Here is a 115,343-nt window from a genome sequence, read left to right as displayed (position 1 = left end):
GCAGGCCGCTACACGCTGCTCGACCATGCAAGGGCGCTTCAGCGAGTGATGCCGATGGTTGCCGAGCACGAGCTCGCGATCGTCGTCGGCGGCCCCTACAGCTCCGGCGCACTCGTCGGCGGTCCCAACTTCGAATATGCGCCGGCGCCTGCGGAAATCCTCGACAAGGTCGCGCGGATCAAGGCGATCGCCGACCGCTACGGCATCAGCATGAAGGCGGCAGGCCTGCAGTTCGCGCTGGCCAATCCGGTGGTGGCGGCCGTGATTCCCGGGCGATCGGAAAATACGGCCGCTGCGGCAGCATCATCAGCCTGGCTTTTCGGGAATGGCGATGCTCCCGGTGCCGAATGGCCAGATGCCGGCGATCGCCCCCGGCGGCATGTCGTCAACTGCGCGCGATGAGGCGCCGCTCGGCGCGCGGCTCCAGGGCGTCCAGCATTTCGGACTGACGGTGCAGAACATGGAGCGGGCCTATCAGTTCTACACGGAGGTGCTCGGCGGCACCGAAGTGTTCCGTCACGGCGATTTCCAGGGCGACGGCGTGCAGAACACGCTGCTGGCCGACCAGGAGATCGAGGCGAACGCGCGCGGGGTCAATCCCAGGACCATCGGCGTTCCCGACCTCAGAAGCGGAGCGCAGCGGCTCGATGTCCGCTTCATCCAGTTCGACAACATGGTGCTCGAACTGCTGCAATATCGCGAAGCCGATCAGCCGATGGGCAGTGCGAAGAGCTTTGCCGAGCCGGTGGAGCACATGAGCCCGGCGTTTCCGCGCATGATGCACATCTGCTTCTACGTTCGCGACGACGTCGACTTCAACAAGTTCATCGCCGACCTCGAAGCCGAGTCCGCGCGCCGCGGCATGACGCAGGTGAGAGCGAACCGCACCATCCGCGTCATGACGGAAGCGGACCGCAAGGCCGCTCCCCGCAGCGCCAACACGAACCGGGTCACCGCGGAACCCTCGAACGGCTGGGAGCTGATCTATTGCAAGGGGCCGGAAGGCGAGCAGCTTGAATTCGTCAAAGCACTCGGCCCGGTCAAGCAGCGTTTCAGCGAGGCCCTGGCAAAGCGGCAGCAGACAATCGTGCGCTGACCATCAAACCTCGGGCGACCGGCTTCCGCTGGTCGCCTGGCAAAGCGCCCACGATCTCAATGTGAAAGACTTCATCATGCAAATGCTCGTCCGCAATTCGCTCGGCGCCCTGCTCTTCGCTACCTCGATGGCCATGACGGCGGCGCCGGTCCTCGCCCAGGAAGCCCCGCGTGTGCGCTATCAGGAGATTCCGGAAGGCGCCTATTCGGTGGTGGCCCAGGTCCGCGCCAAGCCAGGGAAGGAAGACGAATTGCGCACCGCCACACTGCCGCTGATCGACCTCGTTCGCGGCGATCCCAAGAACCTGGTCTATTTTCTCCAGGAAGACCGTGCCAAACCCGGTCATTTCATCTTCTATGAGGTGTTCGCCAGCCAGGCCGATTTCGACGCGCATAACGCGATGCCCTATGTGCAGACTTGGTTCGCCAAGCTTCCGGAACTTGCCGATGGCGGTGTCGAGGTCATGCGCATGGCGGTTCTCGGCAAGCCCAAAAAATAGCCGGCGCCTGCGCGCGAGCGGTTTTGTCGCAGCATCCTGCGGCCGAATGCCCGCAGCAATCGTGCGAATTCAGAACGGCTTACTTCAACAAGTTTACAGCGCATGATAATTGCAGGCGATCTGTTCGATCGATTGGCAATGATCAATGCGGGCTGCCACGGAGACACGGCAACGGGGCACACGCCGGCAGGAGCTCACCTACTGCTTCGGCCCCTTCCGACTGGTTCCCAGCCGCCAGCTCCTCCTGCTCGACGGGCGCCCCGTCAAACTGGGCGGGCGTGCATTCGAGCTCTTGCAGCTGCTGGTGCAGCGCCGCGGCGAGCTGGTCAGCAAGAATGAGCTGATGGCGGCGGCCTGGCCGGGCACCTTCCTCCACGACAGCAATCTCAAGGTCAACATGTGGAGCCTGCGGCGCTCGCTGGGGGATACCCAGATCGAGCCCGCCTACATCGCGACCGTGGCGCGTCGCGGGTACAAGTTCATCGCGGACGTGCAAATCAGCATCGGCGAGATCGAGGACGATCTGGCTCACGCCGATCCCCTCCCCTTGCCCAATCCGCCATTGTTGCGCGGCATCGTTGGCCGTGAAACGGAGATCGTCGAGATCGCCGACCTGTTGGCCGGCAACCGGCACGTGACCCTTGCTGGCGCAGGCGGGATCGGCAAGACGACCGTGGCCGTCGCGGCCGCACGGGCCTACGCGCCACACTGCCGGGACGGCGTCTGCTTCGTCGACCTCGCGACAATTTCCGATCCGACGCTGTTCGGCGCAGCCCTGGTGACGGCACTGGGCATCAGAGGCAATACGGACAACGGTCTGGCTGCGGCCCTCGACTATCTGAGGCCGCGGCAGATGCTGCTCATCCTGGACAATTGCGAGCATGTGCTGCCCGCCGCAACGATCTTTGCCGGCAAGTTCCTGACGGACACCTCGCCATCCAGGCTGCTCGCGACCAGCCGCGAACCGCTCGGCACCGCCACCGAACATGTCGTGCGGCTTGGTTCGCTGCCCTCGCCGCGATCCGGGCTCGCCCTGACCGTCGATGAGGCCCTGAGATTCCCGGCGGTGCAGCTGTTCGTCCGCCGCGCCGCCGAATGGTCGGACTATCAGTTCGCTGATGACGATTGCGAGGACGTCGCTTCGATCTGCCAATCGCTCGACGGCCTTCCGCTGGCGATCGAACTGGCGGCGGCCCAGATCGGCAGGTTCAATCCTCGCGAATTGGTGGCGCTGCTCGATCAAAAGCTGGGTTTTCGCGCCCCCAGCGCCGAGGGCACGCCGCCGCGCCATGAGACCCTGATGGCAACGATCGACTGGAGCTTCCGTCTGCTGTCGCAGAAGGAAGCGAGACTGTTTTGCCTTTTGTCGGTGTTCACTGACGCCTTCGACGCCGAGGACGCGGTTTTCGTCGCCGAGGCGGCAGGGCTCTCGCCGGTCGACGTCGCCACGGGCCTCAGCGGTCTCGTCGCGAAATCGCTGTTGAGCGCGCAGGCCCGGGGCGCGAGCCTGCGCTACCGGCTGCTCGACAGCACACGGCGGTATGCCGCCGAACGGCGCAAGGCCGATCCGGCCTGCGACCAGGCACTGCGCCGCCATGCACAATGCGTCCTCGCGCTGTTCGAACGGTCCGAGGAGGAGTGGAACTGGCGCGAGCCGGCCGATTGGACGCAGCGCTACCTTGGCCGCATCGCCGACTTGCGCGCTGCGCTGTCATGGGCGTTCGGCGAACAAGGTGATGCTGCCCTCGGAATCAGGCTCACAGTTGCGGCGATCACCTTGTGGTCGGAAACCTCCATCCTGTCGGAAGCGCAGGCGCGGCTGGAGGATGCGCTCGCCTTGGCCAAGACCGCCGCCTGCGGCGATCTGTCGAAGGCAAAGCTCGCCTGCGCCCTCGGATGGAGCCTGTTCTACGCGCGCAACATGTCGAATGAGAACGAGGTTGCCTGGCAAGATGCCATCGCTTTTGCGCGGCGGGCCGGCAGCATCGAGTATCAGCAGCGTGCGCTGGTGGGTTTTGCCTTTTACCTGTTGCAGATCGGCCAGATCCCGCGCGCGATAGCCCATCTCGAGGAGGCCACCGCACTGGCCGACCGCGACCGCGACCGCGATTTGACGGCAACGTCCGAAGCGGATCGGGCCTTGGCCTGGGCCCGCGCCTTTGCCGGCGAGTTGGGCAAGAGCCGCCCGGTGCTGGATCGTCTTGCGGCAACCTACTCGCTGGCCGAGGGCTGTTCGCGCAAGGATGCGAACGAGGTCTACCGGTTCATCACCGTCCGCTTCAACCTGCCGTTCGTGGCGTGGATGCAAGGGCAAGCCGACTACGCGGCGAGGCTGGCCCGCGACGCGGTCGACGCCGCGGACCGCGGCGGCCATTGGGTGTCGCAATCGAACGCGCTGGGGCTTGCCGCACTTCCTGTCGCGCTCGAAACCGGCAATCTGGATGCGCTCGAGGGCTTCACGATGCGGCTGCGTCGCAACCTGGAACGTGAACGCATCTCGCGCTGGGTCCCGGTCGAGCGCTATTTCTCCGCCTGCCTTCGTGACTTGCGCGGCGATCCGCGCGCGGTGGAGGATATTCGCGCCGCGATCGACGAGCTGATCGAATGTCGCTTCTTGATGCGGATCGGCAGCTATCTCGCGGTCCTCGCCCGCGCCTATCTGCGGCAGGGGCGGATCGCGGAGGCGCGCGAGGTCATCACGCGGGCGATCGACCATCAGGAACGTCAGGGCGAGCGCTGGTGCCGGTCGGAACTTCAAAGGGTCGAGGCAGCGGTCCTTCTCCACGCCGGCGAGCCGTTGCGCGCCGAGCAGCGGCTACAGCAGGCGCTGACCGAAGCGCGCGCCATAGGAGCGATGACATTCCAGTTGCGGATCGGCACCGATCTCGCCGCGCACTGGATCGCGACCGGCCGCAAGACCAGGGCCATCCGACTGCTCGCCCCGATTTATGACGCATTCACCGAGGGCTTCGAGACGCCAGACCTGGTTGCCCCCTCGCGCCTGTTGCGAGGCGTGCGGCCGACGGCGAGCGCCTGCGGCCATTATCGCCAGCAGGGACCGGTGCACGCTCGCGGTGCATAGCTGGCCTACCGCTGCGCCTTCCGCGCGTGCTTTACCATTCCCCGAATTCCTGATCCTCTCTCCTCAACCGGCCGGATCAACCGGCCTCTGCCTGAGGAGAGAGACGCCATGAAGCTCGGCACTGCCATTGCGGAAATCATGAGGCGCGAGGGAATCGAGATCCTCTGCGGCTATCCCGTCAACCACCTGATCGAGCACGCGGCCAAGGCCGAGATCCGCCCGGTGATGGTGCGGCAGGAGCGCGTCGGCATCCACATGGCGGATGCGATTTCGCGGGTGACGTCGGGTCGCACGATCGGCGCGTTCTGCATGCAGCATGGACCCGGCGCGGAGAACGCGATGGGCGGCGTCGCGCAGTGCTACGGCGAATCCGTGCCCGTGCTGGTGCTGCCGATGGGCTATCAGCGCCGGCTTGCGCATATCGAGCCGAACTTCAATTCCAGCGAGGCGATGAAGCCGTTCGCGAAATCATCCGAGCCGATCATCCTTGCGGCTGAAGTCGCCAACATCTTCCGCCGCGCCTTCACGAAGCTGAAGAACGGCCGGGGCGGCCCTGTGATCGTCGAGATTCCCTCCGACATGTGGAACGAGGAGGTGCCGGAGCCGCTGAACTACACGCCGGTGCTGCGCACCCGCTACGGCGCCGACCCGGTGCATGTGAGGGAGGCAGCAAGCCTGCTCGTGAATGCCAAACGGCCGGTGATCTATGCCGGCCAGGGCGTGCATTACGCGCAGGCCTGGCCGCAGCTGAAACGGCTCGCCGAGCGGCTCGCCATTCCCGTCACGACCAGCCTCGGCGGCAAATCGTCGTTTCCGGAGACGCATCCGCTGTCGCTCGGCTCCGGCGGCCTCGCCGTGCCGCGCGCGGTGCCGAAGTTCCTTGCCGAGGCCGACGTCATCTTCGGCATCGGCTGCTCCTTCACCGAGACCAATTTCGGCATCGCGATGCCGAAGGGCAAGACCATCATCCATTCGACGCTCGACCCGAACCATCTCAACAAGGATGTGGAGGCGAAGATCGGCCTCGTCGGCGATGCCGGGCTCGTGCTCGATGCGCTGCTGGAGGAGATCGGCAAGACTGTCACCGCGGATCGCGATGCGTCCGCGGTCGCGGCCGAGATCGCGGCCTCGCACAAGGAGTGGCTGGCGAAATGGATGCCGAAGCTGACCAGCAATGACGCGCCGCTCAACCCCTATCGCGTGCTGTGGGACCTGCAACACACCGTCGACATCAACAACACCATCATCACCCATGATGCCGGCAGTCCGCGCGACCAGCTCTCGCCGTTCTGGAGATCGGTCGAACCCCTCACCTATCTCGGCTGGGGCAAGACGACGCAGCTCGGCTATGGCCTGGGGCTCGCGATGGGCGCCAAGCTCGCCAAGCCCGACAAGCTCTGCATCAATGTCTGGGGTGACGCCGCCATCGGCTTCACCGGCATGGACTTCGAGACCGCAGTGCGCGAGCGCATCCCGATCATGTCGATCCTGCTCAACAATTTCTCGATGGCGATCGAGTTGAAGGTGATGCCGGTCTCGACCGAGAAATATCGCTCGACCGACATCTCCGGCGACTACGCCGCCATGGCGCGCGCCTTCGGCGGCTATGGCGAGCGGGTAACGAGGCCCGAGGACATCATCCCCGCGATCAAGCGCGGCATCCAGAAGACGCAGGAAGGCATTCCCGTGCTGCTGGAGTTCATCACCAGCAAGGAGACCGAGGTGTCGCGGCCGGGCACGTGAGGCCGGGCCTCGCTGCGGGCGCTGGCTCCGGCCGCAGGAGATGTGATAATCCGCCCTGGTGCCGCGCAGGTCGCGGCATCAGGCCGGAATGCGAATGACCAACCCTTCCAACGATGTCGCCGATGCACTCGCCGCCGAGAACGCCCGGCTGCGCAGCGAGCTTGCGAGCGCGCGCGACCGCCAGAGCGCCAGCGCCGAGATCCTGCGCACCATCGCGGCCTCGCCTTCCGACGCCCGGCCGGTGTTCGAGGCGATCGCATCCAGCTCAAAACGCCTGCTCGGCGGCTTCTCCGCCACCGTGCTCCAATTCATCGGCGACGAGCTGCATCTCGTCGCCTATACGCCGACGAGCCCGGAGGCGGACGCGGGACTGATGGCCTCGTTTCCGCGGAAGATCACGGAGTTTCCGACCTTCGGGCTGGTGCGCGGCGGCGAGACCATCCAGTTTCCCGACAGCGAAGCCGATGACGTCCCGCAGCTCAACCGCGATCTCGCGCGGCTGCGGGGCTTCCGCAGCGTCCTGTTCATGCCGCTGATGAACCGCGGCGCGCCGGTCGGCATGATCAGCGTCACCCGCGCCGAGGTCGGCGCATTCGCGCCCGATCTCGTGCAACTGCTCCAGACTTTTGCCGACCAGGCCGTGATCGCGATCGAGAATGCGCGGCTGTTCAACGAGACGCAGCAGACGCTGGAGCGGCAGACCGCCACGGCGGACATCTTGAAGGTGATGGCCGCCTCGCCCTCCGACGTGCAGCCGGTGTTCGACGCTATCGCCGCCAGTGCCAACCGCCTGATCGGCGGCTTCTCCACCGCGGTGCTGCGCTATATCGACGGCGCAGCGCATCTTGCCGCCTTCACCCCGACCGATCCGGCCGGCGACCGCGTGCTCCAGGCATCATTTCCGGTGCCGTTCGCGCAGTTCCCGCCTTACCGCCTCGTGGCGGGCGGCAGTGCGGCGCAGCTGCCGGACACCGAGCTCGAGCCAGCCGCGCGCGACATCGCGCGCGCCCGCGGCTATCGCAGCATGCTGTTCGCGCCGCTGATGAGCGAGGGCGAGGCCATCGGCGTCATCATCGCCACGCGCCGTGCGATAGGAACGTTCGACGAGCATCACGTCCGGCTGCTTCAGACCTTCGCCGACCAGGCCGTGATCGCGATCAAGAATGTCAGCCTGTTCAACGCCACCAGGGAAGCGCTGGAGCGGCAGACCGCGACCGCCGACATCCTCAAGGTGATCGCGGCCTCGCCGGCCGACGTCACGCCGGTGTTCCAGGCCATCTCCGACAGCGCCAAGGTGCTGGTCGGCGGGCATTCCACCGCGGTCACGCGCGTGATCGGCGGCATGCTGCATCTGGCCGCCTTCAGCACCGACAACGAGGCCGGCAATGAGGACTTGCTCAGCTCGTTTCCGACATCACTGTCGTCGTCGGGCATTCACAGCCGGGTGGCGACCAGCAGCGAATATGCGTTCCGCAGCGACATGCAGAACGAGCCCGATCTCACGGAGGCCATGAAGGAGCTGGCGCGGACGCGAGGCTATCGCAGCATTCTCGTGGTGCCGATGCTGCGTGACGGCGTTGCGATCGGAACCATCGGCGTGACGCGGCCTGAGGCTGGTCATTTTCCCGAAAAGGCGATCAACCTGCTCAAGACTTTCGCCGACCAGGCCGTGATCGCGGTCGAGAACACCCGCCTGTTCAACGAGGTGCAAGATCGCACGCGCGAGCTCGCCAAATCGCTCGACGATCTGCGCGCTGCGCAAGACCGGCTGATCCAGACCGAGAAGCTGGCCTCGCTCGGCCAGCTCACCGCCGGCATCGCGCACGAGATCAAGAACCCGCTCAACTTCGTCAACAATTTTGCCTCGCTCTCGTCCGAGTTGACCGACGAGCTCAACGAGGCGCTGGCGCCGGTCCCGCTCGCCGACGATGTCCGCAACGAGATCGAGGAGCTGACCGGGCTCTTGAAGGACAATCTCGGCAAGGTCGTGCAGCACGGCCGGCGCGCCGATTCCATCGTCAAGAACATGCTGCTACATTCGCGCGAAGGCGGCGGCGAGCATCGCGAGAGCGACATCAACGCGCTGGTCGAAGAGAGCCTCGACCTCGCCTATCACGGCGCGCGCGCCGAGAAGCCGCAGTTCGACGTGACGGTGAAACGCGAGCTCGATCCGGCGGCAGGTTCCGCCGACGTCTTCCCGCAGGAGATCACGCGGGTGCTGCTGAACCTGGTCTCGAACGGATTTTATGCGGTGACGAGGCGCAAGGCGGACACCGGCGCCGCCGGTTACGAGCCGGTGGTGACGGCGACCACCCGCGACCGCGGCGACCGCATCGAGATCCGCATCCGCGACAATGGCATCGGCATCCCCGACGAAGTGAAGGCGAAGATGTTCAATCCGTTCTTCACCACCAAGCCCGCCGGCGAAGGCACCGGCCTTGGACTGTCGATGAGCCACGATATCGTGGTGAAGCAGCATGGCGGCACGATCGACGTTGCGACGGAGCCCGGCAAGTTCACGGAGTTCACGATCCTGCTGCCGCGGAAGAGCAGCTTCCCGGACGGAGGCAAGGACTCCCCCTGACCGCGAGATACCGTTCCGCCGATATCTCCGACGCCCGTCTTTCCGTAAGAATATCGCTGGCCCCCTCGATTTCGGGGTGAAATAATCGAGCTCCTGACAAGGGTTTGAGCCCAGCGCCGCCAGGCTTTGGGCAATATGGATTTCAGGATGACTGCGCTTCCGCAGGACGTAGCGACCGAGCTCAATGCAAAGATCACCGAACTCGAGCAGCGATTGCAGGCGGGCATCGCCGAGAACGACCGCCTGCAGTCCGAACTGGACCTGTCACGTGAGCGCCAGAAGGCGAGCGCGGAAATCCTGGGGACCATCGGCAGCACCCGGGGCAACGCGGCGCGGTCGTTGCAACGGATCGCCGAGACCTGCGGAGCTCTGTTCGGGGCACCCAGCGTCTCCATCCGGCTGGCCGAAAACGGCGAGTGGACGCAGGCCATCGGCTATGGTGAGACCTCGGGCCGCGTCCGTTCTGCCGTTCCGTCAGCGACGCTCCGCATTGGCGGCCCGAACCTCCCAGGCACCGTGGTGGCGGAGAATCGGCAAATTCACATCCCAAACCTCGACCAGATCGATCCCTCGATGGCCGATTGGCCCGGCCTGCCCCACGCCCGCGCGGCCGGAACGCGCACCATGTGCGGCACGCCGCTGCGTCAGGAAGGAACGGCGGTCGGCGCACTGATCGTCTACCGCGACAGATTGTTGCCATTCACGCCGGAAGAACTCGCGCTGCAGCAGAGCTTTGCGGATCAGGCCGTGATCGCGATCGAGAACGCGCGGCTCTTTAACGAAGTGCAGGCGCGGACGCACGAGCTTACCGAAGCACTCGAGCAACAGACCGCGACATCGGAGGTGCTGAGCGTCATCAGCCGATCGGCCGGCGACCTCGCGCCGGTATTCGACGCCTTGCTGAGCAGGGCAATGCAACTCTGCGCCGCCAGTTTCGGCGTGCTCAACACCTACGATGGAGCGCACTTCCACACAGCGGCCACTTACGGCCTGCCGCCCGCCTACGATGAGCACCGGCGCCAGATGCCACTCAGCTATGGTCCGGCCACCGCGCCCGCGCGCCTCTTGAAGGGTGAAGCGTTCGTCGAAATCGCCGACCTGCTCGAGTCGGACGCCTATCGCAGCGGAGAACCGAACCGTCGGGCGCTGGTCGATCTCGGCGGCGCGCGCTGCGTGCTCGCGGTGCCGCTGCTGAAAGACCAGCGAGTGGTCGGCAACGTCATGATCTTCCGGCAGGAGAACCGGCGCTTTTCCGAAAAGCAGATCGCGCTCCTGCAGCAATTTGCTGCCCAGGCGGTCGTTGCGATCGAGAACACGCGGTTGCTCCGAGAATTGCGCCAACGCACCGAGGATTTGACCGAAGCGCTGCAACAGCAAACTGCGACTGCAGACGTGCTCAAGGTGATCAGCCGCTCGGCTTTCGACCTCGAAACCGTGCTCAGTACGCTGACCGAATCTGCCGCGCGCCTTTGCGGTGCCGACATGGCGGCAATCACGCGGCAGGTATCCGACGGGGCTTATTATCATGCCACCCGACACAATTTCTCGCCGGAATGGGAACGCGTATCAAAAACCCTTCGCCTCGGCCCGGGCAGGGGCAGCGTGGTCGGACGTGTGCTGCTGACCGGCAAGGCCGTGCAAATTCCCGACGTGCTGGCCGACCCGGAATACGCCTTTCCCGAACAACAGAGGGTGGCCGGGTATCGTACACTTCTCGGCGTGCCGTTGCTCCGCTCCGGCCAGCCGACTGGCGTGCTCTTTCTTGGCCACAAGACCGTCCGGCCCTTCAGTGACCGGCAGATCGAACTGGTGCAGACCTTCGCCGACCAGGCCGTCATCGCGATCGAGAATGTACGCCTCTTCGACGAGGTGCAGGCCCGCACCAAAGAACTTGCCGCCTCGCTCGATGACCTCCGTACCGCGCAGGACCGACTGATCCAGACCGAGAAACTCGCCTCGCTCGGCCAGCTCACCGCCGGCATCGCGCACGAGATCAAGAACCCGCTCAACTTCGTCAATAACTTTGCCGAACTGTCATCGGAGTTGACGAACGAACTCAACGATATTCTGAAGGCAGCCAGCCTCGCCGACAAAATCCGCGACGAAGTCGATGAATTGACGGGCATGTTGAAGGACAATCTGCAAAAGATCGTGCAGCACGGCAAGCGCGCAGACTCCATCGTCAAGAACATGCTGCTGCATTCGCGCGAAGGCAGCGGCGAGCATCGACTGAGCGACATCAACGCCCTGGTCGAGGAGAGCCTCAACCTCGCCTATCATGCGCGCGCGCCGAGAAGCCGCAGTTCGACGTCACGATGAAACGCGAGCTCGATCCGGCGGCCGGGCAAGCCGACGTGTTTCCGCAGGAGATCACGCGGGTGCTGCTAAACCTGATCTCGAACGGGTTTTATGCGGTGACCAGGCGCAAGATGGACAATGGCTCTGGCGACTACGAGCCGATCGTGACCGCCACCACGCACGATCGCGGCGACCACATCGAGATCCGCATCCGCGACAACGGCATCGGCATCCCCGACGAGGTGAAGGCGAAGATGTTCAATCCGTTCTTCACCACCAAGCCGGCTGGCGAAGGCACCGGCCTCGGCCTGTCGATGAGCCACGACATCGTGGTGAAGCAGCATGGCGGCACCATCGACGTCGCGACGGAGCCGGGAAGTTCACGGAGTTCACGATCCTGCTGCCGCGCAAGAGCAGCTTCCCGGATACCGGCAAAGGGTAGCGGCGATCGGAAGGGGCCTTCATGACTCTGGCGCGGTTCATTCGGCGACAATTGCTCTCGCTGTCCGGCGTCGGCCTCATGCTGGGCGCCCTGTTCTTCGCAGGCGCGCTGACGCCGACGCTGGTGCCGCGGAGCTATCTCACGCAAGGCGCCCTCGCCGGCGGCTGCTTTGCGATCGGCTACCTCGCCGGCAATCTCTGGCGCTGGCTGTGGCACTATCTCGAGCTGCCCGAACCTTCGCCGCGCCTGCGGTCAGGCGCCAATGCACTGGTCGCGACGGGCTGCCTGATCGTCGTCGTCATCTATCTGTGGCGCGCGCCGAATGGCAGAATTCGATCCGCACCGTGATGAAGATGCCGCCGGTCGAGACCGCGCATCCGCTCAAGGTCTGCGCTGTCGCCCTGATCACGTTCGTGGTGCTGCTGGTGCTGGGGCGGCTGTTCGCGCTTGTCGCGCGCGTCCTCGCTGCGCGCACGGAGCGCGTCATCCCCCGGAAGGTCGCCAACGTCATCGGCGTGCTCGTCGCAGGCCTGCTGTTCTGGTCGATCGCCAACAATGTCCTGATCCGCGTGGCGTTCAACGCGCTCGATTCATCCTTCCGTGAATTCGACGCCTTGTTCGAGCCCGAGCGGCCGCAGCCGACCGATCCCAATCGAACAGGAGGTGCGGCATCACTGGTGAAATGGAAAGAGCTCGGACGCACGGGGCGACGCTTCATCGCTTCGGGCCCGCGCGCTGCCGAGATCAGCGCCGCCACGGGACAGGCCGCGCAGGAGCCCGTGCGGGTTTATGTCGGCCTCGGCGGCGCCGGCACGGCGCAAGCCCGCGCAAGGCTTGCGCTCGACGAGCTCAAGCGGCAGCACGGTTTTGACCGTGCCGTTCTCGTCGTCATCACGCCGACCGGCACCGGCTGGATCGATCCGTCGGCGATGGACACGGTCGAATATCTCCACCATGGCAACGTCGCCAGCGTCGCCATGCAGTACTCCTACCTCAACAGCCCGCTGTCGCTGTTGTTTCAGCCCGAATACGGCGCGGAGGCTGCTCGCGCTCTGTTCGCGGAAATCTACGGCTACTGGACGACGCTGCCGACAGACAAGCGGCCGAAGCTGTATCTGCACGGGCTCAGCCTCGGCGCCCTGAACTCGGAGAAATCCGCCGAGCTGTTCGAGACGATCGGCGATCCCATCGCCGGTGCGCTGTGGAGCGGACCGCCGTTCGAGAGCCGCATCTGGCGCTCGATCACGGCGAACCGCAATCCGGGCTCGCCGGCCTGGCTGCCCGAATTCCGCGACGGCCGCTTCGTGCGCTTCATGAATCAGAATGGACCGACGGTGCCGCCGGATGCACCATGGGGTCCGATGCGCGTCGTCTATCTGCAATATGCCAGCGACGCGATCACGTTCTTCGCCTACCGCGATGCCTTTCAGGCCCCGGCCTGGATGAGCGCACCGCGCGGGCCGGACGTCTCACCGGAGCTGCGATGGTATCCGATCGTGACGATGCTGCAGCTTGCCCTCGATATGGCGGTCGCGACCAATACGCCGATGGGCTTTGGCCACGTCTACGCGCCAGAGCATTACGTCGATGCCTGGGTCGCGGTCACGGATGTCCATGATTGGTCCCCCGATGCGCTGGCACGGCTCAAGAGCCATCTTGCGGCAAGAGCACGGCAGCCTACCGCGGGCGGTTCGGACGAAGACCCCTATGCCGATCGCGGCGGCTAACGCATGATCCGGAAAAGTGCGAAGCGGTTTTCCGAAAGATCATGCGCAAACAACAACCTAAAGCGCGATGACGATTCATCCTGATCTCATCGCGCTTTAGGTCCCTACTCCGCCATCTCCACATGCTTGGTAACGGAGGGACCGGCGAGCGGCCGCTCCTCCATCATGATCAGGCAGAACGCGGCGCCGGCCATCAGCGCGGTGGCGGCGCCGAAGACGTAGCGGAACGCGTGCCGCATGTCCTCGGTGGGAATCACGACGCCGGCAGCGGCGTGGTGCTCGCCGGCGAGCGGAATGTCGGCACCGAGCGCGATCAGCAGGATCGCGGCGAAGGCTGCGACCGTGAACGAGGACATCAGCGAGCGGAAGAAGTTCAGCGCGCCGGTGATGGTGCCGACCTGCGGACGGGCGACGGAATTCTGCAGCGAGACCACGCAGACCGGGAAGGTCGTGCCGAGGCCGAGCGCAAACGCGGCCATGAATGTCAGTAATGCCCAGAGCGGCAATGTCGTGAGTGTGAGGCCAAGGCCGCACAGCGCAGCCCAGGACGTGCCGATGATGGCGACGCGCTTATAGTGCTTGGCGCGCGCCATGGTGCGGCCGGCGATCGCCGCGCCGCAGGTCGAGACGGCCGCGAGCGGGATCAGCGCAAGGCCCGCTTCGCTGGCGCTGAGGTGATAGACCGACTCGTAATAGAGCGGCAGCTGGACCGTGAGGCCGGTGATCGCACCGAGCGCGCAGCCACCGGCCGCCAACCCGTAAGGCGCGACCGATCCGCCGAGCAGCGGCAAAGGCAGGAACGGCTCGTCGGCGCGACGCGCGTGCCAGACGAAGGTGACGGCGAGCGCGACCGCACCGCCGACCATCGCAAGCACGGTCGGCGACAGCCAGGGAAAGCGCGTGCCGCCCCAGGTCAGCACCAGCATGAAGACAACCGCGGAGGCCATCAGCAGCACGCCGCCAAGCCAGTCGACCTCGCGCTTGCGGTGGAATACCGGGATCTTCTTCATCTTCGGCAGCAGCAGCGCGAGGGCGGCGGCCGTGAGCGGCAGATTGATCCAGAAAATCATCGACCAGTGCAGATGTTCGGCGAACACACCGCCGATCACCGGGCCCAAAATGCCGCCGACCATCCATACGCTGGAGAAATAGGCCTGGTATTGGCCGCGCTCGCGCGGGCTCACGACGTCGGAGATTACGGTCTGCACGACCGGCATGATGCCGCCGCCGCCGAGCCCCTGCAGGCCGCGCGCCAGGATCAGCATCGGCATGTTCGGTGCGATCGCGCAGAGGATCGAGCCTGCGACGAACAGGCTGAGCGAGGTGATGATCATGGCCTTGCGGCCGTAGATGTCGCTCAAGGTGCCGAACACCGGCGCAACGGCGGTCGAGGCGAGCAAATAGGCGGTAATGACCCAGGACAGGTTCGAGACGTCCTGGAACTGGCGCCCGATGGTGGGCAGCGCGGTCGCGACGATGGTCTGATCGAGGGCGGCCAGGAACATCGTCAACATCAGGCTGATGACGATGGTGCGGACCTCGTCCGAGGTCAGCGCCGCGGGCGGCGAGATGGACGGCGCGTCATCGACGCTGATGACCTCGCTCGGAAGGCGGGAGAGCTCTTCGGCGATATCGTCGGGCAACGCCTGGATGTCGGCAGAACTGCTCTGCCGGTCGAACTTGTTCATCTCGATCGGACGTGGTGTGGCGGCACAACGCCGCGAAGGATTCGTTCTATGCAAGCAATGTAGAGAGCAAAATCCTTCCCAGGCAGGCACCGCGGCGCATGGGTGCATCCCGCACGGGGGCCATCCCGAACATGTGATCCCGCGCGCGGCGGATCAGTCCTTCGGGCGTCGCTTCAGGCGTGCCCGTTTCGGCAGCACGGCCGGCCATTGCACGATGTGGTCCTCGAGCTCCTCGTCCGGGATGTCCTCTTCGCTGCCCTCGACCCGGCCGCGCACGGAGACGCCGGCCTCATGCACGGTGTTGGGATCGCCGGAAACCAAAGGATGCCACCAATAGAGGTCGCGCCCTTCCGCGACGAGCTTGTAGCCGCAGCTCGGTGGCAGCCAATTCAGGGTACGGACATTGGCCGGGGTCAGGCGGACGCAGTCGGGAACCTTGGCGGATCGATTCGGGTAGTCCTTGCAGGCGCAGGTGCCGGCATCGAGCAGCTTGCAGCCGACATGGGTGAAATAGATCTGGCCGGTGTCCTCGTCCTCGAGCTTGTTCAGGCAGCAGCGGCCGCAGCCGTCGCACAGACTTTCCCATTCCTCCCCAGACATCTCTTCCAACGTCTTGGTTTTCCAGAAGAATCCTTCCTGGCCGGAAGGTCGTTTGGGAGCTGCGGTCATGCGCCTCAACAAGGTTCGAAAGAGCTACGGCTAACGCCATCTAGGGCGTGCAGCCAGGGTGCTGCAAGCAAGCCCCTCTCAAGGCCCGTAATGAACCGGGGTCAATTAGGCCTGTTGTTCAAAATAGCGAGCCTGACCATTGGTTTATAGGCCATGCTCGGCTAGAAGGAACAACAAGTCCCTCGGACGCTTGCCGGGCGCCTTGGGTTTGCCGCAACATTCCCTCAAGACGTCTCGGCGCCGCCCCGGCCGGGTGCTTGAACGCTATCGTACCGAGCCTCAAGGGTTCTAGGTGGTCCAGAACACACCATCCAACTGGAAGAGCAAGGTCCGGAATTTCTTCCTGGACCTCGATGCGCGCATCGACTCCTCGCTGTTCTCCTCGGCCAAGGGCATCCGCGAGCTCTATGAGCGCTACTCGACCTTCATGGACCGCTTCTATGTCGGGCGGTGGAAGCGCTGGGTGTTCATCGAGCCGCTATCGGAGGCCGCGACCCTCGGGCTCGGCGGGCTCGTGCTGCTGCTCACGCTCGCCATCCCCGCCTTCCGCGAGACCGCGGACGAGGATTGGCTGAAGAAGTCCGACCTCGCCGTGTCGTTCCTCGACCGGTACGGCAACCCGATCGGCAGCCGCGGCATCAAGCACAATGATTCGATCCCGCTGGAAGATTTTCCGGACGTGCTGATCAAGGCGACGCTCGCAACCGAGGACCGCCGCTTCTACGACCATTTCGGCATCGACATCGCCGGCACCGCCCGCGCGCTCGTCACCAACGCCCAGGCCGGCGGCGTCCGCCAGGGCGGCTCCTCGATCACGCAGCAGCTCGCCAAGAACCTGTTCCTGAGCAACGAGCGCACCATCGAGCGCAAGATCAACGAAGCCTTCCTCGCGGTCTGGCTGGAATGGCGCCTGACCAAGAACGAGATCCTCAAGCTGTATCTCGACCGCGCCTATATGGGCGGCGGCACGTTCGGCGTCGACGGCGCCGCGCACTTCTATTTCAACAAGTCGGCGCGCGACGTGACGCTGGCGGAGGCTGCGATGCTCGCCGGCCTGTTCAAGGCGCCGACGAAATACGCGCCGCACATCAACCTGCCGGCCGCCCGCGCCCGCGCCAACGTCGTGCTCGACAACCTCGTCGATGCCGGCTTCATGACCGAGGGCCAGGTGTTCGGCGCCCGCCGCAACCCCGCCTTCGCCGTCGACCGCCGCGACGAGGCTTCGCCGAACTACTATCTCGACTACGCCTTCGACGAGATGCGCAAGCTGGTCGATACGTTCCCGAAGTCCTACACCGAGCGCGTCTTCGTCGTTCGCCTCGCGATCGACGCCAACGTGCAGAAGGCCGCGGAAGACGCGATCGAGAACCAGCTGCGCCAGTTCGGCCGCGACTATCACGCGACGCAAGCCGCAACCGTCGTCGCCGATCTCGACGGCGGCATCCGCGCCATGGTCGGCGGCCGCGATTATGGCGCGAGCCAGTTCAACCGCGCTACCGACGCCTATCGCCAGCCGGGCTCCTCGTTCAAACCCTACGTCTACACCACCGCGCTGCTGAACGGCTTCACGCCGAACTCGATCGTGGTCGACGGCCCGGTCTGCATCGGCAATTGGTGCCCGCAGAACTACGGCCATTCCTATTCAGGTTCAGTGACGCTGACGCAGGCGATCACGCGCTCGATCAACGTCGTGCCGGTGAAGCTGTCGATCGCGATCGGCCAGAAGGAACAGCCGAAGGCGCCGAACCCGGCCAAGATCGGCCGCGCCAAGATCGTCGAGGTCGCGCGCCGGTTCGGCCTCAAGGCGCCGCTGCCCGACACGCCGTCGCTGCCGATCGGCTCGGACGAAGTCACCGTGCTCGAGCACGCCGTCGCCTACGCGACCTTCCCGAACCGCGGCAAGTCGGTGACGCCGCATTCGGTGCTGGAGGTGCGCACCGGCGCCGGCGACCTCGTCTGGCGCTGGGACCGCGACGGGCCGAAGCCGAAGCAGGCTATTCCGCCGAACATCGCCGCTGACATGGCCGGCATGATGAGCCACGTGGTGAGCGAAGGCACCGCGCGCCGCGCCGCGCTCGACGGCATTCCGACCGCCGGCAAGACCGGCACGACCAATGCGTATCGCGACGCCTGGTTCGTCGGCTACACCGGCAATTTCACCTGCGCGGTCTGGTACGGCAATGACGACTACTCGCCGACCAACCGCATGACCGGCGGCTCGCTGCCGGCGCAGACCTGGCACGACATCATGGTCGCGGCGCATCAGGGCGTCGAGGTCCGGGAGATTCCCGGCATCGGCATGGGCCAGAAGCTGCCGCCGCAGCCGAAGGATGCGAACGCGCAGGCCAGCGCGGCGCCGAAAGTGCTGGAGACCAAGCCCGGTCCGCCGCCGGTGCTGACCAAGCGCGGCGCCGACATCCTTGTGCGCGTCGAGAAGCTGCTCGACGACGCCGCCAAGACCGCGAACAAATCGGCGGCCGACGACAGCAAGCAGGCCAGGCCGTCGCCGTCGACGAGCGCGCTCGCCTTCCCGCAGAACTATGCGGAAGAGAATGCGAACGCATCTGGCCCGCGCAAGAACTGATCGACGTCCGTGCGGCTGATCCTGATCACATTGACGGCGCTTCTGCTCGCAACCGTGGTGGGCCTGGGCGCGACCTGGATGACGACGACGCGCGGCACCGAGATCGGCGCGCTGACGATCGGCCCGTGGACCGCGCGCCCGCGCACCGGCACCGCCGACGTCGATCCCTATTCGCGCGCCACCATCGTGCGCAACGGCGAGCTGCCGATCGGCACCGGTGACGGCGTCGCCTTCACCGCGACCGCGGACGACAAGAAGAAGGCGCTCGACGGCCGCTGCGACGTCGTCGTCTCCGGCGTGACGCCGCCGGCGCGGTTCTGGACGCTGACGCTCTATGATCGCAAGGGCCACCTCGTCGCCAACTCGCTCCAGCGCTACGGCTTCACCAGCCAGGAGATCGTGCGGTCGTCCGACGGCTCGTTCGAGATCCGCATCGCCTCGCGCTCGCGCGCCGGCAACTGGCTGCCGACCGGCGGCATTGAGCGCTACGCATTGATGCTGCGCCTCTACGACACGCCGGTCGGCGTTGCCACCCGCACCCAGCGCGATGCGCCGATGCCCACCATCAAGACGGTGGGCTGCTCATGATCCGCCTCTTGTTCACGATCGTCGCGGGCGTGGTGCTGGGCCTCGTGGTCCATCTCGTCAGCGTGCTGGCGCTGCCGCGGATCGCGACGCAGGACGCCTATTCGCGGCTGACGCCGATGACCAAGCTCAACGGCGTCACCCAGCTTCCCCTCGCCGATCCGCAGACCTCGCCGATGCCGTTCATGGACCCGGCGTTTGCGATCGCGATCTGCCGCTATGACCTCGCGGGCGGCCCGCTCAAGCTGACGGTGCCGGTGAGCCAGGCCTATACGTCGGTGTCGTTCTACACCCGCAACGAGATCGCCTATTACGCCATCAACGACCGCTCGGCGGGCAAGAAGGTGATCGAGCTCGACCTGATGACCGAAGCGCAGCACAACGAGCCTGCCCGAGGACGAAGAGGTCACCGCCGCCGACCGCCTGATCATCGACTCTCCCAGCACCACCGGCCTGATCGTGATGAAGGCGCTCGCCGCCGAGCCCGGCCTGATGCCGCAGGCGCAGGCCTCGCTCCAGACCGCAACCTGCGCGCCGCAGACCGAGCCGCCGGCCAAGGCCGAGGCGCCGCGCGGACGGCGCTGACGCGCGGCTGTTTCGGCCAGCTCAAAACAGAGTCCAAAAACAACCCCATGCACAGTAGAAGGCCGCTTTCCGGCCCATGCCCTGTGCTTGCGGCGAAGCCGTTGACGTTTCGGTGCAAAACATCGGTTCGGCGCAACAGCTGAGGAACAGTCGCCTGCCTCCGCAGTTTCCTCAACTGGAGGAAACACCGATGAAAACAGCAACCCTTGCTTTAGCGATGGTCCTGGCCTGCTCGACCGGCTATGCCTCGGCCCACAGCGCCAAACGCCATCATCATCACGGCTGGTTCAACTCAATGAACATGATGCACGGTCCCGGAAGGACGGCTGCACGTACCGACCCGAACGGGACGGCGGGCGGGCCGACGAGCGTCAGCGGCACCGGCTCGTCGAAGTTCGGAGGACAGATCCCGGGAGCCAGTGGCGCAGCCCGACAGTAAGTCCGCTGAGCTGACGCCTCAAAACTGAAAGGGCAGCGCCTTTCGGTGAGTTTGACACGTCGGGCAAAACACGGGCATAATGGCATCATCGAGAGTTCGTCACACCCGCACGGAGCAATCCGCTGCGGGTGTTTTCATTTGGGAGCACGGAGCGATCTCCAGGACGTAACGTCCCGAGCTTGCTCGTCGACGTCGCCCCCGCCCCGGAGGCGCGGACGCCGCCGGATGCGATAAACGGATGCCGGCGGAAGATTGAGCGCGGTCCGGCCGACCAGGCTCGCCTTCAGCCCGAGACGGTCAAGAATGGGCCGCGGCACCGGGCAGCGAGGTCCGTAGGTGAACTGATAGAGCGTGCTGCCCTCCTGCATGTGGCGGAAGACTCCCGTCAGGATCGCGATCACCTTGCGCGGCGACATCGACAGAAGCGGTAGGCCGCTGACGGCGGCAGAGGCCGGTGCCACGAACGGCTCGTATTGGGCGAGCTGGCGCGCATCCATCCAGAGCACACGCGCTCTTGGGAAGCGCTCCTGCAACAGGCGGACGAAATCCGAACCATATTCGATCAGCAGCAGGTCGCGCTCCGCGACGCCGCGCCGGAGCAGCGCCTTGGTGAAGATACCGGTGCCAGGCCCCAGCTCGATCACCGGCCCGGTCCCCGGCATGATCTCCTGCGTCATCAGGCGCGCCAGTGACTGGCCTGATGGCGCGATGGCGGAGACCTGCCAGGGATTGGACAGGTACGAGCGGAAGAACTGGAAGAAGTCTGCAACTGCGGTAGCGTTCATTGCGATCCTCTGTTTCCCGCTCGCAAGGAGCAGACGGGCCTGTCGAGAAAAGGGCTGGTGCGACTAAGATGCGATGTTGTGTTCTCTCGCCTCGCCCTGAGCAGCGTTGGAGAGGGATTCCCACGCTTCCCACGTCGCGAGGCGATCGGCATAGGCAGAGCGGGCGCGCGGCAGACCTTCGGTGCCGACGAAGAACCGCAATGGCGGATTCTCGGCGTCGACGATCTTCAGGATCGCATCGGCCGTCGCCTCCGGTTCGCCAAAAGCAAGCTTGGCGCCGGCGGCAAATACCTCCGCCCGCGTGTTGCTGTAGGCATTGATGACGGGCGAAATCCTGAGCGAGGCCGTGCTGGCGAACCCCGTCGCATAGGCGCCAGGCTCGAGCAGCGTGACTTTCAACCCGAGGTCCTTGACCTCCTGGGCCAGACTTTCATGGAGAGCTTCGATGGCGAATTTCGAGGCGTTGTAGAACCCGGTGATGGGCCCGGCGACGATGCCCGCAACACTCGACACGCCAATGATGTGGCCGCCGCCCTGCCGTCGCAGCAAGGGAAGCGCGGCCTGGATGACGCGCAGCGTGCCGAAGAAATTCGTGTCGAACTCGGCGCGGACATCGGCCTCGAGCGCCTCTTCGATCGCCCCGACCAGCGCGTAGCCTGCGTTGTTGAGCACGACGTCCAGCCGTCCGAAATGCGCGTGAGCCCGGCTCACGGCATTCTGCACCGCGTGGGCATTGGTCACGTCCAGGGCCATCGGCAGCACGGCATCGCCGTAAGCTTCCGAGAGATCAGCCACGTCAGCCAGGATGCGGGCGGTGGCAGCCACCTTGTCGCCGCGCTTGAGCGCAGCCTCCGCCCAGATGCGACCAAAGCCGCGGGATGCCCCGGTGATGAACCAGACTTTGCCAGACATGCGATATCCTCGATGGATTGAGTTGGACTTACTCGGCAAGTCCTATCCTCGCTGGCCTCGATCGACAGTGACGAGGTGCGCCAACGAAGTTGCCGCAGGCGCCAAAAAGGGCGCAGCAACCGTCAGTGAATCTTGTTGCCATGCAGCTCGCGCCAGCGGCTCGGCGTCACGCCTTCCCAGTAGCGGAAAGCGCGATAGAAGGAGCTTGCGTCCTGATAGCCCAGGAGGCATGCGACCTCGTCGATGTCGGCGGTGGGATCCGACAGGAGTTGCCGCCCGAGCTCCTGACGCGCCTCGACGAGAAGCTCGCGGAAGCTCGCACCTTCGTCGGTGATGCGGCGCTGAAGGGTTCGCTCGCTCAAGCCGAGATCGCGCGCCACGTCGGACAATTCGGGCCGCCCGCTCGCAAGGCTCCGCTTCAGGACGACCTTGACCTGCTCCCTGACGGAGCTGCGCGCTTCCAGCTCGCCCAGGGCGGACGCCAATGCCGGCGTCAGGATTTCGAGGAGTTCCTTGTTGTGCCCGGGAAACGGACGATCGAGGTCTGCGGATTTCAGGACCAGCAGGTTTCGTGCCGCGCCATAGCGGATCTGGCATTCGAAATATTTCTGGTGGACGTCGCTCTTGGGACGAGGACGAACCAGCTCCACCCGCTTCGGCGTCAGGTGCTGTCCGGTCCCACGACGTCCGAGCTCGACCAGCGAGGCAAAGGTCACGTCGGTCGAAATCGCGGGCTCCGGATCAGTTGCATACGGCCACTCCACCGCGACAACGCACTCGTCCTCGCCTTCCCTGACCTGCAGCTGCTCGGGCGAGCACAGCCGCTTGAAGCGCGCAATGCGGAGCAATCCGTCGCGATAATCCCTCGCATAGAACGCAGCGAGGCTCGACGGCGGATGCACCGCCGTCTCGACGCTCTGGACCAGCATCAAGCCGAGCCCCGGCTCCGGCTTCAGCTCCTCCAGCGCTCTCCAGAGCGCAAAATATTGCACTGTGGTGACCTGCCCCTGCTCGTTCAGGTGCAAGGTCGCCGGCAGTTTCGCCTGCCGCAACAGCACGGCCGGCGGCACGCCGATATGTTCAACGGCCTGCCAAAAGGCTCGGGGGACCTTGCATCTGTCTGCCGCTGTACCACTCATGAACAATCCTAGCGCATCTGGCTCATGATCACGCGGTCGAACAGGCGGTCGCCGAACCATTCGCGAATCTTGATCATGGGCAAGGCATATTTACCCGCAACGTAGCGGGTGCGCGGCTTTGGCTCCTTCACGGCCCTGGACACGACGCCGGCGATGACGCTTGGATTGGTGCCGCGTCCCTGTCCATAAGCCGCACGGGTCGATTTCGCGACGGCCTGCGTCAGCTTGGCGTAAGGACCTCCACCCGATCGTTTGAGCAGGCCATTGGCAACCACATCGCCAAATCCCGTCTCGATCAGGCCGGGCTCGACGACGACGACCTTGATGCCGAACGGAGCCAGTTCAAGTCGCAGGCAATCGGACCAGCCTTCCAGCGCATGCTTGGTCGCATGGTACCAGGCACCCAGGAGGGTGTAGATCTTGCCGCCCATCGAGGTGATGTTGACGATCGTGCCTGCGCGCTTTTCGCGCATCTTCGGCAAGAGAAGCTGCGTCAGGCGAGCGGCGCCGAACAGGTTCACCTCGAACTGGTAACGCGCTTCGTCGATGCCGACCTCCTCGACGGGACCGTAGAGGCCGAAGCCGGCGTTGTTGACGAGCACATCGACGCCATCCACCTCGCGCAGGATGGCATCGACCGTCGCCTGGATGTCGGACTCGCTCGAAATGTCCATTCTCAGGGACCTCGCCCCGAGCTCGACGAGATCATCCATCTTGTCGACGTGCCGCGCGGCGACGAAGACCTGGAATCCGTCCTTGATAAGACGCCTTGCGATTTCCTTGCCCATGCCGGAGGACGCTCCGGTGACGAGCGCCGTTCTCTTCGACTTGTCGAACATTTCAACCTCTCTTCGTTCCTGTCTTATCCTGCGGCCTCCGTGGCAGGAATTGACTGACCAAGCGCGCCAATAGACTTGCATAACACGCCAATCCTGACGACCGATTTGGGCCGCTGTATTCCCAAGAAAAAGCGCGGTACCAGCGACCGCGCTTTGGCAAGACAGTTCGGGCCTGGCGGAAATCCGTTCAGCCGCGAGCGCGGTGGAATGTGCGGGTTTGTCCCATCGCGGGCAGCCCGAGATAGCCTCGGAGGTGCATCTTGCCGTCCTTGACGGTGGCCTTGCAGTTGTAGGTGCGGCCGGACGAGGCGTCATAGATCGTGCCGCCGCCCCACTCGCCATCCTCCCAGCGCAAGCCGGCGATGAAGACAATGTTCTTCAGCGACCGCGCACGCAGCGCGGGATCGGGGTTCTTGGCGTCCTTCTTGAAGGTCACGTTGTCCGCCTCCACGATCTCGTTGCCGTAGAGCATGCGCGCCTGGAATTCCGTTCCGCTCCTGAACATGTCGAGCTTCACCGTGCCGTCGTCCGCCTCCCATGTCCCGACGATCGCATCGGGGACTGGCACCTCGCCGTGCGCCATCGAAATCTGTCCGATGTTCACGGCTGCCATCAGCAGGAAGATGGCGGATCGACGGGAGTGAAGCGACGTTTGCATGGTGCGTTCCTTGGTTTGCGGTTGGGCGAGCGATCGAAGCGCTCGCAGGTCTCGCAAATGTCTCTAGATTTCGGGAACAGCGTTTGCAGCGGCAGAAGGCGCCAGCGGAATTGCGCCGCGCGCCAATCGATGCCGGCGCGAATTTGGATGGTCGGGCAAAACAGCCACACATGGCCATTATCGAAGGTCGGGCCAATCGACGGGTCCCCTTCGGATATTGACGGCTTCATCGCCAGCTGCCAGTTTCATGATCGGTAGTGTCCGCAAGGACTATTCAAGGGAATGCGGTGCGTCCGTCTCGACGGACAATTCCGCGGCTGCCCCCGCAACTGTAGGCGGATAGCCGACGACCAAACGAACCACTGGAGCCCCGTTCGGGCCTCTGGGAAGGCGGTCGAAGGCGATGACCCGCGAGCCAGGAAACCTGCTGCCAGCCATGAGTCACGCGCGAACGCATTGGGCGGGGTGCCCCGATGTCGGACAAGTAGCCGCTGCATCTGCCGCCTGGGGCGAAGGTAGATGACTAAGGCAACCGCGGTGACAGTTTATTTGCGTCGCCGCAGAGCGTTGTCGTGCAAACTCTTCATTCTCGTGCCGGCGTTGCGCCAGGCTATTCACGTGTTTTCCTGATCTCCCTGCTCTCTTCCGTGTCGCTGTCGGCGGCTGCGATCGCGCAGAGCGTGGACCGTGACAAGCCGCCCGTGGAGATCGGTCCAGTGACTGTCTCCCCGTCCACACCGAGGACGGCGCCTGCAATCAGCCCGGGCAACCAAAAGCCTCGGACCGCCCGCCGGGCCACGGGGCGAAGACCGACAGCACCGATCGCTGCAAGGCCCACCAACCCGCCCGCCGGCGACACGACACCGTTGAACACCGCCGCCGTCGCCGGGGTCTCCTCTCGCCTCGGCATTTCGGCCCGGGAGACGCCGGCGACCGTCGAGGTCATCAGCCAGCAGACCATGCAGGACCTGGGCATCCGGACCACCACCGACGTCGCAAAGGCGGCAGTCGGCGTGACTGGCGGCGATGCGCCCGGGGCACCAGCGATCTTCTCGATGCGCGGCTTTTCCGGCGATCAGCTCAACACCCTCTACAACGGCATTCCGATCGGGCCGTCGACCATGACCGGCCGTCCCATGGATGTCGCGGGCCTGCAGCAGGTCGAGATCATCAAGGGACCGGACTCGCTGGTGGCAGGTCTTGGCGCAACCGGCGGCGCCGTCAACTACGTGACCAAAGCGCCGCATACCGGTCCGATCGTCAACGAAGCCTTCACCTCCTACGATTCCTTCAACGGCTATCGCGCCGGTTATGGTTCGGGCGGCTCTACGCTGATCGATGGCCTCGACTACCGCTTCGACATCAGCCATTTCAACGACAAGAGCTTCATCGAGGACAGCTACTCCAGGCTCAGCAATGTCTCGGGCCAGCTGAATTATCGCGTCAACGATAGCCTGAAGGTCTGGGGCGCAGCCGAATACAGGCAGGACAAGGACCGCTTCTACTGGGGCACGCCGATCGTACCGGCGAACGGGCCGGGCATCGTGCCGACGAATGGCATCGTCTCGGGGGTCTGGAGCAACTATTACCTCGGCGGCGGCACGCCAGTCCCGCCGACGATCGACGCGCGTACGCTGACCACGAGTTACAACGTGCTCGACAATCACAGCGGCGCCAGTGAGCTCTGGCTGCGCAGCGGCTTCCAATGGGACATCACCAACAGCATCTCGCTGCGCAGCCAAGTCTACGGCTATGACGCGCACCGGCACTGGTTCAACAACGAGATCTCGTCGTTCGACCAGACTGTCGGCAACTTCGCCGGCGCGCAGAGCATCTATCGCGAGCGCCTGGCGCTGGATCACGCGCAGCGGCTCTACGGCAACATCACCGACCTCACCGTCAATTCCAGCATTGGCGGAATGGACAACCGCTTCGTCGCGACCGTGGCGGCGAGCAACAACCAGTTCAACGTCTCGCAGGACACGCTGTTCTTCAACGACTACGTCGACCTGCTCAATCCCGACCGCGGGCCCTACGGCCCTCGCAGCGACGAGAAGATCTACACCCGCGTCAACACCGCCTCGTTGTCGTTCGAGGACCGGCTCAAGCTGACCTCGACCTTCGCGTTGATCGGCGGCATCCGGTTCGAGGACATCAAGCTGGACCGGACCCGCTTCTTCCCCGACGGCACGCTGGAGTCCGCGAAGGGGTATCCCTTCTCGACGACGTTCAATCCCGTCACCGGCCGCGTCGGCTACACCTGGGACATCACCCCGGGCGTGATGCTGTACAGCCAATACGCGACCGCGGCAGACCCGACGGTGGCCAACATCTTCATCCTCGCACCGTCCGTGCCGCTCCTGCTGACGACGTCGCGCACCTACGAGACCGGCGTCAAGGTGCTATCGGCCGACAAGCGGGCCGAGGCCACGTTCTCGGCCTTCGACATCCAGCGCAAGAACGTCTACGTCCCGGAGAGCGGCATCGTCTTCAACGTCGCCGGCAAGATCGAATCCAAGGGCATCGAGATTGCGGCGGCGATCAACCCGGCCGCCGGCCTGAAACTGTGGGGCAACGTCGCCTTCGTGCAGTCGCGCTTCATCGATTTCAATTATGTCGATGGCAATGGCGTATTCCAGTCCTATTCAGGCAAGACGCCGCCCAACGTGCCGAACTTCATCGCCAATGCCGGCGCCTCGTACCGGTTCGACACGACGCTGCCGGTCGAGATCGGGGGCCTGATGCGTCACGTCGGCGACCGCTTCAACTTCCAGGACAATCTGCTCGTCATGAATGCCTACACCACGTTCGATGCGTTCGCATTCGTCGACATCCCGAAAGCGTACTTCCCGGGGGTGGACCGGACGCGGATTTCATTCCGGGTCAGGAATTTGACGAACAAGCGCTATGCGGCCTGGGGCGACCCGGGCTACGCCGACGAGATCATCCTCGGCGCGCCGCGTAGCTATGAAGTGGCGGCTTCGTTCCGATGGTGAGGAACGCTGGGGCAGCATCGAGGATGAGAACCGTCAGGATCTCATTGTCGCCGCAGAGCCAACCCGCTCCTAATGGATGATCTGGCCGAGGAACGCCCTCGCCCGCTCCGTCTCGGGCGCACGGAAGAAGGTTTCCGGATCGGCCTCCTCGACGATGGAGCCGCGATCCATGAACACCACGCGGTCGGCGACCTCGCGGGCAAAGCCCATCTCGTGGGTGACGCAGACCATGGTCATGCCGTCCCGCGCGAGCTCCACCATGGTCTCCAGCACCTCCTTGACCATCTCCGGGTCGAGCGCGGAGGTCGGCTCGTCGAACAGCATGATCTTCGGCTGCATGCACAGCGCGCGCGCGATGGCGACGCGCTGCTGCTGGCCGCCGGACAGCTGCCCCGGATATTTGTTCGCCTGATCGTGAATGCGCACCTTGCGCAGGAAGCCGAGCGCACGCTCCTGCGCTTCCGCGCGGGACAGGCCGCGCACCTTCATCGGCGCCAGCATGCAGTTCTCGACCACCGAAAGATGCGGAAACAGGTTGAAGCTCTGGAACACCATCCCCACTTCGCGGCGGACGCTGTTGACGTCGCCCATCCGGTCGGTCAGCTCGACGCCATCGACGACGATGCGGCCGCCGTCATGCTTCTCGATATGATTGATGCAGCGGATCAGCGTCGACTTGCCCGAGCCCGAGGGACCGCAAAGCACGATCTTCTCGCCCGCAGCGACATTCAGGTTGACGTCGCTCAGGGCCGTGAAACTGCCGAACCGCTTCACCAGGTTCTCGACGGTGACGATGGAAGCGGACCGATTGGCCCCGTTCCCGTTCATCTGCTGAAGCATTTGCTCCCTCCGAAGGTTTCGCTTGTCTATCGGCGCATTCCCGCAATCGCATAGCGCTTGCGCAAGGATGCTACGCATTGCGATGCCACAGAGCTGATCGCGAGGTAGACCACCGTGATGACCAGATACATCTCGACCAGACGGCCGTTGAGCTGCGCGAGCTTGGAGGCTGCGCCGAGCAGATCGGTGAGCGACAGCACGTAGACCAGCGAGGTGTCCTGGAACAGGATGATGGTCTGGCTCAGGATGATCGGGCTGGCGACACGCAGCACCTGCGGCAGGATCACACAGCGATAGGTGTCGAAGGTGGACAATGCGAGCGCCTGGCAGGCCTCGAACTGTCCCCGGTTCACCGCCCGCAACCCGACGCGGATGATTTCCGAGTAATAGGCGGCCTCGAACAGACCGAACGTGATGAACGCGGTCCAGGTGGCGCCGATCGGAATCGGGCGGCCGTTACCGGCGAGATGGCCGAGCACGATCGGCACCAGGAAGAAGAACCAGAACAGGACCAGGATCAGCGGGATCGAGCGCATCAAGGCGACATAGCCGCGCACGAGCTTGCCAAGCACGGGCACTTCGAAGTGCTGCACCAGGGCCAAACAGGTGCCGAGGATCAAGCCGACCACGAAAGCCACCGCGGTCAGCGCCAGCGAAAACAGCAATCCCGACCAGAGATACGGCCATGCCTGAGCAACAATGGAGAAATCGAGGCTGTTCATTTCACGACCTCCATCGCATCGGGCAAAGAGCCGACCTGTTCGGCGGCCTGCATCGACGCCGGTTCGACCGCATCCTCTGCGTGCCCCGTGCCCGGAACGCGCACGGCCCTGTCGATCAGCGCCATGCCCTGGTAGGCGATGAGCGCCAGCGCGAGGTAAACAAGCGTCGCAGCGCCGAACGCGGTGAAGGTCTGGAACGTCGCTTCGCTGATCTGCCGGGCCTGTGCCGTCAGCTCCATCAGCCCGATCGTGAGAGCGACGGAGGTGTTCTTGTAGATGCCCATCACCTCGCTGGTCAGGCTCGGGATGATCAGGCGCAGCGCCTGCGGCAGGATGACGTAACGATAGGTCAGATAACCGCCGAGCCCGAGCGCGCTTGCCGCCTCGACCTGTCCCTTCGGCAGCGCCTCGATCCCGGCGCGAACCTGTTCGGCGATCCTGGCCGCGGTGTAGAGGCCGAGGCACACGAGCGCCGGGAAGAACGATCCCCACGGCGGGGGAATCTGCTTGATGGCGTTTCCGAGCGCGGCGGGGAGGATCTCCGGCAGCACGAAGTACCAGAGGAACATCTGCACCAGCACGGGGATGTTGCGGAAGATCTCCACATAGAGCCGCGCCAGGGCCGCGACGATCCGGCTCTGCGCGGTCCGGCCGATGCCGACGATGACGCCGACGGCAAAGGCGATCCACCAGCCGAAGAACGCCAGCGCCAGCGTCCAGCCGAGGCCCGACAGCAGCCAGTCGATATAGCGCTGGCCATCCGCCGTCTGCTCAAAAAGCACTGTGAACATGGCGAACCTCGAAGCTCAGGGTGCGAGCAGTTCTGCGCGATGCGCTCCGCTATTGCCTAGTCGACCGCATCGCTGGGATGTGCGATCCGTTCCATCAGTTCGTCCGTCAGCGGGAACGCGAGGTTCTCGCCTTTGGGCGGGATCGGCTTGGTGAACCATTTGGCATAGGTCTTCTCGAACTGGCCCGACGCCATCTGCTTGGCAAGAACGTCATCGACCAGCGCCTTGAAGCCTGCATCGCCTTTCGTGAACATCAGGCCATAATAGATCTTGGCATAGCCCTCGGGGAGGAAGATCAGCGCGTCGGGTTTCGGAGCGGCGGCCTTGAGGCCGGCGAGCAGGATATCGTCCTCCATGAAGGCGGCCGCGCGGCCGGTGTTCAGCATCAGGAAGGATTCCGCATGGTCCTTTGCCTGGACGATGTTGAAGCCGAGCTGCTCCTTCGCATTGACGCCTTGCGCAAAGCCCACGGCATTGGAGCCCTGGGTGACGACGATGGTCTTGCCCTTCAGATCGCGGGCGGTCTTCAGGCCGCTGTCGGCCTTGACCAGCCAGCGCGGCTGGCTGACGAAAGTGGCGACGGAGAACGAGACCTGCTCCTGGCGCTTCCTGTCATTCGCCGTGCCGCCGCATTCGATATCGACCGTACCACTCTGGATCAGCGGGATGCGGTTGGACGAGTTCACCGGCGCATAATTGACGCCGAGGTTCGGCAGATTGAGCTCCGTCTTGATGCGCTCGACGATGCCGGCGCAGAGGTCCAGCGAAAAGCCGATCGGCTTCTGATCTGGACCGAGATAGGAGAACGGGATGGAGGCCTCGCGGTGGCCGATCGTGATGGCACCGCTCGATTTGATCTTGGCAAGCGTCGGACTGTCGGCTGCGACCGCAGGGCCTGCCAAGGCGGCGATGGCCGCAAGGCCGGACAGAACGCTCAATACACGCGCAAGACTCGTCATGTGCATCTCCCCTCTGAAGAACAGCCTAGGCGGCCCTGGATGACGGCTTCACGCCGCGCCGCTTGATGACATCGATCAGGCGATCGACATCGGCGAAATTGTTGAACATCCCGAACGACACGCGAATGCCGTCACGCTCCGGCGAGACACGGACGCCGTTCTGCTCGAAATGGCCGAGCCATTCGGCGGCAGGCAGCGCGATGACGTAGATGTGCGGCGCGCGATGCTGCCGCGCGCGGGGGCCGACGAGACGAACGCCCAGCGCATCGAGCCCGGCGATGAGATGATCGCCGAGGTCGAGACAATGGTTCTGGATATTCTCGACGCCCAGCGCTTCGATCATGTCGAGCGAGGCACCGAGCGCATGGATCGCCGGAAGATTGAAATTGCCGAGCTCGAAACGGCGCGCGCTCGTGGCGAGATCGAGCCTGTCAGGACGGGCAATCAGATCGGCCGGGACTTCCGCAAGGCTGGCGGCCGCGAGATAAGCCGGCTCCAGCTCGGTCCTGGACTTGTCCCAATAGAGGAGCCCAAGCCCCTGCGGCACGAGCAACCCCTTGTGGCTGCCCGACCCGACGAAGGTCGCGCGCATGGCCTTGGCATCGATCGGCACGACGCCGATCGCCTGCATCACGTCCACGACAAAATAGAGCCCCTTCTCCGCGCAGAGGGCGCCGATGCTTTCGATGTCGAAGCGATGGCCGGCGTGGAAGGTGACTTGCGACATCGAGATCGCCCGCGTGCCGGCATCGATGTAGGGACGAACGCTCTCGGCGTTCACGACCTCCGTCATCGGCACGAACTCGACCGTCACGCCCTTGCGTCGCAGATTGAGGAAGGCATAGGCGTTGTTGGGATGATCGCCATGGATCATCAGGACCTTGTCGCCGGCGCGCAGCGGCAGCGCGTTGGCGGCGATGTTCATGCTTTCCGAGGTGTTCTTGGTGAAGGCGATCTCATCGGCCGACACGCCGAGAAACCGCCCCAGCTTTTCGCGGGTCTGCTCGACACGATCGAGCCACACGCTCTTGGGGCCAGCCGTCTCGAGACCTTCGCGGAGGAACTGATCGATCGCCGCCTTGACCGGTCGCGCCAGCGGCGTCTGGAAGCCGGAGTCGAGATAGGTGATCCGCTCGACCGCCGGAAACTCCTTCCGCACAGCATCAACATCGAAGTGGCCAGACATCCCATTCTCCCGGCCCGGCAGGGCTCGTTCTGCGTTGCACAAATCCTGTTCATCGTTTGGCAGCGCCGACGATATGGGCAACCAGCGGCGCTCTCCAAGTTGATTTTCATATTTCAATAGCTTTTATTCCGAAAAATGATAATTATTTGCATCCGATCAGGAGAAGCAGATGTCGCAAGCCAGCACCGACGGACCGCTCGACCGCGCTTTCGCGATCGTCGGTTACGTCGCCGGTCAGACCAGAGCGGCCTCGGTCGCGGAAATCGCCGGCGCGCTGTCACTGCCGCTGCCGACGGCGCACCGGCTGATCGGCAATCTCGAGCAGCGCGGGCTGCTTCAGAAGGCGCTCGGCACGAAGCGCTACGTGGTCGGCAATCAACTGGTCACGCTGTCCGCCAAGGTCATCGGCGCAGCCTTCCGGACCGCGCGCCGGCATGCCGTGCTCCGCGCGGTCGCGGCCGAAATCGGCGAGCAGTGCGAGATCGGCGTCGTGCGGGACAACGTCGTTGCTTACGTCGACAGCGTCCGCGTGTCACAGCCGCAGGGGCTCCAGTTCAATCCGGGCGAAGCGGCGCCGCTCCACTGCACGTCGACCGGCAAGATCTACATGAGCCGGCTGCCTGAGCGGGCGCGTGAGAAGCTGTGCCGCGCACTCGCGCTCACCAAATACACGGAGACAACGATCGTCGATGTCGACAGCCTGATGAAGGTCCTCGACGAGACCCGCAAACGCGGCTGGGCCAAGACCAATGAAGAATATGTGCGCGGAGTCGTCGGCTGCGCCGTGCCGATCCTGTCTCCGGATCGCGAGCTGATCGCCTGCCTCGGCGTCTCCGTTCCCGTGGCACGCGTGAGCTTCGTCGAGCTCGACCGGTTCATCGCCCCACTTCAGAAAGCCGCAGCGCTGCTGTCGGAGACGATCCTTCAGGCCGACGAGGATGGCGCAAGCGACCCATCCTGACGGAGATGCGATTTCTCGCCCGGCAGTGATTGACACAATAATTAGTTTTCACTAATCATAAGCCATGACTAATTATCGCTTGAATTGGCCGCTGAATGGCAATCCCCGCAGGCATGGCCTGGAGCGGGTGGCTCGCGATGGCTAAGGACAGCGCGCAACTCGCCGCTCTTGGCGATCCGACCCGCCGGCAGATATTCGAACTGGTGGGCGCACGGCCTCGCACGGTCGTTGAGATCACGCGAGAGCTCACCGTTTCGCAGTCGGCCGTATCACAGCATCTCAAGGTGCTGCGCGAATCTCGTCTGGTTCGTGCCGAGCCGAAGGGTGCCAGCAACGTTTATCACATCGATCCGGCAGGGCTCGGCCAGATGCGCGCGTGGCTCGACCGGTTCTGGAGCCGCACGCTGGCAGCCTACAAGGAAGCCGTTGAAAAACCATCGGAGGATAAGCAATGAACGCACGCATATCGGCCGCGCCGGTCAAGCATTCTATCGTCGTCGAGGCGCCTATCGAGCGCGCGTTCAAGGTCTTCACCGAAGACTTCGGCAGCTTCAAGCCGCGCGAGCACAATCTGCTCGCCGTTCCCATCGCAGAGACCGTGTTCGAGGCTCGGGTGGGCGGACACGTCTTTGATCGCGGCATTGACGGCAGCGAATGCCGCTGGGCGCGGGTGCTGGCGTTTGAACCGCCCCATCGCGTGCTTCTCAGCTGGGACATCAGCCCGCGCTGGCAAATCGAGACCGATCCCGACAAGACCAGTGAATGGGAGGTGCGGTTCATCGCGGAGACGCCGAGCCGGACCAGACTGGAACTGGAGCACCGCCACCTCGAACGGCATGGCGAAGGTTGGGAAGGCGAGCGCGCAGCCGTCGAGAGCGATCAGGGTTGGCCGCTCTACCTTCGGCGGTTCGCCGAGCGCATCGCCCGCGAGGCCTGACTCTCGCTTGTTCAATGCGACGCGAGCGTCGATGACGGAGATCGGTATGGCGGCCTACTCGTACAGCATTGCAGGCGTGCTTCTGCTTTGCCTCACGTCCATCGTGCTCGCGGTGCATTCGGGATCGTCCAAAGGCCGGGCCGGGGCACTCTCCGGACCTGTCCTGCCCGCGGATGACACCAACCCGCTTTACCGCATCGATCGCGTCCACATGAACGCGGTCGAGGCGTTGACGCCATTCGTCGTCCCCGCCGTGCTGGCGATGATGGTCGGCGTCAGGCCGGCTGTGCTTGCAGCGCTGGTATGGGTCTACGTCGCGATCCGTCAGGCTCACGTTGCAATCTATTTGCGTGGCGGCGACGCCGCCAAAGGCGGCAGCGTCAGAACCATCCTCTATGTTGCAGGAGCGCTCGTGACGATCGCGCTCATCGTCACGACCATGGTGGCAGCCATTCGCTGAGGCACGGTCGAATTCCGCCTCGTCCCCGCACCTTCCCGGATCAGTTCTTCGCGCTCGCGGTCTTGTCGAGCGCGGCGCGCAGGCCGCCGGCGAGCTTGACCGCGTCGTCGTTGGCCCAGAAGTGCATGAAGAAGAGACGCGGCTGCTCGTCCAGCATGTGACTGTGGAGCGCCGTCACGGCGATGCCGTGCGAGCGCAGCGCCGTGATGACGGGGTTGACCTCGTCGCCGGCCAGCACGAAGTCGCCGGTGATCGCCGCCTTACCGCCGCCGGTGGGCTGGAAGTTGATGCCGGTTGCGAGACCCAACGGTGCGGCGGGGCTGAGCTGCATGCCGTCCTCGCTGACTGGATCGCGACGGGGAACATTGAACTGGTAGACGCCGCCATTGGCCTGGCCCTTGACGCCGATGATCTGGTCGAGCTGCGCCGTGTCGAGATCGACGGCGGGCGGAGGAGCCGCTGGAGGCGATAGCGACAGCGGCGTCTTGCTTTCGGCGAGCGCGTCTTTCAGGGCGGCCGCGATCTTGAGGGCATCGCCGTGCCCGGCCACATGCATGTAGAACGTCGCCGGGCTCGCGCCGAGCAGATGGTTATGAACGGCCGTGATCTCGAGCCCGTTTCCGATCATCTTCAGCATCACTGGGTTGATCTCGGATTCGAGCAGCACGAGATCGCCCATCGCCATGACGCCGCCATGCGCAGGCTTGAACGCGACCCAGCCGCCGAGCGCCAGCGCGGGCTTGATGGTCACGCCGTCGAGCGTCACCGCAAGATCGGTGCGCGGGAAGCCGTAGCGATGCACGTCGCCGGTGGCGGCCGCCTTGCGGCCGAGCGCTTCATCGACCTTCTGCCAGTCGACGTCCTGCGCATGAGCCGCCGCGATGAAGCCGGCGGCGATGCCGATCAGCGCCGCGCAGGCGCTGGCGCGCCGTGCCGCATTGGGAAGCCGAGAAGATTTTCCGGATGGGATCGTAAAAAATGACATGCTACGCCCCTGGTGAAGATCAGGACGCGATGCTTGGGCATGTCGCCTCACGGGGAGATCGCACATCCCCGATGCCTTAACGTAGAAACCCGGACCGCCGGGCTGTCAACCGGAGCATCCCGCGAAACCGCCGGATGGGCGTCACGAAGAGTTCACCGCGGGAATGGAACCGAAGCTCTCTTGAAATCCTGCGACCAATTCTCGGGGTGGGGCCGATGCAGACTCCCCGTGAGACCCAGGTCGAAGCTCTGCGCAGCACGCAAATTCGTAGAGCTTGCGCATGAACACCGAACGACACTCCTCTCACCGACCTGCTATCGCCATCCTCTCCCGCGGAGACGCTCCCGCGCGTCGCGACGCCACAGCGCAGAACAGCCGCTTCGTCCGCGTCTTCGAGGCCCTCGCCGCGCTTGGCATACCGACACGCATCGCTACGAGACGGCCGCGAGCTTCCGCGAGGAGTTTCCGCCGCGGCTTCGGACGAGCGGCCCGCGCGTGCTGAAGCAGAACCGCGGCAATGGCGGCCAGGGCGTCTGGAAGGTGGAGGCATTGGCCAATATTGACGGCATGATCCGCTGCTACGTGCCAGGGTCGCAGGTTGCGGGCACCAGAAGATCAAGGCCCTGATCCCGCCGCCGCCGGAGGGGCCGGATTCGCCCGAAGCGCAGCCCGGCCCCGCGCATCATGCACGGGCCCGATGCGCCGCAATTCCAGGCGCTGCGGCGAGCGATGGAGGACGAATGGACGCCGCAGATGATGGCGACGCTCGGCATCGATGAGCCGTCATTGCCGGTGATCTGGGACGCGGACTTTTTGTACGGGCCGCGCGAGGCAACGGGCGCCGACACTTACGTGCTGTGCGAGATCAACGCGAGCTCCTGCTTTGCGATCCCCGAGGAGGCACCGGCCGCGATCGCGCGGACAGTGAGGCAATGCCTTTTGCTGAATCAAAAAGCTGGCGCCGGCGGATAGAGACCGTGGCGAGCGTGCGCCCTGCAAGGCGCGCGCTCAATGCCCTCCGCATCGGCAGCGCTCGTAATCCGCGGGATCGTGGCTGTTGACGATCCTCACGCGATCACCGTGGCTCAGCTTGAGCGCACGCAGCCGGGCCTGGTTGGCGATCCGCATCTCGCGGTCCATGTCGCCCTTGCGCTGGAAGTAGCCGAGCATCAACGGCACGCGCGGCGATGCGTCGAGCTGGCCGTGGTGGAAATAGCTGTCGCCCGCATGCAGCAGCCATGTGTCGCCCGAGCGCACGGCGATGCCGCAATGGCCGAGCGTGTGACCGGCAAGCGGGATCATCAGCACGTCCGCTTCACTGTCGCCGAGCGCGCGCACGCCCTTGAAGCCGAACCAGTCTTCGCCGGCTTCGCCGTAAAACGCCCAGCGCGGACCATGACCCCACTGCCCCGTGACGTAGCGTCCTTGCGGCGGCGCCGGCTGTCGCAGCACCGCCATGTCGTATTCGGCGCGGTGGACGTGGATCGCGGCATGGGGAAAGTCGGGCACGCCGCCGGCGTGATCGCGGTCGAGATGCGTCAGGAGCACGTTGCGCACGTCGGCAGGTGAATAGCCGAGCGCCCTCACCTGCTCGACCGCGGTCTCGGCGGGATCGAGTTTTGGCGCGGTCTGCCGCAGCCATCGCCGACCCAGACGGTCGGGCTCTGCGATATCGCCAAGGCCGATGCCGGTGTCGACCAGAGCGAGGCCGTGATTGGTCTCGACCAGCAGGCAATGGCAGACCAGACGCGCACGCCGGAACAGGCTGCCGGTGCCGTTCACCAGGCGGCGGCCGACGGGGCACATCGTGCCGGTGTTGAGATGGTGGATTTTCATGGATGACCCTCGCCTGTTGTGACAGGCGCGTTCTTGTCATCGTCCTCACCATAGGTAAAATATCGAATATTTATGCTATCTCTAGGATTATCCTATGGACATCCGCGAGCTTCGCTACTTCGCCGCCGTCTACCGCGAGCGCAATCTGACCGCGGCGGCGCGCGCCTGCTTCGTGTCACAGCCGTCGATCTCGACGGCGATCACCAATCTCGAAGCCGAGCTCGGCACCACCCTGTTCATCCGGCACAAGAAGGGCGTCGCGCCGACCGCCTCGGCCGAGCAGTTTCACGTCCTCGCGCGCCGCATCATCGACGAGGCCGATGCCGCGCGCAGCCTGTTCAGGAAGCCTGCGTCAAGGACCACGCTCACGCTCGGCCTGATGCGCACGCTCGACGTGCCCCGGACGATCGCACTGCTGAAGCCGCTGACCGCGCGCAGCGACGTCGCGCTCCGCCTCGTCGGCAGCGACGAGCGCGCCGATGCGCGGATCATCGCAAAGAGCATGCTGCGCAGCGACGAGCATTTCGTGCCGCTGTGGAGCGAGCGCTATGTCGCGGCGCTGCCGCCGTCGCATCCGCTGACGCTGAAGGAGAAGCTACGTGCCGCCGATCTTGCGGACGTCCCCCTGATCGACCGCTGCCATTGCGAGCAGAGCGCATTCTTCGGCCGCAATGCGCAGCGGCGCCAGACCGCGGCGATCGCGCAATCGGAGGACTGGGCGATGGCACTCGTCGCCGCCGGCGTCGGCATCGCCATCGTCCCGGAAGGCGTGGCGAAGGGCAATCCTGACGTCGCGTTGCGCAAGATCGAGGTCAAGGTGAAGCGCGAGGTCGGCCTCGCCTATCGCGCATCCGTGCCGCTTGCGGATGCCCTGAAGGATTTTGTCGGGAAGCTGCAGAAGCAGCGGCGCAAGCCGGAAGGGTCCGGGCGACGGCCCGGCCCACGCAAACCGCTCAGCCCTTCGAGACCACCGCGCGGCCGTAAGGCGGCTGGCTCATGACCGGCGGGTTGGCGGTCTGGGCAGCGAGCTCGCCGATCAGGCGGTCGGCGTCGGCGGCCATGCCGTCGGGCGCCTGGATCACCAGGCGCTCCAGCGCCCAGCGATAGGAGGAGACGCGCTGCTCGAGGCACTGCTGCACCCACTGCACGATCAGCGAGTTCTCCTGCATGCGCGCAACGGCATCCTCCCTCTCCCGCGGCGAGAGCTCGGAGACGCGGGCCATGGTGGCATTGCGTTTCCTGTCGAGGTCGATGACGCGGATCGCGGAGGCAAAGAACGGCTCGAAACGGGTGATGTCGTTGCGCACGTCCTCGATCAACTGCGCGTAGCGCGAGGAGTGCGAGCGGTGCGGCTCGTCGATCAGCGTGCGTCCGTACATGGTGCGGTCGAACACGATCTTCTGGTGCCAGGGCGAAGGTATCGTCTTGTAGTCGCCGAACACGCTTTTCCAGGCCGGACGCGACAGCGGCGGCTCGATCATGGGATAGGCGAGGTCGCGCAGCTGGCGCTCTTCATCGGTGAGCTGGAACTGCGAGGCCTTCAGGCCGAGGCTGCCGGTAGCCTCAACGCCGAGCCAGCGATGCATGTCATCGCTGCGCATGTCAGCGCGGGTGCGGCCGAAATCGCCGCCGCTACAGGCGGCAAGGCTCGCGCCGAGAGCTGCGAGCAGGATGGCCGATGGAAATTTGCGGATCTGGCGGGGGGCTTCCGGCATTGCAACGGCCGGATCTAGCGACGGCGACGACGGCGCCCCGGCGCTGTGCCCTGCTCCGGCCCGCGATCGCCGCTGGTTTCGTCGCTCTCGCGCTCGATACGGATGACCGGGAGAATCACGATCGTTCCCGTGTCCGTGCGCGGCGTGGTGTCTCGCGACGAGCCTACCCGGCGACCGGCCGGAAATTCGATGATGGTCCCCATGTCAGCTCTCTTCAATTGCCGCGCAACCGAACGCGCCCCTGCAACATGGGTTCATTAAGATCAGCTCATGGTTAACGGGGTGTAAACACGCCCCTTGGACCGTAACCGCACGGTCTTCGCCGCGCCGTCCCGTTGCGGCACGACAATGCCTTAATTTGCAGGGCGGGCTTCACGCCTCGTTTTCCTTAACGAGGCTTTAAACGAACCTGCGCTAGGCTCGCCGCAAGTGTCTCTTCCAAGTTGCGTACCTCTCCATGACCAAGTCGCTGTTTCCCGGATTCGACGGGCTGATGACCCTGTCACGTCGTGAAGGCGTCGATGTTCGTCCGACGCTGCTGCGCGTGCTGACCGACCTCTATGTTCAGGCAAGCACCCACAGCGACGACGAGCAGCGGCAATTCGTCGAGCTTGCCACGCGGCTGATCGACCAGGTCGATGATGCGACGCGCGCGGCCATCAAGGCGAAGCTCGCGATCTATGCGCAGACGCCGGTCCCGGTCCTGCAGAAGCTCGGGCTGGTCGCGACCCAGGAAGGCCGCAGGGTTCCGCTTGCACGCGAGATCCCCGCGCCGGCACAAGCGCCCTCACCTCGCCGCGCGCCGACCGACGCGGAAGCGCGCATGGCCGCCAACATGGCGATGCAGCCGAAGGAGGCGGCCGAGATCCATGACATGTTCTTCCGCGCCGGCGCCTCCGAGCGCGCGCTGATCCTGCACAATCTGGCGCAGACACCGCTGAAGGCCGCGCCGCGGATTCCGACCGTGCGCGCCAAGCGCGCGATCCACATCCTGGAGATGGCGGCAATCGCCAATGACGTCGAGAACTTCACCTATGAGCTCGGCGACAGCCTGATCCTGCCCTCGCGCGTCGCCGCGCAAATCGTCGACGATGCCGGCGGCGAAGCGCTCGCGGTCGCCGCGCGCGCGCTCGACATGCCGAGCCCGAACTTCCAGCGCATCCTCTTGTTCTTCAAGCCGGAGATCGGCAACTCCGTGAACGAGGTGTACCGGCTGTCGCGGCTCTACGACCGCCTCAGCGACCGCTCGGCCCTGGTGATGCTGGCGGCCTGGCGCGGCTCCACGCTCGCCGTGACGCGGCAAAGTACCAGCCCTCGCTGCATGACGGCGAGCGCCAGCGCGCCCGTGCCGGCGCGAGCCAGACGCGTCCGGACGTGCAGCCGGGATCCGCGCCTGCGGTGCGGACGGGAACGGGCGGGTCGTCAGAGCGCTAAGTCTTCGCCAGTTCCAGAAAATGCCGCCCCGCGCGGTCTTCGGTCTCGACGATCCACGCATCCGGATCGAAGCGGAGCTCCTTGGTCAGGCGCTCCTCAATGGTGTGCTCCGGCAGAGGCTGCTGCGCGACCGGCACAAAGAAGCGATCGACGGGGCGGCCGTCCTCGTAGACGGTCTGCGGCGCCGGCACGTAGAGCATCGCATTGCCATCGAGCAGCGACACCTTGACGAACACCGCGCCTGCCTCCTCGGCGCCACGGCGGCGCACCGCGCCGAACACGCCCTCGGTCTGGCAGCGGCGCAGATAAGCGGAGACCCAGATGTTTGATTTCAGGCGCATCAACTAACCCGTGGCAGAACTGCGCTTGCGCTTCACCACCTTGACGAGCGCTTCGTCAATCCGGCTCTGCCAACCGGGGCCCTCGGCCTTGAAATAGTCGACCACGACAGGGCTCAGGCGCAAGGTCACCTGTCGCTTTGTGGGGGCTTTATTGGGGCCGCGGCCCTTTCGCATGCCCGGGAAAACCTCATCGAAAGTCTTGGCCTTGGCGAAGTCATCCTTGGTCCATTCCGGATTGTCGCTCACCGCACGCAGGTCCCGTGCGGTGTAACCCTTCTTAGAGACGGTTTTCTTCATAGAGCCTCCTTTCTTTCTTGCTGGCAGGGCGCATGCTGACGATGCTTACGCCCTCAGCTCCGCGGGTCGCGAAGATGACTGAGACAACGCCACGAATGTTAATGCCGATCGCGCGCCAGCGGTTGCCATAGGTGGCCAAAACCAAGGCATTGTCGAAGAAGGCCTCGTTGAGATCAGCGAAATCCATCCCGTGCTTGTCGAGATTGGCTCGGCGCTTCGGTTCGTCCCAAACGATCTTCACAGGGTTATTTTGTAACTACAAAATAATCCCAAGTCAATTGTGATGAAGTGTCCGTCCGCGCAGAGGCAGCGAGGGCCGTCGGAAGCGGGGATACGCGCAACCCAGACGATTATTCGACGGGATGGCCGATCACGGCGGCGAGCTCGCGCAGCAGGCGATCCGACACCTGGCCGGTGACGGGCATCTTGTGCTCGCGCTCGAACTTCTGGATCGCGGACTGTGTCTCGCCACCGATCGTGCCTGTGATCTTCAGATTGCCGTAGCCGTATTCGGACAGCGCACGCTGCACGCCGGCGATGCGCCGCGCGGCCGGGCTCTGCGGCAGCGGGATCGGCGCCGGCGGCCCGGCGCCGGCGCCGCATCGCGGACGGCGGCGTCGCGGCCGTCGCCTTGACCAGATTGGTCATGGGATCGTTGCCCGCGCGCGAGGTCGATGCGGTTGCCTCGACCGGCTTCTCCGGCGTGCGCTCGGCAACCCTCTCGGCAGGCTTGGGCTCGACGCGGAACTCCGTCGCCTTCGGCTCGAGCGGCGAGGTGTCGGCGCCGACGGGACGCGGACGCGGCAACGGGTTCGACAACGGCACCGACGAGGGCACGGGAAGATTGATCACGGTGCCGAACATCGGCGCCGGATGCCGGCCGGTCTGCAGGAACAGCGCATTGGCGACGATCGCGGCGATGGCGGCGATGGCGACGAGACCGGCCAGCGTGTCCTTCGGGCTGTGCAGCAGCACGCGCATCACGAGGTTGCGCTCGGTCTCGACGTCGATGACCGCAGCCTTGGCGCCACGGCGGCGCGGAGCGGCTTCGTCCTTGGCTGGCTTCTTAGGCACGTTTCTTCACCAGAGCAGGTTGGTCGTTGATGTCGTCGAGCGGTTCCTGGCGCAGCACCGGCGTCAAGGTCGTGACCTTGCTGTCAGCCGGCTTGCCATCGAAGATCTTGGCTTGCGGCGGCGTGTAGACGAGCGGCAGCTTGACGGTGACGGCGGTGCCCTCACCTAACCTGCTTTGTACCGTCAATTCGCCGAGATGCAACGCCACGAGACTCTTCACGATCGAAAGTCCGAGGCCCGTGCCTTCGTGGCGGCGCTGATAGGTCTTGCCGGCCTGGAAGAACGGCGCGCCAATGCGCTTCAGATCATCCGGCGCAATACCGACGCCGGTGTCGCTGATGCGCAGCGTGAGCTGCGAGCTTGAAGCCGAGGCCGTCACGGTGACCTGGCCGCCGCGCTCGGTGAACTTGATGGCGTTGGCGACGAGATTGAGCACGATCTGCTTGAACGCGCGCGGATCGCCGGTCATCACAGGCAGATCCTGCGGCGCATCGGTGACGAGATCGATGCCGTTCTCCCGCGCCTTCAGCGCCAGCAGATTGCAGCAATGCATCAGCGAGGCGCGCGGCGCGAACGGCTCCGATGCGATCTCGAAATTGCCCGATTCCATCTTGGACATGTCGAGGATGCCGTTGACGACCGACAACAGATGCTGGCCGGACGCGTTGATGAGCTCGGCGTATTCCTTGCGCTGGGCAGCGCCGAGCATCAGGGTCTGCTCCTGCGCGATCATCTCGGAGAAGCCGATGATGGCATTGAGCGGCGTGCGCAGCTCGTGGCTCATGGTGGCGAGGAAGCGCGTCTTGGCCGCATCGGCCGCCTCCGCGGCGCTGCGGGCCTGGTCGAGCGCCTGCTCGGACAGCTTGCGGTCGGTGACGTCGCGCATCACCGCGACGACCTCGGCTTCGCGCGCGACATCCCCGCTCATGTCCTGATCGAGCGGCCGGCACCGCATCTCGACCCAGATGAAATCGACCTGCCCGCGCTCGGCCCCATCAGGCTCGCGCCGCAGCCGGAACTCGACGCTGCGCACGTCGCCGCGCGCAGCATCCGACAGCGCGGTGAGATAGGCCGGACGGTCGGCGACATGGACGCGGTCGAACAGGCCGTGACCAAGCAGCTGCGCGACCGGCATGCCGAGCATGGCCTCAACGGCCGGCGAGATGAACTGCACCGCGCCGTTGCGCCGATGCCGCGAGATCACGTCGCTCATGTTGCGCGCGAGCAGGCGATAACGCTCCTCCTCGCGCGACAGCAGCGTCACGCTGGTGCGCGCGAGCGATTCCGCACCGAAGGCGAGGCCCGCGGCATAGAGCGTCGCGGAGGCGACACCGAACGCCATCAGCACGCCGCGTTCTGCGGCGCTGATGTCGCCAGCCGGCAGCCAGCCGAGCTGGCTGAAGAGGATCAGCAGCCCCGCGCAGGACAGCGCAAGCAGGGAGGCGAAAGCGGCGACGCGGCGCGAGGCCGACAGCGCAGCTTCAAGGGGAACCACGACCAGCCAGATCGCGGCAAAGGATTCGATGCCGCCGGTGGTGCCCGCGATCGCCATGATCAGGCCGGCGAGCGCCAGCGACGACAGCACATGCGCGCCTTCATAGCGGCCGGTGCGCGACAGGAACCAGGACAGCAGGATGGGCGCGATCAGCCAGGCGAAAGCGGCGACCTCGATCGCGCTCGGCGCACCGCGCATGGCAAGATAAACAGGAAAAACGGCGAAGGCGGCCAGGCTGCCGAGCAGCCGCGGCGCCATGAACGCACGATGGCGCGCACGCGTCAGCGCATCGTAACGCGCGGAGGGATGCAGCAGCGCATCGAGACAATCGCGGATGATACTCAAAACTGTCACGGGTCTCGCGCTTCGGCTCACTCGTCAAAAGACGCGCCGGAACGCCTCCTTGTCGTTGAGCCACCGTGTCAGAGCGACCTTAAACGAGTGCTAAGGCAGCGCCGCGCGCGGCCGGACATGATCTCAACGCGCGGCTTTTTAGACGATTTGACGACGTCTTCAGTGGGAATGGTGAACACAGGGTTTCATCGTCCCGCTCATGGTTTCGAAATGGTGGATGCGGCAGCCCGCAAGATCGCTTGCGTCCCGGCATCAATCGGAAATTCACGAGGCCGGGGCCTTACGAAGTTTTTTGCGTCAATTTTCCGCGAATTAAGCTCGAAGCAATCACTTGCGATTTATCGAGAGTTGCTAGGTCGCAAGCCCGCGGACATCGCCGCGGCGGGATCTAACATACAGGTCGATCAGATGCGCTTTCTGCTCCGCATCACATTCTGGCTCGGGCTCGTGCTCGTGCTGCTGCCGCGGGACAAGACGCCCGAATCGGAGAAGCTGCCGCAGATCGGCGCCGCCGATGCGGTGCAGGCTGCGACCGCGGCCGTGTCCGACATGAGCCAGTTCTGCAAGCGCCAGCCGGCGGCCTGCGAGGTCGGCGGACAGGCCGCGACCATCATCGGCCAGCGCGCCCAGGACGGCGCGAAGAAGATCTACCAGATCATCAACGACAAGAAAGAGCAGATCACCAACGACAAGAACGACGCCAAGAGCGATGGCAAGAGCGACAACAAGAAGGCGCCGGACCACACCGGCTCGATCGCACTGGCCGGCGAAGGCGACACGGCGACGAGCGAGGCGCCGCGCGACACCCTGACCCAGGACGACCTCGCGCTGGAATGGCGCGGACCTCAGGCGGCGAATTAGGCCCCAAACCCTATCGATTTCGGCTCTTCGCGTCCCTATATTGGCTCGAACAGGAACTGTGGGCCGATATGACGACGATCGACGAAATCAGGGACAATTTCGAGCTTCTGGACGAGTGGGACGACCGCTACCGGTACGTCATCGAGCTCGGTCGCACCCTGGAACCGATGCCGGAGGCCGAGCACTCCGCCGCGAACAAGGTGAACGGCTGCGTCAGCCAGGTCTGGCTCCAGAAGCTGGTCGAACGCGATGGTGGCGCGCCGGTCCTGAAATATCGCGGCGACAGCGATGCGCATATCGTGCGCGGCCTGGTCGCGATCGTGCTCGCGCTTTACTCGGGCCGCACGCCGCAGCAGATCCTCGATACCGACGCGATCGCCGTGTTCAACGAGTTCGGCTTCCGCGATCATCTGACGCCGCAGCGCTCCAACGGCCTCCGCTCGATGGTCGAGCGCATCAAGACCGACGCGAAAGAGGCGCTGGCGGAAGCGTCGTAGAAGGTGCCGTAGTCCCGTAGGGTGGGCAAAGCGAAGCGTGCCCACCATTTTTGCTGTTGGAGACAGGTCGTGGGCACGGCGCTTCGCGCCTTTGCCACCCTACGAGATCCGAGGCTGGCGCTACTTCCGCTTCCGCTGCTGCTGTCCCAGGCCCATCTGCTTGGCCAGTTGCGAGCGCGCCACCGCGTAGTTCGGGGCGACCATGGGATAGTCGGCGGGCAGGCCCCATTTCTCGCGGTATTGCTCCGGCGTCATGTTGTACTGGGTGCGCAGATGGCGCTTGAGCGACTTGAAGCGCTTGCCGTCTTCGAGGCACACCAGATAGTCCGGCGCGATCGACTTCTTCAGCGACACGGCAGGCTTTGCCGGCTCGAGCGGCACCGCCTCGGCGCGGCCTGACGAGACCCGCACCAAGGCGCCGTGCACCTGGCTGATCAGGTTCGGAATCTCGGCAGCCGGCGTCGGATTGTTGCCGACATAGGCCGATACGATGCTCGCCGTCAGCTCGATGAAATTCTTGGTCCCGGCATCCGACATGGCCTCGACCTTTCCCTAAATCGCGTCTCTGCGCAAAGACGCTACCAAAGTATTCCGTGTCAACAATACGTTCGGCTGAAATAAGACGCCCGATGAATATGGGCTGATTACTGAGGACGTGACCAGAACGGTAAGGCTTTACTTGAGCGGCGACGGCGCCTCAGCTGCGCTGGTCGAGATGGGCACGCAGCTCGTCGATCGAGGCAAAGCGCATCATGCCCTCCGGCATCTGCGCTTCGATCGAGCCGTCGGAATAGAGCGAATAGGCCATGCCGTCGACGACGCCGGATTTCAGCACCGTCACGGGCGCCTGCTCGGCGGCCGGTGGCTCCGGTTCCGGTGCGGGCGGCCGGTGGTGACAGCGGCGGAGGTCGGCAACGGAGCAGCTTCTGCTAAGGTCGATGGCGAGCGCGCTGGCGGTGGCCGGCGCGGGGCGGCCGGAGGCTCCCGGGCGCAGGCGCACCCGGCATCGCAAGGCCCGGCAGCACGGGCCTGACGCGAACCTCGGACGGCGCCGCCGATCCGGCCAGCCGGCGGGCGATACCCCTCAGCTCGAGCACCACGAAATGCAGGCCTACCAGTAGCATTCCGGAGCAGACGCCGATGGTTCCGGAGATTATGAGGGTGCTGCCGAGGCTGAATTCCCTGACGGTGAAGCCAAAAGCGACCGCAAGGAGGCCCGCCACGATGGCGACGATGCCCGCGATCAACAATGCCAAGGTCATCGAACCCACCCCAGGTCGCGCATCCACACGCGACATCCTCTACGCCACGATACCGTCATACGGTGTTCCACGCCAACGGCGAATTGTAGGCCGCGTTCCTAAAGAGAAGGAAATCAGGGACTTATTCACATTCCCTTCAGCTAGGATTCGCTATTGCTAAACTGCTTCCAAGTTCCGGTTTTGCTGCGTCGCATCAGGAATTTAGCCATAATGCCCAATTACTTGGTAATGGAACTGCGCTATACGGAGTCCGGGGAGCAGGCCCGCGCGCACCAGCAGGGCCGAGAGGGGATTCCGGGTCACCAATAGCCATGACATCCATCACGACTTCGGCGATCGACACGCCTCAGCGGCGCTCGGTCGAACGGACTTGCGACGATCTCGCCATGCTGGTGCTGGCCGCGGTCGCCGTCATCGCAGGTTTGACTTTCCGCGACTACGGGCTCGGCTGGGACGACTACACCCACGCTGAATATGCCGATCTGCTGCTGCGCATGTACGGTTCCGGCTTCAAGGACACCGCGGCGCTCTCCTTTGCCAACCTCTATATGTATGGCGGCGGCTTCGACATGGTCGCGGCCCTTCTTCACAAGGTCATTCCGCTCGAGCTGTTCGAGACCCGACGCCTGGTCGGCGCGGTCGTCGGCGTGATCGGGCTTGCGGTGACGTGGCGGCTCGGCCGCCGCATCGGCGGGCCTCTTGCAGGCCTTGCCTCACTCTTGCTGCTCGCGCTGTGCCCGATCTTCTACGGCCACATGTTCATGAACCCGAAGGATGCGCCTTTCGCGGTGGCCATGATCATCCTGATGCTCGGCCTCGTCCGGCTCGCGGAGGAATATCCGCAGCCATCGCCGCGCACGATCCTGATCGTCGGCTTGGGGGCCGGCCTTTCGCTCGGCTGCCGCGTCCTCGGCGGGCTTGCGCTGGTCTACGCCATGGTCGGCTTCATGCCGCTGTTCCTGGAGGAGCTACGCAGCGAAGGCGCCCGCGAGGCAGCCCGCCGCTTCGCCCACGTCGTCTACGTGCTGCTGCCCGGCCTCGTGTTCGGCTATCTCGTGATGGGCCTGATCTGGCCGTGGTCGATCATGGAGCCCGGCAATCCCTTCGAGGCGCTGACCTACTTCTCGCACTTCTTCGAGAAGCCCTGGAAGGAGATGTTCGACGGCGCGATCGTGTCCGTGCCCGACATGCCCTGGTCCTATCTGCCGACGCTGTTCGCGCTGCAGCTGCCCGAGGTGATGCTGGTGCTGATGGGCGGGGCCGTGATCAGCACCTTCGCGCTGCTGCCGCGCCGCGGGGTCCCGGCCCGCCGCAAGACCATCCTGTTGATGCTGACGCTGGCTGCGACGCTGCCGCTCGCGATCGCGATGGTGAAGCGGCCGGCGCTGTACAACGGCATCCGCCATTTCGTCTTCGTGATCCCGCCGATGGCGGTGCTCGGCGGCGTCGCTTTCGCCTGGACCATGGAGCGCCTGCGCGCCAACCACCGCACCTGGCAACCGGTCGTGCTCGCGACCTTCTGCTTCGGCCTTGCGCTCTCGCTTGCCGAGATGATCCGGTTGCATCCCTATCAATACACGCACTTCAACCACATCGCCGGCACCGTGCGCGGCGCCGACGACCGCTTCATGCTGGACTATTGGGGCCTTGCGCTGAAGCAGGCCTCCGACGAGCTGCGCGAGCAGCTGGTCGAGCGCCAGGAAGTGCCCCCGGTCAATCGCAAATGGAAGGTGGCGGTGTGCGGTCCGCAGCGCCCGGCGCAGGTCGCGCTCGGCCCCGACTTCACCATCGGCTGGGATTCCAACGCGGCCGATTTCGCCATGACGCTCGGCGAGTTCTACTGCAAGGGCCTCACCGCGCCCGTGATGGTCGAGATCAAGCGCGACGACGTCGTGTTCGCCCGCGTCTACGACATCCGCGGCCGCAGTATTTCCAGCCTGCTGTCGGTCCCGGCGCCGTAATAGTTTTCTCCAGCGCAGCCCGCTCCATGCGGGCGACGCTGAACTGCCGCGCTCCTGGCGCGCCTTGCCGCCGCTCCAGACCAAGACTACGCTCCCTCCCCGCAACAACGATGTTCGGAGAGATGACCATGTCACCAGCGGAAGCGCGCCTGAAGGAAGTGCCGTCGAACATGACGGAGGCCGAGTGGCAGCAACGGGTCAATCTCGCCGCCTGCTATCGCCTCGTTGCGCTGTACGGCTGGGACGATCTGGTCGACACCCACATCTCCGCACGCGTGCCCGGCCCCGACCATCACTTCCTGATCAACCCCTACGGGCTGATGTTCGACGAGATCACGGCCTCGAGCCTCGTCAAGGTCGACCTGCACGGCAACCAGCTCACCGAGAGCGAATACAGCATCAATCCGGCCGGCTTCACCATCCATTCGGCGATCCACGAGGTGCGCGAGGACGCGATCTGCGTGCTGCATCTCCACACCCTCGATGGCACCGCGGTGTCGAGCAGCGCCGAAGGCCTCTTGCCGCTGAACCAGACCGCCCAGCTCGTCACCCACGACCTCGCCTATCACGACTATGAAGGCATCGCGCTCGATCACGATGAGCGGCCGCGGCTCCAGAAGGACCTCGGCGACCACAACCACATGCTGCTGCGTAACCACGGCACGCTGACGGTCGGCCGCTCGGTCGCTTCCGCCTTCGAGCGCATGTATCACCTCGAGCGCGCCTGCTCGATGCAGGTGCGCACCCGCGCGCTCGGCACGCCGGTCTATCCGGTTGAGGAGATCGCAATCGAGAAGAACACCGAATTGCTGTCGAACCGCGACCGCGCCGAGCTGCGCGCGACCAACCTCGTCTGGCCGCCGCTGCTGCGCAAGCTCGACCGCGAGCTTCCGGGCTACCGATCTTGAGATTTTCGGGATTTGGTGTAGGATCGCTTTCGAACGACCTCTGCACGTTTTGGAATGAAACGCCGCCCAATCCCGGGCGGCGTTTTTATTCGGGCTGGCGGTCGCAATCACCATCACCGTCACCCTGAGGTGTTCGCCTCTTCGGCGAGCCTCGAAGGGCGACGCCCGGCTGCATCGGGGCCGTGCATCCTTCGAGGCTCCCGGCGCGATGCTAGAGCATCGCGCCACTCGCACCTCAGGATGACGGGAGACGCAGTCTCGTAGGGTGGGCAAAGCGAAGCGTGCCCACGTCTTCTCCTTTGGTAATCACTGAGCGATGGTGGGCACGGCGCGTTGCGCCTTTGCCCACCCTACGGCACCTCGTCTTATTTCACCTCCGCCAGCGCGGCGAGGATGCGGGCCCAGGAGCGGATGCCCTTCTGGAAGCTGCGGAGGTCGTACTTTTCGTTCGGCGAGTGGATGTTGTCGTCGTCGAGGCCGAAGCCGACCAGCAGCGAATCGAGGCCAAGGGTGCGCTTGAAGTCGGCGACGATCGGGATCGAGGCGCCCGAGCCCATCAGCACGGTCTCCTTGCCCCATTCCTCCGCCAGCGCCTTGCTGGCCGCGGCGAGCGGCTTCATGTTCCAGTCGAGCGCCACGGCGGGCGCGGCGGAATGGTCGCCGAACTCGACCTTGCAGTCGCCCGGAATCCGCGCCGTCACGTAATCGCGGAACGCCTTGCGGATCTTCTGGGGATCCTGCCCCTGGACCAGCCGGAACGAGACCTTGGCCGAGGCATGCGACGGGATCACCGTCTTCGAGCCCTCGCCGATATAGCCGCCCCAGATGCCGTTGACGTCGCAGGTCGGACGCGTGGAAGCCTGCTCGACCATCAGCCGCCCCTTCTCACCAGCGGGGAGCGACAGGCCGACCGGCTTGAGGAACGACTCCGGGGTGAAGTTGAGCTTCTTCCACTGCTCCAAGACCTCCGGCGGCGTATCCTTCACGCCGTCATAGAAGCCGGGAATGGTGATGCGGTTGTCGTCGTCGAACAGGCCGCCGAGGATTTTGGTCAACACCCGGATCGGGTTCATCGCCGTGCCGCCAAACACGCCGGAATGCAGATCGCGATTGGCCGCGGTGATCTTCACCTCTTCATAGAGCAGGCCGCGCAGCGCCGTCGTGATCGCCGGCGTTTCCGGATCCCACATGCCGGTGTCGCAGACCAGCACGTAATCAGCCTTGAACTCGTCCTTGTTGGCCTCGACGAACGGCACGAAGTTCTTCGAGCCGACCTCCTCCTCGCCTTCGATCAGGAAGGTGATGTCGATCGGCAGCGAGCCCGTCACCTTCTTCCAGGCGCGGCAGGCCTCGACGAAGGTCATGACCTGACCCTTGTCGTCCTCGGCGCCGCGCGCGACGATGATCTTGCGGCCATCGGCATGGTTAGTGACGACGGGCTCGAACGGCGGGCTGTGCCAGAGGTCGATCGGGTCGACCGGCTGCACGTCGTAATGACCGTAGAAGATCACATGCGGCCGGCCGCCCGCTCCGGTCTTGCCGACGACAGCGGGATGGCCGGCGGTCGGCCTCACTTCGGTTGAGACACCGAGGCTCGCAATGTCCTTGGCGAGATGCTCGGCCGCGGCCTTGCAATCGCCGGCAAAGGCCGGATCCGCGGAGATCGACTTGATCCGCAACAGCGAGAACAGACGCTCCAGGCTGTTGTCGAAATCCTTGTCGATGTGGTCGAGCACGGATTGAAGCTGCGCATTGGCCATGGTCGTCTTCCCTGCTTTCGAGTCCCGAGACATCGGGTGCTCAAGATGCCTGTTCAAGATGGCTCTTCAAGATGGCTTGGCTTTTAACTCCGGCACAGCGCCAGAGCCAGCCGCAACCGGCGGATGGCGGAGGTGCCATGCAAGGCTGCCGGCGAGAATGCCGGTGGCGGCAAGATTGTTGCCCCAGGCCTGGATCACGTTGGGAAACCAGGGCAGCGCCAGCAGCATGAGGATGCCGGCAGCGGCCAGCGCAAGCCAGGTTCCCAGCCGCACATTCGCCCGTTCGTCGAAGGCGGCGCGATGCATCAGCACCGTCATCGGGAAGAACAGCCACATGAAGTAGTATTGCCGCGCCAGAGGCGAGGCGATCGTCATCAGGCAGAACAGGATGCCGAGCTCCTCGGCATCCGATCGCGCCGTTCGCCGCGCTTGCCGTGGCATCACCGCGAGGAAGCCGAGCCCGAGCAGAGCCGACACCGCAAGCACGATCCAGTTCGCCGTCTTGTAGTCGACGTCGATGACATTCATCGTGCGCGGCGGCTTGTTGGGATCCTCCTGATTGTAGTTGATCGGCCGGACCAGGCGATGCGTCACCGCAATGATGGACTGGTTGACCCACGACCAGTTCTGCTCGTCGCGCTGGCCAAAGCCCTTTTCCGAACTCGAGCCGACCATGCCCTGATACCAGGTCGCAAGCTCGGCCGCGTTGCGCTCGAAGCCGCGGATCGGCGCCGGCACGACGTAAAGAAGGATGCCGGTGAAGGCGACCATGGCGCCGACGGCCACCCATTTCCGCCGCCAGACCAGATAAGGCAGCACCGCGATCGGAAACACCTTGATGGCGGTGGCGAGCGCGAACATGAAGCCGGCGAGCCAGGGACGCTGATGCTGCAAGTTCCAGAAGCCCCACAGCATCATCGCGAGCAGGACGAGGTTCGGCTGGCCGAGGTCGAACATGTCGAACGTAAAGGTCACGGTGACGATGACCGGCAGCGCCTCCAGCCAGGGGCCAGCCTTGTGGCCCGATCCAGTCATGACGTTGGAGAGGGTCCCGGTGTACCACCACGCCAGCGCGTTCAGGATGGACAGCACGGTGTAGAGCGCGATCTTGCCGAACCAGCTCGGGATCGCGAGCAAGATCGCGGACAGCGGCGGATAGATGAAATCGAACTGGTGATGGACGTCGCTGGGATAGAGCGGCGCGCCGTGCAGCACCTGCTGCCCGGCCCAATACCAGAGCGCATAATCCTTGGTCTTGCCGTTGTGGCCGAAGAACTCGGGACCGAGGACGTCGGCCGTCAGGATGAAGCAGCAGAGCAGGAACAACAGATCCAGCGGCGCGCGCAGCGACAGGCGTCGCGGCAGATCAGGCTTGGGTAGCGGGTCGGTCGAGGTCACGGTGTGGTCCAGTTCGGCAAAGGGATAGGGCGTAGCAGACTGGGGCAGGCTTGGAGAGCCCCCTCACCTGAAATTATGGTGGTGATGGGCTTGACGAGCCCGCCTCAAACCCAGCTTGTCTGCCTAGCGGCGCAGCAGCCCGCCGAGCGCGCCGCGGACCAGCGTGCGGCCGATGGAGCCGCCAAGCTGGCCGGCGACCGATTTGCCGATATTGGCCGCCATGCCGCCGATCACCTGGTTGGTCACCGATCGCGTCACGTCGCGCGCAATGACCTGTCCCGTCGACAGGCGGCCGCGCTTGACATTGGTGCCGAAGATGGTGCCGACGATCGAGCCGATCTGGCCGAGGATACCGCCGCCTCCGCCGGCCGCGCCGGCATCGGCGGTCGCCGCAGTGCCGGCGATGCGCTTCTGGATCATCTCATACGCCGACTCGGCATCGACGGCGGTGTCGTATTTGCCCTTCACTGGACTTGCATCCATGATCGCCTTGCGCTCTTCCGGAGTGATCGGCCCGATGCGGGCGACGGCGGCCGGATCATCACGCGCTCGACCATCGCCGGTGTGCCATTGCCTTCGAGGAAGGACACCAACGCCTCGCCCTTGCCGAGCTCCATGATCACCTTGGCGGTGTCGAGCTTGGGGTTGGGCCGGAAGGTCTGGGCCGCAGCGATGACCGCTTTCTGGTCGCGCGGGGTGAACGCGCGCAGCGCATGCTGCACCCGGTTGCCGAGCTGTCCCAGCACGCGGTCGGGCACGTCGATCGGGTTCTGCGTCACGAAGTAGACGCCGACGCCCTTGGAGCGGATCAGGCGCACCACCTGCTCGATCTTGTCCAACAGCGCCTTCGGCGCGTCGTTGAAGAGCAGATGCGCCTCGTCAAAGAAGAACACCAGTTTCGGCTTCGGAAGGTCGCCCGCTTCAGGCAGCTCCTCGAACAGCTCCGACAGCATCCACAGCAGGAATGTCGCGTAAAGCCGTGGAGACTGGAGCAGCTTGTCGGCAACGAGGATGTTGACCATGCCGCGGCCGTCGCGGTCGGTCTTCATGAAATCTTTCAGCGTCAGCGCGGGCTCGCCGAAGAATTTGGTGGCGCCCTGGTTCTCCAGCACCAGCAGCTGGCGCTGAATGGTGCCGACCGTGGCCTTGGTGACGTTGCCAAAACCCTGCGCCGCCTTCTTGATGTCGGCGAGCGGGCTTTCCTCGGCATCGGCGCTTTTCTTGCCGGCATCCGGCACGATCGCGTCGAGCAGCGCGCGCAGATCCTTCATGTCGATGAGGGTGAGGCCGGCGTCGTCGGCGACGCGGAAGGCGACGTTGAGCACGCCTTCCTGCACGTCGTTCAGGTCGAGCATGCGCGCCAGCAGCAGCGGCCCCATTTCCGTGACGGTCGCGCGCACCGGATGGCCCTGCTCGCCGAACACGTCCCAGAACACCGTCGAGAATTGGTCAGGCTGGAACGTCAGCCCCATCTCGGTGGCGCGCTTGACGATGAAGTCCTTGGCCTCGCCGACCTCGGAGATGCCGGAGAGATCGCCCTTGATGTCGGCCGCGAACACCGGAACACCGGCGCGCGCAAATCCTTCCGCCATGACCTGCAGCGTCACCGTCTTTCCGGTTCCGGTCGCGCCGGTGACGAGGCCGTGGCGATTGGCGAGCGCCAGCGTCAGCCATGCCTGCTCGTCTCCCTTGCCGACGAAGATCTTGTCGTCGGTGTCGCCGAGCTTGCTGTCCTGTGCCGTCATTATTCTCTCTGATCTCTCTGCCGAGTTTCGCGTATTGAAACTGAGCGAACCTGTTCCGTAGTTTAACGCATGTCGCGCGCCGATTGAAACCGTTCAACGGGCCCCGCGCATGCGACATAGCCGGAAACATACCGGCGGCATCAGCCAAAAGTAGGAACGGTGCGTTCGCACCGCGGCATTTTTTCGCTGTTTCCGTCTTCGCTCTTGCACCGTTGCAACACTTTTCGCGCCTTCGAGAGTGAATCGGAACGTCTCATGCGTTCATCGCTTGTAATTCACACCACACCGGCTCAAGATCATTTTCGAAAGTAATACTCCGGCGTGCAACCGGTTGAGGGGCGGGTCTAATGGACGAGCTGATCGGGCGGCTGGCGACAAACGCCAGCATAGATAGTGCTATGGCTGAAAAGACCGTGGGCATTATCCTGGGCTTCCTCCGTAACGAGGGTCCTTCCGACAGTGTGCAAGCCCTGATCGATCAGATTCCCGGCGCGGAAGCCGCGATCGAGGCATCCAGGAGCAGCGGCGGACTGTCGCGGCTGATGGGCGGTGGCCTGATGGCGGTCGGCACGCGCCTGATGAGCCTCGGACTTGGCATGTCCGAGATTCAAAATGTCGCCCGTGAACTTTTCCGCTACGGCCGAGACAAAATCGGAGCGGATCAGATGGGCAAGATCATTGCGGGGACGCCAGGCCTCAGCCAGTTCGCCTGAGCGACGCTTTTTTCATATCGAATATCATGACATATCCGATTTCCGAGATTGAGGGCCTGCCTGCTTTTGCCGCCACCAAGCTGAAGGCGCAGGGCATCCGCACGACCGACGCGCTACTCGAGGCGGCCTCGACTGTGAAGGGCCGCAAGGCGCTCTCCGCCAAGACCGGCATCAGCGAGCAGCTGCTGCTGGAATGGGCCAACGTCTCCGATTACATGCGCATCCCCGGCATGGGGCGTGCCAAGGTGGGCCTCGTCCGTGCCGCCGGCGTCACCACGGTGCGCGAGCTCGCCTATCGCAATCCGGCAAGGCTTGCGCAGAGCATGCGCGAGGCGAACGAGAGGAAGAAGCTCGTCCGCATCCTTCCTTCCGAGAAATCGGTCGCGACATCATCGCCAAGGCCAAGAAGCTGCCGCCGAAGATCACGTACTAGCCTGCTTACTCTCTCCGTCATCCTGAGGTGCGAGTGGCGCGATGCAAAGCATCGCGCCGGGAGCCTCGAAGATGAGCGGCCACGCTGGCTGCCACATGGAGAGAGCCGGGCCGTCGCCCTTCGAGGCTGGCCGAAGAGGCGAGCGCCTCAGTGTGACGGTCACAGAGGGCGCGCTGGCGCCAATCCCGCTCTTGACTCCCCCTCCCCGGCCGCTAAAGCCACCGGCATGAATGCCTCGCCCTCCCCATCCGTCCCGCCGGCCGGCTCGGCCGGGCTTGATGCGCTGCGGACGCTCGTGGGCCGGCCCATTCCGGCGGTGATGGGCGTGCTCAACGTCACCCCGGATTCCTTCTCCGACGGCGGCGAGTTCATCGCGCCCGAGCAGGCGCTGGAGCGGGCACGGGCGATGATCGCCGATGGCGTCGACATCATCGATATCGGTGCCGAATCCACCCGGCCCTACAAGGGCGCGAAGGCCGTCACGGCCGAGGACGAGCTGGCCCGGCTGAAGCCGGTGCTGGCGGGCGTCGTCGCGCTCGGCGTGCCGGTGTCGATCGACAGCATGAAGGCCGAGGTCGTCGCCTTCGCGCTCGATAAGGGCGCAGCGATCGCCAACGACGTCTGGGGCCTGCAACGCGATGCCGGCATGGCGCCGCTGATCGCCGCAAGAGGCGTCCCCGTCATCGTCATGCACAACCGCGACAGCGTCGATCCCGCCATCGACATCGTCACGGACATGAAGGCGTTCTTCCTGCGCTCGCTCGACATCGCCGCAAAGGCCGGCATCGCGCGCGAAAAAATCGTGCTCGATCCCGGCATCGGCTTTGGCAAGACCGCCGAGCAGAGCATGACGGCGCTGGCGCGCTTACGCGAGCTCGACATGTTCGGCCTGCCAATTCTGGTCGGCGCCTCGCGCAAACGCTTCATCGCCTCGGTGTCGCCGTCGGAGCCGAAAGAACGGCTCGCCGGCTCGATCGCCGCGCATCTCATCGCCGCGCAAAAGGGCGCGAAGATCATCCGGACCCATGACGTCGCCGAGACCCTGCAGGCCCTGCGCGTCGCCAACGCAATCGAGAGCAAGCAATGACCGACACGATCTTCGTCACCGGCCTGTCGATCCATGCCCGCCACGGCGTGATGGATCACGAGACCGAGGTCGGCCAGCGTTTCGTCATCGACCTCGAGCTCTATACCGACCTGTCGGAGCCTGCGCGCACCGACCGGCTCGCCGATACGGTCTCCTACGCCGAAATCGTGGCGACCACGACGGCGGCGTTCAAGAACACCAATTACAAGCTGCTGGAAGGGGCCGCCGGCGCGGTCGCCGATGCCATCCTGTCGCACTTCCCGCGCATCCGTGCGGTCAAGATCACCGTGCACAAGCCGCATGCGCCGATCGCCGCGATCTTCGACGACGTCGGCATCATGCTGACGCGCTCGCGGCACCCCTGACATGGCGAGCGTGCTGATCGCACTCGGCGGCAATGTCGGCGATGTCCGCGCGACATTCAAAAAGGCGATCTCGCACATCTGCGGCATGGCACAGGCCGCAATGATCGCGCGCTCCGCGGACTACGCGACGCCGCCCTGGGGCGATGAGGACCAGGATCCCTTCATCAATGCCTGTGTCGAGATCGAGACCGATCTCGATCCGCACGCGCTGCTGTTCGTGATGCAGAAGGTCGAGCAGAAGTTCGGCCGCACGCGGGAGAAAGACCGGCGCTGGGGCCCGCGTACGCTCGATCTCGACATGATCGCCTATGACGATGTTTCCCTGCAGAAGCCCGATCTGACCTTGCCGCATCCGCGCCTGTTCGAGCGCGCTTTCGTGCTGGTGCCGCTGGCCGAAATCGCACCCGATCGCGTCATCGCAGGCATTCGTGTGCGTGACGGGCTTGCCAGCGTCTCGACGCAAGGCATTGAGCGGCTTCCGGATACCGGTTAACCAAAAACAACCGTTTGCAGGGACGGTTCGGCGTGGCAATTTCGCCTGCGAATAACAAGCCGTTTGGGAGCCCTTGGCCGTATGACCTCCGTGACCGACGACCTGCCGCTGGCGGCCGATTTTCCCAAGGCGACCGTCGAAGACTGGCGCAAGCTGGTCGATGGCGTGCTGAAGGGCGCGCCGTTCGAGAAGCTGGTCGGCAAGACCTATGACGGCCTCAAGATCGACCCGCTCTATCCGCGTGCCAAAGGCGTCGCACCGGTGGTGGGGCGGCCTGCGGCGGCACCGTGGCAGATCGTGCAGCGGATCGACCATCCCGATGCGGCGCTCGCGAATGCGCAAGCACTGACCGATCTGGAGAATGGCGCGACGGGGCTCGCACTGGTGTTCGCCGGCGCCAATGGCGCTCACGGTTTCGGCCTGGAACCTTCGGCCGAGCGATCGCAAAAATATTGAAGGACATTCATCTCGATGCCGACATCGGCATCGAGCTCGAGATCGGACCGCAATCGCGGATGGCCGCGATCCATGTCGCGGAATATGTCAAGAGCAACGGCCTCGATCCCGCCGCCTGCAACATCCGCTTCGGACTCGATCCGCTCGCGGCCGGCGCGGTCTGGGGCCATAGTCCTTATACCTGGGACGAGATCGTTCCCGCCGTCACCGGCGCGATCAAGGGCCTCGCCGCGCTCGGCTTCAAGGGGCCGTTCGCATCCGCCGACGGACGCGTGATCCACGATGCCGGCGGCTCCGAGGTGCAGGAGCTCGCCTTCGTGCTCGCCTGCGGTATCGCTTACTTACGCGCGATCGAAGGCGCCGGCATTCCGCTCGAGCAGGCGCAAGGCATGGTCTATGCGCGGCTTGCCGCGGATGCCGACCAGTTCCTGACCATGGCCAAATTCCGCGCGCTGCGGCTGTTGTGGGCGCGCATCGAGACGGCGTGCGGATTGACGCCAAAGCCGCTGTTCATCGCCGCCGATACGGCCTGGCGCATGCTGACGCAGCGCGACCCCTATGTGAACATGCTGCGCGCGACCATCGCGACATTCGCGGCTGGCCTCGCCGGCGCCAATGCGATCACGGTGCTGCCGCACACGCTGGCGCTCGGCCTGCCCGATCCGTTCGCGCGGCGGGTGGCGCGCAATACGCAGCTCCTGCTGCTGGAGGAAAGCAATCTCGCCAAGGTCAGCGATCCCGCCGCGGGCGCCGGCGGCATCGAGACGCTGACCGCGCAGCTCTGCGACGCAGCCTGGGCGCTGTTCCAAGAGAGCGAGAAAGCCGGCGGCGCCTTCGCCGCGCTTCAGCAGGGCCTGTTCCAGAGCAAGGTGGCGGCCGCGCGAAAGGCGCGCGATGCCAACATCGCAAAGCGCCGCGACGTGCTGACCGGCGCCAGCGAGTTTCCGAACCTGCATGAGAGCGAGACCGCGGTGCTGAAGGCAACGCCGGTTGCGCTCGCGCCCTACGGCGAGCAGAAACACAAGTTCGATCCTCTGCCGCCGATCCGGCTGGCGGAGCCGTTCGAGGCGCTGCGCGACAAATCCGATGCGGCGCTGAAGGCGCGCGGCGCGCGGCCAAAGGTGTTTCTGGCCAATCTCGGCACGCCCGCCGATTTCACGGCGCGTGCGACCTTCGCCAAGAGCTTCTTCGAAGCCGGCGGCATCGAGGCCCTCGACAGCGAGGGTTTTGCCGATCCAGCCAGGCTGGCCGCCGCCTTCAAGGCTTCCGGCGCCGAGCTCGCCTGCCTTTGTTCCAGCGACAAGGTCTATGCGGAACACGCCGAAGCCGTCGCGAAGGCCCTGCAAACGTCTGGCAGCAGACATATGTATCTCGCAGGCCGCCCGACTGATACCGAGGGGGCGCTGCGGGCTGCCGGCGTCACCGGCTTCATCTTTGCCGGGGCCGACGCGCTTGCCACGCTGCAGGACGCCTATCGACGGATGGAGCAGGCATGACCGAAGCAGGCAAACCAGTTCTCACCGGCGGCTGCCAGTGCGGCGCCGTGCGCTTTGCGCTGACAGCGACGCCAAACAAGATTTCGATCTGCCACTGCCGGATGTGCCAGAAGGCCAGCGGCGCGCCGTTTGCCTCCTTCGCCGACATCGAGAAGACGGACTTTGCCTGGACCAAGGGCACGCCATCGGCTTTCCAATCCTCGTCGATCGCGATGCGCGACTTTTGTGCCGCCTGCGGCACGCCCCTGAGCTTCCGCCGCGTCGATGGCCCGCGCATCGAGATCATGACTGGCGCCTTCGACCGGCCGGACCACGTGGTGCCGACACGGCAATATGGCACCGAATCCCGGCTCGGCTGGGTGGTGGGCATCGCCAACCTGCCGAGCCAGACCACGCAGCAGAACTACGGACCGGAGAAGATGGCGACCATCGTCAGCCATCAGCATCCGGATCATGATTGAGGATATGGTTGAACCATGAGCCGCATTCCCAATTTCGCTGATGTTGCCTTCGAGCGCGCCGCCACCGCGGCGCCGTCAGGCACTGCCGAGCCGTGGCTGACGCCCGAGGGCATTCTGGTGAAGCCCGCTTATGGCGAGGCGGATCTCGCCGGGCTCGATTTCCTCGAGACCTATCCCGGTATCGCGCCCTATCTGCGCGGGCCCTACCCGACCATGTATGTCAACCAGCCCTGGACCGTCAGGCAATATGCCGGGTTCTCCACGGCGGAGGATTCCAACGCGTTCTACCGCCGCAATCTCGCGGCAGGCCAAAAGGGCCTTTCGGTCGCCTTCGATCTTGCCACCCATCGCGGCTATGACTCTGATCATCCGCGCGTTGGCGGCGACGTCGGCATGGCCGGTGTGGCCATCGATTCCATCTACGACATGCGCACGCTGTTTGCAGGGATTCCGCTCGACCAGATGAGCGTGTCCATGACCATGAACGGCGCGGTGCTGCCGATCCTCGCGCTCTATGTTGCGGCCGCCGCGGAACAGGGCGTGCCGCCGGAGAAGCTCTCAGGGACGATTCAGAATGACATTCTGAAAGAGTTCATGGTGCGCAACACCTATATCTATCCGCCCGCGCCCTCGATGCGGATCATCTCGGACATCTTCGCCTACACCTCGACGAGGATGCCGAAGTACAACTCGATCTCGATCTCCGGCTATCACATGCAGGAGGCTGGCGCGACGCAGGACCTCGAGCTCGCCTATACGCTCGCCGACGGCGTCGAATATCTACGCGCCGGCCTTGCCGCGGGTCTCGACGTCGACCGTTTCGCGCCGCGACTGTCGTTCTTCTGGGCGATCGGCATGAACTTCTTCATGGAAGTCGCCAAGCTGCGCGCCGCACGCCTGCTCTGGGCGAAGCTGCTGAAACCGTTCAATCCGAAGGACCCGCGCTCGCTGTCGCTGCGCACGCACAGCCAGACCTCGGGCTGGTCGCTGACCGCGCAGGACGTCTTCAACAACGTGATGCGCACGACGGTGGAGGCGATGGCGGCGACCCAAGGCCACACCCAATCGCTGCACACCAACGCGCTCGACGAAGCGCTGGCGCTGCCGACCGATTTCTCGGCACGCATCGCCCGCAACACCCAGCTGTTTTTGCAGCAGGAGAGCGGCACCACCCGCATCATCGATCCCTGGGGCGGCTCTTATTATGTCGAGCGGCTCACGCGCGATCTCGCCGCGAAAGCCTGGAGCCACATCCAGGAGGTCGAGGAACTCGGCGGCATGGCGAAAGCTATCGAAGCCGGCGTACCAAAACTGCGCATCGAGGAGGCCTCGGCCAAGACGCAGGCCCGGATCGACGCCGGCAAGCAGGCCGTGATCGGCGTCAACAAGTACAAGCCGACCGACGAGGACAGCATCGAGATCCTCAAGGTCGACAACACCAATGTCCGGCGCTTGCAGATCGACAAGCTGACGCGGCTGAAATCCGAGCGCAACCAGAAGGACGTCGATGCCGCGCTCGCGGCGCTGACGCGTTCGGCCGGCGAAGGCAACGGCAATCTGCTCGCGCTCGCGATCGACGCCGCGCGCGCCAAGGCAACCGTCGGCGAAATTTCGGACGCGATGGAAAAGGTGTTCGGCCGCCACCGCGCCGAGATCAAATCCATCACTGGCGTCTACAAGCGGGAGGCGTCCAGCATGGGCAACCAGGTCGAGAAGGTTCAGGCGCTGATCGATGCGTTCGAGGAGGCCGAAGGCCGCCGCCCGCGCATCCTGGTCGCCAAGATCGGCCAGGACGGCCATGACCGCGGCCAGAAGGTGATCGCGTCGGCCTTCGCCGACATCGGCTTCGACGTCGACATCGGGCCGCTGTTTGCCACCGCCGACGAGGCCGCGCGGCAAGCGGTCGAGAACGACGTCCACATCCTCGGCGTCTCCTCGCTCGCCGCAGCACACCTCACCGCCGTGCCGGAGCTCAAGGCCGCGCTGAAGAAGCAGGGCCGCGACGACATCATGATCATCGTCGGCGGCGTGGTGCCGCCGCAGGATTACGATGCGCTCTATGCCGCCGGCGCGGAAGCGATCTTCCCGCCCGGCACCGTCATCGCGGATGCGGCCGAGGAGCTGATCCGCAAGCTGAATGCCCGGCTCGGGCATAGCGAGGCGGCGGCGTAGATGATAGACTGGCCGGGTAACCGGCCAGGTTGTGTCCATGACACGAGACGAAATCGTCGCCGCGATACGCAGGAACGCTGATGCCATCAAAGGCAAGGGCGTGTCGAAGCTTGGCATCTTCGGCTCGCGGGCTCGCGATGAGTATTTGCCGGACAGCGACATCGACGTCCTGGTCGAGATTGAACCGGCGGTCGCTTTCTCGCTACTCAACCTGATCGATGTCGAGCAGATCATCGAGGAGGCGACCGGCTTGCAGGCGCAGGCAACCGTCCGGCGCTCCATCTCTCCCCACTTTGCGCGCCAGATAGCCGACGACTTCCTCGAAGTATTTTGACGCTCAGTTAGGGAGCACAATCCTTGAACTTCATGATCCGTTTGAGCGTCGCCGTGGCGCTTAGCGCAACGTGCGTGATATCCGCCCTCGCCGCCGACCCAAAGCCCGACGCTGTCGTCAAGAACAAGAGCATCGACGCCCGCGTTTTCCTCGACGACAAGATCAAGACCGATGCTGCGCTGGCGGCGGATTGCCTCGCCGAAGGTAGGAAGTGGCTCGACAAGAGCGCAGCGGAAGCTGCCGCGTCGCGCAAGGAGGATCCGCAATTCTTCAGGAATGGCGGCTGGGATTTCGAGCGCAAATATGCGATCCGCTCGATCGTTGCCGATCGTTATGTCAGCCTGCTGCGCAACGACTACATGGACACTCACGGCGCCCATCCCAACTCGGACGTGAACACGATCCTGTGGGACAAGGCCGAGGGCAAGCGCATCTCGATCCGTCCCTTCTTCACCGAGACCGCCGACAAGGGACCGACCATGAAGGCGATGGTGAAGGCCATCATCGCCTCGCTCAAAGTCGAGAAGAAGAAGCGCGACACCAGCGAGACCGCGACCGACGAATGGTTCAAGAGCGTGGAGCCGAGCCTGCTCAAGATCGGCGCGGTGACGCTCGCCCCTTCAACCGAGGCGGGCATGAGCTCCGGGCTCACCTTCCATTATCCGCCCTATGCGGTCGGCCCCTACGCCGAAGGCGAATATGTCGCATTCGTGCCGTGGGAGACCCTGAAGCCGTATCTCACCACGGAGGGCACCCGTATTTTCGGCGGCGAGCGGCCGAAGGGCGACGCGGAGGAGCCGCAGTGAGCATGTTTTGAGCAGCGCCACGTTGCTCACAACGCGCTGGTAGCGCTACCTTGCGGCGGCGCCGCAAAGCCGACTAGAATGCCGTCATTGACAAGAGCGCCCGAGTTTACGGGCGCCGCTGGGAGGCATTCATGTCCAAGATAACGCGCCGCACCTTTGCGGCTTCAAGCGCCGCAGTCGCGGCATCCGCCGCTTTCGGCTTCAAGCCCGCACTGGCGCAAGCCTATCCGGCACGGCCGGTCACCGTCATCGTGCCCTGGGGCGCGGGCGGCGGCACGGACGCAACCGCGCGCATCGTCGCAGCGCTGCTGGAAAAGGACCTCGGCCAGCCCTTCAACGTGGTCAACCGCACCGGCGGCTCCGGCGTGGTTGGCCATAGCGCGATCGCGACTGCGCAGCCCGACGGCTACACCATCGGCATGCTCACGGTCGAAATCTCGATGATGCACTGGCAGGGCCTTACCGATCTGACGCCCCGGAGCTACACCCCGCTGGCGCTGATGAACGAGGACCCGCCGGGCATCCAGGTATCGTCCTCCTCGCCCTACAAGACGGTGAAAGAGCTCGCCGAGGCGATCAAGGCGGCGCCTCCCGGCAAGTTCAAGGCGTCGGGCACCGGCCAGGGCGGCATCTGGCACCTGGCGCTGGTCGGCTGGATGCAGGCGATGGGCCTGCCCGCCAACCAGGTCGCCTGGGTGCCGTCGAACGGCGCAGCTCCCGCGATGCAGGACCTTGCCGCCGGCGGCCTCGACCTCACCACCTGCTCGGTGCCGGAGGCGCGCGCCATCATCGAGGCTGGCAAGGCCAGGAGCCTCGCCATCATGGCGCCGGCGCGCAACCCGATCTTCAAGGACGTGCCGACGCTGAAGGAGGCGATGGGCATCGACTACGCGACCGGCGCCTGGCGCGGCATCGGCGCGCCGAAGAACCTGCCGCCGGAGATCGCAACCAAGCTGACCGCAGCCCTGAAGAAGGTCTACGAGTCCGCCGAGTTCAAGGACTTCATGAGCAATCGCGGCTTCGGCACGGTGTGGGGCGATGCCGGCCAGTTCGCTGGCTTCATGGACAAGGGCGATGCCCAGATGGGCGAAGCCATGAAGGCGGCCGGCCTGAGCAAGGCGTGATTGCTCACCTCTCCCCGCTTGCGGGGAGAGGTCGAATTCGAGCTTTGCTCGAATTCGGGTGAGGGGGAGTCTCCGCGAATCCAACTCTCACCGTCCGCGCGGAAAGTCCCCTCACCCCGACCCTCTCCCCGTAAGAACGGGGAGAGGGAGAAGAAACCTCATAGGACTCCTCTCATGCGTCTTCCCGACTCCGTCACGGGATCGTTTCTCGTCGTGCTCGGCGCGGCTGCAGCCTATGGCGGCTACATCCTGCCACCGGTGCCGGGGCAGCCGGTCGGCCCCAACGTGTTTCCGCTCGTGATCGGCACCGGCCTCGCACTGTGCGGGCTCGCGATCGTGTTCGGCATCGGCCATTCCTTCGAGGAGGAGGAAGAGCTTGTCCCGCTCGAGGACGGACAGGCGGCCGCGCCGCCGCCCCAGAGCAAGCTCTATGGCCTGCGCGCCCTGCTGCCGCCGGCGCTGCTGCTGTTCTACGTCTTCGCCGCCGACCGGCTCGGCTTCATCATCACCGCGGCGATCATGGTCTACGTCACCTCCACCGCGCTCGGCGCGAAGTGGAAGCTGGCGTTGCCGCTCGCAGCACTGTCGCCCTTCGCCATCCACCTCATCTTCGGCAAGCTGCTGCGCGTGCCGCTTCCCGCCGGCCTGTTGCCGACGCCCTGGTGATCCCATGCTCAAGACCCTGATTGATGCTCTCGCGCTGATCTCCACCTGGGAGGTCATCATCGCGATGTTCGCCGCCTCCGTGTACGGGCTGGTGATCGGCTCGCTGCCCGGCCTGTCGGCGACGATGGCGACCGCCCTGCTCGTGCCCGTCACCTTCTATCTGTCGCCGATCGCGGCGATCGCGACCATCGTCGCGGCCTCCTCGATGGCGATCTTCTCCGGCGACATCCCCGGCGCGCTCTTGCGCATTCCCGGCACGCCGGCGTCCGCCGCCTATGCCGACGAGGCCTATGCCATGACGCGCAAGGGCCAAGCCGAGCTCGCGCTCGGGGCCGGCGTCTGGTTCTCCGCCGTCGGCGGCATCGCCGGCGTGCTGTCGCTGATGATCCTGGCGCCGCCGCTCGCCGAGATCGCGCTGTCGTTTTCGACCTTCGAATATTTCTGGCTGGCGCTGCTCGGCCTGATGTGCGCCACGCTGGTCGCGCGCTCCTCACCGGTGAAGGCGATCGCCGGCATGTTCCTCGGCCTGCTCGTCTCCTGCATCGGCATCGAGAATCCCGGCGGCGTCCCGCGCTTCACCTTCGGCATCACCGACCTGTTCGGCGGCATCGAGCCGATCCCGGCGCTGGTCGGCGTGTTCGCGGTGGCGCAGGTGATGCGCGCGATGCTGACGCCCGAGCCGCCGCCGCTGCCGCGGCGCAAATTCGGAAGCATCATGGCCGGGCAGTGGAAGCTGACCAAGAAGTACCATTGGCAGATGACGCGCGGGAACATCGTCGGCATCATCATCGGCGTGCTGCCCGGCGCCGGCGCCGACATGGCGGCGTGGGTCTCCTACGCGATGTCGAAGCGCTTCTCCAAGGAGAAGGAGAAATTCGGCACCGGCCATGTCGAGGGCCTGGTCGAGGCCGGCGCCAGCAACAATGCCAGCATCGCGTCGGGCTGGGTGCCCTCGCTGCTGTTCGGCATCCCCGGCGACACCATCGCCGCGATCGCGATCGGCGTGCTCTACATGAAGGGCCTCAATCCGGGTCCGACGCTGTTCACCGAGAAGGCGTCGAGCATGTACGCGATCTACCTCATGTTCATCATCGCGAACATCCTGATGATCCCGCTCGGCATCGCGATGATCCGTGTCGCTGCCTACATCCTGCTGGCGCCGCGCTCGACCGTGATGCCGATCATCATGCTGTGCTGCGCAGTCGGCTCGTTCGCGATCGGCAACAACATGTTCGGCGTCGTCACCGTCGCCGCCTTCGGCGTGATCGGCTATGTCATGGAGGCTAACGGCTATCCCGTCGCCGCCATGGTGCTCGGCATCGTCATGGGCACCATGGTCGAGCAGGCCTTCGTGACCTCGCTGATCAAGTCCGACGGCAGCATCCTGCCGTTCTTCGAACGGCCGGTCGCCGCCATCCTCGCCGCCATGGCGATCGGCGCGCTGCTGTGGCCGGTGATGGTGTGGGTGTGGCGCAAGGTGAAACCGATGCAGACGGCGGCGGCAACGACCCGGTGATATCGGGCGGGCGGCCCTCGCCTGCCCCGGCGGGGCGTTGTAAAGCAGGGCATGACTGAGAAGAAGGCCTCGCTCGACATCAAATCCCTCGCCCGCGACCTGCGCGCCGGCAGCCGCGCGGCGCTGGCGCGGGCGATCACACTGGTGGAAAGCCGGCGCGGCGATCATCAGCGCTGGCGCGCGAGCTGGTGCAGATGCTGCTGCCCGACACCGGCAAGGCGTTCCGCGTCGGCATTACGGGATCGCCGGGCGTCGGCAAGTCCACTACCATCGATGCGCTGGGGACCTATCTCATCGAGCAGGGCCACAAGGTCGCAGTGCTCGCGGTCGACCCGTCCTCGGCGCGCAGCGGCGGCTCGATCCTCGGCGACAAGACGCGGATGGCGCGGCTGTCGGCGTCAGACAATGCCTTCATCCGTCCCTCGCCATCCTCGGGCACGCTCGGCGGCGTCGCGGCCAAGACGCGCGAGGCGATGCTGCTGTGCGAGGCGGCCGGCTTCGGTGTCGTGCTGGTCGAAACGGTCGGCATCGGCCAGTCCGAGACCGCGGTCTGCGACATGACCGATTTCTTCCTGGCCCTGATGCTGCCCGGCGGCGGCGACGAGTTGCAGGGCATCAAGAAGGGCCTGGTCGAGCTCGCCGACATGATCGCCATCAACAAGGCCGACGGCGACAACCTCAAGCGCGCCAACATCACCGCCGCCGACTATCGCGGCGCGCTGCATATTCTAAGCCCCCGGTCCGAGCATTGGCATCCGCCCGTCGTCACCTATTCGGCGCTGGCCGGTACCGGCATCGCCGAGCTCTGGCAGAAGGTCCTGGATCACCGCAAGGCGATGAATGCGTCCGGCGATTTCGCGGCGCGGCGGCGCGACCAGCAGGTGAAGTGGATGTGGTCGATGCTGGAGCAGCGCATGCTGGCACGGCTGCGCAGCGAGGCGTCCGTGCGCACGAAGGTCCGGAAAATCGAGGCTGAAGTCGCCGATGGCCATCTCACGCCGGCGCTCGCCGCCGAGCAGATCTTGGAGTTGCTGCAATGAGCGAGAAGCTGCGCATTCTCCTGACCGGCTTCGGATCGTTTCCCGGCGCGCCCTATAACCCGACCCAGCCGCTGGTGGCACGACTGACGCAGCTGCGCCGGCCGGCGCTCGACGATGTCGCGATCGCGAGCCACATCTTCCCGGTCACCTACGTCGCGGTCGACCGGCAATTGCCGGAGGTGCTCGCAAGGGAAAAGCCGGACGCGCTGCTGATGTTCGGCCTCGCCGCGCGCACGCCCTATTTGCGCATCGAGACCCGCGCGCGCAACGCCGTCACCATGCTCTGGCCCGATGCCGCCAACACCCGCTCCAGCAAGCGTGGCATCGCCGGCCATGCCGACGCGATGATGTTCGGCCCGCACACTGCAAGGCTGCTGCGCGCCGCGCGCCTCACCGGCATCGACGCCCGTGCGTCACGCGATGCCGGCGCCTATCTCTGCAATTACCTGAGCTGGCGCGCGATTGAGAACGTGAAGGCCGGTGGGCCCGGGCTTGCGGCGTTCATCCATATCCCGCTGCTGGCGCGCAGTGGCGCCGTACGCCGCAAGGGCGCGCCGAGGATCACGCTGGAGGAGCTGGTGGATGCGGGGGAAGCGATGTTGATGGAATTGGTGGGATTGGCCCGGAAGCAGCGGAACACACCGGCTTCGTAGGGTGGGCAAAGGCGCGAAGCGCCGTGCCCACCATCTCGTTCCGTCTGCCATCAAGTCGTGGGCACGCTGCGCTTTGCCCACCCTACGGCACCTCATCTTGCGTAAACATTTAACCCTACCGCGAACAATCCCCACGGTTCGCGCCGCCCTGCGCTACCTAACCGCTGCGGACCCCCGCGTCCGCCGGAGGACGCGTCATGGACCTCAATCGCCGCCATCTCATCGGAGCTTCCACCGCCGGCATCGCCGGTGCGGGCCTGGCAGCAGCGAGGATCAGACGCGCGCGCTCCAGCGCGCCATCGATGAGGCCGCGCGGGCGCAGATGCCGCTGGCGCTGCCGCCGGGCGTCTATCGCACCGGGCTGCTGCGCTTGCCGAACGGCGCGCAACTGATCGGAGTGCGCGGCGCGACCAAGCTCGTCTTCACCGGCGGCGCATCGGCGATCCAGAGCGGCGGCTCCGATTCCATCGGGCTCACCGGCATCACCTTCGACGGCGGCAGCATTCCGCTGCCGACGCGACGCGGGCTGATCCACGTCCTTGGCGCGCGCGACGTCCGTATCACCGATTGCGAGATCACCGCCTCAGGAGGCAGCGGCATCTGGCTCGAGCAGGTCTCCGGCGACATCTCCGGCAACATCTTCACCAGCATCGCCGTGACCGCGGTGGTCTCGTTCGACGCGCGGGGCCTCAGCGTCTCCCGCAACACGATCCTCGGCACCAATGACAACGGCATCGAGATCCTGCGCACCGCGATCGGCGATGACGGCACGCTGGTCGCTGATAACCGCATCGAAGACATCAAGGCCGGGCCCGGCGGCTCCGGCCAGTACGGCAACGCCATCAACGCCTTCCGCGCCGGCAATGTGATCGTGCGCGGCAACCGCATCAAGAACTGCGACTACTCGGCGGTGCGCGGCAATTCGGCTTCCAACATCCACATAACCGGCAACAGCGTCAGCGACGTGCGCGAGGTCGCGCTCTATTCCGAGTTCGCGTTCGAGGCGGCCGTGATCGCCAACAATACCGTGGATGGCGCGGCCGTCGGCGTCTCTGTCTGCAATTTCAACGAGGGCGGCCGCATCGCGGTGGTCCAGGGCAACATCATTCGCAACCTGATCCCGAAGCGGCCGATCGGCACCGCGCCGGATGACGACGCCGGCGTCGGCATCTACATCGAGGCGGATTCATCGGTGACCGGCAACGTGATCGAGAACGCGCCGTCCTACGGCATCGTCGCCGGCTGGGGCAAATATCTGCGCGACGTCGCGATATCAGGCAATGTGATCCGCAGGGCGCTGGCCGGCGTCGGCGTCTCCGTGGTGCCGGGCGCCGGCACCGCGCTCGTCAACAACAACATGATCTCGGAAACCCCGCGCGCGCCGTGGTCGGCCTCGACCATGCCCGCGCGGTGACGTCGGACCTGTCAGCCGACGGCGCGCAGCGGTTCGCGCAGGTGGTGATCGGCGGGAACGCTGTGAGGCGGTAGGCGCGCGGTTGGCAGACGGGCCGTTCATCCTTCGAGGCTCCCCACGTGGCGCCTTGCGCCACGTGTCTCGCACCTCAGGATGACGGAGTTGGGGGACGCGGCGGTTCTCTTGAACCTTTGCGCTAGAACGCGTTCCGCAGCAGCGGGTATTTCGCTTGCAGGCCGTCGAGGCTGAAGGTGAACTCGACGACGCGCTCGGGGGCTGCGACGATTTCGGCGGCGGGCGGGGCGAACTGCGGCAGGAGCGCGGCCATTGCGGCAGGCTGGGCCAGCGGCGCCTTCACGGCCTCGGCAGGCGCGGTGAATGATGCGAACTTGGCAGCCGCCACGCGCGGCGAGACAGGAGCCTGCGGTACGAGCGGGGCTTCGGTGACTTCGGGGAGAACGTCCGGCTTGGGCGCGAGCCTGACCGGCGCGGCGGTCTCAGGCGCGATGTGGACGGCCTTGGGCTGCAGCGGCTTGTGCTGCAAAGGCTTGGGCTGCAAAGGCTTGGGCTGCATGGTCTGCGCCGCTTGCTCGCGCGGAAACACGCGGGGCATGGTCGCCGGCGACCAGCCGAAGGCGGGCGAGACGCTCGCAGCCGCCGCGGCAACGTCACCACCGGTTGCGAGCGCGCGCCAGGTCTGGACGGCGAGTTTGGCTTCCTGGATGTTTTCGAGGAATGCGATCTCGGAGTGGTAGCGACGCCAGCGTCCGGTCTCGAACATTTCGGAGAGGTGCTCCAGCCGCTGCTCGGCGAGAGTGCACCAGCGTGCCGCGATCTCGCGGCCGGCGGCCGCGCTTTGGCGATGTGTCATGAACCAGCCCGTCATGAGAAAAATACGGACGCGACGCAACGCACACGAATCAATTTAGACGCGACATGAATATTTTGTGGAAAAGTTTTGACTTGTCCAGCAACGACACGCCGTTCGTCATGAAAGTCCGTAGTCGTGCGGAGAATTGCTGTGATTTCGAGTCAAGCTTCGCACAAGCATGACGGCGTTGCGGCGTGCCGGTCGGCCGACGAGATGAACGCACGCGCCGTCCTTCAACCGCAAGCTGAATGGATCCGACGCCTCAAAGAAACAGACCCCCAAAAAGAAAAGACCCGTCCGGGGGGACAACCGGACGGGTCGAGCCATATGGGCGCTTGGGGTGGATGGGCGCTCGCGCCTGATATGACTGATGGGGAGGGATGACCGCTCCCACATATTTTGGTCGTGGCAGCTGGCTGAACGTTCAATCCGGTGTTCGATTTTTTAACCTTTGGCGGGCGCGCAATGTTGTCGCAGCCACTATCGCGTCGCCGGCCTATCCGCCTGAGAAACCGTGGCTTTATCGGCCGCGCTCGACAGCGAGGGCTGCTCGATCGCGCGAATGCCCGGCTCATCGCGACGTGGCTGCGCATCTTCACGTTTTGTTGTACCGGACGCCGCCGCAACCGGCGTCGCGTTGTCGGCGGGAACAGCGGTAACCGCGGCAAACGCATCGGCCTCGCCGTCGCCGAACAGATCATCACGTCCGGGTGAACCAAGGTCACGCGCGGTCTTCGCAAGCGTCATGCGCAGCGCTTCCGGCTTCAGCGTGTAGTTGCGTTCGAGCAGCAGCGCCGCGACGCCGGAGACATAGGCCGCCGAGAACGAGGTGCCCGACGTCATCTGGTATTTGCCGTCGGGCGCCGGCAGGAAGATGTCGACGCCGGGCGCCGCCAGCGCGATGTAATTGCCGCGGTTGGACGCGGAGAACAGCTTGTCCTGCTGGTCGGTGGCGCTGACCGCGATCACGTTGGGATTGGCGGCGGGATAGAGCGGCGGTGATTTCGCGCCGGCATTGCCGGCGGCCGCGATCAGCTACGAGGCCGCGCGCGGCGGTCGCGGCAATGGCGCGCTCGATCACCGCGTCCTTCGGGCCGGCAAAGCTCATATTGACGATCTGCGCGCCGTGCTCGGCGGCGTAGTTCAGCGAGCGCAGGATGATGTAGGACGAGCTCTCCGCACCGCCGCCGGTGCCGCCGAAGGCGCGGATCGCGATGATGCGCGCCTCGGGCGCGCTGCCCATCAGCTTGGCGTGCGCCACGATGGCGCCGGCAATGCCGGTGCCGTGGATGTGCGGGCCCTCGGCGCTGCCGAGCGCATCGAAATTGTCGGCGATGGAATTGGCGAGCTCGGGATGCCTTGCGTCGATGCCGGAATCGATCACGGCAATGGTCACGTTGGCGCCATGCACCAGCGTATGCGCCTGCGGCAGGCGGAGCTTTGCCAGGGCATATTGCGCAGGATCGCCTTCGGTCGGCGTCGCCGGCTTCTGGTCCTGAAGCACGTAGCGGAAGTTCGGCTGCACCGAGCGCACGCTGCCGTCCGCGGCGAACTCGCGCCGCACCGTCTCGAACGGGCGGCCATCGGTGATGCGGAACAGGCCGAACGTCGCGCCGATCAGCGGGAAGTTTTCGGAGGAAACGCGCGCAAGGCCATGGCGGCGCGCCAGCTCGTCGGCTTCGGTCGGCGTCAGCGCACCGTCGATCTCGGCGACGAATTCGCCTGCGAAGCTGCGCAGGTTCGCAGCCACCGGCGTATTGTTGCCGCGCCCCTTGGCGGCGGTCTTCTTGCCCGACTTGCCAGTCCCCTCGCCGCCCGCGTTCGGCTGCCCCAGGCACTCGCCGTCGGCGTCGCGATAGGGTGCGGAGCAGGCGGGATAGAGGTTCGGGGAGTAGCGGGCATAGGGCATCACCGGGGTCGGCCCTATCCGCGCCGAGAGCCGCGGCGTCGCAATCGCACGCGGACTGCGGTCGACCGCGACCACGCGCGCAGCGACGCCCGGGTTCACGCGTGCGGCGACGTTTGGAGAGATGGTCGGCGTGCGCGAGGGCACGCTGATCGTCGGCGTGCGCATGATCGCCTGCGCCTCTGCGACCTCGACGCCGAGACAGGCGGCGAGCAGCAGCGCGGCACCGGCCGATGAAGCGTAAGCCCCGGCGCGCATCCTACTCTTGGACTTGCCTGTCATCGGTCAAGAGGCGCGCTTAAGGCGCCGCCACGGCGAGATTGACGAACTTCTCGCGCGACATCCTGGCGAGCAGCGCGGCGAGCTCGTCCTGGCTCATCGCCTTGTCGAATTGGAGGCGGAACATGCCGCCCTTGGCATCACCGATGATCGAGGCCTGGTAGCTGTCGAGCAGCGCGGTGATGTCGGCGACGCGCGCCTCGGGCGTGAAGCGCACCAGCGCCCGCGCCGGTGCAGCTCCGAGCTCGCGCGTGATCGGCGCGCCGATCGAGAGCGACGCGGTCTGGTAGGTCGCGGTCTGGGTCTTCATCAGCACGGCACCGATGATGCCGGCCTGCAGCAGCAGCGCGATGGCGCCGAGGCTCGCCGACCAGGCCAGCGTGCGCGGCGACAGGCTCGCAAAGAAGGTCGAGATGCGCGTGGAGAGCGGCAACGGCGTGGCTGCCCGCGCCGGCTCGGCGTCGATCGCGGCAAACAGCTTCTGCATCGCGCGCGCCGACGGAGCCCCCAGGCTCTCGTTCAGATGGATGGTCTCTTCATACTCGCCGCGGATCGCGGCATACTGCTTGGCCAGTTCGGGATCGCGCGCCAGCGCTTCCTCGACGCGGCGGGCGTCGCGCGCGTTCAGCGTGCCGGCGGCGTGCCAGGGCAGCAGCAGTTCAATCTCACTGGGCTCTTGCTCCAGCATCTTCTTGCTCAATGCCATCATGGCCAGCCTCGCTCAACGCCGGCTGCCTTCAGCAGTTCGGCCAGTTTCTTGCGCGCGTAGAACAGGCGCGTCTTCACAGTGTTCTCCGGAATGCCGACGATTTCGGCCACCTCTTCCACGGACTTCTCGTGGTAGTAGACAAGATCGACGATTTCCCGGTGTTCCGGCGAGAGGCCCGTCAGACACTCCCGCAACGCTTCACTGGTATCCTTCTTCTGCACCACCGTTTCCGGATCATCGGACGAATCCTCGATCGCGTTCGCGGCGTCTTCGTCCAACTCAAAATCCTTCCTGCGCCGGAGCGCCGAAAGGGCCTTGAATCGGGTGATTGCCAGCAGCCAGGTTGAAACGGCGGATCGGCCCTCGAACTTGCCGGCTTGACGCCAGACGTCGAGAAAAACCTCGCTGATGAGGTCTTCTGCCGCCTGCTCGTCCCGCACGAGCCTCAGCCCGAACCTGTAGACCCTGACATGGTGCCGCCCGTACAGCACCTGCATGGCGAGCCGGTCACCTTGGGCGATCCTGGCGATCAGGACCTCGTCCGAAGCCGCCTGTGTCACGCTCAAAGCCCGTCTCGCAAAGTTGGTCGGGTCGATACGGCGGACGGTTCGACGGGAGAAGCGAAATTCTTCAGCGTACCGCAGTCGTACGGGGGCCTGTGTGATTTACCCCACATACGTGCATTTTTCTCGTCCCACCTGCGGCGGTTGGCCGTCTCGATCGATGTAGGTAACATATTACTGAAACACTTTCCTGCGGGGTGTCTGCCCGGCACGGGCGGGCCGACCAATTCCGGTTCCATAGCAGTCCTGCACGACGTATGTCTCACGAACCCCCGCCTTGGCTCGACCGCATCGCAAACGATGCCTAATCGCCGGCAAATTCTCCTGCCGGCTAACACCATGCTGTTCTGCGCTGCACGGTTCGGATTCGGTTTCAAAGGATACCAAACCTAAAGGCTTGCCACGTAGATTTTTGGGCTGAACTCCACCACTGGCGGGACCATGAGCACGGCCGCGACGTCCTTTCCGGAGAGGATGCCGCTGAGGCCGCGGATCTCGTCCTCGCGCCTGAGGCGGCCGCGCCCGTGGTGCTGGCGCGCAGGGCCCGGCAGCGACGCCAGATGTATATCGGCCAAGTCGTGAGCTACTCGCTCGGCGCCTCGGTTCTGCTGCTCTACGCCTATGACGGCGCGACCTCGGTCGACGTTGCCTCGCTGTTCTGGTTCGGCGGCCTCCTGATCATCGGCTCGTTCGCCGTGCTGTCGGAGGCAGGCGTCGGTGACAGGTTCACCGACCACTATCTCACCGTGTTCCAGATCTCGGCGCACATGGCGCTGCAATTCGTGTTCCTGGTGTCGGTGCCGACCATCGGCGTCGCCTTCATCAGCGTGCTGTTCCTGATCTTCGCCTTCGGCACGCTGCGCATGACCTCGGCCCAGGCGATGCTGACCTGGGCGATCGCGACCAGCGGCCTTGCCGCCGTTTTCCTCGCCTCCGACCTGCCGATCGGCATGCCGGTTGCGACACGGCTGCAGCGCACTGCCTCGATGCTCTGCTTCGTGCTGGTGATCGGCCAGTGCGCCTTCCTCGGCCTGTTCGGCGCCACGCTGCGCAAGATCCTGTATCGGCGCAGCATCGAGCTGAAGGATGCGTATCGCCGCATCGAGGAGCTCGCCGAGCTCGACGAGCTCACCGGCTCCTACAACCGCCGCTGCATCATGCGGCTGCTCGACGCCGAGATCGAAAAGTCGCGGCAGACGTCCGCGCCTTGCGCGATCGCGCTGATCGATCTCGACTGGTTCAAGCGCATCAACGACGCCCACGGCCATCCCGTCGGCGACGAGGTGCTGCGCACCTTCGCCATCACCATTTTCGCCAACATCCGCCCGGCCGACAGTTTTGGCCGCTACGGCGGCGAGGAATTCTTGCTGCTGCTGCCCGACACCGAAGCCGATGCGGCCGCGCGCATGCTGGAGCGGCTGCGCGGCATCGTCGCCGATCTCGACTGGAGCGCGTTCTCGCCGGGCTTGCGGGTGACGATTTCCGCGGGCGTTGTGACGCTGCGCGACGTTGATACTGCCGACACATTTCTCGCGCGCGCCGACAGCGCGCTCTATTCCGCCAAGGCGCAAGGGCGCAACCGAATTGCAACGAGCTGACCAATCCATTTTCTCCGGGTGCGACAGAAGCCGCCGCCGGACCCAACGCTCCAGGAAAGGGCAATGAGATCCAAACACGCCAAACCATCCGACAACCTGCTGGACGAATTGCAGGCCGCGCTCTCGCACGGCACCGTCGCGCGCCGGGTCGAGACGCTGCGCCGCGTCACCGATCTCTTCGTAGGCAACGCGGTGGACTATTCCGACGAGCATGTCCGCGTGTTCGACGACGTGTTCCAGTGCCTGATCGAGCAGATCGAGACGTCGGCGAGAGCGCTGCTCGCCGAGCGCCTTGCGCCGATCGCGGCGGCACCGCCAAAGATCATCCGCACGCTCGCGCTCGACGAGGTCATCGAGGTCGCCGGCCCCGTGCTGTCGAAATCGGAACGGCTCGACGAGACCACCTTGCTCGAGATCGCGCGCACCAGGGGCCAGGCGCATCTCAAGGCGATCTCGCTCCGTCGCGTGCTGTCGGAAGCGTTGACCGACCTGCTGGTGACGCGCGGCAACGACGACGTGGTGCAGTCGACCGTCAGCAATCCCGGCGCCCAGCTTTCCGAGGGAAGCTTCTCCGACCTCGTCACCCGCGCCGAGCGCGACGACGAGCTCGCCACTTGCATCGGCCTGCGGCCCGATCTGCCGCGCCATCATTATCTGAGGCTGGTCGCGAAAGCCTCCCTGAGCGTGCGCAGGAAACTGGAGGCCGCGCATCCTGGGCTTGCGGACGAAGTCTCGAGCGTGGTCCAGGAAGCGGCCCAGCGGGTCCGTGCGGCCGCCATGACGAGGCAGACGGAGATGGCGCGCGCGCTGGTGAAGTCGCTGCATGCGGACGGCCGCCTCAACGAATTCCAGGTCACCACCTTCGCCGAGCAGGGCAAGTTCGACGAAACCAATGCCGGGCTCGCCGCGCTCGCGGGCGTCGCGGTCGAGACCGCCGAAAACATGATGATCGAGAGCCGCACCGAGGGCGTGATGATCCTCGCCAAGGTCGCGGGCATGTCCTGGTCGAGCGTGCGCGCCATCATCGCCATGCGCGAGAAGCTCTCCGGCGGCTCGCAGACCGACATGCTGATGCTGCGCGACACCTACGAGGCGCTGCGCTCATCGACAGCGCAGCAGGTGCTGCGCTTCCACCGCATGCAGGGCACGACGCCGGCGGTGTGAAGCCGTTGGGACTAAAGCGCGATGAGATTGGGCTCAATCGTCATCGCGCTTCAGCTCCTTGTTTGCGCGTGATCCTTTCGGAAAACCGCTGCGCACTTTTCCGGATCATGCACTAGTACCGCAAGACTTTTGAGCCGATGACGGCGCCGATCGCGGTCACGAGCGCCGTTGCGATCGTGTACCAGGTCGCGACGAACATCGGCGAGTCGTCGGTGCAGTGCGAGGCATAGAGCGTCGCGGCAAGGCCCGCCGATACCAGGCCGGCGAGCGCACCGGCGAGCGCCGGATGCGACGGCGCGCCGTGGCGCAGGCCGAACAGTGCGCCCGCAAGCAGCGGCAGCGACATCGCGGGGATCGCAACCAGGCACACCCTGGAGTTCTTGCCCATCATGCGCATCGTCATCGGCATTGCCGGCGCCATCATCATCTCGCCGCCGATCGCGACCGCGAGCAGCCCGACGGGAAGCAGCAGCAGCCAGCCCCAGCCGCGCATCAAGGCCTCGGGCCGCGACAGATGCAGGCTGACGATGATCGCGGGGATCGCGAGCGACAGCGTGACCGCGAACTTCATGTCGAAGAACGGATTGTGCATGGCCGTCATGACGTCGGGCCGCACGCCGAGGAACGTCGCGAAGATCAGGATCGACAACGGCGCGGCCACCAGCAGCGCCATGGTCAGCACGGCGCCGACGCGCGGCGCGCGATGGGCATTGTCGGCCGCGAGCGTGCGAATGAGTTGATCGGTATCCATGACTAATGGTCTCGCAGTTTGGCAGTCAGCGCCGCAAGTCCGCGATGCAGCGCGACCCGCACCGCACCTTCGCTCATCGAAAATTTCGCCGCCGTGTCCTTGATCGAGGCGGCCTCGACCGCGATCGACTGCAATACGTCGCGCTGACGCTGCGGCAGCGTGCCAAGCTGCGCTGCGACCTCGCCCGCCGACGCCGTTTCCTGCGGCGCCTCGCCCGGCAAGGTCTCGGCGAAATCGTCGATGTTGACGAAGACGCGCTTGCCGCGCCGGCGCAGCGTGTCGATCAGCTTGTTGCGGCCGATCGCGAACAGCCAGGGCGCGAAGGGGGCTTCGCTGTCCCAGGTGTGCCGCTTCAGATGCACCGCCAACAGAATCTCCTGCACGATATCCTCGGCCTGGTCGGGGGGCTGCCCGGCCCGCGCCAGGCCCCCCCTCGCGGCGGCGCGCAGCACCGGCGTGACCGCCTTCAACAGGCGATGATACGCCGCATCATCGCCAGCCATGGCCGACCGCATCAGGTCGGTCCATTCGTCCTCACGTCCGCGCACGCGCGCCCTCACCATGCAATTCGGCCGCTCTTTCAATTTGTTACGCGGGCGTCAGCTAGATCACGAATTCGTGATATGTGCCGGGCTGCGTTGCCGAAAGGGCCGAAAAAGTCTGCGACGGCTCATAACACCGATCGGCCCGTCCCGCATCCAGCGGCCGGCCGCGAGGAACCGGATTGCCCCGTTTTCGCCCGGTGTAGCCCGAAGATTCCCATTTTCCGCCCCGCTGTGGTCACGCCCCGGCGTCTCTGTTCGGTCCGGGATGGGTGGATTGGGGAGATCGTCAACATGATGAAAACCAGCGGGCGCGCTGCCCTGATTCTTCTGGCCGGGCTTTTCCTGCTGTTCGGAGGCGTTGCGCAGGCAGCACCGAGCGCGGCCGCGGACAGCAAATCGGACAGCGCCGGCAAACAGGCCGACGCGGACAAGCCAAGCAAGCACCGCCGCCACTCTTCTCGCCGCAGCAGCAGCAAGACGGCGGAGAAGTCCTCCGACGACAAGGCCGCTGCGACGAAGACCGACGAGGTCAAGGCCAGCAGGGACGCGCCTGCATCCAGCCAGATGCCGCCGGAAGTCGCCAACGCCCGTGCGCAGCTTGCCGCCGCCGACACGCCGACGGCAGCCGCAGCCACCGCGATGACGGGCCGCGCCAACGACAACGTCCAGGCCGCGGCCGACACTCCGGCCGGCTCGGACGCCGAGAGCCAGGTCGTCGCACCCGACCAGCTCAACGATCTCGACCGCGCCCTGCCGCAGGACAACCCGCCGGCGCAGAAGGCGGTGATCGCCGCAACCGACGCGCAGCCGCGGCCGGCGCCGGTAATGGCGAGCCAGCAGAGCTCGGCCTGGGACCAGAGCTCCCTGATCGGCAAGATCTTCATCGGCGTCGGCACGCTGCTGACACTGGCCTCCGCCGCGCGCATGTTCATGGCTTAAGAAGAACCTCCACGCCCGGGACGCGCATCTTGCGGCGTGTTCCGGGCGACCTTTGTTCCGGCGGCCTTTGGGCCCCTTGAAGGCATCCGCGCCAGCGGGCACATTGCCCGCCCAATCAAACGCGTGGGTGGAGCATGAGCACGTTCGAACACATCATCGTCGAAAGCCAGGGTGCGGTCGGTATCATCAAGCTGAACCGGCCGAAAATGCTCAACGCGCTCTCCTTCGGCGTCTTCCGCGAGATTGCCGCGGCCGTCGACGATCTCGAGGCCGATGACGCCATCGGCTGCATCGTCGTGACCGGCAGCGAAAAGGCCTTTGCCGCCGGCGCCGACATCAAGGAGATGCAGCCGAAGGGCTTCATCGACATGTTCTCGGAAGATTTCGCCGCGATCGGCGGCGACCGCGTCGCGCGCTGCCGCAAGCCGACCATCGCCGCCGTCGCAGGCTATGCACTCGGCGGCGGCTGCGAGCTCGCCATGATGTGCGACATCATCATCGCCGCCGACACCGCCAAATTCGGTCAGCCCGAAATCACGCTCGGCACCATTCCCGGCATCGGCGGCACCCAGCGCCTGACCCGCGCCATCGGCAAGTCCAAGGCGATGGATCTCTGCCTCACCGGCCGCATGATGGATGCGGCGGAAGCCGAGCGCTCAGGCCTCGTCAGCCGTATCGTGCCAGCCGACAAGCTGATGGACGAAGTCATGGCCGCCGCCGAGAAGATCGCCGCGATGTCGCGGCCTGCCGCCGCGATGGCCAAGGAAGCGGTGAACCGCGCCCTCGAGACCACGCTCGCCGAAGGCATGAGCGTCGAGCGCAACCTGTTCCACGCGACCTTCGCGCTGGAGGACCGCGCCGAGGGCATGGCCGCGTTCATCGAGAAGCGCAAGCCGGTGAACAAGAACCGGTAGGCGCAAGCCGACGGTCAGGCTGGTGTAAGGCTCTGATGCTGATCCGCAAAAATGCTGTGACTCGCCGGCAACAAGCACGGAATAGATGGGGGTTTTCCCCGCGGCAGTTTGCCTGCGGGACCTCGGCTGGTTAAACAGTTAAGAGGGCCGCCGTCGGCGGGGGGCGGACAGCCGGGGTTTGCGGGATTTCATGATTGGGCGTGCCGCTAGAGCTGGTCGCGTGATGACGCAGCATCGATCGGGCGTGGGGCCTGTGCTTGCGACATGGACCGCGCTGGCGCTCTGTTGCGCCCTGCCCGCTGCTGCGTCGGCGGAAGCCCTGCCGGAGGCATTGGCGAAAGCCTACCAGACCAACCCGCAGCTCAATGCCGAGCGCGCGCGCCAGCGCGCGACCGACGAGAACGTGCCGCAGGCGCTGGCCGGCTACCGGCCGCAAATCGTGGCGAGCCTCAGCGCCGGCCTGCAATCGGTGCGCAACCTTTTGCCCGACAACACCATCCAGACCGCGAACCTGAAGCCGTGGGTGATTGGCGTCACCGTGACGCAGACCCTGTTCAACGGCTTCCGCACGGCCAACAACGTGCGCGCCGCCGAGCTCCAGGTGCAGTCGGGCCGCGAGGCGCTGCGCAATGTCGGCCAGGGCGTGCTGCTCGACGCGGTCACCGCCTACACCAACGTGCTCGCCAACCAGTCGCTGGTCGAGGCGCAGCGCTCCAACGTCGCCTTCCTGCGCGAGACGCTCGCGGTCACCCAGCGCCGCCTCAACGCCGGCGACGTCACGCCGACGGATACCGCGCAGGCCGAAGCCCGTCTCAACCGCGGCCTTGCCGATCTCAACGCCGCCGAAGTCGCGCTCGCGGTCAGCCAGGCAACCTATGCGCAGGTGATCGGCAATCCCCCGTCGCAGCTTCGAGCCGCCGAGGTCGTCGACCGTTATCTGCCGAAGAGCCGCGAGGACGCCATGACGATGGCGATTCGTCAGCATCCGGCGGTGATGGCCGCAGGCTTCGACGTCGATGTCGCCTCGACCAATATCCGCGTCGCCGAGGGCGCGCTGCTGCCGAGCGCCAGCGTCCAGGGCAGCGCCAGCAAAAGCCGCAACAACGACCCGACGCTCGGCACCTTCGCCGAGGACCAGGCCTCGATCGTCGCCAGCGTCACCGCGCCGATCTATGACGGCGGCCAGGCCGCCTCGCAGACCCGGCAGGCCAAGGAGGTCTCGGCGCAGAGCCGGCTCGTGCTCGACCAAGTCCGCAACCAGGCGCGCACCGCCGCCGTCAGCGCATGGGTCGCGAACGAAGGCGCCAAGATCGCGGTCTCGGCCTCGGAGTCCGAGGTGAAGGCGGCAACCGTCGCGCTCCAGGGCGTGCAGCGCGAAGCCGCCGGCGGACAGCGCACGACGGTCGACGTCTTGAACTCGCAGGCCGACCTGATCCAGGCCAAGGCCCGCCTGATCGGCGCGCTGCGCGACCGCGTGATCGCCTCCTACACCCTGCTCAGCGCCGTCGGCCATCTCGACGTCAAGACCTTGAGCCTGAACACGCCGGATTATTTGCCGGAGGTGCACTACCAGCAGGTCCGCGACGCCTGGCACGGCCTGCGCACGCCGTCGGGGCAGTAATCTCAATCTTCTCGCGGGTGCCATGAACAGCCGCCGCATCCATCTGATGGGAGCTTCGGGGTCCGGCGTGACGACGCTCGGTCGCGCTCTTGCGGGCCGGCTTGCGCTGCCGCATCACGACAGCGACGACTATTTCTGGCTGCCGACCGTGCCGCCTTATCAGACGACGCGCCCGGTCGCCGAGCGCCTGCGCCTGATGCGCGAGATGTTCCTGCCGCGTCTCGATTGGGTGCTGAGCGGATCGATCACCGGCTGGGCCGAGGAGCTCGTCTCGTACTTCGACCTCGTCGTCTTCGTGACCACGCCGCGCGAGATCCGGCTGAAGCGATTGCGCGCCCGCGAGGCCGCTCATTTCGGCACTGATGCCGTCGCGCCGGGCGGCTGGCGCCATGCCGAGACCGAAGACTTCGTCGAATGGGCCTCGCACTACGAAGCCGGTGATCGCGAAGGCCGCAATCTTGCAAAGCATGAAGCGTGGCTCTCCGGCCTGTCCTGCCCTGTCGTGCGCGTTGACGGCTCACGCCCGCTTGCGGACCTCGTCGAGCAGCTATGCAGCGAAGCGGAGCGGCTGCCGGACTGATGTGATACTGTCTCGCACGGCCTCAAAAAAACAAATCAGGGAGAGAAACCGTGCTCAATCGACGCAGCGTCCTGCTTGCCTCCCTCGCCGCCGGAGTAGCCATGACCAACAGAGCCCACGCCCGGGCCGCGCAGCCCGCGACGCCGGTCAATTTCGACGTTCCGCCGCACGCCTGCGACTGCCACACCCACATCCACGGCGATGTCGAAAAGTTTCCGTTCTTCGCCGGGCGCGTCTACACGCCCGAGCCGGCTTCGCCGGAGGAGATGGCCGCACTGCACAAGGCGCTACATATGGAGCGCGTGGTGATCGTCACGCCCAGCGTCTACGGCACCGATAATTCGTCGAGCCTGTTCGGCATGAAGGCGCGCGGCGCGAATGCGCGTGGCGTCGCCGTGATCGACGACAAGACGCCGGAGAGCGCGCTCGACACGATGCATCAGGACGGCTTCCGCGGCGTCCGCCTCAATCTGGCGACCGGCGGCGTCAATGACCCCAATGTCGGCCGGCCCCGCTTCACCGCCGCAGTCGAGCGCATGAAAGCGCGCGGCTGGCACGTGCAGCTTTACACCACGCTTGCCATGATCTCGGCGATCAAGGACCTCGTCGAGACCGCGCCGGTGCCGGTCGTGTTCGACCATTTCGGCGGCCTCGAAGCCGAGCGGGGCCTGGAGCAGCCCGGCTTCTCCGATCTCGTCGCGCTGGTGAAGTCCGGCAAGGCCTATGTCAAGATCTCCGGCGCCTACCGCTCGTCGAAGCTCGCGCCCGATTATCAGGACATGGCGCCGTACGCGCAGGCGCTGATCGCGGCCAACCCCGATCGCATCGTCTGGGGCACCGACTGGCCGCATCCGGATTCGAGCCGCGTCGAGGGACGCAAGGCCACCGACATCGCGCCGCTCTACCAGATCGACGACGGTCGGCTGCTCAACCAGCTTCCGGTGTGGGCGCCGGATGCGGGCGTGCGCAAGAAAATCCTGGTCGACAATCCGGCGCGGCTTTACGGGTTCTAGAGCATGATCCGGAAAAGTGCGCAGCGGTTTTCCGAAAAGATCATGCTCAAACAATAATCTAAAGCGCGATGACGATTCATCGCAATCTCATCGCGCTTTAGTTTGCCGGCCTGATATCAGCGCGCGCGGCGCGAGAAGAAAGAGATCAAGACCGGCAAGGTCACGAGGATCACGACCGGCGCCAGCATCATGCCGGTGACGACCACGACGGCGAGCGGCTTCTGCACCTGCGAGCCGATGCCCTCCGACAGCGCCGCTGGCAACAGGCCGACGCCGGCGACGACGCAGGTCATCAGCACGGGCCGCAGCTGCAATTCGCCGGTGCGCACCACCGCGCTCATGCGGTCCATGCCCTCTTCGATCAACTGATTGAACTGCGACAGGATGATGATGCCGTCCATCACGGCGATGCCGAACAGCGCGATGAAACCGATCGCTGCGGAGACGCTGAACGCCGTGCCGGTGATCAAGAGACCCAGCACGCCGCCGAAGATCGCCATCGGGATCACGCTCATCGCCAGCAGCGTGTCGGCCATCGAGCCGAAATTGAACCAGAGCAGCACGCCGATCAGCGCCAGCGAGATCGGCACCACGATCGACAGCCGGCGGATCGCGTCCTGGAGGTTTCCGAATTCGCCGACCCATTCCATGTGCGAGCCGGGCGGTAATTGCACCTGGTCGGCGATCTTCTGCTGCGCCTCGCGGATCGCGCTGCCGAGGTCGCGCTCGCGCACCGAGAACTTGATCGGCAGATAGCGTTCCTGCTGCTCGCGATAGATGTAGGCCGCACCCGACACCAGGTTGATGGTGGCGACCTCGCTCAAGGGGATCTGGGTGACGGTGCCATTCGGCCCGGGCGCGCCGATCCGCAAGTTCTGGATCGCCTCGGCACTCCGGCGGTATTCCGGCGCAAGGCGCACGATGATCGGGAAGTGGCGGTCGCTGCCGGGCTCATAGAGATCGCCCGCGGTGTCACCGCCGATCGCGACCTTGATGGTGGCATTGATGTCGCCGGGCGCGAGGCCATAGCGGGCGGCCTTGGCACGGTCGATGTCGATCTGGATGGTCGGCTGCCCGAGCGAGGTGAACACCGCAAGGTCGGTGACGCCCTGCACGGTCGACAGCACCTGCTTGATTTTGTTGGCGGTGTCGGTGAGCGCCTGGAGATCGCTGCCGAACAGCTTGATCGAGTTCTCGCCCTTCACGCCGGAGACGGCTTCGGAGACGTTGTCCTGGAGATATTGCGAGAAGTTGAATTCGACGCCGGGGAAGCGGTCGTCGAGCTGCTTGAGCAGCTGCGCGGTCAGCTCTTCCTTGTCGCGCGTGCCGGGCCATTGGCTAGCGGGCTTGAGCGGGGCGAAGAACTCGGCGTTGAAGAAGCCGGCGGCGTCGGTGCCGTCGTCGGGACGGCCATGCTGCGACACCACGGATTCGACCTCGGGCCGGGCGCGGATCACCTTGCGCATCTCGTTGACGTAGGAATTGCCTTCCTGCAGCGAGATGGTCGGCGGCAGCGTGGCGCGGATCCAGAGATTGCCCTCTTCCAGCTTCGGCAGGAATTCGAGACCGAGCAGCCGGGCGAGCGCGACCGTCATCAGCACGAGGCCGACCGCGGCACCGAGGACGATGCTGCGGTTTGCGACCGCCCAATTCAGCACCGGCATGTAGAGCCGGTGCAGGATCTGCATGACCTTCGTCTCGGTTTCCTCGACATGCGCGGGCAGGATGATCGCTGACAGCGCTGGGGTGACCGTGAAGGTCGCAAGCAGGCCGCCGGCGAGCGCATAGGCATAGGTGCGCGCCATCGGCCCGAAGATGTTGCCTTCGACGCCCGACAACGTGAACAGCGGGATGAACGCCGCGATGATGATCGCGGCGGCGAAGAAGATCGAGCGCGAGACGTCGGCGGCGGCGCTGAGGATGGCGTGGCTCTTCATGCCGAACAGCGTCTCGGGCGACATGTGCTCGGTTTCCGACACCGGCGTCGTCTGCGTCAGGCGGCGGAAGATCGCCTCCACCATGATGACGGTGGCATCGACGATCAGGCCGAAATCGATCGCGCCGACCGACAGCAGGTTCGCCGATTCACCGCGCAGCACCAAGATGATCACGGCGAAGAACAGCGCGAACGGAATGGTGGCGCCGACGATCAACGCACTGCGGAGATCGCCGAGGAAGATCCATTGCAGCAGCACGATCAAGAGAATGCCGACCACCATGTTGTGCAGCACGGTGTGGGTGGTGAGCTCGATCAGGTCGCCGCGGTCGTAGATGCGTTCGATGCGCACGCCCGGCGGCAAGATGCTGGAGTTGTTGATGGTTTGAACGAGCTGATGGACGCGCTTGATCGTCGGCGAGCTCTGCTCGCCGCGACGCATCAGCACGATGCCCTGCACGATGTCGTCGGCATCGTCGATGCCGGCGATGCCGAGGCGGGGCTTCTGCCCGACGGTGACGGTGGCGACGTCCTTGACCAGCACCGGATTGCCGTTGGTCTGGGCGATCATGGTGTTGGCGAGATCGTCGATCGAACGTATCAGGCCGACGCCGCGCACCACGGCCGATTGCTGGCCGATATTGACGGTGTTGCCGCCGACATTGACGTTCGCATTGCCGACGGCCTGGAGCACTTGCGGCAGCGTCAGTCCGTTGGCGACCAGCTTGTTGAAATCGACCTGGAGCTCGTAGGTCTTGCTCTTGCCACCCCACCCCGTGACGTCGATGACGCCGGGCACGGCGCGGAAGCGGCGCTGGAGCACCCAGTCCTGGATGGTCTTGAGATCGAGCACGCTGTAGTTCGGCGGGCCGACCAGGCGGTAGCGGAAAATTTCGCCGATCGGGCTGAGCGGCGAGATCTGCGGCTGCACGTTGCCCGGCAGCGGCGCGAGCTGCGCCAGCCGGTTCAGCACCTGCTGCAACGCCTCTTCATAAGTATAGGCGAAGGAGAACTGGATTTTGACGTCGGAGAGACCGTAGAGCGAGATGGTGCGGATGGTCGTGATGTTCTTCAGACCTGCGACCTGGGTCTCGATCGGGATCGTGATGTAGCGCTCGATCTCCTCCGCCGACAGGCCCGGACTTTGGGTCACGATGTCGACCATCGGCGGGGTCGGGTCGGGATAGGCCTCGATGTTGAGCTGGTTGAACGCGATCAGGCCGCCGACCAACACGGCGACGAACATGCCGACCATCAGGAAGCGCCGATTGACGGCAAGGGCGACGAGGCGATCCATTAGGTCTTCAGCTTGTCTTGTGTGTTAGATCGTCGATCAGCTGCCGGACGCCGCGCGGTCGATGAACAGGCTGCCCTTGACGACGATCTGCTCGCCGGGTTTCAGATTGCTGGTGACTTCGACGAGGTTGCCGTTGATGAGGCCGGTCTTGATCTCGCGCAGCTCCACCGACTTGTCATCGCGCGCGACCCAGAGGCGGACCTTGTCGGCTTCATAGATCAGCGCCTGCTTGGGCACCGCCGGCGCGGCGCGATCGCCGGCCGAATAGATCGTGACGTTGGCGAACATCTCCGGCTTGAGCAGGCCGTCCTTGTTGTCGATGGTGGCGCGGACCAGGAGGCGGCGGGTGTTGGGATCGATCGCGGCGGCGACGTAATTGATCTTGGCCGTGAGCGGACGGCCCGGCAGCGCCATCACGTTGACGGTGATGTCCTGACCGATGCACACCGCGGCCGCATCGCTCTCGCGCACGAAGGCGGTGAGCCAAACCGTGGAGAGGTCGCCGACCACGAACACCGGATCGCTGGCGCCGGCGTTGACATACTGGCCGGGGCCGATCTTGCGCTGCACGACCGTGCCGGAGATCGGCGAGTAGATCGTGATCTCGCGATCGATGACACCCTTGTCCTGGAACGCCTTAATGGTCTCGTCGGTGAAGCCGAGGATGCGCAGCTTGTTGCGCGCGGCCTCCAGCGCCGTCACCGATGAGCGCATGTCGTTCTGCGCCTGGACCTGGTTCGCTTCCGCCTGCTGATAATCCTTCAGCGGAATAGCGTGGCCTTCATAGAGATCCTTGGCACGCTTGAACTGGATGTCGGCAAGATCGATCGCCGACTTCGCCTTGTTCTGCGCGGTCATCGCCGCGATAAAATCGTTCTGGGCCTGCACGGTGTCGGCGGCCTCGATCGTGAACAGCGGTTGGCCCTGCTTCAGGGTCTCGCCGGGCTTCGCCAGCAGCTTGGTGACCCGGCCCGCATAGGGCGAGAACACCGGCGTCGAGCGGTCCTCGTCGACCGCGACCTTGCCTTCGGTGACGTATTCGGCCCGGAAGGTCCTGGCCTTGACCGGCTCGATCGTCAGCGTGGCCCATTCGGACGGCGTCGGCGTGAAGTTCTGCGCATTCCTGCGCGACTGGCTGGAAATCTCGGAGTGGCTCTTCTCCTTGGCTCCCGCACGCAGGAAGCCATAGGTACCGGCACCGGCAAGAGCTAGTAAAACTACGGATGTGATCACCCGTTGTTTTGTAAGCACCTGCATTCGCTTGGTATTTTCAACTACCATGGGGCCCGGTCGTGTCTGCGACGATCTCGGCAGATGGCTGCCTTGTCGGTCGCGCTAATAGTGCTGAATTGGGATTTCAAACAACCTAAAAAACGCTAGGCACCTTTCGGTTTGCGTTAAAATTTTGCGATGCGTCAGCTTCCCGTCAGTTTCGCGCCGGCCACTGTGCCGGATGGCTGCCGAGCGGCATCGCCGGACGGCTCCATTGTGCCGGCGTCCTCGACAGCAGCGCCGAATGGCGCACCGCCTTCAACGTGCCGAAGCCAGATGGCACGGCTTCGATGAACGCAGGATGTACGGCCTCCTCCGTAAGATCCGGGGTATCCTGGCCGCGATCGAGCCGGCCGAGATTCCACAGCCAGCGCCCGGTCTGGGCCAGCGACACACGCACGTGCCAGCTACCGCCTTGGCTCGCCTGGCGCGCCTTGGCCATCATTGCGCCGAACGCCATCAGATAGCCGGTGGCGTGATCGAGCATCTGCGCCGGCAATTCCTTGGGGCCGTCGATGCCGGCAGCCTTCCCTTCCGCATCGTTGAAGCCGGTCGTGGTCTGCACCAGCGAGTCGAAGCCGCGCCGCTCGGCCCAGGGACCGGCTTGGCCGTAGGCGGACAACGTCACGTAAACGATCCCGGGATTGATGCGCGCTGCATCCTCCGGCGAAAAGCCGAGACTCGCGAGCGCGCGTGGGCGATAGCCTTGCGAGAAGATGTCGGCGTCTTGCAGCAGCGCGCGCATCTGCGCCCTGCCCGCCTCGCTCTTCAGCTCGATGAAGCTGGTGAGCTTGCCGCGGCCGGTGTCGATGGTGAGCCAGGGAATGGCAGGCAGCTCCGGGCCCGACACCAGCAGCACATCGGCGCCGTGCGCGGCGAGCGTGCGCCCGGCGACGGGGCCTGCAATGACGCGGGAGAGATCGAGCACGCGAATGCCAGAGAGCGGAAGATCGCCTTTGGGCCACGGCTTTGGCGGAGCATCGCCGATCTTCTCGATCGAGATCAGCGGCAGTTCGGCAAGCGCACGCGCCTGCGGCAGCGCGGACCATTCGTCGTAGGAGCGCGTCAAGGCAACGACACCGCCCGCGGCGTAAGCGGCGGTTTCAAAATCCTCACCCTTCCAGTGCATCAATGCGGCTTGCACTTTCTCGCGCTCCGCCTCGCAGCCGAGCACCTTGCAGACGGCGTCACGATGATGCGGAAAGTTGGTGTGGCAGCGGACAAAGCGATTGTCGCCGGTCCTGTAGACGCCGGCGATGGCGTCCCAGGCCGGAGGCGGCGGCTTGTCGTCAAGGCGCAGATAGCGCTCGGAGCGGCATTCGGCGACGGCGTGGCGCATGTCGACGGAGACGTCCTGCGCCTCGCCGCTGCGCAGCCGCCAGATTTCGGCCGCAGCGAGGCCGGCGGCAGCGATCGTCGTCTGTCCGGCGACAGCGACGCGAAACGAGGACGGGATCTGCGGCTCTTCCCCGGTCAGCCGCACGCGTGCGAGCGCGGCCGCATCGCCGCCGGCGGAGGTCCAGATACCCCTAAGAATATCGGCGGAGCTTTGCATGACCGCTTCTCTCCCTTTCCGGGTTGAGCATGATCTTTTCGGAAAACCGCTGCGCACTTTTCCGCATCATGCTGTAATTTTCGCGACCATGTCATGATCGCAGAAAGGAATGCAATGGCCGCCATCGATCCCCTCACCGCAGGCGCCGTGTTCGTCGCAACGGCGGCCACCGACGCGGTCTATGTGATGTTCACCTCGGCCGTGGTCGCGCGCAAGCGCATGCCGGCGGCGACCTGGAGCGCGATCTGGTACCTGCTCTCGTCCTATGCCGTGATCAGCTACACCGAAAACGCCTTCTATGTGGCTTTCGCCGCGATCGGCTCCTGGGTCGGCGCGTATGCATCGCTGACCTTCCTGCACCGCCCGCCCGGCGGCCCGCCGGTGGGGGCCTCGCCGGAGTGAGGATAGAATTGCTTTTGAATCCTTTGCTGCCGGTCCCGTCATCCTGAGGTGCGAGGCTTGCGATGCAACGCATCGCAAGTCGAGCTCGAAGGATGAACGGCCGCGGTGGCAGCCGGGCTGTCGCCCTTCGAGGCCTCCGCTACGCTCCGGCACCTCAGGGTGACGGAATGGCATTTGCGACCATGCCGCGTACGTGACTACACTGCGCACAATCAGCAAGAAGGAAAACCAACAATGGATCTCGGTCTCAAGGGAAAGAACGCCATCGTGCTCGGCGGCACGCGCGGCATCGGGCGGGCGATTGCGGATACGCTCGCCGGTGAAGGCGCCAACGTCGCGGTGTGCGCGCGCAATGCCGATCAGGTTGCGGCGACCGTCGCCGAGCTGAAGGCCAGCGGCATCCGCGCCACCGGCGGTACGGTCGACGTCACCGACGGCGCGGCGCTGAAAGCCTGGATCGAGGGCGCGGCGAAAGAGCTCGGCGGCGTCGACATGCTGTTCTCCAATGCCGGCGCGATGGCGCAAGGCCAGGACGCCGCGTCCTGGGAGCAGAATTTCCGGCTCGACGTGCTCGGCGCCGTACATGCGTTCGACGCGGCGCGGCCGTTCCTCGAAGCCGGCGGCGCCGGCAGCGGCGATGCGGCCTTCGTCATCATCTCCTCGATGCGGCGGCGCAGGCGGATGCGGCAAGCTCCTACGGCCCGATCAAGGCAGCGCTGATCCACATGGCCAAGGGACTGGCGCGGCAATACGCCAAGAAGAAAATCCGCATCAACGTCGTCTCGCCCGGCACGGTCTATTTCAAGGGCGGCGTCTGGAACACGATCGAGCAGAACATGCCCGATCGCTACAACGACGCGATGAAGCGCAACCCGACCGGCCGTATGGCAACGCCGCAGGAGATCGCGAGCGCGGCAGTGTTTCTGGCAAGCCCAGTGTCGGCGTTCACGACGGGATCTAACCTCGTGGTGGACGGCGCGATCTCGAACCGGGTGAATTTCTAGAGAGCGGCGCGCACCTCCCTCCGCCGTCATGGCCGGGCTTGACCCGACCATCCACGCGTCACTGCGCACTCAGAAAGACGTGGATGCCCGGGTCAAGCCCGGGCATGACGACTGAGACTGAGACTGAGACTGAGGCGCGCGATCGATCAACAAACCCGTCATTGCTAGCGTAGAATTTGAAGCGAAGCGTGCCCACCACTTTCGCGATGAGTCCTGGAATGGTGGGCACGGCGCTTACGCGCCTTTGCCCACCCTACGACAGCTAGGCTCGCAACGACTGCCAGTTCCGTCATCCTGAGGTGCGAGGCATGGGACGCACCGCGTCCCATGGGGAGACTCGAAGGATGCACGGCCAGGGTGCTGCGGGGCCGTCGCCCTTCGAGGGCCGCTTAAGAAGCGGCCACCTCAGGGTGACGGTGATAGATTGGCCGTCGTGCCATATCTCAATGAAAATCCCGGGACGGCGGCAGGATACGGACGTTGCGGGGGTGGCGGTGTTTTTGCGCGGGCATGTCTGCAAGCGCACGGGGGTCCTCGTTGAGGGGCTCGACCACGGTGGCGCCTGCCGGCACCGGATGCTTGCGGCTCAGCGCATCGTTGGCCAATCCGACCAGATCGTGCGAGCGGTCCACCATGCGCTGGGCGATCAGATGCGTGACCTTTTCGGGGCTGCTCTGGATGTAGCCCTGGACCTCGATGAGGCGCGCGCCCATCACTTCTTTCCGGTACTGCTCCATGACCTTGGGCCACACCACGACATTGGCGATGCCGGTTTCGTCCTCCAGCGTCATGAACACGACGCCGCTGGCGCTGCCCGGCCGCTGCCGCACCAGCACCACGCCGGCGCAGCGGACGCGGCGCCGCTCGTTCTCATGGCTGATCTCCTTGCAGGCGACGACACGCTCGCGCGAAAACATCTCACGCAGGAATTCCATCGGGTGGCCTTTCAGCGATAGGCGGATGGTCTGGTAATCCGCAACCACCTGCTCGCTGCGCGGCATCAGCGGCAGCGACTTTGCGTGCTCGTCCGGCTGCTCGCGCGCGGTCGCGGCCTCGAACAGCGGCAGCGGCACGTCGTCGGGCAGCCGCCGCACCTGCCACAGCGCCTCGCGGCGATCGAGCCCGAGCGAGCGGAACGCATCGGCATCCGCAAGCAGGATCAGCGCGCGCTTGGGCAGGCCGGTGTCGCGGGCGAAGTCTTCGAGCGAGGTGAATCGACTGTTGTTGCGGGCGTCGATGATGCGGTCGGCCCAGTCTTTCTGAGTGACATGGACTTTGCCTTGCCGCTTTGCCTGCTGCCTCTTGAGCTCCTCCTCATCCTCGTCCAGCCAATGAAAACCGTCGATCTGGCGAAAACCCAGGCGCACGGCGCAGTATTTGCCGCTCCCCTCTTCCAGCGTGTTCTGCGCAAAGCTGTAGGACACATCGATGTCCAGCACCTCGACGCCGTTCTTGCGGGCATCGCCGACGATCTGCGCCGGGGCGTAAAAGCCCATCGGCTGCGAGTTCAACAGGCCACAGCAGAAGGCGTCGGGGTGGTAGTGTTTCAGCCATGACGAGATATAGACGAGCTGCGCGAAACTCGCGGCATGGCTCTCCGGAAAGCCGTAGGAGCCAAAGCCCTTGATCTGGTCAAAGCAGCTTTTGGCAAAGTTGGGATCGTAGCCGCGCGCCACCATGTTGCCGATCAACTTCTCCTCGTACTGGCCGATGGTGCCGACATTGCGGAAGGTCGCCATCGAGCGGCGCAGGCCGTTGGCCTCCTCGGAGGTAAACTTTGCCGCCTCGATCGCGATCCGCATCGCCTGTTCCTGGAACAGCGGCACCCCCAACGTTTTGTGCAGCACATTGTAAAGCTCATCCTTGTCGCCGTGATCCGGCAACGGAGACGGATAGCTCACCTTTTCCAGACCATTCCGCCGCCGCAAATACGGGTGGACCATGTCGCCCTGGATTGGCCCCGGACGCACGATCGCGACTTCGATGACGAGATCATAAAATGTCCGCGGCTTCAGGCGCGGCAGCATGTTCATCTGGGCGCGGCTCTCGACCTGGAAGACGCCGAGCGACTCGCCGGCACACAGCATGTCGTAGACCTTGGGATCGTCCTGCGGGACGCTCGCCAGCACGTAACGCCGCCCCTTGTGGTCCGCGATCAGATCAAAACACTTCCTGATGCAGGTCAGCATGCCCAGCGCGAGCACGTCGACCTTCATCATGCTGAGCGCGTCGACGTCGTCCTTGTCCCATTCGATGAAGGTGCGGTCATCCATCGCGGCATTGCCGATCGGCACATAGGTATCGAGCCGGTCCTGCGTCAGCACATAGCCGCCGACATGCTGGGAGAGATGGCGCGGGAATTCGATCAGCTCGGTCGCAAGCTCGACCGCGAGGTTGATCATGGGATTTTGCGGATCGAGCCCGGCCTGTCTGACCTGCATGTCGTTGAGGCCCTTGCCCCAGCTGCCCCAGACGGTGTCGGCCAGTGCGGCGGTGACGTCCTCGGTCAGGCCCAGCGCCTTGCCGACGTCGCGGATGGCGCTGCGCGGGCGATAGTGGATGACGGTGGCGATGATCGCGGCGCGGTGGCGGCCGTAGCGGCGATAGACATATTGCATCACCTCCTCGCGCCGCGAATGCTCGAAGTCGACGTCGATGTCGGGCGGCTCCAGCCGCTCCTTGGAGATGAAGCGCTCGAACAAGAGATCGACCTTGGTCGGGTCGACCGAGGTGATGCCGAGCACGTAGCAGACGGCCGAATTCGCCGCCGACCCGCGGCCCTGGCAGAGGATGTCCTGGCTGCGCGCGTAGTGCACGATGTCGTGCACGGTGAGAAAGTAGTGTGCGTATTTCAGCTCGGCGATCAGCGCGAGCTCCTTGTTGAGCGTCGCACGCAGCTTGTCGTCGATCTTGCCGCCGAAATATTTGTCGACACCTGCCCAGGTCAGATCCTCCAGATGCCCCTGCGCGGTCTTGCCGGGCGGCACCGGCTCGTCCGGATACTGGTATTTGAGCTGGTCGAGCGTGAAGTCGATTCTGTCCGCAAAGCGCATGGTCTCCGCGATCGCCTCGGGGAAATCGCGGAACAGCCGCGACATTTCCTTTGGCGTCTTCAAGAACCGCTCGGCATTGGCTTCCAGCTTGCGCCCGATCGCCTCGATCGTGGTCTTTTCCCGGATGCAGGTCAGCACGTCCTGAAGCGGACGGCGGGCGGGATGGTGATAGAGCACCTCGTTGGTCGCGAGCAGCGGCACCTTTGCTTTTGCGGCGAGATCATCGAGCCGCGCCAGGCGGCGGCGATCGTCGCCGCGATAGACCAGGCTCGCCGCCAGCCACACGCCCTCGGCACCCCTGTCCTTCAGCTTTGCAAGAATATCCAGCGCCTGCGTTTGCTCGAAGCGATGCGGCAGCGTCAGGACCAGGAGCTGCCCTTCGGAAAATTCCAGCAGGTCAGCAAACCTGAGATGGCATTCGCCCTTCTCGATCCGCGTGATGTCGTCGTCGCCGCGCTTGCCCCGGGTGAGGAGCTGGCACAGCCGGCCATAGGCAGCGCGGTCGCGCGGGTACACGAGAATATCAGGCGTGCCGTCGATGAAGACGATGCGCGCGCCAATCAAGAGTTTCGGCTTGTGCAGCACCTTGTCATTGTCGAGCTCCTTGTAGGCACGCACCACGCCGGCGAGCGTGTTGTGATCGGCAATGCCGATCACGGGGATGCCGAGGATGCTGGCCTGATGCACATAGGCGCGCGGATCCGAGCCACCGCGCAGGAAGGAGAAATTGGTGGTGATGCCGATCTCGGCATAGGCTGATGTCGTCATGCAAAGAGACCGTGCACATACCAGTTGGGAGAAACGGGCTCGCCGTCGCCGTCGAACACTTCTCCCTCGTAAAGCCCGTCGCGAAAAATCCAGAAGCGCAGGCCCTCGGCGTCCTCGATGCGGAAATAATCCCGCGTCAGCTGCTTGCCGTCCTGCCGCCACCATTCCATGGCGATGCGCTCGGGCCCTTCCACCCGCACCACCGCATGCAGCGCGCGGCGCCAGGTGAATTGATGCGGCGGGCCGTCGGGCACGGTCGCGAACGGCACCTTAATCGGCTCGGGCTTCTCGAACAGACGCAAGGGGCGTAGCGGCGGCTCGCTCTCGGCGCGCGCCGGCCATTCGGCCTGCATGGCGGCCGCGAGATGATGCTGCGCGGGCGCGGCCAGCACCGCGCATTCGGGAATATGCGTGTCCTGCGGCAGGTGCACGACGACACGCTTCCCCCCGATCCGCGCGGCGATGCGGTCGATCAGCGCGGCAAGCTCGTCATTGTCGTGAACATGGGCGTCGAGATCACGCTGCTCCTGTACCACGATCTCGGTGCGGCTTGCCGACAGGCGCACCATGTCGAAGCCGAAACCGGGATCGAGGGGATCGGCGAGCGCATCGAGGCGCTCGCGGAACAGGCGGTCGACGACCGCGCTTCGCGTCACCGGCCGCCCGGTCTCGACCATGATCGCGCGCACCACGCCGTCGGTGCGGAAGAACGCGGCTTCGAGGCGCCGCGCGCCCTTGCCCTGTTTCTCCATGGAGGCGATCAACGTATCGGCCAGCCGCGACAGCGTCATCGCGATCATGGTGTCGGTTGCGATCGGCTCGGCAAAGCGCTTCTCGACGATGTAGTCGGGCAGCGGCTTGCGCGGATTGATCGGCGCATCACCCTGCCCCAGCGCATGCGCGAGCAGCGTGGAGAACCGGGCACCGAACCGCGCCGTGATCTCGCTCGGCGAACGCGAGGCGACATCGCCGATGGTCTTCAGGCCGGCACGGCGCAGGCCGGTGGTGATGGCTTCGCCCGCGCCGAGCGCGGACACCGGAAACCGGTCGATCGCTACCGCCTCCCCGCCGTCGGCGACGATGATGCCGGACGTTTGCCGCGTCAGCGTGCGCGCGCAGACTGAGGTGCCGGCGATCGCCGCACTGACGGCAAAACCTTGCCGGGCAAGCGCACGGACCAGCGTCTGCAACAGCGCGGCCTCGCCGCCGAACAGATGCGCGCAGCCGGTGATGTCCAGAAACAGCCCATGCGGCGCATCGAGCGCCACCAGCGGCGTGAAGCGGTCGCACCAGTCGGCGATGTCGCTGAGCGTCTTGGCATCGGCCACGACATCGGCGTCGAACACCTTCAAGTCCGGACACATCGCCCGCGCATTGGCGAGCGGCTGACCGATGTACAGGCCGAGGCGCTCGGCAGCCTCGTCGAGCGCATGGATCACCAGCGCATTGTTCTCCTTGATGACGACGATGCTCGGGTCACCCGGCGCGCCGCCGCTCACCTGCAAAAACCGCTGGATCCGGTCGATGGGCAGGCGCGGCAGCCACAGGCTGAGAATGCGTCGACGGTTCACTGAACTGGCACTCATCACAATTCCATTCCATGATCCACCGGCCACACGGGCCATGACGATTGCGCAAGAGTTCGGCATCGAAGCGCGGCGCGCCCCAGGCACTCCATATTGGGCCCGGCGGCGAATGCGCCGCGCGCAGCATCCATCGCGTCTCGGCAGTCGAAGGCAGCGGCTGCGCCGCCATCCGCAGCATCAGACCGGTGACGCCTGAGCCTTGCGCGGCCAGCGTCAGCTTGCGGCTCGCGACGAGATCGAACTGCCTGGCATCGCCCCAGAGCTCGAGCACGACGGCGCCGAGCGCATCGCAGGCGAGCGCGTCGGCCGAGGTGCGCAGCGCGCTCTCGACATCGGCGGCGCGCACCATCACCACGCGGCGCGGATCGAGCCCGAGCTCGGCGAGCCCGCTCATCGACAGCGCGCCGGTCTCAAGTTCCGAAAAATCCTGCCGCACCCACAGCAGCGGCCGCTGCGCCGAGACGCGTCCTGCGAGGCCCATGACAAAACCCGTCGCAACTGTTCCCTGAGACCCAGCGCAAAACACCTCGTGGATCGCCGCGCGCGCGAGCCCGCCCTTCAGCACGGCATCGGCCTCGCCATGGCCGAGCGCGACGCGGTCATACTGATGCACGACCTCCGCCGTCTCGATGCGCTCGATCTGGCCGCGCAAGGTCGCAAGCGCGCTGATGCGTGCGCTGCTCATGCTCGCCGCTCCTTCAGAGGTGATTGCCGGTGGCTCTCAAAAAGAGAACCAGCGGCTGGCTCATTTGTTCATGATATGTTCTAATATAAAGCTAACGGCAGCCGAAGAGTCAATCGAATTGGCGCGCCAAAGATTCATGAGTGGAATCAAAGAGATTCAAGCATGGACGTACAACGCAAACTGGAAATTCTCGCGGATGCCGCCAAGTACGACGCCTCCTGCGCCTCCAGCGGGACCGAGAAGCGGGATTCCAGCGACGGCAAGGGCATGGGCTCGACCGCCCCAGGCATGGGCATCTGCCATTCCTACGCGCCGGATGGACGTTGCATCTCGCTGCTCAAGGTGCTGCTGACCAACGCCTGCAATTACGATTGCCTCTATTGCGTCAACCGCGCCTCCTCGAACGTGCCGCGCGCCCGCTTCACCATCGACGAGGTGGTCAAGCTGACGCTCGACTTCTACCGGCGCAATTACATCGAGGGCCTGTTCCTCTCCTCCGGCATCATCCGCAGCCCTGATTACACGATGGAGCAAGTAGTGAGCGTCGCGCGAAAACTGCGCGAGGAGCATCACTTCCGCGGCTACATCCATCTCAAGACGATTCCCGAGGCCGACGACGCGCTGATCGCGGAGGCCGGCAAATATGCCGACCGTCTCTCCATCAACATCGAGATGCCGCAGGAGACGAGCCTGCAGCAATTCGCGCCGGAGAAGGATGTCCGCGCGATCCGCCGCACCATGGGCCGGCTGCGGCTGAAGCTCGACGAGGCCGAGGAAGACCGCAACACAAAGACCAAAACAAAACCGCAGCGCTTCGCGCCCGCCGGACAAAGCACGCAGATGATCGTCGGCGCCGACAGCGCGAACGACCACACCATTCTCCACACCAGCGCCAATCTCTACGGCGCCTACCGGTTGCGGCGCGTCTACTACTCCGCCTTCAGCCCGATCCCGGACGCCAGCCGCGCTCTGCCTCTGGTACAGCCGCCGCTGCTGCGCGAGCACAGGCTCTACCAGGCCGACTGGCTGATGCGGTTTTACGGCTTCGACGTTGCGGAGATCGTCGACGATAGCGCGATGCTGCCGCTCGACATCGATCCAAAACTCGCTTGGGCACTGCGCCATCGCGACCGCTTCCCGCTCGACGTCAACCGCGCTAGTCGCGAGGAGTTGCTGCGCGTGCCGGGCTTCGGCACCAAGGCGGTCGAACGCATCATCGCGGCGCGTCGCACCACCACGATCCGCCTCTCCGATCTCGCGCGCCTGCACGTGCCCCGCAACAAGGCGCTGCCGTTCATCGTCCTCAGCGATCACCGCCCCTCACCGCATCGCCTCGAAGCGGCCGGACTCATCGAACGGTTCAAGCCGAAGGCAACGCAACTGGGATTTGGCTTCTGATGCAGTACATCATCCTCGACACCGAAACCGATTTCGACGGCTGGCGCAACGCCGCGCGCTCGCTCGTGCTTCATCATGTGGAGCCGACCGATGTCACCTGGGCCGTGCAGGGCGGCGAAGCCGATTTGTTCGCGCCATCCGCGCCGTCTCCGATCCTCGAGGTGAACGACGGCACCTTCAACGTGCCGGCAAAATTCGTCGAGCTCGCGAAAGCAGCAATCCTCCACCGCGATGGTGAGCGATTTGCGATCCTCTATCGCCTGCTCTGGCGCTTGAAGGACAACCACGATCTCATCGAGGTCGCGATCGATCCCGATGTCGCGCTCATCACGGCGATGGCAAGAGCGGTCCATCGCGACGAGCACAAGATGCACGCCTTCGTGCGCTTCCGCGAGATCGGCCGCGAGCGAGCCGCGCATTACGTCGCCTGGTTCGAGCCGGAGCATCACATCGTCGAGCTTGCCGCGCCGTTCTTTGCAAAACGCTTTGCCGACATGCCCTGGTCGATCCTGACGCCGGACCTCTGCGCGCATTGGGACGGCCATACGCTCTCGTTCACGCCGGGCGTGAGCAAGAGCGAGGCGCCGGGCGAAGACCGGCTGGAGGAAACCTGGCGGCGCTACTACGCCAGCATCTTCAATCCGGCGCGGCTCAAGGTGAAGGCGATGCAGACGGAGATGCCGAAGAAATACTGGAGGAACCTGCCCGAGGCTTCGATCATTAAGCCCCTGATCGAGGACGCCGAGCGCATGACCGGCGCCATGATTGCCAATGCCGCAACCGATCCGCACAAGCCTCAGAAGCGGCCGGAGGCTCCGATGAAACGCAAACCTGCTGCCGACGATCTCGAAGCCCTCCGCGAGGAGGCCGCGCATTGCCGCGCCTGCCCTCTCTACAAGGACGCGACGCAGACCGTGTTCGGCGAAGGTCCGAAGTCCGCCAACATCATGCTGGTCGGCGAGCAGCCCGGCGACAAGGAAGACCTCGCCGGCCATCCTTTCGTCGGACCGGCCGGGCAGATGCTCGATCGTGCGCTGGAAGAAGCCGGCGTAGATCGCAAGAAGGTCTACGTCACCAACGCGGTCAAGCACTTCAAATTCGTGCCGCGCGGCAAGATCCGCCTGCATCAGAAGCCGAACACACCTGAGATCCGGGCCTGCCGGCAATGGTACGAGCGGGAAGTTTCGGCAATCCAGCCCGACCTCATCGTCGCGATGGGCGCCACCGCCGCGCAGAGCGTGTTCGGCAAGATCACGCCGATCGGAAAGACCCGCGGCCGGCTCATAGACCTGCCCGACGGGCGCAAGGCGCTGGTGACGGTGCACCCGTCCTATCTGCTGCGGCTGCCCGATCCGGAAGCCAAAGTGCTGGAGTATCAGCGCTTTGTCGAAGACCTGAAGATCGCCGCCGGCCTGCAGAAGAAGGCCCCGCGCGCCGCCTAAATACAGGTGGGAAAGCGACTTTTGGACGCACTTGTCATCCAGCCTTCAAATCCATCGCGGACAATAGCCCTTCAAATTAGTTAAGGGGCGTCCAAAAATGACAGATGTTGCATTCGACCGTGCGGTAGGCGATCCGGCGCCTGTCCAGCCTGCTTCCCGGCCCAATCTCGACAAGGGTTTCAATCCGCTGACGATGATCCTGTTCTTCGGCATCCTCGCCGCAGGCCTGCTGTTCGTCGCCTACAGCATCTATTCCGACGTCGATGCGACCGGCACCAAGGTCACGAGCTACGTTCCCTACATCCTGCTGTTCGTCGCGCTGCTGATCGCGCTCGGCTTCGAATTCGTCAACGGCTTCCATGACACTGCCAACGCGGTGGCGACCGTGATCTACACCCACTCGCTGCCGGCCGAATTCGCGGTGATGTGGTCCGGCCTGTTCAACTTCCTCGGCGTGCTGACGTCGACCGGTGCCGTCGCGTTCGGCATCGTCTCGCTGCTGCCGGTGGAGCTGATCCTGCAGGTCGGCTCCAGCGCCGGCTTCGCGATGGTGTTCGCGCTGCTGATCGCCGCGATCCTCTGGAACCTCGGCACCTGGGCCTTCGGCCTGCCGGCCTCCTCCTCGCACACGCTGATCGGCTCGATCATCGGCGTCGGCGTCGCCAACGCGATCATGCGCGGCCGCGACGGCACCTCGGGCGTGGACTGGGGCAAGGCCACCGAAATCGGCTATGCGCTCCTGCTCTCGCCGCTGGTCGGCTTTGTCTGCGCCGCCGTCCTGTTGCTGCTGCTCAAGATGATCGTCAAGAACCCGGCGCTCTACGCAGCTCCCGAAGGCCACAAGGCCCCGCCGATCTGGATCCGCGGCCTCCTGATCCTGACCTGCACTGGCGTCAGCTTCGCCCACGGCTCGAACGACGGTCAGAAGGGCATGGGCCTGATCATGCTGATCCTGATCGGCACCGTGCCGACGGCCTACGCGCTCAACCGCGCATTGCCGGAGACGCAGGTCGCCCAGTTCCAGAAGGTTTCGGACGCCGCCTCCAAGGTGATCGCGGCCAAGGGCGCCGGCCACAACATCATCGGCGACCCGCGCCCCGCGGTGACGCAGTACATCACCTCGCATCACATCACCGAAGGCACCTATCCTTCGCTGTCGGTGCTGGTGAAGGATGTCGGCGACCAGGTCGCGAAGTACGGCTCCCTGAACAAGGTGCCGGCGGAAGTGGTCGGCAACACCCGTAACGACATGTACCTGACCTCGGAAGCGATCCGCTTCCTGATGAAGGACAAGGAAAACGACCTCAACAAGGAAGAGGTCGCGACCTTGAACGCTTACAAGGGCGGGCTCGACAGCGCGACCAAGTTCATCCCGACCTGGGTGAAGGTTGCAGTGGCGATCGCGCTCGGCCTTGGCACCATGGTCGGCTGGAAGCGTATCGTCGTGACCGTCGGCGAGAAGATCGGCAAGACCCACCTGACCTACGCGCAGGGCGCCTCCGCCGAGCTCGTCGCCGCCGCCACGATCGGTGCCGCCGACACCTTCGGCCTGCCTGTGTCGACCACGCACGTGCTGTCGTCAGGCGTAGCAGGCGCGATGGCCGCGAACGGCTCGGGTCTCCAGATCGCCACCATCCGCAACATGGTGATGGCCTGGGTCCTGACCCTGCCCGTCGCCATCCTGCTGTCGGGCACGCTCTACGTGATCTTCTCGCGCATCTTCTAAGCCGATCAGATCCCGCAACGACAAAGGGCCCGTGCAAGCACGGGCCCTTTCATTTTGTGCGTCGAGCTTCGGCCTTACGACGCCGCGAGCTGTTCTTCGACCAGCTTGACCCAGTAGGACGTGCCGTAGACGATCGCCTCGTCGTTGAAATTGTAGGCGGGGTGATGCAGGCCGGCGCTGTCGCCGTTGCCGCAGAAGATGAAGGCGCCGGGGCGCGCTTCCAGCATATAGGCGAAATCCTCGCCGCCCATCAGCGGCGGCATCTCGAGCACGTTGGCTTCGCCCGCAACGTGCTTCGCAATGCGCGTCGCCACCTCGGTCTCCGCGGCGTGGTTGTTCACGACGGGATAGTTGCGCTTGTAGCGCAGATCGATCTTGGCGCCCGTGATCTGCGCCACGCCCGCCACCACCTCATGCACGCGCTTCTCGACCAGCCTGCGCACCTCCGGCGTCAGCGTGCGGATCGTGCCGCGCAGCGTCGCCGTCTGCGGAATGACGTTGCGGGCATTGCCGGCGTGAAACTCGCAGATCGAGATCACCGCCGATTCCAAGGGATCGACGCTGCGCGCAACGATCGATTGCAGCGCCGTGATCACCTGCGCACCCACCAGCACGGAATCCACGCATTTGTGCGGGCGCGCGGCATGGCCGCCGAAACCCTCGATCATGATGTCGACCTCGTCGGTCGCTGCCATGATCGGACCGGGCCGGATCGCGAACGAGCCGATCGGTATGCCGGGGCCGTTGTGCATGCCGTAGACCTGCTCGATGCCGAAGCGCTCCATCAGCCCGTCCTTGACCATGGCCGCGCCACCGGCGCCGCCCTCCTCGGCCGGCTGGAAGATCACCACGGCATCGCCGGCGAAGTTCCGGGTCTCGGCGAGATAACGCGCGGCGCCGAGCAGCATCGCGGTATGGCCGTCATGGCCGCAGGCATGCATCTTGCCGGGGGTCTTGGAGGCGTAAGGCAGGTTGGTCTCTTCCTCGACAGGGAGCGCATCCATGTCGGCACGCATGCCGATCACCTTGAGCCCCTCGCCGGCCGGCTTGCTGCCCTTGATCACGCCGACCACCCCGGTCTGGCCGATGCCGGTCACGACCTCGTCGCAGCCGAACTCGCGCAGGCGGTCCGCCACGAATGCTGCGGTGCGGTGGACATCGTAGAGCAGCTCGGGATGCTCATGAATGTCCCGGCGCCAGGCCTGAATATCGGGTTGGAGGTCGGCGACACGGTTCACGATGGGCATGGAAGGTCTCAAAGCTTGGTTGAAAATACAGCACTGTCTACCATGCAAGCGCGAGTCCACCCAACTGCCTGGGGTCCGGGGGAGCTCTGTCTCCTCGTCATGGCCGGGCTTGTGGCCAGCTTGTCTCCAGCTTGTCTTGGCCATTCACGTCTGACTATTAGGACGGGAAGCGCGTGGATGCCGGGGACAAGCCCGGGCATGACGTCTGTTTGGGTGGAAGCAGAATGCCAAGACGGCTCGAAGGTGAGTTTGACTATATCGTCGTCGGGGCCGGCACCGCCGGCTGCATCCTCGCCAACCGGCTGTCGGCCGAGCCCAAGAACCGTGTTCTCATTCTCGAAGCCGGCGGCGACGACAACTGGATCTGGTTCCACATTCCGGTCGGCTATCTCTTCGCGATCGGCAATCCGCGCTCGGACTGGATGTTCAAGACCGAGGCCGAGCCCGGCCTGAACGGCCGTTCGCTCGCCTATCCCCGCGGCAAGGTGATCGGCGGCTGCTCGGCGATCAACGCCATGATCTCGATGCGCGGACAGGCCGCCGACTACGACCATTGGCGCCAGCTCGGACTGACTGGCTGGGGCTATGACGACGTGCTGCCGCTGTTCAAACGGATCGAGGATCACTTCCTCGGCGCGAGCGAGCATCACGGCGCCGGCGGCGGCTGGCGCATCGAGGCGCCACGGCTGTCCTGGGACGTTCTCGATGCCGTTGGTGATGCCGCCGAGGAGATGGGCATCAAGCGCATCCCGGATTTCAACACCGGCGACAACGAAGGCACCAGTTACTTCCATGTCAACCAGAAGCGCGGCCGCCGCTGGTCGTCGGCGCGCGGCTTCCTCAAGCCCGCGCTGAACCGCCCCAATCTGCGGCTCGAGAAGCATGTGCTGGTCGATCGCCTCATCATCGAGCAGGGCCGCGCCGTCGGCGTGCGCTTCATCCAGAACGGCGAGATCCTCGAGGCACGCGCGAAACGCGAGGTCGTCCTCTCGGCAGGCGCGATCGGCTCGGTGCAGGTGCTGCATCGCTCCGGCATCGGCCCCGCCGACTGGCTGTCGCCGCTCGGCATCGACATCGTCATGGACAAGCCTGGCATCGGCCGAAACTTGCAGGACCATCTCCAGCAGCGCGCGATCTACAAGGTCGAGGGCGTGCGCACGCTGAACGAGACCTACTACAATCTCTTCCGCCGTGGTTTGATGGGGCTCGACTACGCCTTCCGCCGCCGCGGTCCCCTGACCATGGCGCCCTCGCAGCTCGGCATCTTCACGCGCTCTGATGCGACGCGTTCGCGCGCCAACATCCAGTTCCATGTGCAGCCGCTGTCGCTCGACAAATTCGGCGATCCCCTGCACCGCTTCCCCGCGATCACCGTCAGCGCCTGCAATCTCCAGCCGACCTCGCGCGGCACCGTGCGGCTGCGTTCGTCGACACCGGACGAAAAGCCGATCATCGCGCCGAACTATCTGTCGACCGACGACGACCGCCAGGTCGGCGCGGACGCCATCCGCACCACCCGTCGCCTGATGCAGCAGAAGGCGCTGGCAAAATATCGCCCGAGCGAATATCTGCCCGGTCCCTCCGTCGGCGACGACGATGCCTCGCTGGCGAAGGCCGCCGGCGACATCGGCACCACCATCTTCCATCCTGTCGGCACCGCCAAGATGGGCGCAGCGAACGATCCGATGGCCGTGGTCGACGAGCGCCTGCGCTTCTACGGCCTCAGCGGCCTTCGCATCGTCGATGCCTCGATCATGCCGACCATCACGTCAGGGAACACCAACACGCCGACGGCGATGATCGCCGAGAAGGGTGCGACGATGATCTTGGAGGATGCGAAGTAGCATCGCATCGCCATGATCAATCCGCACCGCTTTTCAATCGGCCCCGCCGGCGCAGAGATCGCCATGTTGCAATGGGGCGAGAGCGGCAAGCCGCCCGCCCTGCTCGTGCACGGCACCGGTTTCGTCGCCGATGTTTGGGACGAGGTCGCGCGCGAACTTGCGTCGACCTACACCGTCTACGCCCTCGACCGCCGCGGCCACGGCGCCAGCCACAAGCCCAGCACTTATCACTTCCTGGACTTCGCCGACGACGTCTGCCGGGTCATCGATGCGCTCGGGCTGCACGATGTCTACGGCATCGGCCATAGTGCGGGGGCGACCGACCTCCTGCTCGCGGCAAAGCTATTGCCCGGGCGTTTCACGCGCCTGTTCGTGATGGAGCCGACCATCATGGACCCGCGCGCGGCACGCGCTGGTGGATTGGACGGAGAGGCCCTCTCCCGCGTGCAAGGCGCGCTGCGCCGGCAGGCGGAATTCGACAGCCACGATGCCGTGTTCAACCGCTACCGCGCGGCGCCGGCATTCGTGGATTGGACCGAGACCTCGCTGCGGGCCTATGTGCGTCACGGCTTCGTGCCGCTGGGGGATGGCCGGGTCCGGCTCTGCTGCACGCCCGAGATCGAGGCAGCGATGCTGCGTCCGATCTACGAGGCGATGACGCAGGTTTACGTCGGCGACGCCCGCGGCAATCCTTTTACGTCGCTCACCGAGATCGACTGCCCGGTGCGCGTCACCACCGCCGCGAAGTCGGGGCCGATCTACAAGGTGATGGCAGCGCGCGCGGTCTCGCTGATTCCGCAGGTGAGCACGCTGGTCTTCGAGGGTGCCGGGCATTGCGTGGCGCAGGAGATGCCGGCGGCCGTGGTGGAAGCCGTGCGCGAATTCGCGAAAGAATTCGCGAAATAAGTCTCGTGCCCCGGACGCGCTGCAGCGTGCAACGCTGCTGCGCAGAGCCGGAGCCATCTCACCACGTACCGTGCGGCCTTCTAGGTCCCTGCTCTGCAGCGCACCGGCAAGAGGCGCTGCGCTACGTCCGTGACACGAGGCCTCACTCACGAAATCGTCATCGCATCCGGGAATAAGCCTCCCCCTCCCGCAATCACCTCCCCGAAGCCCAATTCCGGGCGAAGCGGAGAGGTGCGATGAGCGGACACGATCAAGGGGACGACGGCTTCAGCCGCCGCAAGGTGCTGGAATGCATGACCTGGGCCGGCACGGGGGTGCTCTGGACCGTCACGGGCGGCGTGCCGCGCTCGCTCGGCATCATCGACGCGGCTGAAGCCGCGACGGCGGCCACGCCCGGCATGACCTTCCTGCAGATCAGCGACAGCCATGTCGGCTTCGACAAGCCGGCCAATCCCAACGCGCTCGGCACGCTGGAGGAGGCCGTGAACAAGATCAACGCGATGCCGGCCAAGCCGTCCTTCATGATCCACACCGGCGACATCACCCACCTGTCGAAGGCTGCCGAGTTCGACAATGCCGAGCGCATCATCTCGCAGAGCAAGCTCGACGTGCACTACGTCCCCGGCGAACATGACTTCCTCGACGAGGAGGTGAAGTTCTATCGCGAGCGCTACGGCCGCGGCACTAAGGGCCAGGGCTGGTACTCCTTCGACGCCGGCGGCGTGCACTTCGTCGGCCTCGTCAACGTCGTCGACCTCAAGGCCGGTGCCTCGGCAATCTCGGCGCCGAGCAGCTCGCCTGGCTCGCGGATGATCTGCGCGGCAAGTCGAAATCGACGCCTGTCGTGTTGTTCGCCCACATCCCGCTCTGGACCGTCTATCCCGAATGGGGCTGGGGCACCGAGGACGGCGGCCGCGCGCTGGAGCTCGTGAAAGGCTTTGGCTCGGTCACCGTGCTCAACGGCCACATCCACCAGGTGATGCAGAAGGTCGAGGGCAACGTCACCTTCCACACCGCGCGCTCGACCGCGTTCCCGCAGCCGGCGCCGGGAGCCGCCCCTTCGCCTGGACCGATGAAGGTCGAGGACGCAAAACTCCGCTCTATGCTCGGCGTTGCAAGCGTCAACTTCAAGCAGAACGAGCAGCGGCTCGCGATCATCGACACGCCGCTGCAGGGCTAAGGTTGAACGGAAGCTGACAATGAAAATACTCAATCGCCGCGACTTCGGTGTCGACCTCGGTCTCGCTTTGGCCGCGGCCATCCTGTTGCCCGCAACAAAAGCCCGTGCCGACAACGACCTGGACGTGCACATCGACAATTTCGTGTTCCAGCCGGCCGAGCTCAAGATCAAGGTCGGCACCACCGTGACCTGGACCAACCGGGACGACATCCCGCACACCGTGGTGTCGGCCGGCAAGTTCAGGTCCAAGACCCTGGACACCGACGACAAGTTCTCGTTCACCTTCACCAATGCGGGCGACTACAAGTATTTTTGTTCGCTGCACCCGCACATGACGGGGATGATCAAGGTTGAGTAACGTCTCCAACCAAGGCATCAACGTCTTGCCCGGCCGGTGGTCCCACGCCGGCCGGGCTCACGCGGCTTCGACCGCGGCGAAAGCGGAAGCAAAGCAAGAGGCAAAGCGAGGAGCGATGCCCGCCAACGACGATTTGCAGAAGGCGCAGCGCTTCCGCGAGGCGGCGCTACCCTATCTCGACGACGTCTATACGCTCGCGCGCTATCTCCTGCGCGACGCCTCCGATGCCGAGGATGCGGTGCAGGAATGCTATCTGCGCGCGCTGAAGCACTTCGACAGCTATCGCGGGCCGGCTATGAAGCCCTGGCTGTTCGCGATCCTGCGCAATGTCTGCAACGCCGAATATGCGCGGCGGGCGCACCGGCCGAGCGCGATCGAGGATACGCCCGGCGCCGCCGAGCAGACGCCACTATGGCAGGAGAGCGAGGCGAGCCCCGAGACCGAGGTGCTGCGCAGCCGCGATGCCGGCGTCGTCCGCAAGCTGATCGAGGCGCTCGCCGAGCCATTCAGGGAAACATTCGTACTGCGGGAGATCAATAACCTGTCCTATCGTGAAATCGCCGAGGCCGCGGGCGTGCCCGTCGGCACCGTGATGTCCCGCCTCGCCCGCGCCCGCGCCATGCTGCGCGCGGCCTGGACGGCGGAAGAGGAGCATTCGAAATGACCTGCGACGAAGCAAAGATCCTGCTTCACGCGCTGCTCGACAACGAGCTGGACGCCGGCCATGCGCGCGAGGTCGAAGCCCATATCGCTGGCTGTCCGGACTGCGCCGCCGAATTTGCCGCTCAGCGCGAGATGCAGCGCGTGCTTGCCGACACCGATTTGCGCTACACCGCGCCCGCAAGCCTGCGCAGCCGGATCGAGGCCTCGCTGCCGCAGCGCCAGCAGCCGAGCCGCCGTTCCGTGCTGCGCGGCTTTGCGATGGGCTCGGCGGTCTCCGCGCTCGCCGCCTCCGGCGTCGTCGCCGTGGTGCTGCGCCAGGACGACCAGCAGCGCATCCTGTCGGAGGTCGTCTCCGCGCATCTGCGCTCGCTGCAGGCCGGCCACCTCATCGACGTGGTCTCGACCGACCAGCACACCGTCAAGCCGTGGTTCAACGGCAAGCTCGACGTCGCGCCGCCCGTGATCGACCTCACCGCGCAAGGCTTTACGCTGGTCGGCGGCCGGCTCGACTATGTCGACGCGCGCGCCATCGGCGCCGTCGTTTACAAGCGCCGGCAGCACGTGATCAACCTGTTCGTGTCGCAGACGTCGAATGCGGAATATCGCGCACCGAAGACCGAGACCATGCAAGGCTTCAACTGCCGCCGCTGGGGCAATCGCGGCCTGAACTTCTGGGCCGTCAGCGATATCGGCGCCGACGAGCTCGCCGAGTTCGTCGACAAGTTCGAGGCCGCGATGAAGGCGAATGTGGAGGGGTAGCGGCGCCTGCGGACGCCGTTATTCGAGCGGAGGAAACCGTTCGAACACGGGCAGCTCATGCGCCCGCTCCATCCAGCCAATCCGTTCGGCGGCCTGGATGTGCATCACGGCCGGAATGGCATCGGGGTCGTCATAGGTGCCGCTTTGGATGTCGATGACGTCGGGCATCAGGTTTTCGTTGATGTAGAACAGCCCCGTGCCGCAATCGGCACAGAAGTGCCGGCGTCCATGCTTCGAGGAGTGATAGATCTTCGGCTGGCCGCGCACCACCTTGACCGCTTCGCGCGGATACATCGCCCAGCCGACCATCGGTGCTCCGGAATGGCGACGGCAATCCGTACAATGACAGAGCGCGTGCACCATCGTCTCGCCGTTCACCTCATAGCGGATCGCGCCGCAATGACAGCCGCCAGTCACAGGCATCGCGCAGCTCCTCTCCCGGTCAGGTCAATGCCGGGAAAGTAAGTGCCGATTTGGGGTTTCAGGAGGCGGCCTGCTTCAGCAGGTCGCACGTCGCGACATCAGGCCGCGGCGGGGGCCTTACGCCGACCGCCGCACCGCGTTGTCCACCAGCGTCTTGCCGAGCGACCAGATCGCGCCGGGGACCTTGTGGCTGCCGGCGATGACGTCGTCGAAGGCGCGCTCGATCCAGTTGCAGTCTTCTTCGGTGATCGTGAGCGGCGGCAGCAGCTTGATGGTGTGGCTGCCGTGGCCGGCGACCTGGGTGAGGATCTTGTGGTCCTTGAACAGCGGCACGGTGATGAGCTGGCAGAACAGGCCTTTGTTGGCGGTCTCCAGCACGTTCCAGGAGGCGCGCAGCCGCAGCGACTTCGGCGGGCCGAACTCGACGCCGATCATCAGGCCCTTGCCGCGCACTTCCTTCATCAGCTCGTAGCCGGGCACCATGCGCGTCAGCGCAAGGCGCAGCTCGGCGCCGCGCTTGGCAGCGGACTCGATCAGCTTCTCGGACTCCATGACATCGAGCGTGGCGATGCCCGCGGCCATCGCCAGGTCGTTCTTGGAGAAGGTGGAGCCATGCACCACCGCACGGTCCATCTGGTTGAAGATCTTGTCGAAGATGCTCTTGCGCGTCAGCACCGCGCCGACAGGCACGTGTCCGCCGGACAGCGACTTCGACAGCAGCACCATGTCGGGCTCGACGTTCCAGTGCTCGACCGCGAGGAAGCGGCCGGTACGGCCCATGCCGGTCTGGATCTCGTCGGCAACGAACAGCGTGCCGTATTTCTTGCAGAGCGCGGCTGCGCCCGGCAGGAACTCGTCGGTGGGCATGTTGACGCCCTTGCCCTGGATCGGCTCGACGATGAAGGCTGCGACCTCGCGCGAGGCCAGCGCCTTTTCCAGCGCGGCCAGATCGTTGAACGGGATAGACGTGCAGCCCGGCAGCAGCGGCTCGAAGCCGGTGCGGAAGTTCGAATCACCCGTCAGCGACAGCGCGCCATAGGTGAGGCCGTGATAGCCGTGGGCGCAATAGACGATGCCGGGGCGGCCGGTGGCGCCGCGGGCGAACTTGATCGCCGCCTCGACGCATTCGGCGCCGGAATTGGCGAAAAATGCCTTGTCGAGATAGGGAACATATTTCAGCAGGCGCTCGGCGAGCACGCCGGCGAGCGTCGAGACGTCGAACTGGACCAGATTGGGCAAATCGGCGTCGAGCACGCTCTTGAGCGCCTCGCGCATGACCGGATGATTGCGCCCGATCGCGAACACGCCGAATCCGGACAACAGATCGAGATAGCGCGCCCCGTCGCGGTCGTAGAGGTACTGCCCCTGCCCCTTCTGGAAGCCGACATCGTAGCCGATGGTCTTGAGAACCCGGACGAACTGCTCGTTCAGGTACCGATTATGCAGGGCGCTGCGCTGGGCCTGCCGGTCCGCGAACAGCTGAGACATGTCTGGATTTGGACTGTGCATCCGCTACATACTTCGGTTGAGGGCCGTTTCGTCAACTGAAAACGGACCGTTACTGAAAACGGTCTGTGCGGCCTTTTGCCCTTTTTCGGACCATCTTCGCAAGCACAGCTTTAGACCATGTTGCACTGCCAAGGAACTCTCATGCGTTTAGCCCTTTACACCGGAATAATACTGGCTGGCGGTTACACCTGCCTGACCCCCGCGCTCGCCGCGGACCCGACCGGCGACTGGCGGGTCGCCGACGGCGTCGCCAACATCCGTGTCGCCCAATGCAGTGGCAGCATGTGGGGCGCGGTTTCCTGGGAAAAGCAGCCCGGCGGCCGCGATGAGAACAATCCGGATGTGTCAAAAAAGAACAGGCCGACCCTGGGCATGCCGACCCTGATCGACATGAAGAAAAAGCCCGGCGCCGATCAGTGGGAAGGTCAGGTCTACAACGCCAAGGAAACGGCCAACTCTACAGCGCGACCATCACGCCTGTCGGCACCGACCAGCTCGAAATCAAGGGCTGCGTGATGGGCTTCCTCTGCGGCGGCGAGACCTGGACCCGGGTCGGCCCGCCGATTCCCTTGAGCACAGCCAACGCCATGGCGAAAGGTGGACCGAAGCCCACGGCGCCGAAAACCCAGGCAGCTCCGGGCACGACGGGCGCCGCGGCCCCTGCGCCCGCAGCGCCGAAGACCGCCGCCAAGCCTGGTCAGAAGGGTGCCGCCGACACGGTCGGCGACATCTGCCTACTCCCTGAGATTGCGGGGCTTGCCCATTAGGGCCGGCTGGAACAGCAGCACGGCGGCAAGCGTCGTCACCAGCGAGAGTGCGAGCAGCTTGCCCATGCTGGACGTGCCGGGATGGCTCGACAGCCACAGGCTGCCGAACGCAGTCGCCGTCGTCAGCGCACTGAAGAAGATTGCTCGCGTGAGGCTGGTCTGGAGCAGGTTCGTTCTGCCGGAGCGCCAGGCCACGACATAATAGATCTTGAAAGCGACGCCGACGCCGAGCAGCAGCGGGAACGCGACGATGTTGGCGAAGTTGAGCGGCAGGCCGATCAACACGCAGATCTCGAGCGTCACCGCGCCGGCCACCAGCAGCGGCACCAGCGTCATCAACACGTCGACGAACCGCCGCAGCGTGATCCACAGCAACAGGCCGATCACCAATAGCGCGTAGATGCCGGCGTGGATGAACGCCTTCACCACGGTATCGCCGGACTTCAGGATCGAGACCGGCCCGCCGATCGCCGTCGGCTCGGCCGCGAGCACCGCGGCGGCAAATCTGCGCAGCGTGTCGTTGTCGTTGGGATCGCCTTTGGGCAGCGCCTCGACGCGGATGACGCCGTCCTTGCTCTTCCAGGCGCTGACGAGATCGGGCGGCAGCGAAGCCAGGGTGACCGGACCTGCCTGCATCGCGTTCCTGAGCTGGTCGAACACGATCTTCATCGGCGTGACGAACACGTCCTGCGCCTTGTTGCGCGTGGCCTCGTCGCCATTGGCGAGCTTCTCGAGCGCGTCCGCCAGCCGGCGCGAGGCGACCGCGCCGGGCCCCTTCGCATCACCGGCGGTCCGGCGCAGATTGTCGACCGAGGATTTCAGCGCCTCGACATTTTCCTTATCCGTCGGCGCCGCATCGATCTGATCGGGGTTGAGCGCGGGATTGAGCACCTTGGCGCCCTGCGCGATCAGCTTCAGCTTCGGCTGCTGGTCCTGGGGCACGAAGCTGTCGAGCGACATCACCCGCAGCACCTCCGGGACCTTCTCCAGCCTCGCCTCGACCTGCCTCGCCTGCTCCTCCGACGTGGTCATCACGTTGATGGCATTGGCGCCGGTGTTGGGATCCTTGCGCAGGTCGAGGAAGGTCGCGATCGACTCGGCATGCGGGTTGCGCAGGTTCATCGGGTTGAAGTCGAACTTCATGAAATAGAGCAGCGGCAGGCCGGCGAGCGCCAGCAGCAGCGTGCCGCCGACGACCAGCACGCGGTGCTTCTCCAGGAAGTGGTCGAGCGGCGCCAGGAAGGCGTAGCCGACCGGCTCCTTCTCGCCGGGCGGGTTGAGCAGCTTGAGCATGGCCGGCAGGACGGTGATCGAGGAGACGAACGCCACCAGCATGCCGACGCCGGCGATCTGGCCCAGCTCCGCGATGCCCTTGTAATCGGTCGGCATGAAGCAGAGGAAGCCGGCCGCGGTCGCCATCGCCGCCAGCGACAGCGGGATCGCCGAACGCTTCGCCGCCAGCACCAGCGCACCCGTGAGGTCGTCGTGCTTGTAGCGCTCCGAGCGATAGCGGACGCTGTACTGGATGCCGAAATCGACGCCGAGGCCGACGAACAGCACGGCGAACGCGATCGACAGCAGATTGAACGAGCCCACCATCATCAGCCCGGCCGCGGTCGTGATCGCGAGTCCGACGAACAGATTGATGAACACGGCGAAGATGATCTTGGCCGAATGCAGCGCTAGCCACAGGATCAGCAGCACGACGAGGACCGTGCCGACGCCGTTGACCACGGCGCCTTCCTGGACGGTGGCGTATTCCTCGTTCGCGATCGGCACGGGGCCGGTCAGCCGCACCCGCGCCTGGAATTTGGTCGGGAAATCGAGGTCGGCTGCAGCCTTGCGGATCGCGTCGGTAGCGTCCTTGCCCGGCTCCAGCGCGTTGTAGTCGAGGATCGGCTTGAACTCGATGAAGGCGCGCTTGTCCGAATCCGACAGCGGCTGGTCGCTGACGAGCTCGCGCCAGGAGAAGGTCGCATTGCCCTTGTTGAGCACGGTCTCGACGGTCTGCGCGATCTGGTTGAAGGGCCGCTCGGTGCTGTCGAGCTTCACCTGCCCGCGCTTGACGCCGGCAAGCCCGGTTTCGAGCGCCCCGGTCAGGCCGCGGATCGAGGGATCGCCGGCCATGATCTCGATCAGGGGCGCTGCGGATTCGAATTGGCTGGTCGCCTTGGCAACCTCTTCGGTCGGCAGGAATAACAGGCCGTTGCGCTCGAAGAACTCGCCGGTGCCGAGCTGCTGCATCGACACGAAATTGGTCTTGTCGTCTTTCAGCTTCGCATAGAGCGCGTCCGCCGCGGCGGTCGTCAGCTCGGGCGTTGCGGCCTCAACGACCGCCAGAATCGTCGCGTCGCGGTCGAAGGCGCGGTCGAACTGCTGGTCGCGCTGCCGCCAGTCGAGATTTTGCGAAATCAGCGAATTGATGTCGGTGTTGATGGCGAAGTGCCGCGCGGCGTAATAGCCCGCACCTACCGACAGCAGGAGCCCGAGAACGACGACGAGGGAGGCAAACCGGGTGCAGGCCCTGACGATGGCAACGACTACGCTTTGCAGCACATCTTTTCTTTCTGGTGAACAGCTTGCCGAAAACGCCCGCTGTTTATCGGAGTTCCCCGGCGAAACCTATTGCTGTTTTGAGTGGCAATCGCCGCACCGAGGTTCGAGGTAAACGGCAAAGTCCGTCACGAAATGCGGGCGGTCGGTATAGCCGGGGAGTTGAGGCGGGAAAGTGGCGATCCGGTGCGCACAAAGGTCGCCTTTTGCTCACCGGCATTCCCATATTATAATACCGCACACCTCTGCGGCCAGGGAACCTGGGTTCATTGACCTTTCCTTGCTGCCGATTTTTTGACACAAAGTATTGCGCCTCCATGCGCCGGAACCCCGATGGGGGTGGGTGGTTACCGCGTGCGCGAAACCAATGGTGCGGTTATTGCACCTGATTGGTCGGGATCGGGGTGCCGCCGGGGACTTGAAGCGGATTGGTGCAACTTGCGTGATGGACGTCCTATGGAAGTTTACCTAGCGCAACCGCGCGGCTTCTGCGCGGGCGTGGTGCGTGCAATCGAGATCGTGGAACGGGCGCTGGAGAAGTACGGCCCGCCCGTCTACGTGCGCCATGAGATCGTGCACAACAAATACGTAGTCGAGAGCCTGAAGAACAAAGGCGCGATCTTCGTCGAGGAGCTGTCCGAGGTTCCGCCGAAGGCCGTGACCGTTTTCAGCGCCCATGGCGTCGCCCGCAGCGTCGAGGAAGAGGCCGCCGCACGCGACCTTCCGGTGCTCAATGCCACCTGCCCGCTGGTCACGAAAGTTCACAATCAGGGGAAGCGCTACATCACGCGCGGCCGCACCCTGATCCTGATCGGCCATGCCGGCCACCCCGAGGTCGAGGGCACGATGGGCCAGGTTCCCGGCCCCGTGCTGCTGGTCCAAAGCGTTGAAGAGGTTAACGCCCTGACGCTGCCCGCAGATACGCCATTGGCCTACATCACCCAGACCACACTGTCGGTCGACGACACCAAGGACATCATTGCGGCCCTCCAGGCCCGCTTTACAGATATTCAAGGTCCAGATATCCGGGATATCTGCTATGCGACACAGAACCGCCAATCTGCGGTAAGGGACTTGAGCAAGCTGGTCGACGTGATCTTGGTGGTGGGCGCTGCCAACAGCTCGAACTCGAACCGGCTCCGCGAAATCGGCACTGAAGCCGGCGTCGCGAGTTATTTGATTGCCGACGGCAGCGAGCTCAATCCGGAGTGGTTGAAGAATGCCAGGACCGTCGGCGTCACGGCCGGCGCCTCGGCGCCCGAGGTACTCGTGGATGACGTGATCGAAGCGATGCGGCGGATCGGACCGGTCAAGGTCCAGGTGCTGCCGGGCCGCGAGGAAAACATCGAATTCAGGCTTCCGGCCGAACTGGCTGCGAGCTGACCTACCCCGAATTCCAATCCCAGAAAGAAACCTGCAATGGCTATCCCCTTCTTCAAGGAAATGCGTATCGGCGGCTATTTGCTCAAGCAGAAACTGCTTGGCCGCAAACGCTATCCGCTCGTGCTGATGCTGGAGCCGCTGTTCCGCTGCAACCTCGCCTGCGTCGGCTGCGGCAAGATCGATTATCCGGATGCGATCCTCAACCGTCGCATGACCGCGCAGGAGTGCTGGGACGCGGCCGACGAGTGCGGCGCGCCGATGGTCGCAATTCCCGGCGGCGAGCCGCTGATCCACAAGGAGATCGGCGAGATCGTGCGCGGCCTCGTTGCGCGCAAGAAGTTCGTCTCGCTCTGCACCAACGCGCTGCTGCTCGAGAAGAAGCTCGACCTGTTCGAGCCCTCGCCCTATTTGTTCTTCTCGGTGCATCTCGACGGCCTGCGCGACCACCACGACAAGGCGGTGTCGCAGAAGGGCGTGTTCGACCGCGCCGTCTCCGCGATCAAGGCGGCCAAGGCGCGCGGCTTCACCGTCAACGTCAACGCCACCATCTTCGACGGCCACCCGGCCGAGGAGATCGCGAAATTCCTCGACCTCACCGTCGAGCTCGGTGTCGGCGTCTCGATGTCGCCGGGCTACGCCTATGAGCGCGCGCCGGACCAGGAGCACTTCCTCAACCGCACCAAGACCAAGAAGCTGTTCCGCGACGTCTTCGCGATGGGCAAGGGCAAGAAGTGGAACTTCATGCATTCCGGCCTGTTCCTGGACTTCCTCGCCGGTAACCAGGAATACGAGTGCACGCCGTGGGGCATGCCCGCG

At 65.1% G+C, this 115,343-nt stretch carries 90 protein-coding genes, 15 pseudogenes and 1 riboswitch (2 of these 106 cut by a window edge); of the genes and pseudogenes, 62 read left to right on the top strand and 43 right to left on the bottom strand.

Annotated features, from left to right (window positions below):
• From FOM02_RS25430 to FOM02_RS25390, 8 genes and pseudogenes are all read left to right on the top strand, one after another.
• Positions 1-402: the end of an aldo/keto reductase gene (locus tag FOM02_RS25430; RefSeq protein ID WP_265440072.1), read on the top strand. It extends 612 nt beyond the left edge of the window; 402 of the gene's 1,014 nt are visible here — the last part of the coding sequence; the start codon falls outside the window, past its left edge; it ends in the stop codon at positions 400-402.
• On the top strand, positions 356-1,096 hold the full coding sequence (locus tag FOM02_RS25425; RefSeq protein ID WP_265440071.1) for a VOC family protein: 741 nt from the start codon (positions 356-358) through the stop codon (positions 1,094-1,096). The genes FOM02_RS25430 and FOM02_RS25425 overlap by 47 nt, the downstream gene beginning before the upstream one ends.
• A 76-nt stretch (positions 1,097-1,172) precedes the next feature.
• Positions 1,173-1,595, top strand: a complete 423-nt coding sequence (locus tag FOM02_RS25420; protein WP_231164313.1) for a putative quinol monooxygenase — start codon at positions 1,173-1,175, stop codon at positions 1,593-1,595.
• Positions 1,596-1,740: 145 nt separating this feature from the next.
• Positions 1,741-4,677, top strand: a complete 2,937-nt coding sequence (locus FOM02_RS25415) for an ATP-binding protein (RefSeq protein WP_051377987.1) — start codon at positions 1,741-1,743, stop codon at positions 4,675-4,677.
• Positions 4,678-4,764: 87 nt separating this feature from the next.
• Positions 4,765-6,420: a thiamine pyrophosphate-requiring protein gene (locus FOM02_RS25410; RefSeq protein WP_265442204.1), complete on the top strand. Its 1,656-nt coding sequence runs from the start codon at positions 4,765-4,767 to the stop codon at positions 6,418-6,420.
• A 94-nt stretch (positions 6,421-6,514) separates the two neighbouring features.
• On the top strand, positions 6,515-9,004 hold the full coding sequence (locus FOM02_RS25405; protein WP_027558796.1) for a GAF domain-containing protein: 2,490 nt from the start codon (positions 6,515-6,517) through the stop codon (positions 9,002-9,004).
• A 147-nt stretch (positions 9,005-9,151) separates the two neighbouring features.
• Positions 9,152-11,744: pseudogene (locus FOM02_RS25400) on the top strand (GAF domain-containing protein).
• A gap of 21 nt (positions 11,745-11,765) precedes the next feature.
• A pseudogene (locus FOM02_RS25390) lies at positions 11,766-13,471 on the top strand (alpha/beta hydrolase).
• Positions 13,472-13,575: 104 nt separating this feature from the next.
• Here FOM02_RS25390 and FOM02_RS25385 read toward each other — a convergent pair.
• Positions 13,576-15,159: an MDR family MFS transporter gene (locus tag FOM02_RS25385; RefSeq protein ID WP_027558794.1), complete on the bottom strand. Its 1,584-nt coding sequence runs from the start codon at positions 15,157-15,159 to the stop codon at positions 13,576-13,578.
• A gap of 153 nt (positions 15,160-15,312) precedes the next feature.
• Positions 15,313-15,828: a YcgN family cysteine cluster protein gene (locus tag FOM02_RS25380; RefSeq protein ID WP_092217131.1), complete on the bottom strand. Its 516-nt coding sequence runs from the start codon at positions 15,826-15,828 to the stop codon at positions 15,313-15,315.
• A gap of 292 nt (positions 15,829-16,120) precedes the next feature.
• Here FOM02_RS25380 and FOM02_RS25375 point away from each other — a divergent pair, with 292 nt between their 5' ends.
• The 4 genes and pseudogenes from FOM02_RS25375 to FOM02_RS25360 all read left to right on the top strand — a co-directional run bounded on the left by FOM02_RS25375 (position 16,121) and on the right by FOM02_RS25360 (position 20,021).
• Entirely contained in the window at positions 16,121-18,412 is a 2,292-nt protein-coding gene (locus tag FOM02_RS25375) for a transglycosylase domain-containing protein (protein WP_027558792.1), read from the top strand.
• A gap of 9 nt (positions 18,413-18,421) precedes the next feature.
• Entirely contained in the window at positions 18,422-19,000 is a 579-nt protein-coding gene (locus FOM02_RS25370) for a DUF1214 domain-containing protein (RefSeq protein ID WP_027558791.1), read from the top strand.
• Positions 18,997-19,582: pseudogene (locus FOM02_RS25365) on the top strand (DUF1254 domain-containing protein). Before FOM02_RS25370 ends, FOM02_RS25365 begins: the two are co-directional and overlap by 4 nt.
• A gap of 190 nt (positions 19,583-19,772) precedes the next feature.
• Positions 19,773-20,021: a hypothetical protein gene (locus tag FOM02_RS25360; RefSeq protein WP_141262966.1), complete on the top strand. Its 249-nt coding sequence runs from the start codon at positions 19,773-19,775 to the stop codon at positions 20,019-20,021.
• Positions 20,022-20,155: 134 nt separating this feature from the next.
• Here FOM02_RS25360 and FOM02_RS25355 read toward each other — a convergent pair whose 3' ends face one another.
• From FOM02_RS25355 to FOM02_RS25335, 5 genes are all read right to left on the bottom strand, one after another.
• On the bottom strand, positions 20,156-20,806 hold the full coding sequence (locus FOM02_RS25355; protein ID WP_051377989.1) for a class I SAM-dependent methyltransferase: 651 nt from the start codon (positions 20,804-20,806) through the stop codon (positions 20,156-20,158).
• Positions 20,807-20,869: 63 nt separating this feature from the next.
• Complete coding sequence (locus tag FOM02_RS25350) at positions 20,870-21,718, bottom strand: SDR family NAD(P)-dependent oxidoreductase (protein WP_027558789.1); 849 nt, start codon at positions 21,716-21,718, stop codon at positions 20,870-20,872.
• Positions 21,719-21,840: 122 nt separating this feature from the next.
• Positions 21,841-22,857 (bottom strand): AraC family transcriptional regulator, encoded by a 1,017-nt coding sequence (locus tag FOM02_RS25345; RefSeq protein WP_027558788.1) that lies wholly within the window; start codon positions 22,855-22,857, stop codon positions 21,841-21,843.
• Between the two features lie 8 nt (positions 22,858-22,865).
• Positions 22,866-23,696 carry an oxidoreductase gene (locus FOM02_RS25340; protein ID WP_027558787.1) on the bottom strand — a complete coding sequence of 277 codons (831 nt, stop codon included), beginning with the start codon at positions 23,694-23,696 and terminating at the stop codon, positions 22,866-22,868.
• Positions 23,697-23,883: 187 nt separating this feature from the next.
• Positions 23,884-24,354 carry a DUF2147 domain-containing protein gene (locus FOM02_RS25335; RefSeq protein WP_027558786.1) on the bottom strand — a complete coding sequence of 157 codons (471 nt, stop codon included), beginning with the start codon at positions 24,352-24,354 and terminating at the stop codon, positions 23,884-23,886.
• A gap of 238 nt (positions 24,355-24,592) precedes the next feature.
• Positions 24,593-24,801: riboswitch (cobalamin riboswitch) on the top strand.
• Positions 24,802-24,926: 125 nt separating this feature from the next.
• Here FOM02_RS25335 and FOM02_RS25330 point away from each other — a divergent pair.
• Positions 24,927-27,350 (top strand): TonB-dependent receptor, encoded by a 2,424-nt coding sequence (locus tag FOM02_RS25330; RefSeq protein WP_063631286.1) that lies wholly within the window; start codon positions 24,927-24,929, stop codon positions 27,348-27,350.
• Between the two features lie 69 nt (positions 27,351-27,419).
• Here the strand turns inward: FOM02_RS25330 and FOM02_RS25325 are convergent, their stop codons facing one another.
• The 5 genes from FOM02_RS25325 to FOM02_RS25305 are packed head-to-tail and all read right to left on the bottom strand — an operon-like array spanning position 27,420 to position 31,848.
• Positions 27,420-28,190, bottom strand: coding sequence for an amino acid ABC transporter ATP-binding protein (locus FOM02_RS25325; protein WP_027558784.1), 771 nt, complete (start codon positions 28,188-28,190; stop codon positions 27,420-27,422).
• A gap of 26 nt (positions 28,191-28,216) precedes the next feature.
• Positions 28,217-28,912: an amino acid ABC transporter permease gene (locus FOM02_RS25320; RefSeq protein WP_027558783.1), complete on the bottom strand. Its 696-nt coding sequence runs from the start codon at positions 28,910-28,912 to the stop codon at positions 28,217-28,219.
• A complete protein-coding gene (locus tag FOM02_RS25315) occupies positions 28,909-29,703 on the bottom strand; it encodes an amino acid ABC transporter permease (RefSeq protein ID WP_027558782.1) in 795 nt (264 codons plus the stop codon). The genes FOM02_RS25320 and FOM02_RS25315 overlap by 4 nt, the downstream gene beginning before the upstream one ends.
• A 56-nt stretch (positions 29,704-29,759) precedes the next feature.
• Complete coding sequence (locus tag FOM02_RS25310) at positions 29,760-30,662, bottom strand: amino acid ABC transporter substrate-binding protein (protein ID WP_027558781.1); 903 nt, start codon at positions 30,660-30,662, stop codon at positions 29,760-29,762.
• 25 nt (positions 30,663-30,687) lie between these two features.
• Positions 30,688-31,848: an aminotransferase class V-fold PLP-dependent enzyme gene (locus FOM02_RS25305; protein WP_027558780.1), complete on the bottom strand. Its 1,161-nt coding sequence runs from the start codon at positions 31,846-31,848 to the stop codon at positions 30,688-30,690.
• 169 nt (positions 31,849-32,017) lie between these two features.
• On the opposite strand from FOM02_RS25305, the gene FOM02_RS25300 reads away from it, so the two are divergent.
• The 4 genes from FOM02_RS25300 (at position 32,018) to FOM02_RS25285 (ending at position 34,206) form a co-directional block, all read left to right on the top strand.
• The gene (locus tag FOM02_RS25300) at positions 32,018-32,809 is read left to right on the top strand and encodes an IclR family transcriptional regulator (RefSeq protein WP_027558779.1); all 792 of its coding nucleotides are present in this window, start codon (positions 32,018-32,020) and stop codon (positions 32,807-32,809) included.
• 137 nt (positions 32,810-32,946) lie between these two features.
• Positions 32,947-33,264: an ArsR/SmtB family transcription factor gene (locus FOM02_RS25295; protein ID WP_027558778.1), complete on the top strand. Its 318-nt coding sequence runs from the start codon at positions 32,947-32,949 to the stop codon at positions 33,262-33,264.
• Positions 33,261-33,746: an SRPBCC family protein gene (locus FOM02_RS25290; RefSeq protein WP_027558777.1), complete on the top strand. Its 486-nt coding sequence runs from the start codon at positions 33,261-33,263 to the stop codon at positions 33,744-33,746. Before FOM02_RS25295 ends, FOM02_RS25290 begins: the two co-directional genes overlap by 4 nt.
• A gap of 7 nt (positions 33,747-33,753) precedes the next feature.
• Positions 33,754-34,206: an MAPEG family protein gene (locus FOM02_RS25285; RefSeq protein ID WP_231164312.1), complete on the top strand. Its 453-nt coding sequence runs from the start codon at positions 33,754-33,756 to the stop codon at positions 34,204-34,206.
• Between the two features lie 40 nt (positions 34,207-34,246).
• On the opposite strand, the gene FOM02_RS25280 is transcribed toward FOM02_RS25285, so the two are convergent.
• The gene (locus tag FOM02_RS25280) at positions 34,247-35,191 is read right to left on the bottom strand and encodes a DUF1259 domain-containing protein (protein ID WP_084334244.1); all 945 of its coding nucleotides are present in this window, start codon (positions 35,189-35,191) and stop codon (positions 34,247-34,249) included.
• A gap of 495 nt (positions 35,192-35,686) precedes the next feature.
• Between FOM02_RS25280 and FOM02_RS25275 the strand changes: the two genes are divergently transcribed.
• Positions 35,687-35,818 (top strand): hypothetical protein, encoded by a 132-nt coding sequence (locus FOM02_RS25275; RefSeq protein WP_265440069.1) that lies wholly within the window; start codon positions 35,687-35,689, stop codon positions 35,816-35,818.
• 57 nt (positions 35,819-35,875) lie between these two features.
• Complete coding sequence (locus FOM02_RS25270; RefSeq protein WP_027558774.1) at positions 35,876-36,163, top strand: hypothetical protein; 288 nt, start codon at positions 35,876-35,878, stop codon at positions 36,161-36,163.
• Between the two features lie 36 nt (positions 36,164-36,199).
• Here the strand turns inward: FOM02_RS25270 and FOM02_RS25265 are convergent, their stop codons facing one another.
• Positions 36,200-37,027, bottom strand: a complete 828-nt coding sequence (locus FOM02_RS25265) for an MBL fold metallo-hydrolase (RefSeq protein WP_027558773.1) — start codon at positions 37,025-37,027, stop codon at positions 36,200-36,202.
• A 94-nt stretch (positions 37,028-37,121) separates the two neighbouring features.
• Here FOM02_RS25265 and FOM02_RS25260 point away from each other — a divergent pair, with 94 nt between their 5' ends.
• On the top strand, positions 37,122-38,027 hold the full coding sequence (locus FOM02_RS25260; protein WP_027558772.1) for a LysR family transcriptional regulator: 906 nt from the start codon (positions 37,122-37,124) through the stop codon (positions 38,025-38,027).
• Here the strand turns inward: FOM02_RS25260 and FOM02_RS25255 are convergent.
• Positions 37,981-38,742 (bottom strand): hypothetical protein, encoded by a 762-nt coding sequence (locus FOM02_RS25255; protein ID WP_027558771.1) that lies wholly within the window; start codon positions 38,740-38,742, stop codon positions 37,981-37,983. The genes FOM02_RS25260 and FOM02_RS25255 overlap by 47 nt on opposite strands.
• A gap of 14 nt (positions 38,743-38,756) precedes the next feature.
• Positions 38,757-38,945: a hypothetical protein gene (locus FOM02_RS25250; RefSeq protein WP_027558770.1), complete on the bottom strand. Its 189-nt coding sequence runs from the start codon at positions 38,943-38,945 to the stop codon at positions 38,757-38,759.
• Positions 38,946-39,199: 254 nt separating this feature from the next.
• On the opposite strand from FOM02_RS25250, the pseudogene FOM02_RS25245 reads away from it, so the two are divergent.
• A pseudogene (locus FOM02_RS25245) lies at positions 39,200-40,176 on the top strand (DUF2336 domain-containing protein).
• Here the strand turns inward: FOM02_RS25245 and FOM02_RS25240 are convergent.
• The 5 genes and pseudogenes from FOM02_RS25240 to FOM02_RS25220 form a co-directional block, all read right to left on the bottom strand.
• Positions 40,173-40,517, bottom strand: a complete 345-nt coding sequence (locus FOM02_RS25240; RefSeq protein WP_027558768.1) for a DUF1491 family protein — start codon at positions 40,515-40,517, stop codon at positions 40,173-40,175. The pseudogene FOM02_RS25245 and the gene FOM02_RS25240 overlap by 4 nt on opposite strands.
• A gap of 3 nt (positions 40,518-40,520) precedes the next feature.
• A complete protein-coding gene (locus FOM02_RS25235) occupies positions 40,521-40,814 on the bottom strand; it encodes a BrnA antitoxin family protein (protein ID WP_028146350.1) in 294 nt (97 codons plus the stop codon).
• The gene (locus FOM02_RS25230) at positions 40,795-41,055 is read right to left on the bottom strand and encodes a BrnT family toxin (protein WP_027558766.1); all 261 of its coding nucleotides are present in this window, start codon (positions 41,053-41,055) and stop codon (positions 40,795-40,797) included. The genes FOM02_RS25235 and FOM02_RS25230 overlap by 20 nt, the downstream gene beginning before the upstream one ends.
• 109 nt (positions 41,056-41,164) lie before the next feature.
• Positions 41,165-41,888, bottom strand: a pseudogene (locus FOM02_RS25225) (peptidoglycan-binding domain-containing protein).
• Positions 41,881-43,737: a PAS domain-containing sensor histidine kinase gene (locus FOM02_RS25220; RefSeq protein ID WP_027558764.1), complete on the bottom strand. Its 1,857-nt coding sequence runs from the start codon at positions 43,735-43,737 to the stop codon at positions 41,881-41,883. The pseudogene FOM02_RS25225 and the gene FOM02_RS25220 overlap by 8 nt, the downstream one beginning before the upstream one ends.
• Before the next feature lie 408 nt (positions 43,738-44,145).
• On the opposite strand from FOM02_RS25220, the gene FOM02_RS25215 reads away from it, so the two are divergent.
• Together FOM02_RS25215 and FOM02_RS25210 are read left to right on the top strand one after the other, a co-directional pair.
• Positions 44,146-44,598, top strand: coding sequence for a DUF5330 domain-containing protein (locus tag FOM02_RS25215; protein ID WP_027558763.1), 453 nt, complete (start codon positions 44,146-44,148; stop codon positions 44,596-44,598).
• Between the two features lie 68 nt (positions 44,599-44,666).
• The gene (locus FOM02_RS25210) at positions 44,667-45,095 is read left to right on the top strand and encodes a SufE family protein (protein ID WP_027558762.1); all 429 of its coding nucleotides are present in this window, start codon (positions 44,667-44,669) and stop codon (positions 45,093-45,095) included.
• 120 nt (positions 45,096-45,215) lie between these two features.
• Here FOM02_RS25210 and FOM02_RS25205 read toward each other — a convergent pair whose 3' ends face one another.
• Together FOM02_RS25205 and FOM02_RS47180 are read right to left on the bottom strand one after the other, a co-directional pair.
• On the bottom strand, positions 45,216-45,632 hold the full coding sequence (locus tag FOM02_RS25205) for a MucR family transcriptional regulator (RefSeq protein WP_027558761.1): 417 nt from the start codon (positions 45,630-45,632) through the stop codon (positions 45,216-45,218).
• A 160-nt stretch (positions 45,633-45,792) separates the two neighbouring features.
• Positions 45,793-46,357 (bottom strand): annotated as a pseudogene (locus tag FOM02_RS47180) (hypothetical protein).
• A 311-nt stretch (positions 46,358-46,668) separates the two neighbouring features.
• Here FOM02_RS47180 and FOM02_RS25190 point away from each other — a divergent pair.
• Both FOM02_RS25190 and FOM02_RS25185 read left to right on the top strand, forming a co-directional pair.
• The gene (locus FOM02_RS25190) at positions 46,669-48,318 is read left to right on the top strand and encodes a glycosyltransferase family 39 protein (RefSeq protein ID WP_027558759.1); all 1,650 of its coding nucleotides are present in this window, start codon (positions 46,669-46,671) and stop codon (positions 48,316-48,318) included.
• A gap of 128 nt (positions 48,319-48,446) precedes the next feature.
• Entirely contained in the window at positions 48,447-49,226 is a 780-nt protein-coding gene (locus FOM02_RS25185; protein WP_027558758.1) for a class II aldolase/adducin family protein, read from the top strand.
• A 365-nt stretch (positions 49,227-49,591) separates the two neighbouring features.
• Here FOM02_RS25185 and FOM02_RS25180 read toward each other — a convergent pair whose 3' ends face one another.
• The 3 genes and pseudogenes from FOM02_RS25180 to FOM02_RS25170 all read right to left on the bottom strand — a co-directional run bounded on the left by FOM02_RS25180 (position 49,592) and on the right by FOM02_RS25170 (position 54,129).
• Positions 49,592-50,986, bottom strand: a complete 1,395-nt coding sequence (locus tag FOM02_RS25180) for a M20/M25/M40 family metallo-hydrolase (protein WP_027558757.1) — start codon at positions 50,984-50,986, stop codon at positions 49,592-49,594.
• A gap of 66 nt (positions 50,987-51,052) precedes the next feature.
• Positions 51,053-52,384, bottom strand: coding sequence for a glycosyltransferase family 87 protein (locus FOM02_RS25175; RefSeq protein WP_027558756.1), 1,332 nt, complete (start codon positions 52,382-52,384; stop codon positions 51,053-51,055).
• Positions 52,385-52,507: 123 nt separating this feature from the next.
• Positions 52,508-54,129, bottom strand: a pseudogene (locus FOM02_RS25170) (helicase HerA-like domain-containing protein).
• 347 nt (positions 54,130-54,476) lie between these two features.
• Between FOM02_RS25170 and FOM02_RS25165 the strand changes: the two are divergent.
• The 16 genes and pseudogenes from FOM02_RS25165 to FOM02_RS25090 all read left to right on the top strand — a co-directional run bounded on the left by FOM02_RS25165 (position 54,477) and on the right by FOM02_RS25090 (position 69,432).
• Complete coding sequence (locus FOM02_RS25165; RefSeq protein ID WP_027558754.1) at positions 54,477-54,842, top strand: hypothetical protein; 366 nt, start codon at positions 54,477-54,479, stop codon at positions 54,840-54,842.
• Positions 54,843-54,868: 26 nt separating this feature from the next.
• Positions 54,869-55,168 (top strand): annotated as a pseudogene (locus FOM02_RS25160) (DUF4332 domain-containing protein); the annotation flags it as partial.
• Positions 55,169-55,501: 333 nt separating this feature from the next.
• Positions 55,502-56,362 (top strand): dihydropteroate synthase, encoded by an 861-nt coding sequence (folP, locus tag FOM02_RS25155; RefSeq protein WP_027558752.1) that lies wholly within the window; start codon positions 55,502-55,504, stop codon positions 56,360-56,362.
• Positions 56,359-56,727, top strand: coding sequence for a dihydroneopterin aldolase (gene folB / locus FOM02_RS25150; protein ID WP_027558751.1), 369 nt, complete (start codon positions 56,359-56,361; stop codon positions 56,725-56,727). The genes folP and folB overlap by 4 nt, the downstream gene beginning before the upstream one ends.
• A gap of 1 nt (position 56,728) precedes the next feature.
• The gene (gene folK, locus FOM02_RS25145) at positions 56,729-57,220 is read left to right on the top strand and encodes a 2-amino-4-hydroxy-6-hydroxymethyldihydropteridine diphosphokinase (RefSeq protein ID WP_027558750.1); all 492 of its coding nucleotides are present in this window, start codon (positions 56,729-56,731) and stop codon (positions 57,218-57,220) included.
• Between the two features lie 81 nt (positions 57,221-57,301).
• Positions 57,302-59,172, top strand: a pseudogene (locus FOM02_RS25140) (methylmalonyl-CoA mutase family protein).
• The gene (locus tag FOM02_RS25135) at positions 59,169-59,633 is read left to right on the top strand and encodes a GFA family protein (protein ID WP_027558748.1); all 465 of its coding nucleotides are present in this window, start codon (positions 59,169-59,171) and stop codon (positions 59,631-59,633) included. The pseudogene FOM02_RS25140 and the gene FOM02_RS25135 overlap by 4 nt, the downstream one beginning before the upstream one ends.
• A 15-nt stretch (positions 59,634-59,648) precedes the next feature.
• Positions 59,649-61,805: a methylmalonyl-CoA mutase gene (gene scpA / locus FOM02_RS25130; RefSeq protein WP_027558747.1), complete on the top strand. Its 2,157-nt coding sequence runs from the start codon at positions 59,649-59,651 to the stop codon at positions 61,803-61,805.
• Positions 61,806-61,905: 100 nt separating this feature from the next.
• Complete coding sequence (locus tag FOM02_RS25125; protein ID WP_231164310.1) at positions 61,906-62,139, top strand: nucleotidyltransferase family protein; 234 nt, start codon at positions 61,906-61,908, stop codon at positions 62,137-62,139.
• Between the two features lie 32 nt (positions 62,140-62,171).
• Positions 62,172-62,945 (top strand): RsiV family protein, encoded by a 774-nt coding sequence (locus FOM02_RS25120; RefSeq protein ID WP_027558745.1) that lies wholly within the window; start codon positions 62,172-62,174, stop codon positions 62,943-62,945.
• Between the two features lie 131 nt (positions 62,946-63,076).
• Positions 63,077-64,069, top strand: a complete 993-nt coding sequence (locus FOM02_RS25115) for a tripartite tricarboxylate transporter substrate binding protein (RefSeq protein WP_027558744.1) — start codon at positions 63,077-63,079, stop codon at positions 64,067-64,069.
• A gap of 174 nt (positions 64,070-64,243) precedes the next feature.
• Complete coding sequence (locus FOM02_RS25110) at positions 64,244-64,735, top strand: tripartite tricarboxylate transporter TctB family protein (protein WP_027558743.1); 492 nt, start codon at positions 64,244-64,246, stop codon at positions 64,733-64,735.
• A gap of 4 nt (positions 64,736-64,739) precedes the next feature.
• The gene (locus tag FOM02_RS25105) at positions 64,740-66,251 is read left to right on the top strand and encodes a tripartite tricarboxylate transporter permease (RefSeq protein WP_027558742.1); all 1,512 of its coding nucleotides are present in this window, start codon (positions 64,740-64,742) and stop codon (positions 66,249-66,251) included.
• Positions 66,252-66,302: 51 nt separating this feature from the next.
• A pseudogene (meaB, locus tag FOM02_RS25100) lies at positions 66,303-67,291 on the top strand (methylmalonyl Co-A mutase-associated GTPase MeaB).
• Positions 67,288-67,944 carry a pyroglutamyl-peptidase I gene (locus tag FOM02_RS25095; protein ID WP_027558740.1) on the top strand — a complete coding sequence of 219 codons (657 nt, stop codon included), beginning with the start codon at positions 67,288-67,290 and terminating at the stop codon, positions 67,942-67,944. The pseudogene meaB and the gene FOM02_RS25095 overlap by 4 nt, the downstream one beginning before the upstream one ends.
• 197 nt (positions 67,945-68,141) lie before the next feature.
• A pseudogene (locus FOM02_RS25090) lies at positions 68,142-69,432 on the top strand (TIGR03808 family TAT-translocated repetitive protein).
• 122 nt (positions 69,433-69,554) lie between these two features.
• On the opposite strand, the gene FOM02_RS25085 reads toward FOM02_RS25090, so the two are convergent.
• The 5 genes and pseudogenes from FOM02_RS25085 to FOM02_RS47175 all read right to left on the bottom strand — a co-directional run bounded on the left by FOM02_RS25085 (position 69,555) and on the right by FOM02_RS47175 (position 74,261).
• Complete coding sequence (locus tag FOM02_RS25085; RefSeq protein WP_265440066.1) at positions 69,555-70,229, bottom strand: TIGR03809 family protein; 675 nt, start codon at positions 70,227-70,229, stop codon at positions 69,555-69,557.
• A gap of 480 nt (positions 70,230-70,709) precedes the next feature.
• Positions 70,710-72,417: pseudogene (locus FOM02_RS25080) on the bottom strand (S8 family serine peptidase).
• Positions 72,418-72,433: 16 nt separating this feature from the next.
• Complete coding sequence (locus FOM02_RS25075; protein ID WP_027558736.1) at positions 72,434-73,123, bottom strand: hypothetical protein; 690 nt, start codon at positions 73,121-73,123, stop codon at positions 72,434-72,436.
• Positions 73,120-73,689 (bottom strand): sigma-70 family RNA polymerase sigma factor, encoded by a 570-nt coding sequence (locus tag FOM02_RS25070; protein ID WP_027558735.1) that lies wholly within the window; start codon positions 73,687-73,689, stop codon positions 73,120-73,122. Before FOM02_RS25070 ends, FOM02_RS25075 begins: the two co-directional genes overlap by 4 nt.
• A gap of 386 nt (positions 73,690-74,075) precedes the next feature.
• Positions 74,076-74,261: a hypothetical protein gene (locus FOM02_RS47175; RefSeq protein ID WP_265440065.1), complete on the bottom strand. Its 186-nt coding sequence runs from the start codon at positions 74,259-74,261 to the stop codon at positions 74,076-74,078.
• Between FOM02_RS47175 and FOM02_RS25060 the strand changes: the two genes are divergently transcribed.
• Together FOM02_RS25060 and FOM02_RS25055 are read left to right on the top strand one after the other, a co-directional pair.
• On the top strand, positions 74,247-75,284 hold the full coding sequence (locus tag FOM02_RS25060) for a GGDEF domain-containing protein (RefSeq protein ID WP_265440064.1): 1,038 nt from the start codon (positions 74,247-74,249) through the stop codon (positions 75,282-75,284). The two genes, FOM02_RS47175 and FOM02_RS25060, sit on opposite strands and share 15 nt — an antisense overlap.
• 63 nt (positions 75,285-75,347) lie before the next feature.
• Positions 75,348-76,448 (top strand): DUF2336 domain-containing protein, encoded by a 1,101-nt coding sequence (locus FOM02_RS25055; RefSeq protein ID WP_027558733.1) that lies wholly within the window; start codon positions 75,348-75,350, stop codon positions 76,446-76,448.
• A 112-nt stretch (positions 76,449-76,560) separates the two neighbouring features.
• Here the strand turns inward: FOM02_RS25055 and FOM02_RS25050 are convergent, their stop codons facing one another.
• Both FOM02_RS25050 and FOM02_RS25045 read right to left on the bottom strand, forming a co-directional pair.
• Entirely contained in the window at positions 76,561-77,199 is a 639-nt protein-coding gene (locus FOM02_RS25050; protein WP_027558732.1) for an NrsF family protein, read from the bottom strand.
• A gap of 2 nt (positions 77,200-77,201) precedes the next feature.
• Positions 77,202-77,747, bottom strand: coding sequence for a sigma-70 family RNA polymerase sigma factor (locus tag FOM02_RS25045; protein WP_265440063.1), 546 nt, complete (start codon positions 77,745-77,747; stop codon positions 77,202-77,204).
• Between the two features lie 288 nt (positions 77,748-78,035).
• Here FOM02_RS25045 and FOM02_RS25040 point away from each other — a divergent pair, with 288 nt between their 5' ends.
• The 5 genes from FOM02_RS25040 (at position 78,036) to FOM02_RS25020 (ending at position 82,811) form a co-directional block, all read left to right on the top strand.
• Positions 78,036-78,683, top strand: a complete 648-nt coding sequence (locus FOM02_RS25040; protein WP_027558731.1) for a hypothetical protein — start codon at positions 78,036-78,038, stop codon at positions 78,681-78,683.
• 134 nt (positions 78,684-78,817) lie between these two features.
• Positions 78,818-79,597: an enoyl-CoA hydratase gene (locus FOM02_RS25035; protein ID WP_027558730.1), complete on the top strand. Its 780-nt coding sequence runs from the start codon at positions 78,818-78,820 to the stop codon at positions 79,595-79,597.
• A 190-nt stretch (positions 79,598-79,787) separates the two neighbouring features.
• The gene (locus tag FOM02_RS25030) at positions 79,788-81,218 is read left to right on the top strand and encodes a TolC family outer membrane protein (protein ID WP_027558729.1); all 1,431 of its coding nucleotides are present in this window, start codon (positions 79,788-79,790) and stop codon (positions 81,216-81,218) included.
• Between the two features lie 22 nt (positions 81,219-81,240).
• Positions 81,241-81,798 (top strand): hypothetical protein, encoded by a 558-nt coding sequence (locus tag FOM02_RS25025; RefSeq protein ID WP_027558728.1) that lies wholly within the window; start codon positions 81,241-81,243, stop codon positions 81,796-81,798.
• Between the two features lie 50 nt (positions 81,799-81,848).
• Positions 81,849-82,811: an amidohydrolase family protein gene (locus FOM02_RS25020; protein WP_027558727.1), complete on the top strand. Its 963-nt coding sequence runs from the start codon at positions 81,849-81,851 to the stop codon at positions 82,809-82,811.
• A 116-nt stretch (positions 82,812-82,927) separates the two neighbouring features.
• Here the strand turns inward: FOM02_RS25020 and FOM02_RS25015 are convergent, their stop codons facing one another.
• The 3 genes from FOM02_RS25015 to FOM02_RS25005 all read right to left on the bottom strand — a co-directional run bounded on the left by FOM02_RS25015 (position 82,928) and on the right by FOM02_RS25005 (position 88,871).
• Positions 82,928-86,044 (bottom strand): efflux RND transporter permease subunit, encoded by a 3,117-nt coding sequence (locus FOM02_RS25015; RefSeq protein WP_027558726.1) that lies wholly within the window; start codon positions 86,042-86,044, stop codon positions 82,928-82,930.
• Between the two features lie 36 nt (positions 86,045-86,080).
• The gene (locus FOM02_RS25010) at positions 86,081-87,325 is read right to left on the bottom strand and encodes an efflux RND transporter periplasmic adaptor subunit (protein ID WP_027558725.1); all 1,245 of its coding nucleotides are present in this window, start codon (positions 87,323-87,325) and stop codon (positions 86,081-86,083) included.
• Between the two features lie 145 nt (positions 87,326-87,470).
• Entirely contained in the window at positions 87,471-88,871 is a 1,401-nt protein-coding gene (locus tag FOM02_RS25005) for a CoA transferase (RefSeq protein ID WP_027558724.1), read from the bottom strand.
• A 114-nt stretch (positions 88,872-88,985) separates the two neighbouring features.
• Here FOM02_RS25005 and FOM02_RS25000 point away from each other — a divergent pair, with 114 nt between their 5' ends.
• Together FOM02_RS25000 and FOM02_RS24995 are read left to right on the top strand one after the other, a co-directional pair.
• Positions 88,986-89,273 carry a hypothetical protein gene (locus FOM02_RS25000; protein ID WP_027558723.1) on the top strand — a complete coding sequence of 96 codons (288 nt, stop codon included), beginning with the start codon at positions 88,986-88,988 and terminating at the stop codon, positions 89,271-89,273.
• A 234-nt stretch (positions 89,274-89,507) separates the two neighbouring features.
• Positions 89,508-90,277: pseudogene (locus FOM02_RS24995) on the top strand (SDR family NAD(P)-dependent oxidoreductase).
• A gap of 443 nt (positions 90,278-90,720) precedes the next feature.
• Here the strand turns inward: FOM02_RS24995 and FOM02_RS24990 are convergent.
• The 3 genes from FOM02_RS24990 to FOM02_RS24980 are packed head-to-tail and all read right to left on the bottom strand — an operon-like array spanning position 90,721 to position 96,369.
• Complete coding sequence (locus FOM02_RS24990; protein ID WP_027558721.1) at positions 90,721-94,098, bottom strand: error-prone DNA polymerase; 3,378 nt, start codon at positions 94,096-94,098, stop codon at positions 90,721-90,723.
• Positions 94,095-95,684, bottom strand: coding sequence for a Y-family DNA polymerase (locus tag FOM02_RS24985; RefSeq protein WP_035729998.1), 1,590 nt, complete (start codon positions 95,682-95,684; stop codon positions 94,095-94,097). Before FOM02_RS24985 ends, FOM02_RS24990 begins: the two co-directional genes overlap by 4 nt.
• The gene (locus FOM02_RS24980; protein ID WP_027558719.1) at positions 95,575-96,369 is read right to left on the bottom strand and encodes an ImuA family protein; all 795 of its coding nucleotides are present in this window, start codon (positions 96,367-96,369) and stop codon (positions 95,575-95,577) included. The genes FOM02_RS24985 and FOM02_RS24980 overlap by 110 nt, the downstream gene beginning before the upstream one ends.
• 162 nt (positions 96,370-96,531) lie before the next feature.
• On the opposite strand from FOM02_RS24980, the gene FOM02_RS24975 reads away from it, so the two are divergent.
• The 3 genes from FOM02_RS24975 (at position 96,532) to FOM02_RS24965 (ending at position 100,935) form a co-directional block, all read left to right on the top strand.
• Complete coding sequence (locus FOM02_RS24975) at positions 96,532-97,767, top strand: putative DNA modification/repair radical SAM protein (RefSeq protein WP_027558718.1); 1,236 nt, start codon at positions 96,532-96,534, stop codon at positions 97,765-97,767.
• Positions 97,767-99,209: a UdgX family uracil-DNA binding protein gene (locus FOM02_RS24970; RefSeq protein WP_027558717.1), complete on the top strand. Its 1,443-nt coding sequence runs from the start codon at positions 97,767-97,769 to the stop codon at positions 99,207-99,209. Before FOM02_RS24975 ends, FOM02_RS24970 begins: the two co-directional genes overlap by 1 nt.
• A gap of 97 nt (positions 99,210-99,306) precedes the next feature.
• Positions 99,307-100,935 (top strand): inorganic phosphate transporter, encoded by a 1,629-nt coding sequence (locus FOM02_RS24965; RefSeq protein WP_027558716.1) that lies wholly within the window; start codon positions 99,307-99,309, stop codon positions 100,933-100,935.
• Between the two features lie 74 nt (positions 100,936-101,009).
• On the opposite strand, the gene FOM02_RS24960 is transcribed toward FOM02_RS24965, so the two are convergent.
• The gene (locus tag FOM02_RS24960) at positions 101,010-102,182 is read right to left on the bottom strand and encodes a M20 aminoacylase family protein (RefSeq protein WP_027558715.1); all 1,173 of its coding nucleotides are present in this window, start codon (positions 102,180-102,182) and stop codon (positions 101,010-101,012) included.
• A 224-nt stretch (positions 102,183-102,406) separates the two neighbouring features.
• Here FOM02_RS24960 and FOM02_RS24955 point away from each other — a divergent pair, with 224 nt between their 5' ends.
• From FOM02_RS24955 to FOM02_RS24930, 6 genes and pseudogenes are all read left to right on the top strand, one after another.
• Positions 102,407-104,026, top strand: coding sequence for a GMC family oxidoreductase (locus FOM02_RS24955; protein WP_027558714.1), 1,620 nt, complete (start codon positions 102,407-102,409; stop codon positions 104,024-104,026).
• 12 nt (positions 104,027-104,038) lie between these two features.
• Positions 104,039-104,932 carry an alpha/beta fold hydrolase gene (locus FOM02_RS24950; RefSeq protein ID WP_027558713.1) on the top strand — a complete coding sequence of 298 codons (894 nt, stop codon included), beginning with the start codon at positions 104,039-104,041 and terminating at the stop codon, positions 104,930-104,932.
• Positions 104,933-105,168: 236 nt separating this feature from the next.
• Positions 105,169-106,112 (top strand): annotated as a pseudogene (locus FOM02_RS24945) (metallophosphoesterase family protein).
• A gap of 19 nt (positions 106,113-106,131) precedes the next feature.
• Positions 106,132-106,470, top strand: a complete 339-nt coding sequence (locus tag FOM02_RS24940; protein WP_027558711.1) for a cupredoxin domain-containing protein — start codon at positions 106,132-106,134, stop codon at positions 106,468-106,470.
• A gap of 115 nt (positions 106,471-106,585) precedes the next feature.
• Positions 106,586-107,134, top strand: a complete 549-nt coding sequence (locus FOM02_RS24935; RefSeq protein ID WP_027558710.1) for a sigma-70 family RNA polymerase sigma factor — start codon at positions 106,586-106,588, stop codon at positions 107,132-107,134.
• Entirely contained in the window at positions 107,131-107,892 is a 762-nt protein-coding gene (locus FOM02_RS24930) for an anti-sigma factor family protein (protein ID WP_027558709.1), read from the top strand. Before FOM02_RS24935 ends, FOM02_RS24930 begins: the two co-directional genes overlap by 4 nt.
• An 18-nt stretch (positions 107,893-107,910) precedes the next feature.
• Here the strand turns inward: FOM02_RS24930 and FOM02_RS24925 are convergent, their stop codons facing one another.
• A complete protein-coding gene (locus tag FOM02_RS24925) occupies positions 107,911-108,315 on the bottom strand; it encodes a GFA family protein (RefSeq protein WP_027558708.1) in 405 nt (134 codons plus the stop codon).
• A gap of 117 nt (positions 108,316-108,432) precedes the next feature.
• Positions 108,433-109,824, bottom strand: coding sequence for an aminobacteriohopanetriol synthase HpnO (gene hpnO / locus FOM02_RS24920; RefSeq protein WP_027558707.1), 1,392 nt, complete (start codon positions 109,822-109,824; stop codon positions 108,433-108,435).
• A gap of 141 nt (positions 109,825-109,965) precedes the next feature.
• Here hpnO and FOM02_RS24915 point away from each other — a divergent pair.
• Positions 109,966-110,591, top strand: a pseudogene (locus tag FOM02_RS24915) (DUF2147 domain-containing protein).
• Here the strand turns inward: FOM02_RS24915 and FOM02_RS24910 are convergent.
• Positions 110,559-113,147 carry an MMPL family transporter gene (locus FOM02_RS24910; RefSeq protein WP_027558705.1) on the bottom strand — a complete coding sequence of 863 codons (2,589 nt, stop codon included), beginning with the start codon at positions 113,145-113,147 and terminating at the stop codon, positions 110,559-110,561. The pseudogene FOM02_RS24915 and the gene FOM02_RS24910 overlap by 33 nt on opposite strands.
• A 453-nt stretch (positions 113,148-113,600) precedes the next feature.
• Here FOM02_RS24910 and ispH point away from each other — a divergent pair, with 453 nt between their 5' ends.
• Both ispH and hpnH read left to right on the top strand, forming a co-directional pair.
• The gene (ispH, locus tag FOM02_RS24905) at positions 113,601-114,527 is read left to right on the top strand and encodes a 4-hydroxy-3-methylbut-2-enyl diphosphate reductase (protein WP_027558704.1); all 927 of its coding nucleotides are present in this window, start codon (positions 113,601-113,603) and stop codon (positions 114,525-114,527) included.
• A gap of 36 nt (positions 114,528-114,563) precedes the next feature.
• On the top strand, positions 114,564-115,343 hold the 5' portion of the coding sequence (hpnH, locus tag FOM02_RS24900) for an adenosyl-hopene transferase HpnH (protein ID WP_027558703.1). The gene runs 381 nt beyond the window's last position; 780 of the gene's 1,161 nt are visible here — the first part of the coding sequence; the start codon lies at positions 114,564-114,566; the stop codon falls past the right edge of the window.

Source organism: Bradyrhizobium sp. SEMIA (assembly GCF_014844175.1).
GTDB lineage: Bacteria > Pseudomonadota > Alphaproteobacteria > Rhizobiales > Xanthobacteraceae > Bradyrhizobium > Bradyrhizobium arachidis.
The sequence above is the reverse complement of the archived record's forward strand: the minus strand, read 5'-3'. Positions and strand labels throughout refer to the sequence as shown.

What these genes read in the sequence shown, in the direction of transcription:
- FOM02_RS25425 (WP_265440071.1), top strand. Translation starts at nt 356, where the DNA reads ATGCCGGCGATCGCCCCCGGCGGCATGTCGTCAACTGCGCGCGATGAG.
- FOM02_RS25420 (WP_231164313.1), top strand. Translation starts at nt 1,173, where the DNA reads ATGCAAATGCTCGTCCGCAATTCGCTCGGCGCCCTGCTCTTCGCTACC.
- FOM02_RS25415 (WP_051377987.1), top strand. Translation starts at nt 1,741, where the DNA reads ATGCGGGCTGCCACGGAGACACGGCAACGGGGCACACGCCGGCAGGAG.
- FOM02_RS25405 (WP_027558796.1), top strand. Translation starts at nt 6,515, where the DNA reads ATGACCAACCCTTCCAACGATGTCGCCGATGCACTCGCCGCCGAGAAC.
- FOM02_RS25385 (WP_027558794.1), bottom strand. Translation starts at nt 15,159, where the DNA reads ATGAACAAGTTCGACCGGCAGAGCAGTTCTGCCGACATCCAGGCGTTG.
- FOM02_RS25380 (WP_092217131.1), bottom strand. Translation starts at nt 15,828, where the DNA reads ATGACCGCAGCTCCCAAACGACCTTCCGGCCAGGAAGGATTCTTCTGG.
- FOM02_RS25360 (WP_141262966.1), top strand. Translation starts at nt 19,773, where the DNA reads ATGAAAACAGCAACCCTTGCTTTAGCGATGGTCCTGGCCTGCTCGACC.
- FOM02_RS25355 (WP_051377989.1), bottom strand. Translation starts at nt 20,806, where the DNA reads ATGAACGCTACCGCAGTTGCAGACTTCTTCCAGTTCTTCCGCTCGTAC.
- FOM02_RS25350 (WP_027558789.1), bottom strand. Translation starts at nt 21,718, where the DNA reads ATGTCTGGCAAAGTCTGGTTCATCACCGGGGCATCCCGCGGCTTTGGT.
- FOM02_RS25345 (WP_027558788.1), bottom strand. Translation starts at nt 22,857, where the DNA reads ATGAGTGGTACAGCGGCAGACAGATGCAAGGTCCCCCGAGCCTTTTGG.
- FOM02_RS25340 (WP_027558787.1), bottom strand. Translation starts at nt 23,696, where the DNA reads ATGTTCGACAAGTCGAAGAGAACGGCGCTCGTCACCGGAGCGTCCTCC.
- FOM02_RS25335 (WP_027558786.1), bottom strand. Translation starts at nt 24,354, where the DNA reads ATGCAAACGTCGCTTCACTCCCGTCGATCCGCCATCTTCCTGCTGATG.
- FOM02_RS25325 (WP_027558784.1), bottom strand. Translation starts at nt 28,190, where the DNA reads ATGCTTCAGCAGATGAACGGGAACGGGGCCAATCGGTCCGCTTCCATC.
- FOM02_RS25320 (WP_027558783.1), bottom strand. Translation starts at nt 28,912, where the DNA reads ATGAACAGCCTCGATTTCTCCATTGTTGCTCAGGCATGGCCGTATCTC.
- FOM02_RS25315 (WP_027558782.1), bottom strand. Translation starts at nt 29,703, where the DNA reads ATGTTCACAGTGCTTTTTGAGCAGACGGCGGATGGCCAGCGCTATATC.
- FOM02_RS25310 (WP_027558781.1), bottom strand. Translation starts at nt 30,662, where the DNA reads ATGACGAGTCTTGCGCGTGTATTGAGCGTTCTGTCCGGCCTTGCGGCC.
- FOM02_RS25305 (WP_027558780.1), bottom strand. Translation starts at nt 31,848, where the DNA reads ATGTCTGGCCACTTCGATGTTGATGCTGTGCGGAAGGAGTTTCCGGCG.
- FOM02_RS25300 (WP_027558779.1), top strand. Translation starts at nt 32,018, where the DNA reads ATGTCGCAAGCCAGCACCGACGGACCGCTCGACCGCGCTTTCGCGATC.
- FOM02_RS25295 (WP_027558778.1), top strand. Translation starts at nt 32,947, where the DNA reads ATGGCTAAGGACAGCGCGCAACTCGCCGCTCTTGGCGATCCGACCCGC.
- FOM02_RS25290 (WP_027558777.1), top strand. Translation starts at nt 33,261, where the DNA reads ATGAACGCACGCATATCGGCCGCGCCGGTCAAGCATTCTATCGTCGTC.
- FOM02_RS25280 (WP_084334244.1), bottom strand. Translation starts at nt 35,191, where the DNA reads ATGTCATTTTTTACGATCCCATCCGGAAAATCTTCTCGGCTTCCCAAT.
- FOM02_RS25270 (WP_027558774.1), top strand. Translation starts at nt 35,876, where the DNA reads ATGCACGGGCCCGATGCGCCGCAATTCCAGGCGCTGCGGCGAGCGATG.
- FOM02_RS25265 (WP_027558773.1), bottom strand. Translation starts at nt 37,027, where the DNA reads ATGAAAATCCACCATCTCAACACCGGCACGATGTGCCCCGTCGGCCGC.
- FOM02_RS25260 (WP_027558772.1), top strand. Translation starts at nt 37,122, where the DNA reads ATGGACATCCGCGAGCTTCGCTACTTCGCCGCCGTCTACCGCGAGCGC.
- FOM02_RS25255 (WP_027558771.1), bottom strand. Translation starts at nt 38,742, where the DNA reads ATGCCGGAAGCCCCCCGCCAGATCCGCAAATTTCCATCGGCCATCCTG.
- FOM02_RS25250 (WP_027558770.1), bottom strand. Translation starts at nt 38,945, where the DNA reads ATGGGGACCATCATCGAATTTCCGGCCGGTCGCCGGGTAGGCTCGTCG.
- FOM02_RS25240 (WP_027558768.1), bottom strand. Translation starts at nt 40,517, where the DNA reads ATGCGCCTGAAATCAAACATCTGGGTCTCCGCTTATCTGCGCCGCTGC.
- FOM02_RS25235 (WP_028146350.1), bottom strand. Translation starts at nt 40,814, where the DNA reads ATGAAGAAAACCGTCTCTAAGAAGGGTTACACCGCACGGGACCTGCGT.
- FOM02_RS25215 (WP_027558763.1), top strand. Translation starts at nt 44,146, where the DNA reads ATGCGCTTTCTGCTCCGCATCACATTCTGGCTCGGGCTCGTGCTCGTG.
- FOM02_RS25210 (WP_027558762.1), top strand. Translation starts at nt 44,667, where the DNA reads ATGACGACGATCGACGAAATCAGGGACAATTTCGAGCTTCTGGACGAG.
- FOM02_RS25205 (WP_027558761.1), bottom strand. Translation starts at nt 45,632, where the DNA reads ATGTCGGATGCCGGGACCAAGAATTTCATCGAGCTGACGGCGAGCATC.
- FOM02_RS25190 (WP_027558759.1), top strand. Translation starts at nt 46,669, where the DNA reads ATGACATCCATCACGACTTCGGCGATCGACACGCCTCAGCGGCGCTCG.
- FOM02_RS25185 (WP_027558758.1), top strand. Translation starts at nt 48,447, where the DNA reads ATGTCACCAGCGGAAGCGCGCCTGAAGGAAGTGCCGTCGAACATGACG.
- FOM02_RS25180 (WP_027558757.1), bottom strand. Translation starts at nt 50,986, where the DNA reads ATGGCCAATGCGCAGCTTCAATCCGTGCTCGACCACATCGACAAGGAT.
- FOM02_RS25165 (WP_027558754.1), top strand. Translation starts at nt 54,477, where the DNA reads ATGGACGAGCTGATCGGGCGGCTGGCGACAAACGCCAGCATAGATAGT.
- folP (WP_027558752.1), top strand. Translation starts at nt 55,502, where the DNA reads ATGAATGCCTCGCCCTCCCCATCCGTCCCGCCGGCCGGCTCGGCCGGG.
- folB (WP_027558751.1), top strand. Translation starts at nt 56,359, where the DNA reads ATGACCGACACGATCTTCGTCACCGGCCTGTCGATCCATGCCCGCCAC.
- folK (WP_027558750.1), top strand. Translation starts at nt 56,729, where the DNA reads ATGGCGAGCGTGCTGATCGCACTCGGCGGCAATGTCGGCGATGTCCGC.
- FOM02_RS25135 (WP_027558748.1), top strand. Translation starts at nt 59,169, where the DNA reads ATGACCGAAGCAGGCAAACCAGTTCTCACCGGCGGCTGCCAGTGCGGC.
- scpA (WP_027558747.1), top strand. Translation starts at nt 59,649, where the DNA reads ATGAGCCGCATTCCCAATTTCGCTGATGTTGCCTTCGAGCGCGCCGCC.
- FOM02_RS25120 (WP_027558745.1), top strand. Translation starts at nt 62,172, where the DNA reads ATGATCCGTTTGAGCGTCGCCGTGGCGCTTAGCGCAACGTGCGTGATA.
- FOM02_RS25115 (WP_027558744.1), top strand. Translation starts at nt 63,077, where the DNA reads ATGTCCAAGATAACGCGCCGCACCTTTGCGGCTTCAAGCGCCGCAGTC.
- FOM02_RS25110 (WP_027558743.1), top strand. Translation starts at nt 64,244, where the DNA reads ATGCGTCTTCCCGACTCCGTCACGGGATCGTTTCTCGTCGTGCTCGGC.
- FOM02_RS25105 (WP_027558742.1), top strand. Translation starts at nt 64,740, where the DNA reads ATGCTCAAGACCCTGATTGATGCTCTCGCGCTGATCTCCACCTGGGAG.
- FOM02_RS25095 (WP_027558740.1), top strand. Translation starts at nt 67,288, where the DNA reads ATGAGCGAGAAGCTGCGCATTCTCCTGACCGGCTTCGGATCGTTTCCC.
- FOM02_RS25085 (WP_265440066.1), bottom strand. Translation starts at nt 70,229, where the DNA reads ATGACACATCGCCAAAGCGCGGCCGCCGGCCGCGAGATCGCGGCACGC.
- FOM02_RS25075 (WP_027558736.1), bottom strand. Translation starts at nt 73,123, where the DNA reads ATGATGGCATTGAGCAAGAAGATGCTGGAGCAAGAGCCCAGTGAGATT.
- FOM02_RS25060 (WP_265440064.1), top strand. Translation starts at nt 74,247, where the DNA reads ATGTATATCGGCCAAGTCGTGAGCTACTCGCTCGGCGCCTCGGTTCTG.
- FOM02_RS25055 (WP_027558733.1), top strand. Translation starts at nt 75,348, where the DNA reads ATGAGATCCAAACACGCCAAACCATCCGACAACCTGCTGGACGAATTG.
- FOM02_RS25050 (WP_027558732.1), bottom strand. Translation starts at nt 77,199, where the DNA reads ATGGATACCGATCAACTCATTCGCACGCTCGCGGCCGACAATGCCCAT.
- FOM02_RS25040 (WP_027558731.1), top strand. Translation starts at nt 78,036, where the DNA reads ATGATGAAAACCAGCGGGCGCGCTGCCCTGATTCTTCTGGCCGGGCTT.
- FOM02_RS25035 (WP_027558730.1), top strand. Translation starts at nt 78,818, where the DNA reads ATGAGCACGTTCGAACACATCATCGTCGAAAGCCAGGGTGCGGTCGGT.
- FOM02_RS25030 (WP_027558729.1), top strand. Translation starts at nt 79,788, where the DNA reads ATGATTGGGCGTGCCGCTAGAGCTGGTCGCGTGATGACGCAGCATCGA.
- FOM02_RS25025 (WP_027558728.1), top strand. Translation starts at nt 81,241, where the DNA reads ATGAACAGCCGCCGCATCCATCTGATGGGAGCTTCGGGGTCCGGCGTG.
- FOM02_RS25015 (WP_027558726.1), bottom strand. Translation starts at nt 86,044, where the DNA reads ATGGATCGCCTCGTCGCCCTTGCCGTCAATCGGCGCTTCCTGATGGTC.
- FOM02_RS25010 (WP_027558725.1), bottom strand. Translation starts at nt 87,325, where the DNA reads ATGGTAGTTGAAAATACCAAGCGAATGCAGGTGCTTACAAAACAACGG.
- FOM02_RS25005 (WP_027558724.1), bottom strand. Translation starts at nt 88,871, where the DNA reads ATGCAAAGCTCCGCCGATATTCTTAGGGGTATCTGGACCTCCGCCGGC.
- FOM02_RS25000 (WP_027558723.1), top strand. Translation starts at nt 88,986, where the DNA reads ATGGCCGCCATCGATCCCCTCACCGCAGGCGCCGTGTTCGTCGCAACG.
- FOM02_RS24990 (WP_027558721.1), bottom strand. Translation starts at nt 94,098, where the DNA reads ATGACGACATCAGCCTATGCCGAGATCGGCATCACCACCAATTTCTCC.
- FOM02_RS24985 (WP_035729998.1), bottom strand. Translation starts at nt 95,684, where the DNA reads ATGAGTGCCAGTTCAGTGAACCGTCGACGCATTCTCAGCCTGTGGCTG.
- FOM02_RS24980 (WP_027558719.1), bottom strand. Translation starts at nt 96,369, where the DNA reads ATGAGCAGCGCACGCATCAGCGCGCTTGCGACCTTGCGCGGCCAGATC.
- FOM02_RS24975 (WP_027558718.1), top strand. Translation starts at nt 96,532, where the DNA reads ATGGACGTACAACGCAAACTGGAAATTCTCGCGGATGCCGCCAAGTAC.
- FOM02_RS24970 (WP_027558717.1), top strand. Translation starts at nt 97,767, where the DNA reads ATGCAGTACATCATCCTCGACACCGAAACCGATTTCGACGGCTGGCGC.
- FOM02_RS24965 (WP_027558716.1), top strand. Translation starts at nt 99,307, where the DNA reads ATGACAGATGTTGCATTCGACCGTGCGGTAGGCGATCCGGCGCCTGTC.
- FOM02_RS24960 (WP_027558715.1), bottom strand. Translation starts at nt 102,182, where the DNA reads ATGCCCATCGTGAACCGTGTCGCCGACCTCCAACCCGATATTCAGGCC.
- FOM02_RS24955 (WP_027558714.1), top strand. Translation starts at nt 102,407, where the DNA reads ATGCCAAGACGGCTCGAAGGTGAGTTTGACTATATCGTCGTCGGGGCC.
- FOM02_RS24950 (WP_027558713.1), top strand. Translation starts at nt 104,039, where the DNA reads ATGATCAATCCGCACCGCTTTTCAATCGGCCCCGCCGGCGCAGAGATC.
- FOM02_RS24940 (WP_027558711.1), top strand. Translation starts at nt 106,132, where the DNA reads ATGAAAATACTCAATCGCCGCGACTTCGGTGTCGACCTCGGTCTCGCT.
- FOM02_RS24935 (WP_027558710.1), top strand. Translation starts at nt 106,586, where the DNA reads ATGCCCGCCAACGACGATTTGCAGAAGGCGCAGCGCTTCCGCGAGGCG.
- FOM02_RS24930 (WP_027558709.1), top strand. Translation starts at nt 107,131, where the DNA reads ATGACCTGCGACGAAGCAAAGATCCTGCTTCACGCGCTGCTCGACAAC.
- FOM02_RS24925 (WP_027558708.1), bottom strand. Translation starts at nt 108,315, where the DNA reads ATGCCTGTGACTGGCGGCTGTCATTGCGGCGCGATCCGCTATGAGGTG.
- hpnO (WP_027558707.1), bottom strand. Translation starts at nt 109,824, where the DNA reads ATGCACAGTCCAAATCCAGACATGTCTCAGCTGTTCGCGGACCGGCAG.
- ispH (WP_027558704.1), top strand. Translation starts at nt 113,601, where the DNA reads ATGGAAGTTTACCTAGCGCAACCGCGCGGCTTCTGCGCGGGCGTGGTG.